Raw genomic sequence first — 111,452 nt, 5'->3', positions numbered from 1 at the left:
AAGCGGACGTTTTTTTTCATCATTGGCAGGAGACACAGCCACCGATAATGCTATGACCTGCTACTTGTGTAAGATTGACAAAACTAGCAAAAGTTTAACTTTTTCTTTCCTTCAACTCTATTTTCAAGTAAAATAGGATATGGATTGTTAGCACTTACATAACCAGACAGAAAGTACATCAATTGTATAACAGACGAAGGAGGAGAAATCATGAAACGAAATCCGCTTATTCCTTTTATATTTACTGCAGTGATTGGTATTATTCTCGTTATCGGCATGTCGTTTTGGGGAATACATAAGCAGGAAGAAGCGAAAAAAGACAAGCAGCAGGCGGCCCTGGATCCGGCAGCAATATTCAAGCAAAACTGTGCATCCTGCCATGGTCAAAACCTCGAGGGTGCGGTAGGACCGAATCTTCAAAAGGTAGGAGCCAAGTATAAGAAAGAGCAGATTACCAATATCATAAAAAATGGTAAATCAGGCGGAATGCCAGCGGGTGTTGTAAAAGGTGAAGAGCAACAAATAATCGCTGATTGGCTTTCAAAGAAAAAATAATAGAAAAGCTGACTCCGGACAACACGATGTGTTGTGAAGAGCCAGCTTTTTGTTTTTTAAACAGCAGTTGTTCATAATAAGAACTATGAAATCAAAAGCAGGTGGAATGAATGAAACGAGATAATCTATCCCTGAGGCTGAAAAGAGTTGCGGCCCACGTACACAGGGAGGCAGTAATGGCGGATATTGGCTCAGACCATGCCTATCTTCCATGTTATTTAATCCTTGAGCACCAGGTGGTCTATGCGATTGCCGGTGAAGTTAATGAAGGTCCTTATCAATCTGCACACAATGAAGTGCAGGCAGCCAATCTGCAAAACAAAATATCGGTGCGCAAGGGAGATGGATTGGAAATCCTCTCACCGAACGAGGCAGATGTGATTACGATTTGCGGAATGGGCGGGCAGTTAATATCGAGCATTCTTGAAAAGGGAAAAACGAAACTTCAAGGAGTAAAAAGGCTCGTGCTGCAGCCCAATGTTGGTGCAGATACACTAAGAAAATGGCTTAAAAAAGAAAACTGGATCCTTGTGCATGAAGAAATTATTAAAGAGGACGGCAAAATATATGAAATTCTTGTTGCCGACCGGGTTGAGAAAGAACAGCCCTATACAGAAAAAGAAGAGCTGGAACTGCTTCTGGGTCCTTTTCTCATGAAAGAGAAAAATGAAGTATTTTTCGATAAGTGGAAGGGTGAGCTGCATCAGTGGGAAAACATCCTGAAGCAAATGGAATTAAGTGAATCGCCTGATCTGGCAGAAAGAAAAGCAAGCCTGCAAAAGCGCATTGATTCGGTAAAGGAGGAGTTAATCCGATGAGTAAATATGCAAACGGACAAACGATTATTTCAGACTTGCATGTCCTCGCTCCCAAGCAATTGGCTGAAGAAGGGGATCCGATTGGTTTGCAGGTTGGTAACCTTAACCAACCGGTCAAAAAGGTAATGATTGCACTTGATGTACTGGAAGAAGTGGTGGATGAAGCAATTGCATCAGAAGTGCAGCTTATTATTGCCCACCACCCAATGATTTACCGACCATTAAAAAAAGTTGATCTTTCCACTTCACAGGGAAGGATTATTGAAAAACTGATTAAGCATGATATAGCCGTTTACGCTGCACATACCAACCTTGATGTTGCCAAGGGCGGGGTGAATGACTGGCTGGCAAGCGCGATGGGACTTCAAGGTACTAAAGTGCTTAAAACTACCGTGACGAAACGGCTGTACAAGCTGGCTGTTTATGTTCCGGAACAGCAAAGCACAAAAGTGAGAGATGCACTGGCTGCTGAAGGAGCGGGGCATATCGGGAAGTACAGCCACTGTACTTTTAACACTCCTGGAGAAGGCACGTTTATGCCTCTGGAAGGAACTGACCCTTTCATTGGAGCAAAAGGCAGGCTCGAGTCAGTCAGCGAGGTTAAAATCGAAACGGTTGTTCCGGAAGAAAGAATCAACCAGGTGGTTGCAGCCATGGTTCAGGCTCATCCTTATGAAGAAGTGGCTTATGATTTGTACGAACTGAAAAACGAAGGTGAGACTTTGGGAATCGGCAAAATCGGAATGCTGAAAGAACCAATGGAGTTTGAAGCGTTTATCAGCCATGTCAAAAAAACACTCGACGTTCCCTCGCTCCGTGCAGTGAAAGGGAACAATAAAAAAGTGCAGAAGGTAGCAGTTGTCGGCGGGGACGGAAATAAATTCATTTCCTCCGCGGTGATGAAAGGGGCGGATGTTCTTGTAACCGGTGATATGTATTATCACAATGCGCATGATGCCCAGGCAGCGGGGCTTTCCATTGTGGACCCGGGCCATAATGTGGAGAAGATCATGAAGAAAGGTCTTCGGGATTATCTGTTAGAAAGCCTTGCGAAAAAGGGATATTCAACAGAAGTTATCTCTTCAGAGGTTCATACGGATCCGTTTCTCTTTTTCTAAACAAAAAAGTCTGGTTCATAAAATTGAACCAGACTTTTTTTATTTTGCTTTTACTTTTGGCAAGATCTTCGCCAAACTTACTTTTCGTTCGTTTTCCCATGTTGAAGGATCCAACTCGTCATACTGCTCGAGGAAAGAAATGACTTCCTTAGTAATCGGGGTTGGGGTGGAAGCTCCTGAAGTAATGCCGAGCGTTTTCACACCTTTAAGCCAATCCAGCTTAATTTCAGTCACATCCGCGATTCGGTATGCTGTCGTTCCTGCGATTTCCTGCGAAACTTGTGCAAGTCTGTTGGAATTATTGCTTTTAGGATCACCAACAACAAGAACAAGGTCACATTCCTTTGCCTGCTCAGCAACGGCTTCCTGACGGACTTGAGTGGCCAGGCAAATCTCTTTGTGAACCTCTGCTTCGGGATATTTTACAAGAAGCTGTTTAATAATTTCGGCCACATCCCACTGGCTCATGGTTGTTTGGTTGGTGATCAGAATTTTCTTGTTGTCAATTTGCAAGTTTTGAATGTCCTGCACATTTTCAATCAGGTGAACTGCATGCGGAGCTATACCGATGGCACCTTCAGGTTCAGGGTGGCCTTTCTTACCGATATAGATCACTTCATATCCTTCTTGTTCTTTTTCACGGATCAAGTCATGGGTTTTTGTGACATCCGGGCAGGTTGCGTCAATTTCCATCAGCCCTTTTTCATGGGCGATGCGCCGAACTTCGGGTGACACACCATGAGCGGTATAAATCACAGTGCCCGATTCAATGTTGCGGATAATATCCAGACGGCTTTTACCGTCCAACGTAATAATTCCCTCTTCTTCAAAAGCGTCAGTTACATGTTTATTATGAACAATCATGCCCAGAATATAAATAGGACGGGGCAATGATGGGTCTTTGGCCGCCTGTCTTGCTAAAACCATGGCATCAACTACGCCATAGCAATAACCTCGAGGAGATATTCTAACTACCTTCATGTACATCTCTCCCTTATACAACGTAAAAGTAGGATATTCAGTGTCATTTAGATCATCCTGAACACCTTATACCATTATAAAGGAGAGCGTATCAGAAAACAATGAAGGGGCCTTGCACCGTTAGATAAACAGCTTTGGTGCAGGCTGAAGCTTTTTGACCGGTCCTTTTTTCAGCGCTTTTGGCGGAGCCTGGATGTTTTTTACTTTTGGAGCCGCAGCTGGACCGATGATGATTTTAGCGTCTTCCGGTGTTCCTTCAGGGATATCATACGGAAAGCTTGAGCTCTCTCCATTTACAGGCAGATCATAAGGAAAACTGCTTTCATCCAGCCATTCACTGTTTACCGGGATTTGGGCAGGTGTTTTGGACTGGGACTTTTGCTGAGGTTTCGTTGTCTTTTTGGTTTGTGCAGCAGGCTTTTCTTTCTTTTTGGTGCGTGGTTCTGGCTGGACTTGGACAGTGGCTTCCTTTTGAGCTTTGGCTTCTTCTCTTGCTTCCTTTTTTTCTTTAAAGGCTTTATTCGTCGTATCTCTGAATTCCTTCAGTGATTTCATCATATCGGGCAGATTTTTAACCATCGGCCCGTACTGTTTAACCATTGGGCCCATTGTTTCAGCCACTTGCAGCATTTTTTGAACATTTTCCACCATGGTCAGCATGTTCAATGGTGATCTGGCCGCGCCGCCAAGGCCCGGCATGGACCGCATGCCGCCAGGAGGAGCGAATCGTTGTCCGGGCGGCACATTTGCATGAGGCGTTCGTCCGCTCTGAGGACCTCTAGGGGGAAATGGATACATGGTTTTGACCCTCCCTTCAAAAAAATACCCTTCCCTTAAAGATATGAAATGGAGGGCCGGGAGGTGTGCGGATGTCATGCTATTAGGCGGATTTCCTATTCTTCATGGCTAAATCCGGAGACTTCCTCTATAATACTAAAAGTAGATACTACAAATGTATAAAGTCAGGTGATGAAAAATGAAAACAGCGTTTGACCGTTTAAATATAAAACCATTTTTATTAAACGCAATGACAGAACAAGGATTTAAAAAACCAACCGATATTCAGGAACGGGTTGTTCCCGGAATATTGAACGGCCAGGATATCATTGGCCAGTCACAGACCGGGTCAGGGAAAACCCTTGCTTTTTTGCTTCCGGTTCTGAGCAAGATTGATCCGGAAAGAAATGAAATTCAGGCTGTTATTACAGCGCCAACAAGGGAACTGGCACAGCAGATTTTTGATGAATACGAAAAGCTGGTTCCTTATTTTCCGGAAGATCAACAAGTTCGTGCAAAGACCGTTGTCGGCGGAACAGACCGAAAACGTATGGCAGACCGTCTGAAGAATGCACCCCATTTGATTATTGGAACACCGGGCCGCATTAAGGATCTTGTGAAAAACGAAGGAATCAGCATTTTTTCGGCCACTACTTTGATTGTGGATGAAGCTGATCAGATGCTTGACATGGGCTTTATTGAAGATGTTGATCAGGTTGCCTCACGTATGGCAAATGAAATTCAAATGCTCGTTTTTTCTGCGACCATACCTGAAAAGCTGCAGCCATTCCTTAAGAAGTACATGAATAACCCCCGTCATGTTCATGTAAGCCCGGAACACGTGACCGCTAAAGAAATCAAGCATGTGTTAATTCCGTTGAAGCACAGGGATAAAAAGAAAACATTGATTGAAGTGGCCAAGGCCTACAACCCTTATCTTTGCTTAATTTTTGTCAATACGAAAAGAACAGCGGACGAGGTAGCGGAGGCCATGCTTGCAGAGGGATTGAACGTTGAACGCATACATGGGGATGTGCCTCCACGCGAACGAAAAAGCATTATGAAACGCGTGCAAAAAGCCGAGTTCCAATATGTAGTTGCGACAGACCTTGCCGCACGAGGAATTGATATTAAAGGCATCAGCCATATCATTAATTTTGAGCTGCCAACTGATTTGGATTATTATATTCACCGTACAGGCAGAACCGGACGTGCGGGAATGTCCGGTATTGCGGCCACAATTTATGAACCATCCGACCAATTGGCCATCCAAAAACTGCAAAGCCGAAACATTCACTTTGTTCAGGAAGAACTTAAAAACGGGGAATGGGTTGAAGCTCAGGTTCGTGTAAAAAAAGCGGCTGTTCCAAAAGGAAAGTCCGGAGTCAGCCTTTCGAAACCGAAAAAAGTGAAACCTGGCTATAAGAAAAAGATAGCTGAAGAAAAACGAAAAATAGAAAAAAGGCAGAACCGCAATAAAAGGTAACATACCGGTTAGAGAAGGAGAAACAAGCTATGCTAAAACTAGGATCACATGTATCAATGAGCGGCAAAAAAATGCTGCTTGGCGCAAGTGAGGAAGCAGCTTCCTACGGAGCAAACACCTTTATGGTGTATACCGGAGCACCTCAAAACACGCGCAGAAAAAAGATCGAGGATCTTAACATTGAAGCGGGGATCAAGCACATGCAGGAAAACGGCATGACTGAGCTGGTGGTTCACGCACCATACATCATTAATATCGGAAATTCGATAAAGCCGGAAACGTTCCAGCTTGGAGTAGACTTCCTGCGTTCGGAAATTGAACGGACTGCGGCAATCGGCGGAAAGCAGATCGTTCTTCACCCGGGTGCTCATGTGGGTGCCGGGACCGAAGAGGGAATCAAGAAGATTATTGAAGGCCTAAATGAAGTACTGACAATAGAGCAAACGGTGCAGATTGCACTTGAAACGATGGCAGGAAAAGGCTCAGAGTGCGGGCGAACCTTTGAGGAGCTTGCAGCCATTATTGATGGAGTGCATAAAAATGACAAGCTGTCCATCTGCTTTGATACTTGCCATACACATGATTCAGGCTATGATATTATCAATGATTTTGATGGCGTGCTCAATTCTTTTGATAAAATTATCGGGATTGACCGGTTGAAGGTTCTTCATATCAATGACAGCAAAAACGAATGCGGGGCGGGCAAAGACCGTCACGAAAACATCGGTTTTGGGAAAATTGGATTTAAGGCCTTGAACTATATTGTTCATCATCCGCAGTTGGAAGCCATCCCTAAAATTTTGGAAACCCCTTATGTTGGGACCGATAAGAACAACAAAAAGCCTCCATATCAATTGGAGATCGAGATGCTGAAAAATAAAGAGTTTGTTCCTACTCTTCAGGAACAGCTATTAACGGTATAAGAACAAAAAAAGAGTCGGAGGTGAACTGCACGAAAAGTGCAGTCCATATCCGTCTCTTTTTTATCGGTTTAAATAATTGTTGATTAAGTATTGGATGGTTGCTGCTTTTTCGCGGTTGACTTCATGGGCTATGGCTTGAATAATTTCTTCGCGTTGTGCAGCATTCATTATGTTTATGTTATATCTTCTTAGTATGTTCACCACCTGAGTGGCTTCCTGCATTGAAACGGGAAACTGATGCTGCGCGGCCAGGCTGACGAGTTCTTGTGCAGTAAGCTGATTCAGCTTGTTGTTGATCATATGAACCATGATCGGATTCATGAAATCCCCTCCTGTCACCCTATCCTATGAAGGAGCGGAAAAAAAGTGAACAGAAAAAAGCCGTATAAACCGGCTTTTTGGGTGATTTTTTATATAAAAGAATGAAAGACAAAGTTAATTAAGAACAATAGTGCGATAATGTACATCGGGGCCGGTATTTGCTTTCTTTGTCCGACTGCCATTTTTAATATGGGGTAAGCGATGAAACCGAATGCCAGTCCATCCACAATACTGTAAGTAAGCGGAATGAGTGCAATGATCAAAAATGCAGGAAAACCTTCTGTGAAATCTGACAGAGGGATGTGCTGTATGTTTTGAACCATTAATCCTCCAATGATGATGAGCACAGGCGCAATTGCACCATCCGGAATCATACTTAAAAACGGTGTGACAGCAATGGAAGCAAAAAACAGGGTTCCGGTTACCACACTTGTCAGCCCGGTTCGTCCGCCTTCTGAAATCCCGGCAGCACTTTCCACCGTTGAAATGGTTGGGCTTGTTCCAAAAATTCCCGAGATAAGGGAAGTGACAGCATTTGCCTGAAAGGCTTTTGGAAACTTTTTTTGATCGGGAAGAAGCCCGTGTAAAAGCCCCATATTTTCAAACGTAACAATCATTGTTAGTGAAAATGTGGCGATCCAAAAGGGAAGGCTCAGCATCCCTTTAAAATCGGCTCCGAAAAAGAGCTGCATAAACGGAGCAAGTTCCATTTTGGCATGTGTATCTTCTGCTCCGTGCGCCCACCCTGTGGCATAGCCGATCAGACAGGTAACCGCAATACCGATCAGGAAGCTGCCTTTTATGTTTCTTGAAAAAAGAAAGAGAGTAATAATCAGCCCAACGATGGTCAGCAAGGTTGTGGGGTGGCTTAAATGTCCGAGCTTCACAAACGTGGTTGTGCTCGCTTCAATAATACCGCCTTTTTGAAGTCCGATAAAAGCCAGGAATAAACCTATTCCTACAGTTATGCTATGCTTTAAGGAAGCAGGAATGCTTTCTGACAAAATATCTTTAAGCTTTGTTGAAGCAATGATAAGAAACAAAATGCCCGAGATAATGACGGCAGCGAGTGCTTCTCTCCAGGACAGTCCCATACCCTGTATAATGGTATAGGTGAAAAAAGCATTGACGCCCATTCCGGGAGTCAATATGATTGGGGCATTTGCATAAAACCCCATAAAGAAACATCCGGCAACCGATGTCAGAATAGTAGCCAGCAGTACACCGTAATAGGGCATGCCGGCGTCAGCCAGTATCAGCGGGTTAACGATAATGATATAAGCGATCGTAAAAAAAGATGTCACCCCCGCCAATATTTCCCTTTTCACTGTACTGTGGTGCCGTTCTACTTCAAAAAATCTGGATAAATTCAAGTGTTTCCCTTCTTTATTTACTTATCCCTCGCCCACCCGGCATCCTGTAATGTCAGGCTGCCAATTTAAAATTATAACGCAATGGCAATCTTTTGACTACTTCTTCTTTTTATCAGGAGATTGGCGTTGGGAAAAAAAGGATGATACATATGAACGGCAAGGCCGTATGTTTTGATATGGATGGAGTACTGGTAAATACAATGGACGATCATGCCCTTGCATGGCATCACGCGTTTCGCGAACAGGGACATGTGATCGAAGCAGCCGAATTTTATGAGCTGGAAGGAATGCCAGGCATGCAGACCATTCTTCATGTGGACAGAATTCACGAGCTGCGGCTTCCTTTGGTACAGCAAGAAGCGATTTATCGCAACAAGCGGGCTCACTTTGTGGAGCATTCCAATTATGGATTTTATAAACACACCATAAAAGCGTTGAAAAGCTTATCCCAATCCGGGATTCCGGTTGGTTTGGCAACGGGAAGCAGGAAGGAATTTGTAAATGAGGTGCTCGAAAAGCTTGAAGAGATGGGAATAACTTTCGATGCGGTGATTACAGGTGATGATGTGGAAAAGGGAAAGCCATCACCTGAACCTTATGAAAAGGTCTTTGCACAGTTTCCATTCCGTCCAAACGAATGGATCGTGGTTGAGAATGCACCGCTAGGCATACAATCAGCAAAAGCCTCAGGTGCTTTTGTGCTTGCCTTACTGACAACACTCCCGGAAGAGAAGATGCTACTGGCCGATGGCATTTTAAAGCATCACGAGGAACTGGATGAGTACTTGATGGGCAGCGTTCGTGGTCAGGCGAGGAATTTTACAAAATAGAATGATTCTTGTATACTTTACAGGAATATAAATCGTAATCGTTACTATTGCTTGGAGGCGCTTATGTCAAAACACGATAATACAGCTGCCGTGAAAATTGAAAATTTATCTTTTCATTACGGAGACAGGTATGTTCTTGAACGCATAAATTTTGAAATACCTAACGGAGCATTTATGGGGCTTGTCGGTCCAAATGGCTCCGGAAAATCAACACTGATTAAATGTATTCTGGGTTTGCTGAAGCCTCAATCAGGAAAGGTATCCTTTTTTGGAATCCCTCTCAACCGATTTAAAAAATGGGAAGAAATCGGCTATGTTTCCCAAAAGGCAAACAGTTTTAACACGGCTTTTCCTGCAACCGTATATGAAGTGGTATCGATGGGACTGTTCGGCAAGGTCGGCCTGTTCCGTTTTTTAAACCATAAACACAAACAAAAAATACTGGAAGCCATTGAAACGGTGGGTATGACAAATTATGTTCACCGGAACATTGGCGAGCTTTCCGGCGGACAGCAGCAGAGGGTATTTATTGCAAGAGCTCTTGTAAGCGATCCTAAGCTTCTTATACTGGATGAACCGACAGTAGGGGTAGACGCAGCATCTGTTTCAAACTTCTACCAGATGCTCAAGAGCCTTAATGAGGAAAAAGGGCTTACATTATTGCTTGTTACGCATGATGTTGGTGTCATGTCCGACTATGTAACTCATGTTGCCTGTTTAAACAAGCAGCTGCATTTTCATGGCAATACAAAAGAGTTTAAAGAAGTATCAAAAGATGGTTTCTCACAAATGTATGGACACCATGTCCATGTGCTGGAACATCATCATTAACCGGAGGAAGTTTGGATGTCATTTCCGTTTTTTCATTATGAATTTTTGCAAAACGCGTTTTTAACAGGCATTATGATCGGTCTTTTAGCCCCTGTTCTAGGCGTGTTTATCGTTGTCAGAAGACAGTCCCTGATTGCTGATGCCCTCTCTCATATTACGCTGGCCGGAATTGCGGCTAATTTGATGCTGGGACGAAGCTCAAGCTTTTTCCAGGGATTGAACCCATTATACATGGGGATGGTCTTTTCAGTCGGGGGAGCGATTGGAATCGAGCAGCTCCGTAAGGTTTACAAACATTATGAGGAGCTGGCAATTCCCATTATCATGTCTGCGGGTATTGGACTGAGCGTTATTTTTATTTCATTGGCCAATGGATTTAATACGGATTTATTCAATTATCTTTTTGGAAGTGTGCTGGCCGTGAAAAAGTCCGATGTTTGGACTGTTTTCTTCATACTTTTGCTCGTTTTTGCATTTGTCCTGTTTTTGTACAAGGAACTCTTTGTGCTTTCGTTCGACGAAGAACAGGCAGCCGTGTCAGGAATTAAAGGAAAGTGGATACAGTTTTTGTTTATTATCATGGTAGCTCTCGTCATTGCATCGTCCATGAAGATTGTGGGAATTCTTCTCGTTTCTGCACTCATGACCCTGCCGGTAGCGGCAAGCCTTCGCATTGCCAATGGCTTTAAGCAGACCTTTGTTCTTTCAGTTATTTTTGGTGAGACAGCTGTGATTCTTGGCCTGATTTCTTCGTATTACCTTAACCTAGCTCCAGGGGGAACGATTGTCATGATATCTGTGCTGATATTGTTGCTATCCCTTGCCTGGAAAAAGTGGAGAGTCAGAAAACCCATATTAAATGAATAGCGAGGTGGCAGGATTGGACGTTTTAACCGCCATGGATTTATTGAAAAAGAATGGTTTTAAATACACAGATAAACGCAGGGATTTGCTGCAATTGTTCTCTGATGAAAAACGATATCTGAGTGCAAAAGAGGTTCAGGATTCCTTAAAGGAGAATTATCCCGGGCTCAGTTTTGATACCATTTACAGGAACCTTTCCACGTTTTCAGAACTGGATATTCTTGAAGAGACGGAACTCGAAGGAGAAAAGAAGTTCCGGTTTACATGTCCGACCAAGGAACACCATCATCATCTTATCTGCTTGAAATGCGGGAAGACAAAAGAAATCAATGCCTGTCCCATGGAAAATATAACAACGGATTTGTCCGACTTTCAAGTAACTGGACATAAGTTTGAAATTTACGGCGTTTGCCAAGTGTGTGTAAGTTGAATTGAAGGTATTATGATTCTCCAAATGGTGCATCCTAGCTGTAAAAGGAGGAGAGTCATTTGCCAACCGTTAAATGCAATGTAGCAAATTGTACCTACTGGGGAGAAGGCAACAATTGTGTTGCTGATGCCATCCTTGTTGAAATTGATAAGCATGCAAATAAGAACTACAAAATGGAAGCAAGCGGAGAGCTGATTGGAGATGCCAAGCATAAAGACAGCGCTGATCAATCGGCTGAAACATGCTGCCACACGTTTAAACCAAAGCATTAATAAAGAGGAGCGCCTGGCGCTCCTTTTTATTATGGACTTTTTAGGATTTCATAATTATTAACAACTATATTTCGCAGGGATCAAGACATACTAAAAACGCTCCAATTCAGAAAGAGAGGGATTCGTATGGCAGAAGATAAGGAATATCGATCCGAATACGAGCAGGAGCTTGTTAATCAGGATCCGGATTACAGAGAAGAAATGGCTGCAGATGTTGTGCCGATCACAAGTGGTACAGCTCTGCCGGAATATGAGCGTCCCCGGGATGTCTCTGAGGTTCATGAAAGGCGAAATGTACAGGAAGCCAGCAGAGATGAAGGCCAGACCGGAAGAGTTATTGGCATGTTTTCGGTTATTCTCTCAGTCCTGTCGTTGTTTATTCTTCCCGTGCTTTTTGGTGCTGCCGGCATTATCGGCGGATTTGTCGCTGTAAGGCGCGGAGCTGCCACTTCCGGTTACTGGGCGATCGGGATTGGTATTGCTTCTATCGTAATCAGTTTACTGTTTGCACCTTTCTTTTAGATACAATCTGTGGAGCACATAAAAAAACCCCTGCCAGCCGGCAGGGGTTTTCATTATACAAGTTCAGCTTGCTTTTTGGCATGATATTCTTCTGCCAGCTTGTCGATTTCTTTTTTTAATTCATCCAACAACTGATCTTCAGGAATCTTACGTACGATTTCCCCGTGGCGGAAGAGCAGCCCTTCGCCTCTGGCACCGGCGATTCCAATGTCAGCTTCCCGTGCTTCACCCGGCCCGTTTACGGCGCAGCCTAGAACAGCTACCTTAATTGGCGCGCGGACTTTGGAAATGTATTCTTCCACTTCGTTGGCAATGGAAATCAAGTCAATTTCAATCCTTCCGCATGTCGGGCAGGAGATCAGGGTAGCAGCGTCAGAAAGCAATCCAAATGATTTTAGAAGTTCTCTTGCTACTTTTACCTCTTCTACAGGGTCGGCGCTTAGGGAGACACGAAGTGTGTTCCCGATGCCTTTGTTTAAAATAACGGCAAGTCCGGCGGCACTTTTTACCGTTCCGGCAAATAATGTTCCGGATTCTGTAATACCGAGATGAAGAGGGTAGTCAAAGGCTTGCGCCGCCTTTTCATAAGCTTCAATGGCAAGGTTGATATCGGATGCTTTCATGGAAACGATAATGTCATGAAAGTCCAGATCCTCAAGAATTTTAATATGGTCAAGAGCACTTTCGACCATGCCTTCCGCAGTCGGATAACCGTATTTTTCAAGATACTTTTTTTCGAGAGAACCGGCGTTTACACCAATTCGAATCGGAATGCCTTTTGCTTTGGCTGCTTTAACGACAGCCTCCACTTTTTCCCGGCGTCCAATGTTTCCCGGATTAATCCTGATTTTATCTGCTCCGCCTTCAATGGCTTTCAGGGCCAGTTTGTAGTCGAAATGGATATCAACGACAAGAGGAATGGAGATTTGCTTCTTTATATCGGCAATAGCTTCTGCTGCACGCATGTCAGGACAAGCCACACGAACAATTTGGCAGCCTGCCTCTTCAAGGCGCTTGATTTCAGCAACAGTTGCTTCAACATCATGAGTTTTCGTTGTTGTCATACTTTGAACAATAACCTGATTGTTTCCGCCAATGGTTAAAGGGCCGACTTTTACAGGTCTGGTTTTTGAACGATGCGTAATTTCACTCATTGGTGAACCGCTCCTTTAATCTCTATTTATTCATAACAACAGATTTATTTCATCTGTACAATAGTCTATTTTAGCAAGGATGCCTTTAGTTTGGCAAGAAAACGAGTCCTTTAGTTCTTTTGATACACCGGAAAATTATAACTTTTCCCCACCTGGATGCTTTCTGGCCGGATCCCATGATTTAAACGCTGAAAGTCTTTGGTTAATTCCGGGATCGGCTTGGAAAGTGAGGCTGGATTCAGCTTTTCAATCACGGACAACACCGTATCTCCGGATGAAATTTTGACTTTCTGATATGGTGTGCTATTTTTGATACTAACCGCGGCAACTGGTACTGTTTTTGGGTTGTATGACTGGAGGGTGCCAACCTTGAGATCATAAGCAATGGTATAAACCACAACGAGCGTCAGGCAAATATATATAAATTTTTTCATAAGCTTGTCCCCCTTTATTTAGGACATGCTTATGTACAAAGTGGGAAATGTATTCCTGTTTTTTTTGCCGTTGACGCTTCAGGGATAAGTTTGCCGGGGAGAAGTTCTGTGGTGTAAAATGGGAAATGTATCTGAGAAAGAGAGAAAGATGCATGGGGTCAGATTGGAAAAACGTACAATGAGGTGGAGAATAAACATGAATCGGAAGGCAAAATGGTTAGTTCCTGTGCTGCTTGCATGTGTTTTAATGGTTCCTTTCAAAGCATTCGCAGATGCGGCACCCGGAGATGTCATCGTAACATTGGGGGAAGATTTAACTCCGGATCAAAAAACTAAAATTTTGGATGAAATGAGTGTACCTTCAAATGTGGACACTGTTACTGTAACGAATGAGGAGGAACATCAGTATCTCGGTAAATATGTTTCAAAAGCCCAGCTGGGCACCCGGGCGATTTCATCTTCAAAGGTTACTTTGGCAGAAACGGGGAAAGGGCTTCATGTGGAAGCCAAAAACATCAACTGGGTAACCGACAGCATGATTGTAAATGCTCTCGTTACAGCGGGTGTGAAAGACGCCGACATTTATGTGACTGCTCCTTTTGAGGTATCAGGGACAGCAGCCCTTACCGGCATTTTAAAAGCATACGAACAGAAAGCGGATGTAAATATTCCCGAAGAAAAAAAGCAGGTGGCCAATGAAGAGGTGGTTAAAACCGCTCAGCTTGGTGACCGTATCGGAACAAAGGAAGCGACTCAGCTCATTACTGAAATCAAACAGGAGCTCGCTGATCATCCCGTAAAAAACGAGGACGAACTCCGTGATTTAATTAAACGCGTAGCCGAACGGCTGGGAATTACATTGACGGATGACGAATTAAACAGTCTGGTTTCCCTCTTTAATAAAATGAAGGATTTGAACATTAACTGGGACAAAGTTCAAGACCAGCTGAAGAACGTCAGAGATAATCTTGACGGCTTTCTTAATAAAGAAGAAACACAATCGTTTCTTCAAAAGTTCATCGATTTTATTATCTCGATCATAGATGGTATAAAAGGTCTTTTCCAAAAGTAAAAGGCCATACGAAAAGGAGCCGGTACCGGCTCCTCTTTTTATACCTTTGTTTCTGGTGTTTCTCTAATGGCAAGATGAAGGAAGAGAGAGGCTACTGCCCAATAAATAAAGAATGAAAAGGGCACCATGGTATGTAAAAGCTTCATTACGGCAAAGAATACCGTTGGCAGTGTAACGGAATAAGCGGACATTACCCATAATCGTCTGTAATTGAGGCTGCGGCGGCTGATGTTTTGGAGCACCAGGCCGATGACGGCAAGTATGGATACTCCAATGAACTTCATGGCGACTGTAAAAAGGTAAATGAACAAAAAGATCAGCGGGAGCAAGATCGGAAGCAAATCTGAAAGTTTGCTGATCCAGGAACTCACATCCTGTTTGGTCAGGGTCACATCGCCAAGTGTAGCATACGGAAGATCCTGGGTTTCTCCGCCTGTTGTAATGATTGCCTTGTTCTTTAACATGGCAATGATGTCACTGTATTTATTAAGATCGCTTTCTTTTACGGTTCCCGTCGTATCAAAAATAAAGGTTTGATTGCCATCCGTTTGAATGACGGGCTTTTTAAGCTGTGAAGAAAGCTCCCCATCCTTTAATGTAAATTGAGGTATATCGGAAGCCATAGACTCCTCAAATTCCTCTATTCCTGATTTAAAGGCCATGGAAAATGTTATTCCAAAGGGAATGGAAGTAAGGAAAATAAGAAAAAATATGTATCCGATGGCTTTTCCCACCCCTTGAAAGCGCAGACGCGCCACAGTCTGCGGGGAATACAGACTTTTAAAAAAATGACTGAAAATTCTCATGTAACTCCTCATCTCCTGTATGGTCTTTACTAATTTTAGCGAATAAAGACAAAACAAACAATGCACAAGCCATTCAATTGTTAAGGTTTTCGGAAGCGCCTTTACATAACATTTATAAAACTAGATAATATCAGAAGGATGATTAGTTAAAAGGGGTTGTCAAATACATTGAGTGTTCAGGATATGCTGTTTCAGTTTTTGGGCGGACTCGGCCTTTTTCTTTTTGGAATCAAATATTTAGGCGAAGGGCTGCAGAATTCTGCCGGTGACCGGCTTCGAAATATTCTTGATAGTTTAACAACAAATACATTTACAGGAATTCTTGCCGGTCTGTTTGTTACGATGCTGATTCAGTCCAGCTCGGCAACTACTGTTTTGACAGTCGGACTTGTTAATGCACGGATGCTCACGTTGAGACAGGCAGTGGGGATCATCATGGGAGCCAACATCGGGACTACTTTTACCGCCTTTATTATCGGTTTTGATGCTGCAGGATTCGGGCTGCCTTTGCTTGCAGTCGGCGCGTTCTTTGTTTTCTTTATTCGAAGCTATAAATACGTTTTTATTGGAAGAATTCTTTTTGGCCTTGGCGGATTGTTCTTTGGACTGCAGCTGATGGGAGCGGGGATGGAGCCGCTGCAAACGTCCCTTAACTTTAAAAATATAACCGACCATCTCAATGACCAGCCGTTTTTGGGGATAGCAGCCGGAACTTTAGCTACCATGGTGCTGCAGTCATCGAGTGCCACCGTAGGCATTCTTCAACAAATGTTTTCGATGGATTTGATTCATCTGGGCGGAGCTCTTGCTGTTTTGTTTGGCGATAACATTGGAACGACGATTACGGCAGTGATTGCAGCAGTCGGAGCTTCACAAAATGCAAAACGTGCAGCGCTCGTTCATGTGCTGTTTAATGTCATCGGAACAGTTATCTTTGTTGTTTTCTTCATCCCGTACAAAAGCATTATTGTATGGCTCACAAAGACCATGCATCTAAGCCCCGCGATGGAAATTGCCTTTGCACACGGTTTTTTTAATGTAGGAAATGTTCTTATCATGTTTCCGTTCATTTCATTTTTGGTCTATGCGGTTACCCGTTTGATCCGGGATGACGAATGGACGGTTGATACCCAAACGGTGAAGCTGGATGAAAAAGTTATAAACAGTTCCCCTGAATTTGCTTTACATCAGGCGAGGCAGGAATTGCTGAAAATGGCGGCCTATTCCCGGGAGGGCCTAAAACAGGCGTTGCTTTTCTTTCAAACGAGAAAAAACCGGTATGCGGACACGGCCATGCAGTATGAAGAGGAAATCAACAGGTTTGACCGCCAGCTTACTAAGTTCCTGGTGAAACTGTCGATTCACTCTCTTTCAAAAAATGAATCAACCGAGCATACCATGCTCCTTAACCTGTGCAAGGATATAGAACGGGTAGGGGACCATATGAAAAATATGATTGATCTCGTCTGTTTCATGGCGAGAAATAATATTAAGCTGTCCGAAGTTACATCAAGGGATTTTGAGAATATGATGATTCTTACCCAATCATGCCTGGACAAGGCCATCATGGCGCTTGAGACTAATAACAAATCCATGGCTGAAGAGGTATTGTCCATTGAGGACGATATTGATGAAATGGAAAAAACGTTAAGAAAGAAGCATATTCAGGATATTAATAATAATTTGAGCACCGGTCAGGAAAGTGTTGTTTATGTTGACTTCATTAGTAATCTGGAACGAATCGGTGATCATTCTGTTAATATTGCTGAAGCAGTGCTTGAACGATAAAAAGCAAGTACAGGAGGCGGAACATTGGATTATCTATATTGGACTCTCATTATTTTGTCATTCCTGATTGCCTTTGCCGGCTTAATCTTCCCCATATTGCCGGGTGCACTTTTTCTAGTACTGGGATTTGTTTTGTATGGCCTGTTTTACTCCTTTCAGCCTTTTACCCTGTTCTTTATCGTGGTACAGGCTATATTGCTGGCGAGCTTGTTTGTGGTGGATTATTTCAGCAATTTATATGGCGTTAAAAGGCGGGGAGGATCGAAGGCGGCCATATGGGGGAGCACCATTGGCCTGCTTGTCGGGCCCTTTGTCATTCCGGTAGCCGGTATTATTGCCGGTCCTTTTATCGGGGCATTCCTTGCTGAACTCGTTATCGGGCGTAAATCCCCAATGGATGCTTTTCGTGTCGGTATAGGTTCCGTTCTTGGCTTTCTGGGAGGGACGGTAGTCAAGATTGTTATACAATTGGTTATGGTTGGATATTTTTTATACGTGGCTTTATAAAAAAGTGCTTGCTAAGCGAGCAGGAACATGCTATATTTATATCTGTCTTCTCGACAACGGCCAAGCAAAGCTGTTGAAAAAAGAGGTTGACTTACATAATGAAAAAGTGATATAGTAATTCTTGTCCCTTAGAGGACTTCAACAAACTGTTCCACAGTAGCTCAGTGGTAGAGCTATCGGCTGTTAACCGATCGGTCGTAGGTTCGAGTCCTACCTGTGGAGCCATAACTATGGCGGTGTAGCTCAGCTGGCTAGAGCGTACGGTTCATACCCGTGAGGTCGGGGGTTCGATCCCCTCCGCCGCTACCATATTTTTTTAGATGATGGCGATCGTGGCGAAGTGGTTAACGCACCGGATTGTGATTCCGGCATTCGTGGGTTCAATTCCCATCGGTCGCCCCATTTTACTTACATATATGTTATACTAAAGATTACCTGGACCCTTAGCTCAGTTGGTCAGAGCGGTCGGCTCATAACCGATTGGTCGTAGGTTCGAGTCCTACAGGGTCCACCACACATACATTCATACGGAGGTATACCCAAGTCTGGCTGAAGGGATCGGTCTTGAAAACCGACAGGGGCTTAGCGGCTCGCGGGGGTTCGAATCCCTCTACCTCCTCCATTTATTTTTACATGGTGGAATTACATCATTCGTAAGCATTCATATCATCGCGGGGTGGAGCAACGAGCGTTACAGCACGATTAAGCTGCGAGTAAACTCGACGCATACACTTCAGGGAACAGCTTGTAGAGGAAGAGTTCCTCAAAACATTCATATCATCGCGGGGTGGAGCAGTCTGGTAGCTCGTTGGGCTCATAACCCAAAGGTCGCAGGTTCAAATCCTGTCCCCGCAACCAAAGTGGCTCGATAGCTCAGTCGGTAGAGCAGAGGACTGAAAATCCTCGTGTCGGCGGTTCGATTCCGTCTCGAGCCACCATTTCTATACATATGCAACCTTTGCCTTTTCAAGGCAAAGGTTTTTTGTTTGTCTAACTATAAAATGAATGTGTCAACTACGGTTAATTAATGCGTACTAAACGGTTTGAGAGTATGGTCGGCTTTTGATTGAGGGCATGTTAAAAAAAGTGTAAATTCAGAATGTTTTCCCGATTTTTAACCGCTTTGAAATAAACAAGGGCATAGCGCCCTGGCAGCTGGTACATAATAAGCTTCGGTGAATAAGGGTTTATCGTTGAAAGATAAGGGTAAATCTGATAATGTATGTGGTGTGCTACTTATTAAACATTCTTGTTGACTAAGTTTTCAATTTGGGGTTTTCCCAAAATGAAATAAAAAAATGAACTACATATCAAGGAGGAGATGTATCATGGCAAAGTTTGAACTGCCTGCTTTACCTTACGCCGCAAACGCACTTGAACCACACATTGATGAGGATACGATGAATATCCACCATGACCGTCATCACAAGACATATGTTGACAACTTGAACGCAGCTCTTGAAGGCCAATCCGAGTTTGAAAGCAAAGACTTGGCTGACATTCTGACTAACCTTGATTCTCTGCCAGAAAATATTCGCACAGCTGTACGCAATAATGGCGGCGGACATGCGAATCACAGCTTGTTCTGGGAAATCCTTAAACCAGGCGGATCCAATGAGCCAACCGGTGAAGTGGCTGATGCCATCAATAACAAATTTGGAAGCCTTGATGCTTTCAAAGAACAGTTCGCGAACGCAGCCAAAGGCCGTTTCGGATCTGGCTGGGCTTGGCTTGTTGTAAATAACGGTGAGTTGGAAGTAACAAGCACTCCAAACCAGGACAACCCTGTAATGGAAGGCAAAACACCGGTTCTTGGTCTTGATGTTTGGGAGCACGCGTATTACCTCAAATATCAAAACAAGCGTCCTGACTACATCAATGCATTCTGGAATGTTGTAAACTGGGATGAAGTTGAAAAGCGCTACAACGAAGCAAAATAAGCAAATTGTTCAAAGCCGGCCTCCTTCAAGGGGGCCGGCTTTTTATTTGATCTTTTGCAATTACAATAAAAACCAATTTTTCGATTGGCGAATAGCCCCTTACAAGTGGTGAAAACTACATGTGAATTGCAAAGGGGCGAGAATCATGAAATTCAAATTGTTCGGAGATACAGACAGAACGAAGGAATTGCTTTTATTGCTGGTGATCGGTGGCCTGTTCGCGTTGAGCACGGCCTTGTCCAATACATTTGTTAACATTTATTTATGGAAACAGTCGGGTGAACTGAGAGACATTGCTCTATATAACTTATCGATTGTGTGCATTCAGCCTGTTGCTTTTTTTATTGCAGGGAAACTGACTAAAAAAATTGACAGAGTAATTGTACTGCGGATTGGTGTTACAGTGCTGTCATTGTTTTATTTATCAGTTCTTTTTCTCGGAGACCAGGCGAGCGAGCGTCTCCTTGTGCTTGGGGGTCTACTTGGTGCAGGCTCAGGATTTTATTGGCTTGCTTTTAACGTGCTGAACTTTGAAGTGACTGAGCCGGACACACGTGATTCATTTAACGGCTACCTTGGTGTACTGACGTCGTTATCGGGCATGATCGGCCCAATGACCTCTGGGTTTTTAATTTCCCAGCTGGATAAGTTTACTGGTTACCGCATTATCTTTACGGTGTCGTTGTTTTTGTTTTTTACAGCGGTGGTGACCAGCTTTTTTTTGAAGCGGCAGAAAGCGGAAGGGAAGTTTTATGTATGGAAAATCCTTAAATCCCGCACGGGCAATAAAAATTGGGCACGCATTTTGTATGCGCATTTTTTTCAAGGATTTCGGGAAGGTACATTTATCTTTTTGATCATCATCTGGGTCTATATTATTTCAGACAGCGAATTTGCGCTTGGCACATTTGGACTTGTTCAATCAGCGGTATCCTTCATCGGCTATTTTATTGTATCCCGGTACATGAACAAAGACAGAAGGAAAAAATCGATTTTTGTTGGGGGATTGATTCTGTTTCTTTCGCCGTTCCTGTTCTTATTGAATGTAACTTTTCCTCTTTTAATGTTTTATGGTGTAGTGATCTCGATCGCCTATCCGCTTCTTCTAGTGCCATATGTTTCTCTGACTTATGATGTAATTGGAAGATGTGACAATGCGGGGCCAATGAGAGTGGAGTACATTGTGGTGAGAGAACTTTTTTTAAACGCGGGGCGTATTATTTCGATTGTTATTCTGCTAATCACGATCCAGTTCTTTAATGGGGACTACAGCATCCCCCTATTGCTTCCGATTCTCGGAGCTGGACATTTTGTTATTTATTTTTGCGTTCGTTCCATTCGATTTTCCACCCTTCAAAAATCTGAGATTGTGTCCAACTATTCCCAGAACAATACAGACCGGGAAGACGGCAGCAGAGTATGACATTTTTCTTTCCGAAACAGTGATTTACTGTTAATATTATTGTAGTAAATCAATTTGTGAAAAATGGAAATGAGCAGAAGCTCCTTCCATACATAGGTAAGGGTGGAATGAATGACGAAAGAAAAGAAGAAAAAGAATCACGTCCCTATTCGACTGAACGCCTTGTTTCTAGCGGTGTTCTTTCTTTTCTCCATTTTAATTTTCCGTCTGGGGTATGTACAGATTGTCCAGGGAGAAGAATATCAGCGCTCGGCGGATAAAAAGGAAAATGTAACGGCAAGGCTTGATGCGCCGAGAGGGAAAATGATGGATACCGAAAGCCGCGTAGTGGTTGATAATAAACCTGTCTATTCCATTACATACACACGCACTCAAAAAACAAGTGCGGAAGACAGGGAAGCCATTGCTGAAAAGTTGGCCGGCTATATCAATAAGGACACAAAAAATGTAACAGAGCGGGATAAAAAAGATTATTTTATCTTTTTGCATCAAAAGGAAGTAGAAAGCCGTATCTCGCCAGATGAAAAGAAACAATTGAGTGATGATCAGTATTACAAACTTCTGCTTGAGCGGATCACCAAAGAGGATCTTGATTCTTTTACTTCTCAACAAATTGAAGTGCTGGCGATCAAGCGGGAAATGGACAGCGGTTATGCCCTGACACCACAGCGTATTAAAATCGGTGCATCACAGAAGGAAATTGCCACAATCAGTGAGCATCTTTCCGAGCTGCCTGGCATTGATATTAAGCCGGATGCGAAACGTGATTATCCATATGGAGATACGTTCAAAGCGTTATTTGGACAGGTAAAACAAATCCCATCCAGTAAAATGGATTTTTATTTATCGCGAGGAAACGAAAGAAATGATTTAGTAGGAACGAGTTTTCTTGAAGAGCAGTACGAATCGCTTTTAAGAGGAAAAAAATCAAGCGTTAAATATGTGACAGACAAAGGGGGAAATCCGGTCGGCGACCCTGTAGAAGTGGAAGGTTCACGAGGCAAGGACCTTACGCTTACTGTTAATATGGAGCTTCAGCAGAAAGTGGAAGACGTGATCGAAAAGGCCATGAGAAAAGCAAAGTCCGGTGGATCTGCTTATGCCAATCGTGATTTAACAGAAGCTTATGTTGTTATGATGAATCCCGAAAACGGAGAAATTCTTTCCATGGCGGGGAAAAAATATGATAAAAAAACCGGCCAATATAAAAATGCGCCATTCGGTACTGTGTATAATTCGTTTGCCATGGGTTCTGCCGTGAAGGGTGCTACGGTGCTGACCGGCTTGCAGCAGGGAGCCATAACACCAGCCACTCATTTCTATGATGCTCCACTGGTATTCGGTGACGGAAGAAAAATGAAATCTGCTCACTCTGGTCTTGGCAGCATCGGGCCAGTGGAGGCGCTTGAGGCTTCTTCCAACGTTTATATGTGGCATGTTGCCATGAAGCTTGCCGGCTACGATTATGCTCATAAACGGTTTATTGACCATCACGTGGACGAGGCGTTTAGAGTACTCAGGGACTCATACAGCCAATTCGGTCTCGGTGTGCCAACAGGAATTGATTTGCCTTCTGAAGCGACAGGCTATAACACCGGCATGAGCGATCAGCTCTCCCAGGCGATGTTCTTTGCCATCGGACAGTTTGATACGTATACACCTCTGCAAATGGCCCAGTATGTGTCGACCATTGCTAACAATGGCTACAGGATGCAGCCTCATCTGTTAAAAGAAGTGAGGGAACCTTCCACACAGCCAGGAAAGCTTGGTAAACTCGATTATAAATTTGAACCGCATGTTATGAACAGAATTGAGATGAAGCAGGAATACCTCGATGTGGTTCATCAAGGGTTCCGTCAGGTAATGGTGGGAAGCCATGGTACAGCGGCAGGGTATTTTAAGAACAAGAGTTACCAGCCGGCAGGTAAAACAGGAACTGCCCAGGTTGATGTCAAGTCGGGATTAAACAATAAAACGCTTATTGGTTATGCCCCATATAACAGCCCTGAAGTCTCTTTTGCAGTTGTTGTCCCCAAGGTTCGCGAAGGGTCTATCAACAATGAAATCGGTGCTGGCATACTTGATGCCTACTTTAAGCTGAAAAAAGACGGAAATAAGACGAAATAACTAGCTGATTGTAAAGAAAACGCGTCCTTTGGGCGCGTTTTTTTGTGTGCATAAATCATTTCTGTTAGAAAAGACTAGTACAGATGTCGTGCTTTCTTTACAATCTCTTAACATTAGGTTCAAACAGCGTTAATAATGGTCGCTTATTGTAGTAGATGTAAAGTGATTAACCGATTGTTGGGGGTGGGCGATAGAGACAACGACAGTATAGAAACAGCACATCTCTATCAACAAAAAAATCTTTTAAAACATTCTGGAGGGACCAAAGACAATGAAGAAAATGAAATCCGTTTATCTTTTGGCAGTAATGGCTTTAATCCTGGTTGTTGCAACAGCCTGTGGAAACAATAATAAAGACAACAGTGCGAATGGTGACGAAGGCAAAAAAGCCTCTGGTTCGATCGTCGTTTCTGGATCAAGCGCAATGCAGCCTCTTGTAGCAGCAGCAGCTGAACAGTACAAAGAAAAGAACCCTGATGCTGACATTCAAGTACAAGCAGGCGGAAGCGGTACAGGCTTAAGCCAGGTTTCAGAAGGCGCTGTTAAGATTGGTAACTCTGATGTTTTTGCTGAAGAAAAAGAAGGCATCCCGGCGGACAAGCTTAAAGATCACCAAATTGCAGTAGTAGGTATGTCTGCAGCTGTTAACCCTGATGTAGGCATTAAAGATATTTCAAAGAAAGACCTTATTAAAGTGTTCACTGGTGAAGTGAAAAACTGGAAAGAGCTTGGCGGAAAAGACCAAAAGATTGCATTGATCAACCGTCCGGATTCTTCCGGAACACGTGCTACTTTTGTAAAGTATGCTCTTGATGGCAAAGAACCGGTTGAAGGTGCTGCAACAGAAGACTCTTCAAACACTGTTCAAAAATTGATTAAAGAAACACCAGGAGCTATCGGTTACCTTGCATTCTCTTACTTCACAGACAACAGCGGTATTACTCCACTCAGCGTAGATGGTGTAAAACCGACAGACGAAAATGTTCAAAAAGGTAAATTCCCAATCTGGGCGTATGAGCACTCTTATACAAAAGGTGAGCCTAAAGGATTGGAAAAAGAGTTCCTTGATTATATGATGAGCGACGAAATCCAAAACAATCTTGTACCTGAGCAAGGATACATCCCTGCAAGCAAAATGGAAGTAAAACGTGATGCTGAAGGGAAAGTTACAAAAAAGTAACGGGTTGAGCCGTTAAGAAGCCTGTAATCAGGGTAAGTGTCCAAACAATAATGGATATTTACCCTGTTAGGGCGTTTTGGGGAGGTACGAAAATGGATAATAAGACAATGACCATGGCAGCCAGCCAAAGGCTGTTAAAAAAATCAAACAAATCCGCACTACAAAAAGAAAAGCGGGGAAAATACCTGGTTTTGGCCAGTGCTCTATTGATTATTACGGCAACCATCGCGATTACCATTTTTCTTGGTACAAAAGGGTTGCAGGCATTTATCAGCAACGGCGTAAGTCTATATGAATTTTTAACCAGCACGAAGTGGAATCCAACGGCAGAGAATCCATTGTATGGAGCGGTTCCGTTCATACTGGGATCATTTGCAGTAACCATTTTATCCGCATTAATTGCGGCTCCGCTCGGAATTGGCGGTGCCATCTTTATGACCGAAATTGCCCCATCATGGGGAAAAAAGATTCTTCAGCCGGTTATCGAGCTGCTTGTTGGTATTCCATCTGTTGTTTATGGATTCATCGGTCTTTCTGTTCTTGTTCCGTTTCTTAGGGATACAGTAGGCGGACAAGGATTTAGCTTGCTTGCTGGAATGATTGTTCTTTCCATTATGATTTTGCCAACTGTTACGAGTATTGCGACAGACGCGATGAGCTCCCTTCCCAAAGGATTGCGGGAATCATCATACGCAATCGGGGCAACCCGCTGGCAAACCATTTGGAGGGTTCTTGTTCCGGCGGCTATGCCTACGCTATTAACAGCCATTGTCCTGGGTATGGCCCGGGCTTTCGGAGAAGCGCTTGCTGTTCAGATGGTTATAGGTAATGTCCGTTCATTGCCTTCAGCCATTACTGATCCTTCGGCTACATTGACGACCATTATCACACTGAATATGGGACATACGACCTTTGGAAGTGTTGAAAACAATGTTCTGTGGTCACTTGCCCTTATTCTGTTAGTCATGTCCTTTATCTTTATACTGTTAATCCGATATCTTTCTTCAAGGAGGCAGTTCTAATGAACAGTAAAGTTGCTGACCGTATTGCAACCACGATTTTTTACTTGATTGCAGCGACCATCGTCACCGTTCTGGTGGGACTGCTTGGGTATATCCTTTTTCACGGGTTTTCCAAACTTAATATTGACTTTTTAACCTCACCGTCCAGCTCGTTCAGAGCAGGAGGGGGAATTGGCAACCAGTTGTTTAATTCCTTCTATATCCTGTTTTTAACGATGGTGTTCACTGTGCCTCTTGGTCTTGGCGGCGGTATTTACATGGCTGAATATGCGCGTCCCGGCAGGCTGACAAATGCCATCAGAACGTGTATCGAAGTGCTGGCTTCACTTCCATCTATTGTCATCGGTATGTTTGGTTTGCTTATGTTCGTTAACTTGACTGGCTGGGGCTATTCCATCCTAGGCGGTGCGCTTGCCCTTACCGTTTTCAATCTTCCTGTAATGGTCCGTGTTTGTGAAGACGCATTGCGTACAGTGGCCAGAGATCAAAAAGAAGCAAGTCTTGCCCTTGGCATCACTCACTGGCACACCATTAAAACAGTTCTTTTACCGGCGGCATTTCCCAGCATCCTTACAGGAGCGATTCTGGCTTCAGGGCGTGTATTCGGAGAAGCAGCTGCATTGCTGTTTACAGCAGGCTTAACAACACCTACTCTGGATTTCTCCAACTGGAATCCGTTTGATTCGACGTCACCATTGAATATTTTCAGACCGGCTGAAACCCTTGCTGTGCATATCTGGGCCGTCAACACACAAGGACTTATCCCGGATGTACGTGAAGTGGCAGATGGTTCTTCAGCTGTACTGATTATTTCTGTGCTGCTTTTCAATTTGCTTGCACGCTGGATTGGCAGTGTCGTACACAAAAAGATAACAGCTTCTAAATAAATTTTTAGAAATTAGGTGGGTAACATGAAAACTGTGATGGAACCAAAACGGACGAATACAACTACTGAACAACAGCCGCGATCAGAAAAAACAGAGACAAAGCCGGCTGCTTTGGATGTAAAACATTTAAATATTTATTACGGTGAAAACCATGCTGTAAAAGACGTTAGTTTTTCAATCGAAAAAAATGCGGTTACTGCTTTGATCGGACCCTCAGGATGCGGTAAATCCACATTTTTGCGTTCAATCAATCGCATGAATGATCTTATTCCCGGAGCAAAAAGCACTGGAGAGATCCAATATGATGATGTCAACCTGATTGGAGATGACATCAATGTCGTGGCATTGCGTAAAGAAATCGGAATGGTTTTTCAAAAACCAAATCCGTTTCCAAAGTCAATTTATAACAATATCGTTCATGCGTTGAAATTTAACGGAATCCGATCGAGGAAAAAGCTCGACGGAATTGTGGAAGAAAGTTTACGAAAAGCTGCATTGTGGGATGAGGTTAAAGACAGGCTTCATGAGTCTGCGCTTTCATTGTCTGGAGGACAACAGCAGCGTTTGTGCATCGCCAGGACGCTTGCCATGAAGCCGAATATCCTTTTGCTTGATGAGCCTGCATCTGCCCTGGATCCCATTTCCAATGCCAAAATTGAAGACTTGATTATGGAATTGAAAAAAGAGTATACGATTGTTATCGTAACGCATAACATGCATCAGGCTTCCCGTATTTCGGACAAGACTGCGTTTTTCTTAAATGGTGTCCTTGTGGAATATGACAAGACGGATAGAATTTTCACCAATCCATCTAAAAAAGATACCGAAGATTATATAACCGGCCGGTTCGGATAAGGGGGATGAAAATGGGACAAGCAATAGCAACACCACCAGCAGTGGAGAAAAGTGTTTTTGATATCAAAAATTTAAATTTATGGTACGGCAAGAACCTTGCCCTGAAAGATATTGACTTTACCATTTACAATAATGAAATCACAGCCATCATCGGTCCATCAGGATGCGGTAAATCAACGTTTATTAAAACATTGAATCTAATGATCCAAAACATTCCCGGTGTGAGAATGTCCGGTGAAATTAATTATGAACATACAAATCTGCTGAACGACCGGGTAGATTTAGTGGATTTGCGGAAAAAAGTGGGTATGGTTTTCCAAAAAGCCAATCCGTTTCCGAAATCCATTTATGAGAATGTGGCGTACGGGCCAAAAATCCACGGGGTTAAGAAAAAAGGGAAATTGGATGAAATTGTAGAACGTTCATTAAGAGATGTATTCCTTTGGGATGAAGTAAAGGATCGTCTGAATACATCTGCTTTGGGTCTGTCAGGAGGACAGCAGCAGCGTTTATGTATTGCAAGAGCGATCGCCACAAAGCCCGATGTTATCCTCATGGATGAGCCGACATCGGCACTTGATCCTATTTCCACCATTAAAATAGAGGAACTGGCTCTTGAATTGAAGAAGAATTATTCGATTGTTATGGTTACGCACAACATGCAGCAGGCAGCACGCGTTTCCGACCGAACCGCCTTTTTCCTGATGGGTGAACTAATCGAATACGATCAGACAAGCAAGATCTTTTCGGCTCCTTCTGACAAGCGGACAGAAGACTATGTTACAGGGCGATTTGGATAAAAACTAGAGGAGTGAGAAGCAGATGGTTGTACGGGAAAATTTTCAGCTGCAATTAAATGAATTAAAGGCGATGCTTGTGGAGATCGGAGAACTTACGGAGCACGCATTAAAGGAATCCATTGTGGCCCTAAAAGAACAGGATGTAGACAAAGCCCTCGAAGTGATTGAGAACGACCAGCGAATCAATCAGCTGGAGGATGAAATCAATGATGCTGCCATTCTGCTGATCGCCAAGCAGGCACCTGTAGCCTCTGATTTACGCAGAATCATTGCCGCCATCAAGATCTCTTCCGACGTGGAACGGATGGCTGATTTTGCTGTAAATATCGCGAAATCCACCATTCGTATCGGAGAAAAGCCACTAATTAAGCCTTTGGTGGATCTTCCGCGGATGGCGGAGATTGCTATTGGCATGCTTTCTGATTCCATCAGGGCGTATGTGGACGAAGATGTTGTATTGGCAAAGAATCTTGCGGATACGGATGATTCCGTTGATGAGCTTTATGGGAAAATCATAAGGGAGCTTCTCGAACTGATGACTAAGCATCCGGAATCCCTTGCCCAGATTACACAGCTTTCTTTTGTGTGCCGTTATATTGAACGAACTGCGGATCATGCCACCAATATTGCCGAGAGCATTATTTTCCTTGTAAAAGGCAAACGCTACGGTTTAAACGAATAGTGTCGCAAAGAAGGGAGCCTGCATCGCAGGCTCCCTTCTTTAAATGTTCCATTAATATTAAGTGATGGCGTCGGACAGTTTTTTAAAGTCCATGCTGCTGTCGACTTTAAATGTACCAAACCGTACTTGGCCTTCCAGTTTGTTTTTCCGCAAGTATTTGAGATATGACTTGCTGTCTTTAATGATATGTTCTTTTTCGAGAAACTCACAAACCTCTCCTGTGCTCATGCCTCTTGTAACATGGAGTGTCGTTTTATAAACCTTTGGCTTCTCAGCTTGTTTTTTCTCTGCATCAGGGGTGTCCTGCTCCTGCGGTGCAGCCGCAGCCACCCGGCTTTCTTTCAATTCCTGCAGCTCTTCAGTCGTAATGGCTGTCATACTCTTTGAATGTAAATATGTATTGACAGTGCTGTCATTTATTTCGGCTTTTACTTCCTTTTCCGGAGGCGTTTGTGAATAGTAGACGCCTGCAATCAATCCGGAGGATACAATCATTCCGGCCGCAAAACCTCGTAGTGTTGTATGTGTCATTCTCGAATCCCCAATATTTTAGTTTTTAGATTTATCCTGCGTTGTCATTCCATCTTCAATGACCTTCAGCTTCTGTTTTACCTGATACATTTCTTTCAAAATCTGTATTGAAAAGTTCTCCAGCTGTACTTCAAGATTGTTCCCTTTATCCTTGCGAAAAGAGATGGCAAGAAGAATCAGTCCTATAGCCAACAAGGAAAAAATAATAATATTCATAAAAACCTCCTTATGTTTAAACCTGCCCCTTATTTTTTATACCATAGTATGCCGTTAAAATGTATATTTTTCGCCAAATCGTTAAACTTTTTCGAGATATTTCGACGAGGATTTCGGCAGTATTTCCAGCATGAAGAAGTTATGATGGAGTTTTTTGTAGAATTTTGTGGATATATCCATTGATATCGTCGAATAAGGTGATTTTAAGCGGTTACAAAAAATTTACATATCTATTTTTCGCAGACAGGGCAAGCAACCAACAAATTTCTACAAATTCTGTATATTGTGAAAATATATGCATAATGATACGATATTTTCAAATAAATCGGTAGGCTTATAAAAGTATTTTGGTAACAGAGGCAGGGCATTGGAGACAAAAAACTGGGGTGAAGAAAATGATTAATGAAATTGTCAAAATGAAGGAAAAAGGGTTGACCCTTCAGCAAATTGCCGAAAGAATGAACCTCTCGATCGGCAAAGTACAATACCGGTGGAACAAATACCGCCAGGAGGCAGGAAAAGCAATGGAGCCAAAGAGCAAAAAGGAAGGCACCGTTTATGTAAAGCCGGCAGAACCGAGTGAAATTGTTGTAGAACCGCCCAAAATTAATTGGGTAATGCCGTATGAATTTGACGAAGATACTCTTTTTGCGATGGTGCAGTCGCCAACCAGTATTTTTGTATACTGGAGCATTTCAGCCATGAAACGGAAAATGGTTGAGCATCATTTCAGGACCAGCTGGAGCGATCTTCCCAAAAAGATGAAAATCTATGACGTTACGGATATCATCTTTCAAGGCCATAACTCTCACCGCAGCTTTGAAATTGATTTGCCAGAAATGACGAACAACTGGTTTTTGCAGCATTTGGAGCCTGACCGCACGTATGTAATTGATATCGGCACCAAAACGTTCGATGGAAGCTTCTTTACTGTATTGCGATCAAACCCTGTTGAAACTCCCCGCGACGCCGCGAACGATCATCGTTCACAAAACGTATTGAATTGGAAAAACGGCAACGCGTATGAACCGGAATGGATGGAGAATTTCAGCAGCTATTCATACTATCAAAAAATCAGATAGGAGCTTTTACCCATGAAAAGTGGATATTTCACATTTATACTGCATGCCCATCTTCCATATGTTAAACACAAGGAAGCCAACCGCCTGGAAGAGCGATGGGTATTTGAAGCAATGACAGAAACATACATCCCGTTGCTTTGGGCACTGGACCGCCAGCCTGAAGGTTTTACGTGGAGTATTTCCTTTTCTCCCCCAGTAATGGAAATGCTGTCAGACCCTGTGCTTCAGCGAAGATATTTGGAGTACCTGGACAGCACCGATCATTTAATTAAAAAAGAAAAGCTTCGATCCCTTAATCAAGAAGAGACCGAAGTGATCCGGTTTTACAGCGACCGCTATGAGAAAATTCGTGAGACGTTCTTTAAATGGAATCAGAATTTGCTCGATGGCTTTAAGCATCATCATAAGCGCGGAGCGGTTGAATGCTTTACAACAGCAGCAACCCATGCCTTTTTGCCTTATATTCAAACGCATGAAGCACTGGAAGCCCAGGTTGATATGGGAATCAAAACCTTTAATAAGTATTTTGGTGAAATGCCAAAAGGTTTCTGGCTGCCAGAATGTGCATATACCCCGGGCGTTGATAAGCTGCTCCATCAAAAGGGCATAAAATACACGTTTGTAGATGAACAAACGCTCTTGAACAGCAGTCCAAAGGCGGCAAGAGGTATTGGATCCCCTGTATTCTCACCGCATGGCGTTGCGCTCTTTCCAAGAAACCGAGAAATATCAGGCAAAGTCTGGAGTTCGGTCGACGGATACCCGGGAGACACCGACTATCGGGAGTTTTACCGTGACATTGCCTATAACAGGGATATTGATTACATCCTTCCCCATATTCATCCTGAAGGAATCAGGATCGACACTGGCCTGAAATATCACAGGATCACTGGTCCGGATGAAGAAAAGCAAGTCTATGTCCGGGAATGGGCGGAAGGAAAAGTACAACAGCATGCCGAGCATTTTGTTCAGACACTGGAACACACACTAAGCGAAAAAGAAGAAGAATCCTTTCCTCCGCATCTGATTACAGCTCCGTTTGATGCAGAGTTGTTCGGCCACTGGTGGTTTGAAGGAACTGACTGGATCCTCGCCGTACAGGAAGCCTGCAAGGGCAGGGTGGAATGGGTCACGCCAAATGAGTTTATCAACCGTCATTACCAGGATTTGCAAACGGTACATGCCTCGTTTTCGACATGGGGCAGAAATGAATATGGAGAAGTCTGGCTGAACGAAAAGAATGCATGGATGTACCGCCACTTGCATAAATGCGAAAGAGAAATGATTACGGCTGCTGCCACGCATTCGCCGATGACCCCGGTAACCAGACGTTACATCAAACAGATGATCCGCGAGTGGATGCTTGCCGTAAGTTCGGACTGGGCGTTTATCGTCGACAATGAGACGGCTGCACAATATGCGAATGAGCGTTTTAATACCCATATTGAACGCTTTCATATCATAAAAGAATTGTTAGATCAGTCACCACAAGACACCGCATCCATAGAAGCTTTTGAACAGGACTTTCCGTTTTTAAATGATATTGATACCAGCTATTTTGAAACTCCTCATGACCAATATATCCAACAACATCACAGCACACTTTCAGAACCAAACAAATTAAAAGTCCTCATGCTTTCCTGGGAGTTCCCTCCGATGGTTGTCGGCGGACTGGCAAGGCACGTATTCGACCTCGCTAAGACTCTTGTAAAACAGGGCCAGGAGGTTCACGTTGTAACCTGCCATGTGGAAGGGTATCCGTCCTACGAAGTGAATCAGGGAATTCATGTGTACCGGGTACAGTCCAATCAGCCGCAGACCGATCAATTCTTCCATTGGACAGGCAGCTTAAATCTTGCTATTGCGGATCAGGGAAGGGAACTGGCGAAGAAAATCAACTTTGACTGCATCCATGCCCATGACTGGCTCGTGTGTGTGGCGGCTACAGGATTGAAGCATGAACTGAACATTCCGTTGATTGCGACCATCCATGCCACCGAACATGGACGGAACAACGGTATTCATAATGCTCTTCAATACGAGATCAACCAGAAAGAATGGGAGCTCTGTTATGAAGCGAGTGAAGTAATTGTCTGCAGCCCGTATATGAAAGATGAGGTAGCCACCGTCTTCAAAGTTCCGGAGGACAAGATTACAATTCTGCCAAACGGGGTGGATCCTGAATTAATACAAACTGAAGAAGTGACTGACGGCTACCGGTTTAAAGAACCGCAAGAAGTGCTTGTCTTTTCCGTCGGCCGGGTTGTGAAAGAAAAAGGGTTTCAAACGATCATTGATGCAGCTCATCTGATCCGGCAGAAAAACCAAAATATTAAGTTTATCATTGCCGGCAAAGGGCCAATGCTCGATGAATATCGCAACCGGGTGCACCATGAAGGGCTTGGCGGTATTGTCACATTCAGCGGTTTCGTGTCGGATGAAGACCGCAACCGGCTATTGTCTGAATGCGATATTGCACTGTTCCCGAGTCTGTACGAACCTTTTGGGATTGTGGCACTTGAGGGGATGGCTGCAGGAAAAGCAACGGTCGTCTCTGAAACTGGCGGCTTGAAAGACATTGTCCGTCATGAAGAAACCGGATTAAAAATCTATCCGGATAATGCTGAAAGCCTTGCATGGGCAGTCCTCACGCTTGCTCAAAACGAACACCTGAGGCACACTCTCGCCAGCAACGGCAAAAGAGAAGCGGAAACTGTTTTTAACTGGAATAAAATTGCTCAACAAACTAGCGCATTGTATGAACAATGTTTACAAAAAAATCCGGTATAAGGGGCTGTGTTTAAATGAAAGGTGTAATAATGGCTGGGGGAAAAGGAACCCGTCTTCGTCCGTTAACTTGCAATCTGCCAAAACCTATGGTGCCGCTGCTTCATAAGCCTGTTATGGAGTACAGTATTGAACTGCTCAAAAAATACGGCATCACCGATATTGCTGTCACGCTTCACTATATGCCAGAAGCGATTAAAAATTATTTTGGCGACGGCAGTGACTTTGGAGTTAATCTTCATTATTTTGAAGAAACCACTCCTCTCGGAACGGCAGGAAGCATCAAAAATGCCGAGGAATTTTTGGACGAGCGCTTTATTGTAATCAGCGGTGACGCATTAACCGACTTTGATCTGTCCAAAGGCATCAATTATCATGTTGAAAAGGATTCGCTTGTAACTATTTTTATGAAACAGGTAGAATCTCCGCTGGAATATGGCGTCATTATGACCAATCAGGACGGAGAAATCATCCGTTTCCTTGAAAAACCAAGCTGGAGCGAAGTTTTCAGTGATACAGTCAACACCGGAATTTATGTTCTCGAACCGGAGATCTTCAACTATATGGAGAAGGATGTACAAACGGATTTCAGTAAAGACCTCTTCCCGCTTCTCATGAAAGAAGGACGTCCTCTGTACGGATTCCCTGCAGACGGATATTGGTCCGATATCGGCAGCTTGCAGCAATACCGCCAGTCTCACCGTGACATGCTCGACGGAGAGGTTAACCTGCCATTCTCAGGCCACGAAATCGATAAAGGGATTTGGGTTGGAAACAATGTGGTTATTGAGGACGGGGTTAAGATGGAAAGCCCGGTTCATATCGCAGACGGAGCAGTTATCCGTTCAGGTGCGGATGTAAAAAGCTACTCTGTTATTGGCCGTAACAACGTAATATCCTCCAAGGCATCCTTGAAAAAGAGTATCCTTTGGCATGATGTGTATGTGGGTTCTGATTGTGAGCTCAGAGGCGCCACACTGGCGAACGGAATCATGGTTGAACAGGGAGCCACTATTTATGAGCATGCGGTTGTCGGCAACCACTGCAAAATCGGAAAGCGCTCTACATTAAAACCGGAAGTGAAAATTTGGCCGGAAAAGGAAATTTATGATGAGGCACTCGTTCATACCTCTTTAATATGGGGACGCAAAGCCACCAAATCACTGTTTGGAGGACGGGGAGTTTCCGGAATTGCCAACGTGGAAATTACACCGGATTATATCGCAAGACTTGCATCAGCTTATGGCGCAGTCCTTCCCCATGGATGCCATATCGCCATTGCCAGCGATTCTCATTCTTTTTCTGAACTGATCAAAGGGGCATTTATTCAAGGACTTTTGTCATCGGGAATCAATACGTGCGACATCAGCCCGACTGTGGCACCAGTTGTACGTTTTGCGATTGAGGAAGAAAGCCTCCAGGGCGGCGTCTACATCCGATTCTCGAACAGAGGCGGGGAGAAGCAGGTGTTCATCGAGTTCTATGATCATAAAGGACTTCCGATCCACCCTGATCTCGAGCGAAAGATTGAAAACGCTTATTGGCAGGAAGATTACCGTCGTGCAGCCTTTGACATGATTGGCAAGGGTACTCACAACAATTTTAAAAATGAAGAATATATCGAAGCGCTCCTTCAAACTGTGAACACAAAGCGCATCAAGAATTCCAAATTCCGAATTGTAGTTAACTACAACCACCAGCCGTATTTAAGCTTTATTCCGATTCTTTTCAACAAGCTGGACTGCGAATTTCTTACCGTACCTTCCCAGACGGGAGCAGAGGAAATGGCATCGTTTGTAAGGGTGACCAATGCGAATCTCGGAATTCTGGTTGGAGAGGCTGGAGAAACACTCAGCCTGATTACGGAATCCGGAAAGCTGCTTGATGAAGAAACGATGCTTTCTCTTTATGTTCTGGTTACCTTCTATGAAGGAAAACAAAACGAAATGGCTATTCCGATTTACGGCTCATCCGATCTTGACAGCCTGGCCGGGCGTCTGAACGGAAGGCTGATCCGCACAAAAGCCAATCCACGCTCGATTATGGAAGTTGGCAGCGGAGTGATGAACTTCCAGTATGATGCACAGTATGCGCTTATTCACATTCTGGAAATGATGGCCACCCAGCAGATTTCACTGTCTGAACTGGTCGATTTACTGCCAAACGTGAACATGCTGAGAGAGTATGTCCCTTGTCCGTGGGATAAAAAAGGAAAAGTCATGAGACGATTAATGGAAGATATCCGGGATAACAATGTAGAACTGGTCGACGGTATTAAAGTCTTTCATCCTCAGGGAGGCTGGACGCTGATCCTTCCGGATGTAGAGCAGCCGATCTTTACTGTGTATTCTCAAGGGTCAGATATGGATCAAGCGAAGGAAGCTGCAGCGGAATTTATTAATAAAATCCGGCAGTATCAGCAGGTCTGATCCCCTATGCCAAGGGAGCTTGTGGCCGGAAACGGCAAGATTCTCGTTAATATCGATCGGCACCTTCAGATCAGAGATATCTACTACCCATTTGTCGGACAACAAAATCACGTACAAGGACATGCCAACAGAGTGGGGATTTGGTCAGACGGCCAATTCTCCTGGCTTTCCTCTGAATCATGGTCGATTCACAATGATTATCATAAAGATTCTCTTGTGACCTGCTGTACAGCAGAAAACAAGCAGATGGGCCTCCGCCTCGTTTTTGAGGACGGAGTTCATCAGCGTGAAAACATCTTTATCCGAAGAATTAAAGTAACGAATACCACCCCGCATGAAAAAAAGATCCGGCTGTTTTTTCACCAGGATCTTAATATTTATGAAACAGAAGTCGGGGACACGGCCTATTTTGCCCCTGATTCAAAATCGATTGTCCACTATAAAAAGAACCGGTATTTTTTGTTTAATGCGCTTTTTGTCAACAACAGCATTTCGCAGTATACAACAGGTATTAAACGGTTTCAAAGTGCAGAAGGCACATGGAAGGATGCGGAAGACGGATCACTGCATATCAATCCTATTGCACAGGGTTCTGTCGACAGTACCTTTGCAGTGGAGCATACAGTAGGCGGGGAGCAAACGGTTGAAGCCTTTTACTGGATGACCATCGGCCGCAACCGTGAAGAAGTGGATTCGCTGAATGACTATGTCCAGGAAATCGGTCCTTCTTTAACCATTGATAAAATTCTGATCTACTGGCGAAGATGGGCAAACAAATCCCATTTGCCCCAAACCGATTTAAGCGATGAAATTCTTTCTCTTTATAAACGAAGCCTGCTTGTAGTAAGGACACAGACGAATGAAAACGGCTATATCATGGCAGCGAATGACTCTGACATCCAGCAGTACAACCGGGACCATTACAGTTATATGTGGCCAAGGGACGGGGCGCTGGTTGCGGCAGCGATCGCCAAATCCGGATATCAGGGAATGGTGAAAAACTTTTACAGAAGATGCTCTGATGTTCTGACGAAGGAAGGCTATTTGCACCATAAATACAATCCAGACGGATCCATTGGTTCCAGCTGGCATCCGAATGTCGGAAAGAATGGCAAAGAGCAGCTTCCCATCCAGGAAGATGAAACTGCACTCGTGTTATGGGCATTCTGGGAGCATTACCAAGAGACCGGTGACATCGAATTTGCACAGTCTCTGTACCGGTCGCTTGTCAGGCCGGGAGCACGATTTTTGCTTGGGTTCATGGATGATGAGCTGGATTTGCCAAGCCCGTCCTATGATCTTTGGGAAGAAAGAAGAGGGATTTTTTCGTTTACATGTGCCGGTGTTTACGGTGGCCTGATGGCTGCCCACAATTTTGCCCTTTTGTTTGGAGAGGATGACCGGGCAGCCCGCTATAAAACCGGCGCTGAGCGGGTAAAGAAGGGCATTGAAACCCATCTGTACGATGAAGATGCGGGCCGGTTCCTGCGCGGAATCTATCTTGATGAAGAAACGCGGGAAGTTAAGAAGGATTTCACGATCGAAAGCAGCATTTACGGATTGTTTGCCTTTGGCGTATTTTCCCCGGACGACCCGCGCATTTGCTCGACCATGGAAGCGATTGAGCGTGAGCTGTATATCAAAACAGATGTTGGCGGTGTTGCCCGCTATTTTAACGATTATTATTTCCAGCAGACTCACGAGGTAGAGAGAGTTCCCGGAAATCCATGGATCATTTGCACACTTTGGCTGGCAAAGTGGAAAATCTATACCGCAAAGAGCTTATCCGAATTGCAGGAACATAAGCATTACCTTGATTGGGTGGCGAATCATGCGTTTACGAGCGGGGTCCTTCCTGAGCAACTGCATCCATTTACCGGTGATCCGCTCTCTGTAGCTCCGCTGACCTGGTCGCACGCTACATTTGCTGATGTGGTTGTGGACTACATTAAAGCTTATGAACGTCTTCAATAAATACCACTTGCTGAAAGTGAATGTGTCTGCTATTATATTAAAGTATGAATTAATTTGGAAACAAATCAATCAAAGCAGTACACCATTTTTTGTAATGGTTAAGGTTTGGAGGGAAAATACATGCGTGTAAACATCACTCTTGCTTGCACTGAAACTGGTGATCGCAACTACATCACTAAGAAAAACAAGCGTAATAACCCAGAGCGTCTGGAGCTTAAAAAATACAGCCCACGACTAAAAAAATACACATTGCACCGTGAAACGAAGTAATGTATGAAAAGCCGCCACTTTCCTGATGGAAGACTGGCGGCTTTTTTCATGGCGCGGTCCCTGCTAAAATAAGAGATAGTTAATCACACAAAAGAGGAGCTGCAGCATGAAAACAAAAAAAGGATTGCGTAAAATGATGAAGAATCAACTTCTTTCACTCGAACCTGACATACATAAAAGAAAAAGCAATGAAATTTCAAAACACCTGTTCAGTCTGCCGGTATGGAAGAACGCAAAGCATATCGGAATTACGGTCTCCAGAGGGTTTGAAGTGGATACGAAAGAGATCATACAAAAGGCATGGGATGATGAAAAAAAGGTGAGTGTGCCTAAATGCAGCACAGTCGGAGAACGACTGATGGATTTTCACCGGATTACATCGTTTCAGGAACTTGAAAATGTGTATATGGATCTTTATGAGCCGATCATCGGCATGACTGAACTCACACCGCCGGATCAAATGGATCTCATGATAGTTCCGGGATTAATTTTCAACCCGGAAGGATACCGAATTGGTTTTGGCGGAGGATTCTATGACAAGTATCTGGCTGGTTTTCATGGCACAACCGTTTCCCTTGCCTTTGATTTTCAGTATATCAACCATATCCCTGTAGAACCCTTTGACGTTCCAGTGGAGTACGTTATTACGGATAAGGGCATTAAGAAAGGGAGCAGATGATGGCTTTTGCCCTTTTTATGGCGGTTCTTGCCCTGTTTGTCTTCATGGCTTTCAGGCTTCGGATGCTCACACTGGACGGTGCGTTCTCAAGCTGGGGGCTAGGCGTGGTAATCACCGCTGCTTTTGGATACCGGGGATTGGGTTTGCTGCTGTTGTTCTTTATCAGCTCCTCCCTGTTAAGCAAGTGGGGAAAAGAAAAAAAGAAAAAACTGCGTACATTATCTGTTGAATCAACGGGAAGAAATGCAGGGCAGGTCTTTGCCAATGGCGGTGCTGCCTTTATTGCAGGGGGAGGATATCTTCTTTTTCCGCATCCCTTCTGGCTGGCCCTGTTTATTGGCAGTCTTGCTGAAGCGTCGGCTGATACATGGGCTTCAGAAATCGGTGTTCTTTCAAAAGGAGAGCCGTATCATCTTTTGCGCAGAACCCGGGTGGAGCGGGGGATATCCGGAGCTGTTTCACCGCTTGGGCTTGCAGCAGCAGCTTTGGGATCCCTTTTGATCAGTGCAACAGGCGCGCTGATGTTTTTTGACGGGAAATGGATATTTCCTGTTTTGCTGTTTATTTTTTTGGCGGGATTTCTCGGTAATGTTCTCGATACTATAATCGGGGGTACGGTTCAGCTTGGTTTTCGCTGTCGAATTTGCGGAGCGGAAGTTGAAGAACATACCCATTGCGGGGTTCTGACTGAAAAAATAAAGGGCTGGTCTTCGGTTAATAATAACACGGTTAATTTCATTTCGAGCACGCTCGCAGGTCTAGCGGCAGGGGTGGTGATCTTATGGATCCTATAAGGAAGAATGGCAGAACAGGCATTGTGCTGGCAGGGGGCGGATCGTCTCGTTTTCCATTTCATAAAGCGTTCGCAAGGTATAAAAATAGGTATTTTTATGAACATGCGGTTGGCTGTATGAAACAACTCACGGATGATGTTGTCCTTGTTTCACGGACAGACATTGCTGAGCGCATGAAGAACGCGGATGCAGAGGTAATATTCGACCTTCCCGAGTATCAGGGACAAGGGCCTCTGTCGGGAATACTTTCGGGAATGACAAATCGAAAGGAATCGGAGTGGTTTGCCATCGTAACCTGTGATATGCCGTTTGTTATGCCTCTTGTTTTTGAGCAACTGTTCTCCATTGCGGAGCAGAAACCGGGAACCCAGGCAGTTGTTCCTGTAGCTGCCGGCCGAAATCAGCCGCTTGCGGCCATCTATCATAGAAGCTGCAAGGACCATATTATCCGTCTGCTTTTGGAGGAAAAGCGAAGCATGTACGGTTTGCTGCAGTCCGTGAATACCACTTTTGCAGACGCGGAGGAATTTGATATTTCCCAAGAGGTGTTTGTCAACATCAACACCGATGAGGAGTACAAACACTATATTGAATCCGCGAGTTTCGAATAAATTGAGGTTTCAATGCAAAAAGTAAGGACAAGGAGGAATGTACTGTGACTAGATTTTTTATCAAGCTTGTCCTTTTTGTTGCGTTAGTTTTGATCGGATATCAATATAGATACCGTCTGTTGAATGTTATTCTCGGAGTGCCGCTGATCCGCCGTGTGGCGGTTGGCAAAATGATGTCGTTTCCTGGTGTCCGTGATAAATTTATGAAGGAAATGTTTTGAGGCGCTCCTTTGCGCCTCTTCTTTTATACCGATGAAAGTGGATGCTGTCTTTTTTGATTTGGATAATACGCTGTATGATTATGAACGGGTATTCCGGCTTGCTGCCATTCAAAGCTTTGCAGAACTGTGGAACAAAGGAGACATCACTGGAGAGGCAGCAAGCGCGGAACAATGGTTCCGGCGCTTTAAATCCTGCTGTGACCGCCACTGGGGTGAGTATGAAAGCGGGCGTCTGTCCAGGTCCGAATATCAGAAAAAGAGGTTATTGGAATCATTAAAGGAGAGCGGTTTGCAATTCGCTTCTCTTGATGCGCGCTCTTTTGAACACCTTCTTCGCCAATTTATTCCTTCCTTTTGTGTACTCTTTAACGGAATGGACGGACTGCTTGAAGTGCTGAAGGACCATCAGATCCTGACAGGAATTATTACCAACGGGGAAGAGGAGCTTCAGAAGAAAAAAATAACATCCTTATCTTTAGAGCAGTGGATTCCTTCCAACTGTATTTTTATTTCGGGCACAATGTCATTAAAAAAACCGAATCCGCAGATTTTTTCTTTGGTTCAAAGGGAGTCCGGCTGCAACTATCCTTTATACGTGGGCGACACTTGGGAGCTTGATATCCAGCCTGCCCAAAAAGCAGGCTGGGAGGCCATTTGGGTTACACCTAAAAGTAAAAATGGCCGAAACGGACAAATAGCCTCCTCCATTTTTCAGTTGCGTGAAATGCTTATCTCGTATATTGAATAAGCTGGATGAATTCCCCGTCCTTCAGTTTAAACAGCACCATCAGATGGGTTTTGTCTTTGCTGAACATAAGTAAAGGCATACTGCTGCCGATGGGGCTGGCCTTTTGGCCGTTGCTTTTCGTCACTCCCAGAAAGTAATTCTTGTAAAGCCCTTCCCACAGGTTTCCGATCACCTTATTGGTTTGGTCCTGCATATAGCCGGGAAGAGGCTTTTTTTGGTATTGAGGCAGCTCTGTCAGAGCAACGGAGTAGTAATTTGCACCGGTTACATTGTAAAATTGTTTTGCACCGGCCCACGCTTTTTGCAGATAAGAGAAGGTCTTTACATCCAGCTTTGTTTTTGCTGTCCGCTCAGCCTGTGTTTGCGGCTTTTGGAAACCCGCGAAGGAAGCTCCCTTTTGGTAGATGTACATACTTTGTCCGCTCATGTCCTGGGCACTTCGGTAAGTGTTTTCATTTTTATGGATTTCGGCATAATGAAAGCTGACGCTCTGGGACAAGCGTTCATTGCGCCCGGGGACCTTTTTGGATTCCTCAATGACTTTGGTATCCTGTTTCCATTTATTCATGGTACTTGCCAGAACTCCGTTTCCATATAAGAGGGAAATATCCTGTCGAAGGTAGACAGGCTGATTGGTTTCGGAAGCAGCATTCCACTGAAGGGTATAGTTTTCAGGGGTGGAACCGCTCAACCGAACGCTGGTGTCCGCCTTTGTAAAATAGACCTGATGATCGATCGGGAAAAAAATAATGCTTTCTTTTACAGGTTCCTTGCCAAAATGATACATAAAAAAGAGGATTGCAAAAAATGCAGGAAGAACAATACCTAGCCAATTTCTCATTTTCATCGAATACCACCCCGCTGGACAGACTGTTGTTCCATGTGTATGCAGCAGACGTTAAAGAAAGAAGAAGGAAATGAGCGGAAAGAAAAGAAATCGTTAAAGAAGAATCAGATAGGAGAGAGGCAATTTATGATTAATGAACAAGAAATTGTACAGAACATTAAGGATCTGGTCAGCATTCCCAGCCCTTCAGGCTATACCGGGGATGCGATTTCTTATGTGGGTGATTTTCTCAAAAAAGAAAATGTGCCGTTTTACCTGAACCGTAAAGGGGGACTGATTGCCACACTGAAAGGAAAAGATGACAGCAAGCATCGTCTGCTTACGGCTCACGTCGATACACTTGGAGCGATGGTGAAGGAAATCAAAGGGAGCGGCCGTCTGAAGCTGACAATGATCGGCGGTTTCCGCTGGAATGCAGTGGAAGGCGAGTACTGCAAAATTCATACCGCAGATGGAAAAACGTATACAGGAACCATCCTGATGCATCAGACATCTGTACATGTATATAAAGACGCCGGCGAAGCAAAGCGCGATGAAGATAATATAGAAGTACGGATTGATGAAGTCGTAAAAACAAAAGAAGAAACAGAGAAGCTCGGCATTTCTGTTGGTGATTTTGTTTCCTTCGAACCGCGCGTGGAACTCACGGAGAGCGGCTTTATTAAATCCAGGCACCTTGATGACAAAGCAAGTGTGGGGATTCTCATGCACCTGATCAAGCTGGTCAAGGACAATAATATCGAACTGCCTTACACCGTTAATTTTCTAATCTCCAATAATGAAGAGATAGGGTATGGAGGAAATTCCAACATCACGGATGAGACGGTGGAGTACATTGCGGTAGATATGGGCGCCATTGGAGACGGACAATCGACCGACGAGTACAGTGTTTCCATTTGTGCAAAAGATTCAAGCGGTCCTTACCATTATGAACTTCGCAAGCATTTGGTGAGACTTGCACAGGAGCACAGTGTCGACTACCGCGTGGACATCTATCCCTTTTACGGTTCCGATGCTTCCGCCGCGATTCGTGCGGGTTTTGATATCAAGCACGGACTTGTCGGGGCAGGAATTGCCGAATCTCATGCTTATGAGCGGACCCATGTGAGTTCGCTTCGCCATACTGCAAATCTGCTTCTTCATTATGTTCAATCCGAACTGGCATAAAAAGCGAAAGAAACCGCTGTCTTTTCAGCGGTTTTTTTCGTCAGTCTCTGCTATAATAAGCAGGGTGATAAAATGAAAACGCTATATGAGGTACAGCAGCTATTAAAAAGGTTTGGCATCTTCATCTATACAGGCCACCGTCTCGCAGACCTGGAAATGATGGAGGAAGAAATAAGATCACTGTATGAATCCGGGATGATTAATCCGCAGGACTTTAAAATGGCGCTACTTGTGATCAAGTCAAACATGCAAAAATACAGCTAGTTAAAATTCATATAAAGGGTGACAGCAATGGATGAGAAATGGTATGTAGGCGTAGATTTGGGCGGAACAACAATCAAGATGGCATTTATCAGTGATTACGGCGACTTGATTAAGAAATGGGAGATTCCAACCGATATTTCGGATAAAGGAAAGAACATCACAAAGGACATCGCCAAGAGCATTGATACGGTACTGGACGAGCTTGGCAAAAATAAATCAAAACTTCATGGCATTGGAATGGGAGCCCCTGGGTTTATTGATCTTTCCAGAGGATTCATTTACCACGCGGTGAATATTGGCTGGGTCAACTTCCCGTTAAAAGAACGTCTTGAAATGGAAACCGGTCTTCCTGTGGTGGTGGACAATGACGCCAACCTGGCGGCTGTAGGCGAAATGTGGAGAGGAGCCGGAGATGGTGCGAAGGATCTTCTCTGTGTTACGCTCGGAACGGGAGTCGGCGGCGGAATCGTTTCCAACGGAAAAATCGTTCACGGCACAAATGGCATGGGAGGGGAAATCGGCCACATTACAGCGATTCCTGAAGGTGGTGCTCCCTGCAATTGCGGAAAGACAGGATGTATTGAAACCGTTGCATCTGCAACAGGCATCTGCCGCTTGGCAAGAGAAGGGCTGAAGGATTATCCAGATTCGCTTCTGCACAAAGAAGAGGAAAAAGAAGGCGGCATCACTTCAAAGGATGTTTTTGATGCTGCAGATAAAAAAGATGAGCTTGCTCTTTCTGTGCTTGAGGTCGTTGGGTACCATCTGGGCTTCATGCTAGCCAACCTGGGTTGTACCATCAATCCCGGGAAAATTGTACTTGGCGGCGGAGTATCAAAAGCAGGGGATAAAATCCTCGAGCCAGTCAAACGAAACTTCGAAAAATTTGCCCTGCCCCGCGTAAAAGAAGGCGCGGAGTTTGCAATAGCTTCTCTGGGCAATGATGCCGGTGTGTATGGCGGGGCCTGGATGGCCAAGACGCTTCATGAAGAAACAATAATGTAATCTCATAACGTTAAAAAAAACGATGAAACCATGCTTATGCTTTAAGCATGGTTTCTTTATTTTCATATCCCTGTGGTCGAGAGAATAAAATGAAAGGTAGAGGCAAAATTCAGGAGGAGGAGCATATGAAGTTAACGGTAAGAAAAGGAGATACATTCTCCTATTACAGCGAATTATTCGATCTCCCCTTGCAGCTGCTGCTTGATTCCAATCCCAAACTTAACCCCCAGGCGCTGCAGCCCGGATCTTTTGTACGGCTGCCCGGATATTTTACAGAAAACGTGACTATCAAACGGGGAGATACAGTGTATACCATCGCGCAAACCTGCCGTATCCACCCTGATGCCATATACCTGTTGAATCCGCTCTTAGGCACACAGCCACTTACAGTAGGGTCAAGGCTCTTTGTGCCGAAGCGCGCAGCAGGAAGAGTGGTGTCTTTTGGAGTCCCTTATGACTATACAACGCTTCAAAAGGATCTTTGGAGGTTATGTGAACTGTATCCTTTTATACAGAGTGATATCATTGGGCACTCTGTGCTGAAAAAGGAACTTGTTCAGCTGAAGTGGGGAAGAGGAACGAAAAAGGTGCATGTTAATGCTTCCTTTCATGCGAATGAATGGATCACTACGGGGATATTAATGACATTTTTGAATGATTACCTGATCGCTTTGACCAACAATATCCCGATTCGCGGAATCAATATGCTTACCCTCTACGAACAGTCGACGCTGTCTGCGGTCCCCATGGTGGATCCGGACGGTGTGGACCTTGTCCTGCACGGTCCGCCAGTGCAGGAGCCTTATCACAGTTTCGTAAAGGCGCTAAATAAGCAGTCACCGGACTTTAAAGACTGGAAAGCCAACATCCGGGGAGTAGACCTGAACAATCAGCTGCCTGCCCGCTGGGAAAAGGAAAAAGTACGGAAGCCTCCGGAAGCCGCTCCACGGGATTATCCCGGAGACTATCCGCTTTCAGAACCTGAAGCCGAGGCGATGGCAGAGCTCGCCTTCACCGAAGACTTTGACCGTGTGATTGCCCTCCACACCCAGGGGAAGGAGTTTTACTGGGGGTTTGAAAAGGAAGAACCGCCTGAAGCGGAAGAAATAGCCCGGGAGTTTGAAAGAGTGAGCGGCTACAAAGCCGTACGGTATGTTGACAGCTATGCGGGGTACAAAGACTGGTTCATCCAGGAATTTCGCCGTCCTGGCTTTACAATTGAACTTGGGTACGGTGTAAATCCTCTGCCGCTTTCGCAATTTGATGAAATCTATGAAGATACACTAGGCATTTTTCTTGCGGGTCTTTATATGTAAAAAGCAGCAACCCGGAAAAAAGTCTCCGGGTTGCTGCCTTTTTGATTTGATATAATGCATGTTAAACTAATAGAGAATTCATATGATGGAGGTAGTATAATGGCGATTATTGATATAACGGTGATTCCGATTGGAACAGAGACTCCCAGTGTCAGCAAGTATGTGGCGGGAATTCAGCGGATACTCGAAAGCTATGGAGATCGAATCAACTATGAGCTTACGCCGATGAACACCATTGTTGAAGGAGAGCTCGATGTGCTGCTTCAAGTCATCAAAGATATGCATGAGGCACCTTTTGCCCAGGGGATTCAGCGTGTGGCAACCAACATTCGTATAGATGACCGCAGGGACAAGCCATCTACGATGCAGTCGAAACTTGAGAGTGTAAGAGCGCAAATGAAATAAAAACAAAAACCCATCGGCACAATGAGTGCGCGATGGGTTTTTGCTGGTTGGTTTAGTGACCTGAAGAGCCTCCGCCTGTAAACACATCAATAAAGGTCATAACGGTAAACCAGCCGAATACGGCTAATGTAAGGAATGCAAAACCGGAACCTAACATATTTTTGATTTTTAAAGAACGCAGTAAACCTAGAGCAGCTAAAATTGTAACAATAGCAAAAATGATGGCTAATCCCATATACTATGCCCCCTTACTCTGTAGTAATCTAAGTTCTTCCTAAATTTCCTATGTATAGCAGTTCAGACGGATACTACCTTGTACTATTTTACTTGTTTTGTAACCGTTTGTACAGTCTCCTTTTTTTACGAATTTACCGAAATGGAGACATTGTAAGCACTTGCATATTTTTCGATGAGTTCACGCTCCGCCCGGTCAGCATAATAAATTTTTTTCTGGCCTTTTGTTTCAGTGCCAATCAGATGCTCTTCCAGTTGAAACAAAAACTGGTCCGGTTCCCCGGGCTGCGGGTTAATAAGGTGAAAACTAAATATGAGATCTGTAAACAGGTAATAACGATGTGCCGCGGAAATGAGGCCGTAATCACGAAAAAGTGCTGTCGGCTGGAACGTTTCCGTGCGGATGAGCGGATGAATATCTTCGAATATGTTTTGTGATTCATAATACTCTTTTAATCGCAGCGCTTCTTCTTTTGTTTCCACGATGGATATCCCGGCGTCCCGGTCTGAAACAGCGACGAGGCTTGCCGTCTTTCGGACCACCTGGGCAAGAGCACCCGGCTTTTTGGTGCTGTCCGGTTTCATTTCAACTCCATAGCAAAGGGTCACATGTCTTTCCTCCACATCGTTTTTATTTTTAGTGTAAAATAGGGAGAAACAGATTGCAATGGAGGGATAACTATGAGTTGGGAACGATTGACGGTCGGCCCTGTGCAGGAGAATACATATGTACTTTGGAATGAAAAAAAAGAAGGAATTATTTTTGATCCGGGAAGTGAAGGCAAGAAAATTATTTCCCTGATTGAAAAAAGGGGAGTCAAGCCCCTTGCGATTCTGCTGACACATGCGCATTTTGACCATATTGGTGCAGTGGATGCAGTACGTGAGAAATGGGGAATCCCAGTTTACATACATAAGAAGGAAAAAGATTGGCTCGGAGACACGAGCAAAAACGGTTCGGCTCATTTCATGCAGCGTATTGTCGCAAAGGATGCCGACCACCTTATTAGAGAGGAAGGTGAGTTGAGCATCGGCAGCTTTACCTTTAAGGTACTGGAAACGCCGGGACATTCACCGGGAAGTGTATCGTATTATGCAGCAGAAGAGGAAGTTGTTTTCTCGGGAGACGCGCTTTTTTCAGGAAGCATAGGAAGGACAGACCTGTATGGCGGCAACCACGAGCTTTTACTGAAAAGTATCCACAACAAGCTCTTAAACCTTCCTGAAGAAACGCTCGTTCTTTCCGGCCACGGCCCGGAAACATCCATTGGTGCCGAAATGGACTCCAATCCTTTTTTAAGCGGCTTTTAATATGCTCTCCGTGATCAGGGAAAGCATAAAAAATGCTCCTGGCGGTTCCATTTCTTATGCGGCGTTCATGGAAATGGCCCTGTATCATCCGGAACACGGGTATTATCAAATGAATAAAGCAAAGATTGGCCGTAACGGGGATTTTTATACAAGCAGCACAACTTCTGCGGTGTATGGCGCCGTCTGGGCCGATGTCTTTTATTCCATGTTCAGTGAACTCGGAATTTCCTGTGTTCTTTGTGAAATCGGGGCAGGAGACGGTTCTTTCGCCAAAAGCGTCCTTGACGAATGGAAAAGAAAAGGCTATCCGCCGCTTCACTATGTGGTAGTCGAATCGAGTCCGTATCATGCGGAACAAATCGGTATGAAGCTTGAGGGTTTTTGCTGGTCGCGTTTTTCATCCCTGGAGGAGTTTCAGTCCGTATGTCCCTCTTTTAACGGGATAGTGTTTGGAAATGAGCTGCTTGATGCCCTGCCGGTTCATGTGGTCAGGCAAACACCAGCTGTTTTGAAAGAAGTGCGGGTGGCTCTGAACGAAACAGGGGAACTTATGGAAGTTGCTGTCCATGCGGATGATGAGCTTAGGAAATGGGTGGAGACATATCAGGGAGATCTGGAACCCGGACAAACCATGGAGGTTCCACTGGCGATGGCCAGCTGGCTCAGTAAACTATATGAATGGATTGAACGGGGATTTGTGGTTTTTGTGGATTACGGGTATATAAGAGAGGAATGGCGGCAGCCGGAGGTTCGTGAAGGAAGTCTGCGGGGCTATTACCGGCATCAGCTCATTTTAAATCCATTGTCCCGTCCGGGAGAGATGGATTTGACCTCCCATGTTCACTGGGACTGCGTCCGGAAAGCAGGAGAAAATTTTGGCTGTCCAACAACCTGCTTTCAATCCCAGCAGGAGTTTTTGCTTGAGAAGGGGATACTGAACCACCTGGTTGCAAACGTTAGCAGGGATCCTTTTTCTCCCGAACATAAAAAAAACCGTGCCATCCGCTCGTTGATCATGGACAACAGCATCAGCCGGTATTTTCAAATATTAATCCAAAAAAAAGACGGCTGCTGTTAAGCAACCGTTTTCTTTTTTTCATAGAAGTCATTACGCTTTTCTTTTTAGTGACCGCCACCGGGAGTCATCATGAATGTTGTCCAGTATGTAAAGCCGACAAAAAAGACAGTTAAATAAGCGCCGAAAATATAAATATACATACGCTCAGATAAATTCAGGTAGCTCAGTGAAACAAATAAAATGGTTTGGCCTAAAAACAAAAGAGACATGTCAGTCAGGTCTCCGAGATAGGCCATTACTGCAATAATCCCAGTCCAAAAGCCTAAAACCTTGTACATTCTTGCCATATGTATCCCTCCCTTTTCACCGAAGAACTCATTTGTATTATATATGAATTTTTACACAATTGTAAATGCCAATCTAGCTGGATTTGGAAAAACAAAAAAAGAACACAAAGTAGGTGTTCTTTCACAAAATTTGGCTGGGCTAGCTGGATTCGAACCAACGAATGACGGAGTCAAAGTCCGTTGCCTTACCACTTGGCTATAGCCCATCGGCACTACTTCTATTATGGCTCGTGTCGAACGAAATATACAAAAAAAGATAATATTTTAAAAGGATACGCGCAAATACTGTCGAATTAAGTCAGAAACCAAAGAAAGAAGGTGATAATTCATTGCCAATTGAATTAAAAAGCGAAGAACTGCTTCAGTTAGCCTCCAGAACTAATGCCTCCGATATCCATTTTGTACCGCTCCGCGATCATGGGCTGATCCAGCTTCGGATGGACGGTCAGCTGCATCCGATTGAAAAAGTACCATACGTGTTTTTTGAGCGCCTTATTTCCCATTTTAAATTCAAAGCCGGAATGGACATTGGTGAAAAACGCAGGCCACAGGATGGCTCGATGGACATTGAACTGAACGGAACGCTGCTACATCTCCGCCTGTCCACACTGCCAACAGCTTTTCATGAAAGTCTTGTCATCCGGCTGCTTCCTCAGGGTGGTCCTGTTAATTTCGAAACACTCGCACTTTTTCCTCACTCTTTGAGAGGCCTCTATCCTTTACTCAACCGCTCAAGCGGGCTTATCCTCTTTTCCGGGCCAACAGGTTCCGGTAAAACTACAATTATGTATTCTCTTCTTCAGTATATCCAAACCAAGCAGACCAGAAATATTTTAACGCTCGAAGATCCGGTAGAAAAGAAAACGGATTTGTTTTTACAGATGGAAGTTAACGAAAAGGCCGGGATTACTTACGGTGAAGGGTTTAAATCACTGCTTCGGCATGATCCGGATGTGATCATGATCGGTGAAATCCGTGACGAGGCTACAGCGAAGCTGGTCATCCGTGCGGGAATGACCGGGCATCTGGTGATTACAATAGGACTCTCCATCTTTAATAAAACTCAATATTGGTAAATTCGATTGAGGAAGGGATTCTTTCAGTTGTAACCTTGTCCACTTTGATCTCCTTCACAATCATCTGGATCACTTGCTTTTGTTCCTGGGGACTCATCACATCCCAGTTATCCCGCAGCTCTAAAAGGTATTCAGTAAGATCCACTTGAGGCCCAGCTTCTATTTGCTCCAAACCATTCAACTCTTCAAGGATTAATTTTTCTTTTGCATTGTCTTCATCCATCCGACTTTTGAAGTCAGAATCAGTCATCAATTCGTTTACCCATGCATATTGCCATTTCTTTTTTCTTGACTGAATGGCTTTCCATTCCTTCTTTAACTCCTCCATTTGATCCTGAGCTTTTGTATTTGCCGGTCCTGACAACGTTTCTTCCAAGTCAGGGGAAATATCCCACTCAGCCATTAAATCCCTAAATCGGGCATTTACGAAGTTCTGAGAGATGGTGGGCAAATCACACTTCCCGACTTTCTTAGAAGGGCAGTAATAAGCATAGGATTCAATGCCTCTCGAGATACTGTACTTCCCATTCAAATTTTTTCCACAACGATGGCATTTTAGTACTCCAGAATAGATAAACGGACTGGTGGCCCTTCTGGGGTGACTGGTTCTTCTGTTTCCCAGAATTAATTGAGCTTTTTCAAATACTTCCGGTTCAATGATCGGCGGGGCAACGTTCTCCACTTCAAAATAATTCTTCTTATTGACGCGGTGGTTATAACGCATGGTTCCAATATAGATCGGATTGGTCAATATATATTTCAAAGGCGCTTGAGAAAAGGTATTACCTGTTTTGGTCTTGATGCCTCTATCATTTAACATCCGGGCCAGCTTACTGATGCCTAGGTTGTTTGTCGTGTACTGATTGAATATTTCTTTGACAACCGCAGCCTCTCCAGTGTTAATGACAAGATGATCACCTTCCCTGTCATATCCCAGGGGTGACATGCTATTCACCCATTTCCCCTCTCGAGCCTTTTCTTCCATTCCAAACTTCACACGCTCTCCAAGATTCTCCCTTTCCCATTGAGCAAGAGCAGCAACCAGGGTGATGAACAGGCGGCCGGTGGCGGTGGTTGTATCATAAATCTCTGTTGCTGATTTAAACTTCACATCATGTTTTTCAAACAAATTAATCAGCTCATGCAAATCCATGACGGATCGGGTAAGCCTGTCCAATCGGTAAACAAGGACACAATCAAAAGCTTTTTCTTTCACACCGCGCAGCATCCGCATTAATTCCGGACGGTTCATATCTTTGGCACTGATGCCTTCATCCACATAAAAATGAACGATTTCCCAGCCCTGGGACACCGCATAAGCCTGTAATCTGGTCTTTTGCGCTTGGATGGAATATCCTTCTTCAACTTGCTCATGTGTCGAAACCCTGATGTAAACTACAACTTTCATCCTATAAATACTCTCCAATCTTCGACAATTCGACAAATAACAGGGTCGTTTTGTCGATAATATAGTCATAATTACCTAGACAAAAGAGGATTGTCAGTCTAGTTTTATAATTTAAAATATATTACAATAAAAAAATAAGAAAACATTTGTTCGCAAAAATGGAGGAAACACAACGGAGATGGTGAATTTGAAAAAACTGCTGATAAAATTAGTGAAGAGCTTATCGTCTAATCTTGATCTTCATGCCTTGGCAATAAAAAAGGGGAAATCATTTATTCACATAAACGGTTCCAGGAACTTGGAAACGAAGTTAGGAATTAAGCATGAACATATTCTCAACAAGTCATTGAAGGAAATACATAAATCTGAGTACCTGGAGCGACAGGGGTATTATCAGAAGGCTTGGAGCGGGGAAGAAGTTATCTATAAAGTAAAATGCTCTCTCAATTCGGATCAGTCTTATATCAATGTTTTATCACCGATTAAGGAAAACGGAAAAGTGATCATGCTCCTGGTGCATGTTGTCCCTTTTGAACTGATCCCTGAGAAATTACAGAAAGCCGCGTAAAAGGATGCCTATTCAGCATCCTTTTTTGTTTGCCGTAAACTACGAATGACATTCACTGCAAATTCTAATTCTCCTATAGTGACATCTTTTCCATCTATAGTCGGTCTATGTTTAATTAATTCAACCAGGGGCGCTCCATCATCCAGCTCTTTTAAAAACTCAAGCTCTTCTTCTGTAAATTCTTCATGTGGAACGGTGTACCCAGCTGCATTCATCAACTTGGTCACATCAACATCAAGATGAGGGGCTAGTTTCAATACTGATTCAGGACTTGGTCTGCCTCTTTCTCCATTTTCAATCTGAGAAATATAGGCATGAGAAATCTTTGAGCGTCTGGACAATTCTCTCATAGATAGGCCGCGTTTAATTCTTAGTTCCCTTAAATAATCCCCAAAGTAGGACATAAATTAAATTCCTCCATATTCGCCAACAAAGTCATTATAACAACATTTTAATAAGAAATGAAAAGAATTTTAAACTTTTGTGTAATTAATGGTTGCCAATTGTTAACAACGATGATAACATTGGTAACAACAAGCAAACAAGTAATAAACAACCATTAACAAGCATACGGTAATGGTTAAAGCTTCTGATAGAGCGGAGTACGCCAAGACACCTGAAGGATTCAGGGAGAGCGACAGGTTTTAAAATCCCAAGCGCCAAGACATTGGAGGTTTTAACCATTACCGTAAAAGGTGAGGTGATGCAAATGAAGATTAAACTAAAGAATGCCCATGATTTCAAAAAGCTTTTGATTAAAAGCGGTTATACCAACAGCAGCTTTGCACAAAAGATTGACGTATCTAGTGCTTATGTTAACCAGATTGTCAACGAAAAATCCTTTCCCAGCCCACAAGTAGCAAAGAAAATCACAGAAGAACTGGAAATTGATTTTGACACCATTTTTTTTATCGATGATGGTAACTGTTTGTTAACAAAAAGGAGTACATCATGAAGAACCAACCTTCTCCAGAAGCAATGAAGCAGCTCATGAAGTTCATGCTTAAAACGTCCGCACCTAGATTGGCCGAAATGAAAGCTAATGAAAATAAAAAAGGAGGACAAGCGGTATGAATATGGTTGCCATTGGATTGATGTTTGCAGTTGTCATGTTGGGTTTGGTGGGTTGCACCATCAAAGGCGCATTAAAGGAGGTGAAACAAAATGAAGCATGAGCTGAAGTTGATGCCGGTTGAGGCAATCAAAGTAAGGAATGCCATTGTAAGTGAAATCGAACAGACAGATTCTCCTTTCAGGAAAGAATGGTTGAACCTGATCTATAACAAAATTGATTTCTCAAAAGGCACTGCCCAACTGGATGGAGGCGAAATGGAGTTAATCGTTCAGTGTCTCAGAAAGATCGCCAGTCTTTATGTGAGAAACGGCAGGATGAAAAGTGCCATTCCTTATTTCAACATCGCGTATAAGGTGCATGATGAAAAATTGAAGTATCAAGCCAGGTATGGCCCTAAAGTATTGAGCTTTAAAGGAGGTGAAAACAATGAAAGTGATCAGCAGCGGAGGCAAGCGGGTGTTAGCGTTTGATAGCGCGGAGCGGATTGAATTGGAGTTTAAGGAAAACAGTTGTGTCATCGTGCCTGCTTCAAAAAAACAAAGAGCGCTTGACATCTTGGCAGAGCAAAACATGGGGCATGAAGCTTCAGAGATTGAGGCTGAGGAGTACTGGTTCATTCAAGCAAAAAAGTAAAGCAATCGCGCACCTGGCAGGGTGAACGATTGCAGGGGTAAACATTGGACTCTGTTTACTTACCCCTATTATATGCAGGCTTGGCCTAAATATTCAAAAATAGGAGGAAATCTTTTGAAAATTACTTTTGACCGGCTCACTATTTCAAACTTTAAAAACCATGACTCTTTGATCATTAACTTTTCCGATGTGACCAACATTGCAGGAAAGAACGGCGAAGGCAAAACGTCCATCGGGGAGGCCATAACATATCTGCTTTACGGAATCGACATGATGGGAACCAAACTGGATCCTACACCCATACATCAAGAAGAGCCTGAAGAAACTAAAGTTGAAATGCTGCTATCGGTTGACGGAAAACAAACCCTGCTGGCCCGCACGTTGAAGAAGGGCAAAGCAAAATACTATATCAATGAAGTCCCTGAGAAAGCTACTAAATACACACAATTCGTTGAGGAATTGTTTGATAAGAACCTTTTCCTTTCCCTGTTCAATCCAGTCTATTTCTCTTCACAACACTGGGAAGATCAGCGCAAGCAGCTGCTCCAGTTTGTCAGTGAGCCATTAAACAAGGAAATCCTTGCCAAGCTTGGAAAGACGGATGCTGGGGCTTTAGAGGAACCATTGAAAAAGATGTCGCTGGATGACCTGGAGAAAGTACATCGCGAAAAGTTCAATACCAATGACAAGAAATATGATCGGGCCAGTGAGCGGGTGTTGACCTTAAAAGAGCAGCTGAATAAGTTCCTAGATGCTGCTGATCCGGAAGCCAAAGTTGAGGATCTGCAAAAGCAGATTAATAGCTTGAAAGAAAAAAGAGATGGCCTGGATGATGAACGCCTCAAAAAGATGGAAGCAAACAACAAGCGGACGCGGCTGGAGTCTCAATGGGAGATGCTCAGGAGAGACATCCTGCAAGTCAAAAGCGATATTGAGGCCATTGATTCAGAGCCGATTGCTGATGCTTGCTCCACTTGCGGACAACCTTTGGATGAGGAGTCCATTCAGAAAGTACTAGAAAACAAGAAAGCTAGAATTGACAACGCTAAAGCCAAAGGCAGGAAGTATCAGGCAGACTTGAAGCCGCTTAAAGCACAACTTGAAGCTTTACCACCGCTTGAGGAGATCCCTCATGCTGAGAAATCCCCGGCTCATGAACTGGACACTCAGATTTATTCCCTGAGAGTGAAGGTGGAAGCGGTTGGCCGTATCGATCAGTTGAAAGGTGAAATTGCTGAAGCTGAGGCGAACAAAGAAACCATCCGAACAGACCGGAATGCCTCTCAAAAGGTTGTGGATGCCATCAAAGCCTTCAGAACAAAGCGGGCTGAACTGATGGTTCAAAAGATGGATGAACTGTTCACAACCATCTCAGTCCAGTTGTTCAAAGAGCAGAGGAATGGTGATCTTAAAGCCACTTTTGAGATTGAAATGGACGGAAAGCCCTTCAGCAAACTTAGCACAGCAGAAAAGATCAAAGCGGGCTTGGAATTAATTGAAGTCCTGAGCCAGCAATCCGGTCTGGTTGCACCATGCTTTGTTGATAACGCTGAGAGCATCATCCGGTTTGCAAAACCTTCAGGACAGCTGATTGTTGCCAGGGTTGTGGATCAGGACCTTACTATCACAAAACAGGAGGCGGTTCCAAGTGAGTGAGAACTTCAGTGGAGTTTTAGAAAAGAAGATTGCTCAAAAGAAGGCGGCAGAACTTTGCCAAAAGCTCAACAAGTTGTTTAAAGAATTTGCCAATGAGCTGAATCAATTGGATGAGGAGTTCAACTTTGTAAATCCAGAGAAACCGGAAGATGCTCTTCAATTCATCCAAAAAATTCTAAGATACAACAAATTTGACGGTTACTTCTATGGGCCATATGGAAACGACATTCAAGTTTCCCTTCCTACCAGTTGCCTGCTGGCTATGGTTGAAAAATCTATTGAGGATATTCTCAACAAGGAGGGAAACTGATGCGATCACTTAGGAATATTTTAGGGCTTTATTCGGTTCCACTCATGTCTCAATTAATCAAAAGCAAACCGGAAAAGGCCGCACAACTTTATGTGCCAAAGTCAAAGTCCAGTGAACTACCGCCAAAGGAAAAAGAGCGGCGCAAAAAGCGCAAAAAAATGGCGCAGCAATCGAAAAGGAGGAACCGCAAGTGAGCGTTCAAATCAGCAAGCATCATCTTGCTTTTGTGGAAGCAGCTCGGGAAGCTTTTGAACAAAATCCGGTTTTGGAAACTTTTCAGCATCCTGATTATTCATATATCGCTTTACGGATGGGGGAAGATCGGGACTGCATTGAAATCCTTGAAGTTCATGACTGCATCGCTAACTTTGTTCAGCAAATGGATCCAGCACCAGGTCCGCGTTATGAGGTCAGGGTGTTTGCTCAAATGATGGAAAACCAGCTTAGAGCCAATGACCACAAAACCGGCTGGAAAAAAGAAAAAGTTGAGTTTTTATGTCAGGAATTGAGCAGGAATTACACCGCTTTAGCAATTGCAATCAAAGAAGGTGACAGGACTGAAGTTGTTAACCGATGCGCGAACATCGCAAACTTCTCAATGATGATCGGTGACAACGAAGGAACAAAACTATAAAAAAACTGGAGGAAATACAAAATGACAAAACAACAAAACCAATTAACAACTGTCTCTGCAAGCCTGGTATACGGTGATCTAACGGAACAGGATGTTGTAACGGTAAGGGAAACCATCGGAAAAGATTGCAATGAATCACAGTTTAAATTGTTCATGTCCATCTGCAAAAGCTCAGGAGCCAACCCGATCCTCAATGAGATTTATCCAGCGGTAAGGGGCGGCCAGCTTACAGTTCAATTCGGAATTGATTTCTATGTAAGAAAGGCCAAGGAACATGAGAGCTATCTTGGATATGATGTCCAGCTGGTTCATGAAAATGATGAGTTTAAAATGCATCAGGAAAAAGGAGATGATGGCCGGTACTTTATGGTGATTGATGATCACTCCTTTGGATTCCCGCGGGGGAGAGTGGTTGGCGGTTATGCCATCGCTTACAGAGAAGGTCTAAAGCCTTTCACCGTCATCATGGAAACCGATGAAGTGGAGCATTACAAAAAATCCAACATCGGAATGCAGAAAACCATGTGGACAAATAACTTCAACGATATGTTCAAGAAGCATATGACCAGAAGAGCGCTCAAGGGTGCTTTTGACCTGAAATTTGAAGAGGACGGAGTTCAAGCGGAAACCGCTCCATCATATGAGCCAGGGCAAAGAAAGGACATCACACCAAACACCATCGCCGTTGAAGGTGGACAGGTCCTCACAGAAGAGGAGCAGCTTGCCGAACAATGGAGCATCATCAAAAAGCTCACTAAAGGCTGGGGTGAGGATGACCTAAAGTCTTTGATTGCCGAGAAGTACAACAAGAAACCAAAGGATCTCTCTCTTCAGGAAGTGGTTGGCCTAGCGAAATACATTGAACTAGCAAAGAAGGAATCTGAAAAAGCCGCTGTTAATGATGACGTTCTTGACATCGACTTTGAAGAAAATTAATGAAAAGTAATGTTCCTTACAAGGTAGGTCTTCCCAGGTGGATCTGGGAGGACCTACACACCCAGGAAGAACGCATTGCAGCCATTAAGAAATATATGAAAACGTCCTATCCTCATTACATCGTGAAGGGTGTAAAGGGAAGAGAAGCGATCTGCTATAGAAGGGATGAGATGTAAGTGAAGAACGGCAAAAAACCTACAGTTGCCCAGAAGAAAGTTATTAAAAAGATCGGCCTTGATCCTGAAAACTGGCTGATCTACAAGAATCTTCCGGAAGAACTTCATCTTGTCCATAGATATACCAACACCAAAAAAGTGATCCCAGCATTTTAAAAACCATTAAATGTTGAGCAAGGAGGCGGGGTGATCATGGCAAGGCCAAAGAAAGAGGGGCTGCAGTATTTCCCACTGGATGTAGACATGGATCAGGATGACAAAGTTGCTCTGATAGAGGCAAAGCATGGACTGACCGGCTTTAGTATCATCGTTAAGTTGTTCATGAAGATTTATAAAAACGGCTACTTTTACGAATGGACCGCAAAGGAACAGTTGCTCTTTTCCAGCAGAATCAACATGGAGTTATCAACCATTGAAGAAGTCATTGAAGATTGCATCAGCTGGGGAGTCTTCAACAGAGATTTATTGGAACGGTACGAAATCCTTACATCCAAAGGCATCCAAGAACGATATGCGGAGGCAACAGCAAGGCGCAAAGAGGTGGTCTATATTGATGAATACCTTCTTGTAAAGCCTGAGCAGCACATCGGAAACAGCAGGATACGGATCCGCTTGATGAACCTGGACAAAGAAATTGTGTCGGAAGACCTTAATCCTAAGAACGGCGATAAAACACCAATGCCTGAACAACCTAAGAAAGAAAAGCCTGCTCCAAACGTGTTCGATCTTCTTATTAATAACAGGATCATTAAACCGGAAAACATCAATGAAGTGATGAGGGATGACATTGATGATGTGATGGAAACATTCGGCTTTGAAGATCCGCTTGAAATGATTCAGGAGGCCATCAAGGACTCTGCTAGAGGAAACGGACGGACCTGGAAGTTTGTTTATAACAAGCTGAACGATTGGAGAAAGAAAGGATACAAGAATCCTAGAGAAATAGGTTCAACCGCAGGACAGGGCAGCAGCATTGACGCGATTGAACAGTTTGCGAAAAAGCATGGTCAACAGATAGGGGGCGGCGGTCATGGAGTTTAATGAAGCTCTGGACATTGTTCAAAGGATCGCTGCTGCTTATGCAAGGTTTGACCTGACTGGCAAGGCCGGGGAGAAGAGAATTGAACTTTGGACAGAGCATCTTCTTCCCATGCCTTACAAACCGGTATTACAGAATTTGAACCAGCACATCAACACAAGAGCCTTTCCACCTTCTATCTCAGAGATCGCAGCTGCAGACAAATCAGCCAATGACTTTCTGGAGAAAAAAAGAGAATGGGAAGCGCAAGCGGCTCATGAGAAGCAAAGCGGCAACAAGAAAACGGCAAAGGACTTCATGCCTCCTGACCTGATGAAACGGCTCGAGAAACGAAGAAAGGAGTTAAACGGTGGATTACGCTCAACTGGCAAACATTGAAGCAGAGCAGGCGGTTCTTGGCTCCATCTTACTGGAATCGGATTTAATTCAAGAATGCCTGCTTATTCCAGAACATTTTGCACAATCCAATCATCAACAGATTTTTAGAGCTATGCGGGAGATCGATGCAGCGGAAGACACTGTTGACATTATAACGGTAACAACCACCCTGGGAAGTGCATTGGATCAAGTAGGTGGGGTCAGTTATCTTTCAAGGCTTGCTGAATCTGTTCCATCCACTGCCAGCTTCACCATGTATCAGCAGTTGATCCAGGAGGCTTACCGGCTGAGAGAGGCCCGGAATGTAGCAGCAAGCCTGGTAAACAGTCCAACAGATGAAAAGATTTCTGAAGTATATAACCAGCTTTCATCCTTAATGGAGATCGGAACCAAAAAGGCGCGATCCAAAACGGACATCCTGCTTGAAATCTATGATGACGTAAACACAGAAAAAGGGGACATCACCGGCATTCCCACAGGCTTGAAGGATTTAAATGACATGACAGGCGGCTGGCAAGAAGGAGATTTAATCATTTTGGCAGCGCGGCCATCGATGGGGAAAACGGCCCTTGCTTTGAACTTTGGATTAAACAACAGCCATAAAAAAGGTGTGACAGACATCTTCTCTCTGGAAATGAGTGATAAGTCCCTGACTCACAGGATGCTTTCTTCCATTGGTCGGATCAATGGGGCCAAGTGGAAGAATCCCAACAGAGATTTCACCGAAATGGATCATCAGAACTTTTCCAGAGCGGCTGCTATTTATGAAAACTATCTCATCAACATCCATGATGAGCCAGGACAATCCGTCTTTGACATAAAGGCGAAGGTCCGGGCCACAAAAAAGGAACATCCGGAAAAGCCACACCTCGTAATCATTGATTACTTACAGCTGATTACATCTGTAGGAAAGTTTGACCGGAATGACTTGGCCATCGCTCATATGACCAGAGAGCTAAAGAATATGGCCCGATCTTTTAAAGTCCCGGTGATCTTGCTTTCACAGTTAAGCCGGGGAGTAGAACAGCGGCAGGATAAAAGACCGATGATGTCCGATCTGAGGGAATCTGGAGCAATTGAGCAGGACGCGGATGTAATTGCCTTCCTTTACCGGGATGAGTACTACAACAAGAATACGGAAGCTAAAGGCATCACAGAGATCATCCTTGCTAAACAAAGAAACGGCCCGATAGGAACCGTTGAAAGCTTGTTTGTAAAAGAGTTTGGTCAATTCTTGGACCTGGACCGTCAGGCTGAATTGAACATATAGGAGGTAAAATGATGCTTTATCTTGTTGGATTATCCGTTGCTTTCAGTTTTGGATTCTTTGCTGCTGCATTGATGGCAGCGGGCAAGGATGAAGAGCAGCCAAGTCCCTTTGTAATGGATCCTAACAACAAACCTTTTCTAAGGAGGATCAAATAGATGGAGTTAAGGCGGCAAGTGCTTATTCAAAAGCTGCAGCAGTTGAACGTGTGGCAAGCCAGAGATGGCCGACTTCTCAGGGAAATAACCTTGTCAGATTTAGAACTTGAATATTCCAGAGCGCTGGATAGAAAGGGTGTAAGAGTATGAATCTTATAAACGAATTTTGCAAAGAAGCTTTTGAAACTGCTAAATCGAAAGGTTGGCATGACAAGCCGATTGAAACCGGCACTTGCTTGGCGCTGATCCACAGTGAAGTGAGCGAGGCACTGGAAGCAGACAGGAAAGGCGATGCTGAAAACTTTGCTGAAGAGCTTGCAGATGTATGTATCAGAATTTTTGATCTTTGCGGAGCGCGGGGGATTGACCTGGAAAAAGCCATTATCAATAAAATGGCCTATAACAAGAACCGCTCTCACAAACATGGAGGCAAAAAATACTGATGGGGTACAGCCGAGAAGAACAAGAGACAACAATGGTTTTTGATAACAGCACTGGCAAGTGGAGCGTTTATTCCACTGTTCCGAAACACATTAGAAAACTCTCTAATCTTACAGAGATTTCAGTCTTAGAAACGGAAGAGGGAAGGCCACTAGCTATTAAATGCACTCTGTCCGAAAAGCAAGTGAGCATGAAACAGGTCCGGGTGATGTCTGAAGAGCAAAAGCAAGCTGCTGCTGATCGGATGAAAAAGGCCAGGGAGGAAAAAGCGGAATGAGAGATATAGGGATTGATCCCTCAACCAAAACCGGCTTTGTGGCTCAAGGGCTTAAAGGTGAAGTTCTCAGACAAAAAGAGCTTACCGGTGTAGGTTCAGTGGATCCCAAACGAATGATCACTCTGATTGATGAAATTATTGCTCACATCCAGCCAAACGATTACATCTGCATTGAAGGGTTTGGCTTTGCTTCACAACAAGCGATTCAACTTGGCGGGATTGGCTGGGGCATCCGGATGGCTTTGGCAAGGCGGGGCCACAAATGGATTGAAGTTGCTCCAAGCCAGTTAAAGAAATTCGCAAGCGGTAAAGGCAACACCAATAAAGATGAACTTGCTGTCCATATTTATAAAAAGTTTGGGTTTGAACATAGCAGCGATAATGTCCGGGATGCTTTTGTTCTTGCAGAAATAGCAAGGCATTTAAGGACTGGTGAAGTTGCTAAATACGAATATCAAAGAGAAGTGCTACACGCGATTTTAAACCCTGTCCCAAAAACTAAAAAAAAGCGTAAAGCTAAAGGAGCGAAATAGCATGACAGTTGAAATGAACGTTTTCTTTAAGATGATGCAGAAGGATGACAAGAAAGAGGTCCTAAAGCTAGAAATCAAAGGTACTGAAAACGAAAAATCCGAAAATGAACTGTTTCTCCTTTCTGGCAGCATTGTCATCTTCAACATCAAAGGGTGTGAGGCTGGAGATGTGACCGCGGAGTTTAAGAACATCCAGCGCGATTCCAAAAAGACCATCCTGAACTTCCTGATCAAAGGGGACTCAGAGAAAAAGTCCCAGGCACTTTATAAGTATGCTGGCCGAAATGTTGGCATCATGATCCAGCCTTCCCAGCTCTCCATTGATGAGTTTTATGACGAAGAGGGGCAACTTGAGCAAGATGCAGAAGACGAAGAAAACCCGGATCAATTGAGCCTTGAAGACGTTGAGAACGTGGATGACGGTGAAGCAGCAATTGAGGTTATGGATCCGGAACCTGAAGAAGAAGTTGATGATGAGGACTTTGAAATTGATGATGAGGAAGCCTTCAAAGAATAAAGCATCTTATGACTTCTGCTCCTCCTGATCTGGGGGAGCGGAAGTTCTATAAAAACTAAAAAGGCGGGGAGAAAATGGCAAGCGAAGTAAAAACTTATTTTCTGTCACCGGAGGAGCTGGAGAAATACCGCGCAACGCCAAAGCAGAAAGGTCCGAACATTGTTGATCCTGGGTTTACCAATAACGTGAACATGGCCCTTAATTCTTGGAAGAGAAGACAGAACACTGTTAAAAGTGATCATCACCGGCCGCGGGAATGGCGCTGGCCTCAAAATCGATAAAAGGGGATAGAAGTCATGAAAATGTGTATGGAATGCAATGAAAAGCAAGTATACGCGCATGGCTTATGTGAGGAGCATTATGGTGATCTTTTCAAGAAGGAGAGTGAGCCGCTTGAAGTTGACAGTGGGGAAGAAGTATAGAGCTTCCAACAAAGGCTGCTTTGTGGATTTCCGGATAGTGCAAAATGAAGATCCTGCTGATTGGGTGCAAGTGTTAGGCGGCAATATAAACGCCACTGGGAACCGGCTGGATGTGAAAGAGTGGATTCGTCAAGGCTGGACTTTTGAAGAATTGCATAAAAACAATTATGCCGCTCTTTCCAAGCAGCCTCATCCTAAAGAGAAGGTTCACCCATTCATTTATGACAATGCTGATCCTGATTTCAAATACACAAAGACCTGGCCTGGTGCGATGTATGGAAGCCTCAAAAGCTCTATACCCACCAATTACGAAGAAGTGGCAGATGAACTTTTGTTCTATCTGACTAGGAAAAGGGCGCTGGAGCAAGACAATGGTGAATGGTTTGATCAATTAGGAGAAGAGAGGAAGAAAGGTGTATGAGCGGGCTTTACAAAAGGAAAAACAGCCGCACTATTGTCCCGCGGGATGATAAAGAAAACCAGCCTTTTGATAACTCAGTCAAGACCTACAAACTTTCTGATGAAGAACTTGAAAAATATAGAAATGGAGAAAAAGGAGGAAGCGTGATGAACAAAAAAAACGTCACACAAAAGCAATATGAGGAGGTGCGGTTGAAAGTTGCCAATGATTCAGAGGCAGCCAAAGAACTGGATATTTCTCCAGCGACTCTCTATAACAAAAAAAGAGAATGGGGCCTTGTTGGTGGTAACAATGTCTCTGTAAAAGAAGCAGTTGATCAAGTTGCAAAGCCGGTTAGTAAAGAGGCATTGAAAGCCATGACGGAAAATCTAACAAAAACCCTTAACAATAAAGCTCCAATCTCTGATGCTCCTCTTGATCTGTCTGAAATTGAAATTGAAGACATTCCCACTGAGAAAGAAGCGACTGAATATGAAAATCTTATTGAAAAGCTAAAAGGTGAACTTGCTGAAGCCCGCCTTGCTGAAAGCAAAGTCATCCTGGACCTTCAAACTGATTATGACAAGCTCAATGAGCAGTTCTTGAAAACTGATGCTGAAAAGCAAGAGCTTGAAAAGAAACTAAATAAGTCAACTGCAGCAGCGGAATATAACCAAAATTTACATCAACAGAACATGGAGCTGACAAGGCGAAATAATCAATTACTTTTTAACTTGGCAGCCATAAACGGCGATTATCGGACGTTGGAAGAACGGTATAAAGCCATATCATCTGCCTTGAAGGTGCATATCTAATGGCTGCTGAAAAGGATCCACTCTTAAAGCAATTACAACATCCTTTCTACAGAGAAACGGATGACTACAGGGATGAAATCAAGATGAGGACGCTTGAAAAGGCTGCTGTTAAATATCCAGAGCCTTTCAATCCGGAAAGCTGGACCAGTGACCAGCTGGCTGATCATGCTATGGCTGAGAACTATGACCAATCAAATTACATCACCGGCATGAGAAATCGCATGAGGAAGCTTGAGCAACTGGTTGAGGAAAAGGATAAGCGGATCGCGGACCTGGAAGCTGCCATCAGAGAATATGAAGGTGATTGTCCGTTCTGATGGGCCGCAAAAAAGGTGTGAAGACCGGTAGAAAAAGAAACTGGTGCTTTAATGGCCAGCTGCTTACCGATGAGCAAATGGAGCGGGTTGCAGAGCTTGACCTTTCCTACAGATGCATTACTAACCGGATTGATAGAGGAATGGAGATCAGCGCTGCAATCTCGACTCCAAAAACCAAAGGATTAAAAAAATGCCCAGCTTGCGGGGAAACGGCCACAAAAAAACTGAGATACAACCATCAAGGAATTGAGCTTCATATACCAGTTTGCAAGCGTCATAGTGATGTCCTGGATCTGAATGAAACCGTTGCTGTCCTACTTGAAGTCCTATACACACAAGCGGAAAGAAAAGGGTGAGGGAATGGAGCAGCTGGAGAGGATGAAACAAATGTCTTTTGAACTTCCTGAACTGGATAGGGCGGCAACCCAGGCGGCAGTTGAATCCGCTCTTGAAAGGTACAGGCTTTATAAATACGTACTGTTTGAAGAAAGGGAAGCTTCTATCACAGCCAGCAGCGAAGTCCGCAATCATGGCCCAACCAATGAAACCAGCGATCAGACCGGGGATATTGCCATTTATAATGTGAATGAGCAGCAGGAGCGAAAAAGGTTTATTGATCGGATGGAAAGGGCCGTAAACCGGCTGCCTAAGATGGAACAGTTTCTTATCAAAGAAAGATACATGTGTCCAGAAGCGGAATACTTAACTGATTTTAATGTGTACTGTCACAAGTTCCAGCCGCCTATCAGCCATCCTACTTATGCAAAGATCCGCTGGAAAGCTTTTTATAGGCTGGCTTTGAATTTAAATATTGCTACTACAAAGGGGATATAAAAGAAATGAAACCATACTTCCAGGGCGCTGGACATTACAAAACCTTTGTTGATCAAGTGAAGAAAAGCAAAAAGAATATCGTCCTTTCTCCTCAGCAGATCCTTGAGATTGTGGATCATGCCAGGGAGGAAGGGAAGAACATGAAAGAAGATGTGAAACAGGGTTAAACCATAGGGGAATGAGGTCAATATCCATCCAGTAAGCTTTTACCCAGCATGAATATCGTACTTGTTTACGGCGCGATAATTAACTCACAACTGATTAAACGTCCAACAAACAAGGAGAAAGCACCTATCAAGGTGCTTTTTTATTTCATTTCTGTTTAAACATCTTTTCGAATTGTTTTATTTATTTTTTCAATAAGCTTTAATTTATTTGGTCGAAACCCTGTTAAATTTATATTATCAACAATTGATTCAAACAGAACTTGGATCAGCCGTTGATTGTGTAAACCTACAACGTAGTTAAGTTGCTTTATCTTTGAGAGTCCTCATTTGCTGGCGCTGGTGAGGCTCTATTTTTTTATGTCTAGGATCGGGGTTGATTACCATGAAGCTCTATGACCGGCTGTCTGCTGAACAGAAAAGAAAGTTGAATAACATCAAACGTCCGGATAAAAAGAAGCGTAAAAAGAAAAACAAGGGGTTCAGTGAGCGGGATTTAAAGGACTTGATGGGAGTTAACCGCGACACTTATAAAAGAGTGAACGGAGCTATCCGGAAGAAGTAAAAAGGAATTTGTTTCCTTCTGGCGAATTATGTTGTCGGAGGGGAGATTTTTTTTATGAAAAGTAACGATAGATTTATATTTTCTTTTGCATGGTGGTTTATTATTTTAGGACTATTTACCTTTTTCAAGCTAGTACAATTGGATCCTAATTATATTGCCGCAGTGTCTTTAATGGGTTTTTGTTTTACGATGGCTGAGATAACGAACATTGATGATGCGACTCACCGTCTTATAAATTCAGTTTTTATAGTGGAACAAAAGTTTCAAAGGTTTAACAAATTTATGGATATTTATCTTAAAAATATTTCCGCATTATTTTATTTTGCAGGTTTTGGCTTTTTTATTTTCATTCCTGTCATACCACTTAATGAAAAAGAACTCATGATAGTTGAAAATTTTAATAATTCTGCTGCTATTTATTCTATTGGAGGCGTTTTAATAGCTTTGTTAATTAAATCAAGAGGAGAATCAAAAACAAATCAAAATGTAAAAATCATTTTAAAAAACTTAGCTTTTTATAAAGAGGAATATGAAAAGACTCAAAAAAAATATGATGATTTACTAAATGTCATTAAACCGCAATTGGATCTTGAAAAAGAGATCATAAAACAAAAAGAAAAAGATGACAGGTGTAATCATGTCACCAAACCATCTGTTACGTTAGTTAACGGGGATGGCTTGGAGTAATATGAAAGATATTAAGGATTGGACGCAATTACTCTTTTTAATTATTGTTAATTTGGTTTTTCTGCTCTTTCTCTTTAATAAGATATTTCATTTTGATCAGGATGTTTGGATTGGAGTTATCACTTCATTATCAAGTTTGCTTGCTGGAGCGTTTACTTTATTGGGGGTTAAATGGACTTTAGACAACCAAGCTAAAAAAGATCGGTATGACAGGTTGCCGAAAGATATAGTTAACGCTTGGAAAGTTTATAAAGTGCTTTGTTTTGGTGGAGGATTATCAATGTCAAAAGGTTCCGATGATGATTTAGTAATAAAAGTACAAAATTTTTATGATGAATATGAAGATAGAACAACTGAATTATCCACTTCTGTAAGTCCAGAGGCTTATCGAATTGTTAATAAGTATTTCACACTTATAGATGATTACTTCTCTTATCAAGCAAAAGGTAAAATGGATGAATGGTTTGAAAAGACTAATCGGCTACAGGACGAAATGGCTAAAATTGTAGATTCATTAGAAAAAGAATATGAGAAATTAAAGAAGATTTAAGCATCCTTTGAGGGTGCTTTTTTTATTGAAAGAGTTAATGTTGCATTAATGTCCTTTGAAGCATAGTTAATGTCACACTAATGACCGTTCAAGCGTACTTTTGTCCCGTTCAGCGGGGGTTTATGTCAACATTAATGAAATAACCACTCATTTTCCCGCTCTTTTTCGTCTTTGAAGAAGAGCTTCTTTTATATCATTTTAGAGTTAATGTTGCATTAATGACCGTTCAAGCGTAGTTAATGTTGCATTAACTCCCTTTGAGTGGGGGTTAATGTTGACATTAATCCCTAAAGGTAAAGGTAAAGGTAAAGGTAAAGGTAAAGGTATTTAAAAAGAAAAGAGGAGGAAAGAACATGAAACTTTCATGTGATGAAACCCTTTTAACATTGGAAGATAAGGTCAAGGAATTAAAGCTTTTACCAATCACAAAAGAAATGATTGATGAAGATGCAGCTCTTCAGGATCATCCACAGTTTGTTTACTACACAACAAATGGAACGGATCCACATTACTTCTCAAAAGAGTTCTTGAATAAAACATCACTGAATGAATTGAAGCGATGGATCAGAAGACCTACAGAAATGTTTATTTCAGGAATTAATCATGAGGCCGATTAATAAGCGCTGTCCTAAATGCAATCAGGAGTATAACTACAATGCAAAGGAATGTCCGAGGTGTAAGTGATGCCTGAGTACAGAAGCAAGGAACAGAAGAGAACCTTTTACAAGTCTTCAGCATGGGAGAAGCTAAGGCTCATGGCATTAGAGCGGGACCACTATGAATGTCAACAGTGCAAGCGTGAAGGTAAAGTCCATGTGGATTCCATCAAGGTTGAAGGACAGAAGAAGAGTGTGGAGCTGAACGTTCACCATATCAGAGAGATTGAGAACCATCCTGAACTTGCTCTCGAGATAGAGAACCTTGAAACCTTATGCTTAGGCTGTCACAACAAGCAGCATCCAGAGAAGGGATTCGGGAAGGACAAACAACCTATCATCTGGGATGACGAACGATGGTGACAAACAGAATCAATTCTGAGTTTATTTTTCCTTTATAAAAAAGGAGAAAAAACAATCAACAATGCATCTGAATACAAAAGTATTCGGAAGGAAAATAAATTGAGAATACCCCCCCTCCCAGGATTCGACAATAATATTTTTGCTGGGGACCGGGGCAGGGGTCGTTTTTCCAAAGTCAGAGCCTTAAAAAACTCATATAAGGGGGGTGGAGAGCGTGGCGGTTAATATAACTCAATTGAAACAGCAGCTCATGGATCGGATCGATACCACTGATTTTGTCCAGGTCGAAAAGGTTGAGCGGTACATTGAACTAGTCAAAGCCTTTCGGAAAATAAATAAGGTCATCAATAAAGAAGGCAGCTATGTTGAAACAATAAACGGATCGCAAAAATTCACGAAGGCCAACCCTCTTATCGGTGAGCGCAACAAGATCAGTGCTTCCCTGCTGAATTTAGAAAAGTCCTTTGGCTGGAATAAAAACAAGGATGAAGAAAAACCGAAAACAAAGAAACGTGATGTGAGTGATCTTATATGAAATCAGTTCATTACGTTGATGAATATATTCAGTTATATAAATCGAAAAAGATCAAGTTCAATAAAGAGCGGAAGCTTCTAATCCGTTATTTAGAGAAACATATTCTGACGCGGGATGATCTTTATTTTGATGAGGAACTAATTGAGAACTTCATCAGGTTTGCTGAAAAATGGTACTTCCCCCTTCAGCCTTTCCAGAAGTTCATCATCTGTTTTGTCTTCTTGTTCTACAAAGAAGATGATTCCGTTTTTTATGAACAGTTCTTTTTTACGATGGGGCGCGGAGCCGGTAAGAATGGATTGATTTCTGCCCTGGCTCACTTCTTCATCAGCCCGCTGCATGGCATCCAGAGATACAACGTGTCCATTGTGGCCAACACAGAAAAGCAGGCAAAAATGTCCTTCACTGAAATCTATGACACCATTGAAGGCAAAGAAACCCTGGAAGACTCTTTCCACAAAACAAAGGTTGAGATTCAGGGCATCGATACAAGATCCATTATTCAATACCACACTTCAAACGCGGATTCAAAAGATGGTTTGCGGGATGGTTGTGTCATTTACGATGAAATCCACAGATATGAAACATCCAATATAGTCAATGTATTCTCTAGCGGACTTGGAAAAGTGCCGAATGCTAGGGAATTTTTTATTGGAACAAACGGCTATGTCCGGGAAGGATTCTTTGACAAGCTGGTTGAGCGCTCCATGAACATTCTGGAAGGAAAAGACCTGAATGATCCGCTCTTCCCTTTCATCTGCAAATTGGATGATGCCAAGGAAGTGGATGATCAAAGCAACTGGGAAAAAGCCAACCCGATGTTTAGCAAGCCTATGAGCCTGTACGCAAAACAGTCTTTGTATAAAAAAGTCCTTGCTCAATATCGGCAGCTGGAGAACAACCCAACCAACCGCGAGGAGTTCATGACCAAACGGATGAACTTGCCTGAAGTGGATCTTGGAAAGAGTGTGGCCAGCTGGAAGGACATTCTTGCAACCAACCGGCCATTCCCGGATTTAAAACATAGGGTGTGCGTGGGCGGCCTGGACTTTGCCAGCATCAAGGACTTTGCTGCAGTGGGCCTTTTGTTCAAAGTCGGTGATGAATATGTCTGGAAGACTCATTCTTTTGTAAGGCAAGGCTTTTTGGATTCCGTCAAATTGAAGATCACACCGAAATTGAAAGAATGGGAGCATCAAGGACTTCTTACCATCGTTGATGAGCCGGTCATTGATGTGAAAAATATTGTTAACTGGTTTGTAGAGATGCGGGAACAATACGGCCTGACAAAGATTGTTGCTGATACCTTCAGGCTGGACCTGGTAAGAACCGCGCTGGAAGCGGAAGGCTTTGAGCTGGAGTTTGTCAGGAATCCCCGGGCCATCCATTCCCTGCTTGCGCCAAAGGTAGAAACCATGTTTGCCAAGCACAAAGTGATCTTTGATGATAACCCGCTTATGAGATGGTACGTCAATAATGTTTTGGTGAAGACCAAAAAAGACGGAAACAAAGAGTACCTGAAAAAAGATGAGTTCAGAAGAAAGACAGACGGATTCCAAGCCTTTATTCATTCCCTGTTCAAAGCGGATGAGATTCTTGTTGATGATGCTGACTTCTTCCTGGATAGCATCGCATTTTAGCAGCGGAAAGGGGGTGAGATATTGGGACTGATCAGCTATATCTTAGGCAAAAACAAAGAGATTGATTTTATGTTTGATTTTGAATTGATCCAGGACACCAGCAAGCGGATCCACTTAAAGCAACTGGCTCTTCAAGTCTGTACTGGGATGATTGCAAGGACCATCAGTCAATCGCATTTTTATGTGAAAGATGACAAGAAAAAAATCCTCAAGGATGATCTGTATTACTCTTTGAACTTGCGGCCAAACGTTAACACAACAGCAAGCTATTTCTGGCAAACGGTCACTCATAAGTTAATCAATAACAATGAATGCTTGATCATCGTAACGGATGACAAACAAATGTTAATTGCTGATTCCTTTGTTCGGGTCGGGTTTGCGATGGTGGATGATGTCTTCAAAGAGGTAGAGGTGAAGGGCTTTAAATTTACACGCTCCTTCCAAAACTCTGAAGTCATTTACTTACAGTATGCGAATGAGAACCTGACAAAACTGATAGACAGTCTTTTCACTGATTACGGTGAACTGTTCGGAAGAATCTTGGAGTTCCAAAAACGGAAGAATCAAATCAGGGGCGTGGTGGACATTGAAGCCATCACAGAACTGAACGAAGAGAAGCAGCAAAAAATCCAAACTTACATTGATAAGCTTTACCAGGCTTTTTCTGATAAGCCGGTGGCCATTATTCCTCAGCAAAAGGGTTATAAGTATAACGAAATGACAAACACAACCCAGCTGCAGAGTGTGGATGAGGTCAATAAGGTCACAGGAGGATTCATGGACCATGTGGCCCGGGCTTTGGGCATCCCGCTGGCTATGATTCGCGGAGATACAACGGACATAGACAAGGTAACTACCAGTTATATGAACTTCTGCATCAAACCGATCCTGAACCACCTGACGGATGAACTGAATGCGAAGGTGATTGAAAGAGATGACTTCCTTGCCGGCCGCAAACTTCAAATAAGACCGGCATCCTATGTCAATATTTTTGAGATCGCGGTTGCATTCGATAAGTTGATTTCTTCTGGAGGGTTCAGCAGCAATGACTTGCGCGAAGAGGCAGGCTTTGAAAGGGTGGATGATCCATTGCTGGACAAGTACTTCATTACCAAAAACTATCAAGAAAGCTCTGAAGCGCTTAAAGGAGGTGAAAACGAATGAGGCATAAGGTGAACATAAAAGGAGCCATTATTCCAAGTGATGTCCAATGGATATATGATCTGTTTGGCATGGAAGCAACCAGCCCTTTGAGTGTATCAAAGGAAATTGAAACTGCTGACGGTTCTGATCTTGAAGTGATCATCAACAGTGGCGGCGGGTCGGTACATGCTGGCTCTGAGATTTATACCATGCTTATGGATTACGCGGGAGATGTGGAATCCAAAATTGTGGGAATGGCCGCTTCAGCAGCTTCCGTCATCGCGATGGCCGGCCGCGTGAAGATGTCCCCAACCGCTCAAATGATGGTTCACAATTCCAGCACCATCAACCAGGGTGATTATCGCAGCATGGACAAAGCTTCTCAAATGCTCCAGGTGGTCAATAAAACGATTGCCAATGCTTACCGCATAAAAAGCGGGATGTCTGATGAGGACATTAAGTCCATGATGGATGAGGAAACCTGGCTGACTCCACAGGATGCACTTGAGAAAGGCTTGATTGATGAAATTATGTTTGAAGATCAGGTCAAATTTGCTGCCAGCAGCGGTCCAACCAATCTAATCCCTGAAGAAGTCATTAATGGGATCCGGAATGGGATGCTCAAGCAGCAAGATCCAGCTGCAGCCATTCCACAGGCAAACGCTCTGACTGAAGAAACAGTCAAAAAGATGTTTGCCGAATTTAAAGAAGAGATGCTAAACAGTATCAAACCTGAAGAACAACCAAAACCAGAAGATGAAGAACCTACTCAAAATGATTCCAATGCTGCTCAGGCGGCAAAGAATCACCTGAGAGGGTTCTTTTTAAATTTATAGGGGGTTATTTATATGACAATCAAATTTAACAGAACTGAGGCTTTTAAGGAGGCTAAATCAGTTCTTGCGAAAACGATGGTTGAAGGAGCAAGCGCGGAGGAGCAGGAAAAAGCGTTTGACAACTATCTCAACGTTTTAAAAGATGAAGTGGTCAGTGCGGCTGTTGTAAAAGCACAAGCGGATATGATGGACCGCTCAATCCTTCAGAATCGCGGACAAAACGTCCTGACTTCTGAGGAAACCGCATTTTTCCAGAATGCCATTGACAAGAAAGGCTTTGATGAAGAGTCCATCCTTCCGGAAACTACTCAAGTGAGGGTATTTGAAGACCTTACTTCTGAGCATCCTCTTCTTACTGCCATCGGCTTGCAGGATCTTGGACCACTGACCAGGATTATTACTTCTGATCCGGAAGGTGCGGCAGTATGGGGGAAATTGTTTGGTGACATCAAAGGGCAAGTTGGCGCTTCTTTCAGTGAAGAAACCATCACTCAATTGAAGCTCACTGCTTTTGCTGTTGTGCCTAATGACATGTTTGACCTTGGACCAGAATGGATTGAGCGCTATGTCCGCACAATCATTGTGGAAGTCATCTCTGTTGGTCTGGAAAAAGCCTTTGTGATCGGTACTGGTAAGGACGAGCCTATCGGCTTGATCAAGGACCTGGATGCAGCTGTTACAGGTGGAGTTTATCAGGACAAGGCATCTGCTGGGACTCTTACTTTTGAGCCAGGACGCAAAACCATTTTGGAATTGAAGAACGTTGTCAAGAAACTTTCAACTGATGCAAAAGGCAAAGCCCGAAAAGTAGCGGGTAAGATTGTCATGGTTGTGAATCCGTTTGACAGCTTTGACATCCAGGCATCTGCCACAGTGCAAAATTCCAATGGGGTTTATGTGACCAACCTTCCATTCAATCCGCAGATTGTTGAAAGTGAGTTTGTTCCTGAAGGAAAAATCATTTTCTTTATTCAAGGGCAATACCTTGCTGTTATCGCAGGCGGTTACAAGCTCAAGAAATTTGATCAGACTTTAGCGATGGAAGATGCAACGCTTTACACTATCAAGCAGTTTGCAAACGGTAAGGCGCGGGATAACAATGCCACAGCGGTTTATAATCTCAATATTGCTGATCTTGAGCCAGCCGGGGCATAAAGTTAGGCGGTGATGTAGATTGATAAGCAACAATCTACTGGAGGAGTTCAAAGAGCGGATGCATATTACCCATGATGAGGATGACAACTTAAAAAGGTTGTTATCCTTTTCTATTGCTGCCATTCGCAGGATGTGCGGTCCGTTTGACATTGAAAAAAATGAATCGGCTAAAGAACTTGTTTTTGAGCGGACGCGGTATCTTTATGGAGATGCCCTGGAGTATTTCAACGAAAACTTTTTATCTGATATAAACAGTTTGGCTTTGTCGATTGCAACCCAGGAGGATGATCCGGATGCAGCCGTTTAAATACAAGCCGCCCAGAGTGAGTACCGGGGAACTGAGAACGCCGATAATTTTTTATAAATATCAGCCTAACGATGGTCCGGAACCGGGGGAAGCCGAGAAGGAAGAGCTTTACCGCTGCTGGGCCAAGGTTGATCAAGTATGGCTCAGGGATTTAGAACTTGCTAAGTCAAATGGTACTTTGTCGGATGTGACGTTGACCATCCGAGATCCAATGGGAGATTTTAAACCTTCAAACAAGCACTATCTATCTATTGATGATGCCTTTTACAAAGATAAGCGCTATAACATTAAAGCTGTTCAACCAGACTTACAAAGCCGGGGATATATTAACATTATCGCGGGGTTGACAGAATGAGCGTAACAGTAAAAGGGGAAAAGGAACTGATGGCAGCGCTGGACAAGAAGTTTGGTAAAGCAAAGATGACTTTGCTTACTGATCAAGCCCTTCACAGTGGCGCAGAGGTTTTTGTCAAGGAGCTGAAAAGGGAGTTTGAAAAGTTTAAAGATACCGGTGAATCTATAAGGGAAATCACTATTTCAAAACCGGTATGGGTCGGCAATGTCCGGGCCATCTCAGTCCATTGGAAAGGGCCAAAGGATCGGTATAGGATCATCCATTTGAATGAGTTTGGCACAGTGAAGAATCCAAACCCAAAAGGTAAAGGAGCCATTGCCAGGGCGATGAGAAATGCCGAGGCTGCTTATCGCGAAGCCATCAAGAAAAAGCTAAAGGCGGGGATCTAATGGACATTTTAACTATTATTTACAATGCACTGATAGCAGATGACCACATCAAGGAAAAAGTTGCTGGCCGAATTAAGTACTATCAATTCCCGGCCACTGATGATGTGGAAGATGCTCATATTGTTATTGATCCATTAGATGTCCCGATTCCGAAAGACTTTGCTGATGAAACCTGGTTAACGGAAGATTATTTAGTGCAAATAGAAGTTTGGACAAAAAACCGGTTGGCTACAGCAGAGCTTTCTTCTAAAGTTCAACAAGCTATGTGGAAGATCGGTTTTTCTCAAGGAAGCGGCATGAACGAATATGACCGCGAAACCGGAATATATCGGGATGCCCGCCAATACAGGGGTAAAGTATACAGGGAAGATGTAACCATTTGAAGGAGTGACGGAAATGGCAGAAAACAAGAATTATAGAGCAACGGTGGGTGTAAGTGAATTTTATTATGCCACTTTGGACGAAACTGAAGTTAATGCAGACAGTGAAATTGAGCGTGTAAAATTTCTTCAGAACATCACTGTTGAAATGCCTCAAGAAATTGTTAGGGCATACGGTGACAATGTGACTGCTGAAATGGGAGTATCCAGTGGTAACACGAATGTATCTGGAGCCTTTCACAAGTTGCCTAGTGAGGATAAAAGGGTCCTTTTTGGGCTGGAATCCACTGCAGACGGTTTAGATGCATACGGCGGGGAGGATGATCCCCCATATGTGGCTTGTGTATTTGCCAAAACCCGAAACGATGGCTCAAAAGAATGGGTTGGGCTGCCTAAAGGGAAGTTCATGCGGTCCAATATCGCCGGTCAGACAAAAGAGGACGGCCTTGAGTTCCAAAATGATGAAATCTCAGCTGAATTTATGGATAGGGAAGTGACCGGCTTTGCCAATCCGAAATCTGTTGTTACAGGTTCAGATAATAAAGGTGAAACCGTCAAGCGTGATGCTTTATTTCAGGCGATCTTTGGCAAGCCTTACCCGGGCGCTCCAGAGGGGGTATAACTGATGGCTGCTTCTGAAAAACAGAAACCAAAGTATGAAGTCATTGAAGACTTTAAGGATCTGAAGGACCAGGACAAGATATATCACAAAGGTGACACTTATCCGATCCCGGCCAACAAAAAGATCCCTCAAAAGCGGATTGATGAGCTTCTGTCCTCAGAAAACAAACGTGGTATACCAGTTATTAAAATTGTGGAAGAGTAGGCGCAAAAAGCGTCTGCTCTTTTTTTATGAAAAGGAGAATGTGGAAAATGGCAAACTTGAAGAGAAACATGATTGAACTTGTAACAGACGTTAAAGAGGGCGAAGTCATTACAGAAAAGTTTTTAACTCCTGTTTTCATTCCTTTTTCTGTTGTCTATGAGGCGCTGGACCTGGAGCAAGAATTGTCCGAAAACGCTAATGAGAAAGAATTGCTTGAGAAGTACATGTATTTTGTGGCCAACAAAATTTATAAGGGTCAGTTCACTAAAGAGCAGCTATACAGCGGACTTCATGCTCCAAGCGCTTACCAGGTCCTTCAAGATCAGATTCTTTTTGTTTCTCAGGGGTATCAAACCGAAGAAACAAAAAAGTTTTTGGAGAAGAAGAATTAACGGATGAGGATTTTTCTCCTCAGAAACAAAAAGAGTATATGGACAAACTCATCCTCAGCATGATGAACGAAGGCAAGGACATCAATGAAATTTTAAGTATGCCTTACCACTTCTTAATTGAAATTTTACGTGAAAAAAACCAACCAAAAGAAACTGACTCCTTAATCGCTGCATTCGGTGGTTAAGGATTTTTCGTGTTTGGAGAAGAAGGGAGGGAGAACATGGAAGATAGAATCCCTGGATTATCCATAGACCTGGACCTGGACTCAACCGCCCTCAACCGCGGATTAAAGGGCCTGAAAGACAAGCTAAAAACTGTTAACAGTGAAATGAAAGCCAACCTTTCTGCTTTTGACCGCGGGGATCAATCCGTTGAGAAATATCAATCCACATTAAGTGGGTTGAACAAAAAGTTGGAAGTACAGAAACGCATTACACAGGAATCCCGCGCTGCCTATGAAAAAATGGTAAAGGAACATGGTGCTGGCTCCAAAGAAGCGGAGAAGGCTGCCAAAAGCTACAACCATGAAGTTTCTGCTTTGAATGATCTCAAACGGAGTGTGGGCCGTACAGAAGACCAGCTGCAGAAGTTCAAGAAACAGCAGCAAGATTCCAATAATAAATGGAAAATCGCAAGCCGCAGCATCGGAGATTTCCAGCAAAAGATGGGTGATACCGGGAATCATTTCAAAGACCTTGGAAGGAATATGACTCAATCCATCACCTTGCCTATTGTCGGATTTGGAGTAGGGGCGCTCAGGTCTGCAAGTGATTTCCAAAAATCACAGGGGACCATTCAGGCACAACTAGGGGTTACGGGTAAGGAAGCAAAGGGCCTGAATGACATCGTTAAAAAGGTTTGGCAAGAGGGCTTTGGTCAAAGTACTGAAGAAGTCCGAGATACACTGACCACCATCAAACGGAACATCAAAGGGATCAATGACACTGATCTGAAGAAGATCACAAAGGATGCTTTGGGCCTGAATGAAGCCTTTCAGGTGGATGTGAATGAGTCCACCCGAACAGCCAAAACCCTGATGGATAACTTTCAAATCAGCAGTACCAAAGCCTTTGACATCATGACGGTAGGATTTCAAAAAGGTGGGGACTATTCCGGGGAATTATTAGACACCCTCAATGAGTACGCTCCACAATTCGCTTCTTTGGGGATGTCTGCTGATGATATGCTCAACCTTCTTATCCAGGGAGCGCAAAACGGTGCTTTCAACCTGGATAAAGTCGGGGATGCTGTCAAGGAACTGAGCATCCGGGTAATTGATGGTTCCAAAACAACAAAAGATGGTTTTAAGGCTATTGGTTTAGATGCTGACAAAATGGGTGAACAATTCGCTCAGGGAGGTGACTATGCCAAGAAAGCCTTTGCTGCCACTATCGCCGGTCTAGCATCGATGAAAGATCCATACAAGCAGAACCAGGCTGGTGTGGCTTTGTTTGGTACTCAATGGGAAGATGTGAAGAGTAAAGTTATTCTTTCAATGGACACTTCCAAAGATGCCATTGGCGAAGTGAATGGAGCCACTGAAAAACTGAATAAATCCCTGAAAAACAATGATGCTGCAAGGCTTGAGCAGGATTGGAGAAAGTTCCAAAAAGCTCTGGTCCCGATTGGATCTGAATTGCTGAAGATCGGTTCTGATTTCCTTCCTATGATTTCTGATGCAGTCGGGAAGTTTAACAACTTTCTGGATAACTTGAATCCGAAACAAAGGGAATGGGTCATTGGTTTAGGTGCAGCAGCGGCGGCCATCGGTCCCCTTGTGTTTGGTGTCGGGAGCTTGTTTCGTGTCGTGTCGGGGCTGGCAGGCGGCTTGAAATTCATCGTAGGCGGTTTAGGACGTTTCTCAGGAAGTGCGCAGGCAGCTGGTAAGGTTGCTGGCGGTTTAGGTGGAGCTGTCGGAAGTACAGGCGGGAAGTTGGCTGGTTTAGGTGGGAAAGTGCTTGGAGCGGTTGGCACGTTCGGTAAATTTGGCAGGGTTCTAAGCATAGCCCGGATAGGGGTGGGAGCTTTAGGCGGCCCGATTGGTCTACTTGCTTCTGTAGGTATACCTTTACTGGTTGAAGGTGGTATCAAGCTCCATAAACATATGAGTGAAAAGTTGATCCCTTCTATCGATACGTTCGGAAGCAAGGTGTCCAAGTCCACTGATAAAGCGGTATTGAGCTATAAAAAGCTTAATGATGATGCTACTACAGAACTGAATGAACTTTACTGGTCCGGGACAACCATCTCCCAGAAGAATGCGGATGACATGACTGCTATCTTCTCGAAAATGGGCGGCAAGATCACCGGCACTCTTAAAACAAACTATGATAAGAGTTATGGATTTTTGAGTGATTATTTTGCGAACAGTAAGGCACTTTCAAAAACTGAAGAGCAGCAGATTTTAGACAATACCACTAAACGTTATGAAAACCAGAAAAAGACTGTTCAACTTCAGGAAGCAGAAATCAAAAAGATCATGAATCGTGCAAAGAATGAAAAGCGGGCTTTGACGGATGAGGAACGCATTCAAATCAATACGATTCAGGAAAACATGCAGCGGAATGCCGTTTCCGCTATGTCTAAAAGCGCTCAGGAACAAAAGATCATCATGGGCCGCCTGAAAAATGATTCCGGAAGGATTACTGCTCTCCAAGCGGCGAAAACTGTTGAAAACAGTTTGAAAGCTAAGAAGGGCGCAGTAAGAGAAGCAAATGATAAGTATGAAAAAGTAAAGCGCGAAATTGAGCGGGAGAGAGATGTCACCGGAACTATTTCTGCAGCTCAAGCAGATAAGTTGATCAAAGAGGCCAAGCGCCAACGCGATTCAGCAGTTTCAAAAGCCAAAGACATGCATAAAAAAGTAGTGTCTGAGGCCAAAGCTCAAGCCAAAGGTCATGCTGATCAAATCAACTGGGAAACCGGCAAAGTGAAAAACGGTTTTGATAAGATGTGGGACAGCATTAATAAGTTCTTCAACTGGGTCTATGACAAGTTGGGGATGAAAGTGAAGAAGCCAGCCAAGAAAAAAACATCCAGTGTGCATGTGCGGCAGGGTGGAGATCAGATTGCTGGCTATGCCAAAGGTACTCCTGCTGGCGGGCATCCTATAAACGGACCAGCCATCACTTCCGAAAAAGGCAGAGAGCTTATTCATGAGCCGGGAATCGGAACTTATCTATCAGGCAACAGCGGTCCGGAAGTCAGATGGCTGAAAAAAGGTTCCAGTGTCCTTCCAAACCGACAGACTGAAAAACTCCTGAAAAGTTATGGTTTACCAGGCTATGAAAGCGGCATTGGTAAATTCTTTGACTGGGCAATGAAAGGGCCAAAAACCCTATTAGATAAAGGGATGAGCATGTTTAATGTCTCTGATTCCGTCCTTCCTAAATGGATCACAAAGATTAAAAGTCCTTTGTCCATCGTGAAAGACTTGGCCCTAAAATGGCTGAAGCAGAAAATGGACAACATGGGCGGGTTTTTCGGGTTTGGTGGCGGTGCTGCTCCTAACATCAAAGGCGGGGCATCTGCTTGGCGCGGTATGATCCTTAAAGCGGCTGCTGCTATGGGTGAAGCAATCACTCCAGCACAAGTACAGGGGATTATTGCTCAGATTCAAAGGGAGTCAGGCGGGAATCAAAGAATCATTCAAAGCTCTGCAGTACGTGACATCAACACATTAAATGGAAACCCAGCCCGCGGATTGCTCCAGTACATCCCGCAAACATTCAGCGCCTATTCCGTTAAGGGCCACAAAAATATTTATTCCGGATATGACCAGCTTCTTGCGTTTTTCAACAATACAACCTGGAGAAGAGACTTGCCGTATGGAAGACGCGGTTGGGGTCCGCGCGGTGGCCGCAAGTACGAAACAGGAGGACTCATCAGGAAAAACGGCCTGTACAACCTTGCTGAAGGTGGGTTCCCTGAATATATCATCCCGACTGATCCGAAAAGGCGCACAGATGCCATGAAGCTGCTGGCTTTGGCTGGCAGAGACATTCAAGGGAATAAACGGCCTCAACAGCTGCCTAATCCTGGCGGTCAAGATGATTCCGTTTTACAGCAATTATTATCAGCCACTTTGCAGCAGAATCAAATCTTGATGCAACTTTTGAAAAAGGACAGCAATCTTTATGTTAACGGTGATCAACTGGCTGATTACGTGAACGGTTCAAACGCTTTGACAGCAACGGTCAAAAAATACTTTTAAGGAGGTTTTACATTGTTCCTGGTCTATGACAAAAACATGAACTTATTGACCTTTCCAGACGGTGTAAAGCCTCTGGATATTTTTATTTCATCGATCCAAAAAGAGCGGGTGTCTGAAAAAGTGGAAGGTGTGCATGGGTCAATTAATAAAGGGTTCACTTATGGCTCCAGAGATGTGGAATTAAAACTTTTGTTAAAAGCTAGAGACGCAAAGGATTACAGGTTGCTGAGAGATGAAGTCTTTGCCATGTTCAGGCGTGGAGAACTTTACATCTCTGAAGAGTACCAAAAAGGAAAGCGGTACTTGATTTCACCTGATGAACCTTTCATCCCTGAACGGTTTGATAATAACCGCCGATTGGCAACAGCAAATATTAATTGCAATATGCCTTCCCTTCCTTTTGCAGAATCCATCGGGAAAACCCAGGATATTCAAAGAGCTGGGATTGTCAATGAGGAGCTTTGGGGTCATGGTATGGGGTTATTAGATGACAGCCTTGTTTATACGGTAACGGCAACTAGTTTCAATATCTTCAATGCTGGGACGGAACCGATTCACCCTTTTCAACAAGATTTAAAAATAACTATCAGCCAGGTAGCAGGGTCTACTTCCTTTCTCCAGTTGAAAAACAACACGAATGGAACCATATTCAAAGCAAATAAAGCTGTTTCTAATTCAGAAAAGCTTGTGATAGATGGGCCGCGGGTGACATCCAACAGCCTGGAGTATTTACGCGATACCAACAAGACCTTTATCCAATTGGATCCGGGATGGAATAGTTTTTCTCTCACAGGTGCAACCAGCGCCAAAATTGAATTTGATTTCCGTTTTTACTACTCATAGGGGGTGAGCATATGCATGTGAGAGATTTATCCGGAAATGAATATATGCTCCAGGCCACTTCCACAATGGAATATGAGCTTAACGGAAATCAAGTCCTTTCCTTTACCGCGCAGCCGAATAAGGTCAATCTGCAATTCCTTCAAAACCTTACTAACATGTGGCAAGTTGTAGACGATGAAGGAACCACCTACAGAATTGTTTACGCAAGAAAAAAGGGTGAAGGTGATTTATTAACTGCTGAAGTGAAAGCGATCCCTATGTTCTTTGATGTCTTTGATTCAGACCGGATTTATGAAGAGTACAATCGCAGCATGACAGCAGCCTTTTATTTTGACCTTCTTTTCAAAGATACTGGGTTCACGTTTGTCTTGGTTGATGCGTTTGGCTCCCAAGACTGGGAAGGATGGGGAAAAGGCGAAACTAAACTAGGGCTATTCAAAGATGGTCTGGATCGCTATGGCGCAGAGTTCAAGTTGACCGGTACTGTAGTTTATTTACAGGCCAGGGTTGGCCGAGATACATCTTTTATGTACCGTCACAGGTTGAACGCTTCAAATATTGTTCATGAAGCGGATGCCTCAGCATACTGGACGTATGCGAAGGGCTTTGGAAACTATGATGAAGGGGATGAGGCGAATGCGAAGTTAAAAAGGACTTACACATCCCCTCTGGCCTCTATCATCGGGATCAGACATGCTCCTCCCATCTATGACGGACGGATCACTGTTGCAGCAACGATGGACGCTTCACTCAAAGAGCTTGTTGATGAATCGCTAAAAATAAGCGTGTCCGCTGATTTACAAGAACTGAGAAGACAGAACTATCCCCTGGCCCAACCGGAAACCGGTGACAGGGTTTTTCTAATTGATGAACGGATTGGACTGAATGAAGAGGTAAGGGTTGTCAATCTCGTCATCGTAAAGGATTGGCTGGGCAATGTCTTGGATCTCAATGTCACTTTCGGCTCTGAAGGTCTGACAAAAAGGTATCAATCAAACATTTCATCCGCTATTAAAGACATGAATGACGTTCTTGCAGGGAAAAAGCCGTTGCCGTATAGCGCTCTTGATGAAGCAGTAAGACAAGCCACTGAAGACCTGAAAAGAGCGCAAACGGAACTTGTCTTTGACAATGGCATTATTGCCAGAGAACAGAACAACCCTAACAATATCGTGTTATTCAATTCAGCAGGGATCGGGATTAGTTCTGACGGTGGAAACACGTTCAGAACTGCAATAACCGGCAAGGGAATGGTGGCCGATGTCATTACAGCCGGGACCTTGCGCGGGGTTTTGATTTCCGGGGTTGATATTGTCGGTAGCACCTTTCAATCAACTGATAAAAAGACTGAGTTCTTTGTTGAGTCTGGAAACATGAAGCTCAACCATATCAATACCGGGCGGAATGTATCGATCAGTCCTGATGGAATATACGGCTACAATACAGCGGATGGATCTCAACGGTTCAGAATGGATAAATTGCTGGTGACAAGTGCTGCTTTAGGGACCAGTAATGCAAATGTATATATCGCGCCTGATTCCAATAATGAAGTCCGTATCGTTAATGTAAACAGCATCCCTTCTGATGGTGTGGCAGAAAATTACACTTATCGGCCAATCAGGGCTTTAGGCTTGAGATTCGGACCTGGAGCCAATGGATACATCGGAACAGATGGTGAATTGAGGATTACTTCAACTGGTTTTGTCCGAGATGACGGTTCAATCATTTACCGGAATATTCGTGGCGGGGAGTTTTATGGAACTGCTTTTATAACCAGAACAGAAAGCGCCTGGATTGGTACTGATAGTTTCTTGAATGTAGTTGCCAAAGGGACCGCTCAGGGAACTTTAGATCCGATTTATCGAAATTTAAGAGCCGGGGACATATGGGGAACGGCATTCATCACTTCAACAGAGAATTTTTATATCGGTTGTGATGGCGTGTTGAAAGTGGTTAATAAAGGGATGTCTGATATTTACCGTCCTGTTTGGGCCTATTCCTTTGAAAATAAGTCATTGCGCGAATTGAAGACAGACATTGAAGTTTTTGATCAGGATGTCCTTCCTATCATTGAAAACATGAATGTTTATCAATATCGAATGACCACAGATGATCCGGACAGCAAACTGCAGCTGGGGGTTTTAGTTGATGAAGCTCCAGAAGAAATAAAGGGCAGTGATGACACAACCATCAGCCAATATCCTTACAGCAGTTATATTTTGCGCGGATTGCAGCAAGTGATAGGAAAAGTGAATGATCTTCAAAAAGAAATCAATGACTTAAAGGGGATGGCCTCATAATGAATGAGTTAGAAGTCGTTAAAGTAGCACTAGGAAAAACTTCAAAAAGAGCTGAACTGTTGGCTCTTGATCTTGATTTAGCTCATGCCCAGCTGGAAATTGCCATGAAACAATCTGAGGAGCAGTTAAAAGAAAAGGATGCTGAGATTGAGGAACTGAAAAAACAATTGGCAGAAAAGGACAGCGAAGGAAGCCAGGAAGAGTAGGGAGGTGATGGGATGGCAAAAGAAGTGGGCTCTAATTTTAATCGGGATTTTAGAAATACCATCAATGAAAACGTTGCTGAACAAAATCAACTGAAGCAAAGCACTGAGAAAAATACCCTGGATCAGCAAGAACTTGAGGGGAAACAAGTTGAAATGGAGAGCTTGTTGCTGGAATATCTCTCAACACAGAAGAACATTCAAACTCAAGTGAACAACCTGGTTCTTTCCGGGGACTCATCTATTGAAGCAGCACAAGCAAGATCCAGAACAGAGCGAAACAGGACAGTAACAAATCATGACACATTAAAGGCTCGATTAGACGCAACTGATCAAGACATCTTTAATCTTCTTGAGCGCTTGGAACGCTTGGAAAGATTATCAGGAGGGGGTTGAATAAATGGCAAATGAAATTTTTAAAGTCGGTACAATAAAAGCCAATGTTTCCACCAGAAAAACCCCCATTAATAACACAAACATCCAGTTCACTACTCAAGACAGCGGGACCGCCAAACTTGTTTTTGAAATCATGAAAGATGGCGCTCCATTGCCTTTGAGTTCCGCTGCAACTGTCAAGATTTTTTTGCAGATGGGTGATGGGGCGGTTTTTGAAAAAGAAGCTTATATTGTTGATCCGATTAATGGAATTGCTGATTATATTCTGCAAGAAGAAATTGAGCATTCAGGATCCGCAAAAGGCGAAATAAATGTTTATTATTCAAATGGCCAGTCAATGGGCGTTTCAAAGTTCTCCTTTTATGTTGATAGGGCTTTGAAGGATCTTGCTTTTGCGCCTGTTGTTCCGGGACCAGGGACAGGGGGGATGAATGAGATGCCTCTTTTTGTAGTGGAGGAAGAATGGGAAGGCTCAACAAATATCACAAAACAGTTTGCTAAAGGAATGTATGGCTTTGCCGTTATCAATAAAGGGGAAGCGGCTCTTACTGTTCGGATAGGGACATTTGATATTAAAGTGGATGCCGGTGAAGCATTTGAACAATTATTCAAACCGTTCAGAGAAATAGTTATTGAAGCTTCTGGATCTTACAAAGCACTGGTAACAGCGCCTTATGATAACAAATCAACAAGTCCCAACCCGGCTCCTGCTCCAGCTGATCCGGGGCCAGTTGATACCACACCGCCAAACAATGTGACAAATCTCCAAGCGGGAGCGATTAAAGAAACTTCTTTAACTCTTTCATGGACAGCAAGTTCATCCTCTGATGTTGCAGCTTATGAAGTTTACCGCGGTTCCACTTTATTGGCCACAGTAACAAGCGCTTTATATAACGTGACAGGGCTGACGAAATTGACTCAGTACACTTTCACAGTAAAAGCAAAGGATAATGCAGGGAACGTAGCAAGCGGAACTTCCTTAACTGTTACAACAGCAGTGCCAGCGGATCCAGTTGATACCACACCACCGGCCGTTACAATCAACCCAGCTGCAGGAACTTACACCGGACAGCAATCTGTTTCTTTCTCTGTTAACGAAACAGCAGATATTTATTACACCACTGATGGAACAACACCAACAACATCCAGCAAAAAATACACCGGTCCATTTATTGTCTCAGCAACAACCACAGTGAAATATTTTGCTAAAGACACCGCCGGGAATAGTTCAGCTGTTCAAACTGCTGTTTATACTATTAACGTTCAACCAGGTGACACTACATTTCCTGAAGTATCAATTGTTCCAGCGGCAGGAACCTACTCAGCAGCGCAGACCATCACATTATCAGCGAATGAGGCAGCGGATATTTATTACACGACAAACGGTTCTACACCTACCACAAGTAGCACAAAATACACCGCGCCGTTTACTCTTTCTGCTTCGGCAACAGTAAAGTTTTTCGCAAAAGATACAGCAGGAAACAGTTCCGCAGTTCAAAGTGTAGCTTACACCATAAACATTGATACAGGCACACCTACAGTGCCAGCCGATGGTTCTTTATTTGATAACTTCAACCGCGCAAACTCTGGTTCTGATGTGGGAAGCATGTTGACTGGTCAAGCATGGGGAAAGCCTGCTGACAGTGTTTATGGCATCAGCAACGGTCAATTATACCTGGTGAGCAAATCAGGAGCAGCGCCGCATTACAGAAAAGCGGTAACAGTACAAGCGCCCGCTGCTGATTACGTGATTCAGGTAACAATGAGTAAAATGGACATTGCTTCAACTACCGATGCTGTCATGATCCGTTATGTAGATACAAACAATTTAATCGCATTACTAAAATTGAGCGGAATATGGACAATCGCAAAAGTGGTTGATGGAACTTACAGTCAATTGAAACAAGCTGGAGCTTACCCGCCTGCTGAAAATGACAGGGTGAAGATTGAAAATAAATCCGATGGAACTATCAATGTATACCTTAATGACGTTCTTGCTATGTCTGCAACAGATACCGCGTTAATAAGCAGTAAGATTGTCGGTCTTGGAACAGATTCCATGAATACTAGGTTCGATGATTTTAAAGTATCAGCTTTAGCAAATGATAATGTTTCACCTTTACTCACTATTACTCCTTTAGGTGGATCCTTTGCAAGCAGTCAAACGGTCACTATAACCGCTGATAAATCAGCAAAGATTTACTATACGACAGATGGAAGTACACCAACCGAGCAAAGCAACGTGTACTCCGGGCCGCTTAATTTAACACAAGATACCCAAGTAAGGGCAGTTGCGAAAGATAGCAAAGGAAATCAATCCTTATTTAAAGCGGTATTTTTTACAAAATCTAACCCGGCCACACTGGTATCTGATGATTTTAACCGCGCAGATGCTTCCGTTCTTGGGTCAGCGACAACCGGCCAAGCTTGGAACGTGACAGCGGGAACCTGGGGTATTTCAGGAAATCAAATGACCACACCAGGAGCAAACGCGGCGGCCTGGGTTGATGCGGGTACATCAAATGTGAAAGTATCTGCAATCCTACAGGCAGCAGCAGACAGCGGCTTATTGTTGAGATTCAAAAACGACAACAACTATTTCCGTATTGTTCGGGTAGCTTCAAGCGTGTACTTCCAAAAGAAAGTAGACGGAACCATGAATACTGTTCAGATTATCTCTAGTTCTCTTGCAGTCGGTGACAAACTTTCTGTTGTTGCAAACGGACCAGCAATTGAAGTTTTCAAAAATGATGTAAGCATCTTCACAACAACTGATGCCAGCTTCCTGGATTCTACTAAACATGGAATAACAGCGCTCAACGCCAGCAAATTCGATGACTTTAAAATCGAACATTTATAGAAAGGGGGTGTTTGAATGAGCTGGAGTAGCACGAAAAGTCTTGGCGGCGGCAATGGTACACAAGGACCGCAGGGGCCACAGGGACCTAAAGGAGATACAGGGCCGGCGGGACCACAGGGGCCACAAGGGCCACAGGGTCCACCGGGGACAGGGAGCGGGGGATCCCTTTCTTATATCCAGGATGGAAATATCAACTTGATCAACCCTGATTTCCCCATCAAAGATAAATATTACAGGGGGACTGACGGTGTTTTAACCATTCTTAACGGTTATGGGTCAACGGATCTTATACCGGCTGTTCCAGGTATGCAGTATAAGAAAAACTTTAGTAGTTCCATAACTTACTGGGATGCAAGTGGCAACTTCATAAGCGGTAAAGATGGGGAAGGGTTAAGCTTTATTGTCCCTAAAGATAACAGAATCAAGTTTATGAGAAGTTCAGCCCTTCTTTCTTTTGGACAATGGGTACTGATGAAAGGAAACAACATTGTTGATGGGTATATCAAACGGCGCAATGATTTCAAAGTGTTGCCGAATACAAACTATGAGGTACAGGATTACAACCCTAATGCCGAAATACCGCTATTCATCGAAACGAATAATGACGGAAAAAACCAGCCCATCCATCCAAAAGTGATTGCTTTCGATACTGCTTGGAATGGGTTCAGATTTTGGATGGCTTATACCCCATATCCAAACGCTCAACCCGGGGCAGAAAATCCTTGTATTGCTGCATCAAATGACATGATAAAGTGGGTGACTCCTTCTGGAGCTTCAAACCCGCTTGTGCCTACACCGAACAACGGTTTGAACTCAATGAAATATTACAACAGTGATACCCATTTACTTTACAACGCGAATACCGGGAAACTTGAAATGTATTACCGGGAAGTTTGGGATACCTATGAAAATATTTATAGAATTACAAGTTCAAACGGTTCAATCTGGGGAGCGCCTGAGTTAGTAAAAACGACAAACGGACTAAACCCGCCGCATGTTCGTATATTAATTTGTCCTGTAGTGATTTTAAAAGGAACCACTTATCAATTATTTGTTATGGAAGATGGTAAGATCAGGCTTTATGAAAGCGGCGATAACTTCTCTACTTGGACCGATAAAGGGACATTAAAACGGGATGGCGGGGCTGATCTTCTGACCTGGCATATGGACATCATGGTTAATCCGCTCAACGGTTATTATGAAATGCTTAACAATCATAATGACCAAACCACAACGCCCAAAGATGGCATCCTTACGCATTACATTTCAACGGATGGCCTTAACTGGACACAATCAGATTTTTATATGTTGCCCTCTTATGGTTCTAAAAGATGGGACAACCAGGGTCTATACCGGTCTACCCTGGTATTTGCTGATTACCGCTATTACCTAATCTATACAGGCATTTCAACATTTAACGAATGGCGGTTAGGCTTATCCATGAGTGATGATGACAACATCATGACAATGCGCGGTACAGATTACACTTATAAGGCTCTTATGGCCTTCCCTTCAAAAAAAAATCCTGTAGGGGTTCCTGGTGACTTCTTGTATGATTCGACTTTAAACAAAATGATTTATTGTGTTGAAAAGGCAGGTGTAAAGGTCTGGGTGGATGCAAGTGGAGTAAATGTCTAGTATTCAGGCGGTATTGAAAGGGGGAATTGTATGGACCATTTCTCTTTTTAGGACAAAGAGGAAGGGGGGCAAGTAAGTGGATGCAAGTAAAATCGTATCAAGTGACAATCCCTGGCTTTACTTGTTTGTGATCTTATTCTTGGCATGTCTAGCCGCTGTTAAAGAAGAACGTAAAAGGCAGGAAGCGCAGAGGGTCAAACAAGAAGAAGCTGAAAACCAACGCCGCATAGAACAGGAAAAGCAGCATCAAGCCCGCCAAGATAAACTGGATCAAATGCATCAAGAGTATAGGGAAGAGGCCAAGGAAAGGGAAAAGGCGCTCCTGATTGTTATTGAGCGGTCAAATGATAACTTGGAGAAGCAAGGCGCTTCTCTGGAGAAAATCACAGTGACTCAGGAGATGATGCAAGGTGGTTTGGAAAAGCTTGAGAATCGGGTGGATAAACTGTCTGATCAATTCAATACATGGGACAGATACCGGGAACGCGATTTCAGGACGTTAAAAGAAGAAGATTTTAAAAGAGAAAGCAGCCAGCAATAGGCTGTTTTTTTTGTTTACCAAAAAACTATTTTAAGGGAGAGATTGGAAATGGCAAATATGAATTTGCATCCATACGTAAAAAAGCAGGCTGAAAAGCTCATGGAAAATGCTAATAAGCGTTTAACTGGTGATTGGAAGATGATGATCACCCAGGGGCTACGTACCATGGAAGAACAGGCTGCTATCTATGGACAAGGCCGATCAAGTTATATCTACAACGGGAAGCAGTACGGAAAACCAAAAATGAATATTGTTTCAGGCGCTAAACCTGGTCAGTCTATGCATAACTGGGGGCTAGCTATTGATTTTGCATTGAAAAATACGAAAACTGGCGCAGTCTCCTGGAGCATGACCATGGATTCTGACAAGGATAGAAAAGCGGACTGGAAGGAAGTTGTGGAAGAAGCGAAAAAACTAGGCTTTGAATGGGGCGGTGATTGGAAAAACTTCTTTGATGGTCCTCATTTTGAGATTAATTTTGGACTGGATTGGCGTGACCTGCAAGCTGGGAAGAAGCCGCCTACCCTTGCCGAGATCGAAGGAGGAAAAGCCAAGCCCGCTCCCTCTTCCTCTTCTACTGTTCTTGAAAAGGGCAGCCGCGGGGAAGATGTAAAAGAGCTTCAGACCTACCTGAATTATTTAGGGTTTGATTGTGGAAAAGTTGACGGTATTTTTGGAGCAGATACAGAAAAAGCCGTAAAAGAATTTCAAAAGGCGCAAAAGCTTACAGTGGATGGGTACGCAGGGAAGAACACTCTTTCCTCACTAAGTAGAGCATATGCCGCCAAGAAGCTTAAAAACCTTTATTCCCGCCCTTTGAAGTTGGACAAACAATATATGAAGGGTGAAGATGTAAAGGTTGTTCAACAAAAGCTAGGCATTACTGCTGATGGGATTTACGGTCCTAAATCCGAAAAAGCGGTGAAGGACTTCCAGGGCGCGAATAAACTTGGCATTGATGGAGTGGTTGGACCAAAAACTTGGGCTAAATTATTTTAAGGGGGCTTTACAATGATTCCGGATTTTACATCTGATTTTGTGCCATATGTGGCACTGGCTGTCATTCTGTTTGCTATTCGTGAAACCAACAAGGTGAGCAATAAATGGATACCATTGCTTGCGGTTTTTTTGGGTGTGCTTTATGCCTTCTGGGAAACCGGGGTTAAGCCTGAAGCTTTTGTCCAAGGCTGCAAGTACGCTTTGCTGGGCATTGGTACTGTTGCCGGCATCAAATACTTCTTGGCATCGCGTGAAGATAATAAATAAAAAAACAATCGCCCTCACCTAATTGGTGGGGGCTTTCAATCTAAAAGAGGAGTTGTTTGAACATGGCTGAAATTAAAAATTTTGCTGCTTATGTTGAGAAGGTCCAGAATAGATTGAGCGAATTGCATGGAATTAGATTAGACGCAAATGTAATTGATTTAGTTGTAAAGGAAACAACTGATTTAATTATCAAAGAGTACCTTACTGCTCCTGAACAACCACAGCAACCACCGCAGCCGCCGCCACAACCAGAGCAACCCCGATCAAAAGACATAACTCCAAACCTTTCCATCTTATCTACTCCATTCGCTGACAAACCACCTTATGCAAGAAATGTTTGGGACATGCAGACCTTTGACAACAAAGTTTATTTTGGATATGGAAATGCCAGTAATTACGGTCCATCTGGTTCTGTCAACGGTGCATGCGGAAGATGCATTGGGCTGCCTTTACCGGCTGGTTGAATTTGGACTTTCAATACAGGAGATTGAGCAGACATTGCTTGGCATCGTTTCACAACGTCTGCTTTCACTGTTGTGCCCGTATTGCGGAGATCAATGTGAGTCTTACTGTTTTATGCAAAGACATAATAAACGCATAGGTTTATATGAATTGTTGTCAGAATCCGGGCTGGAAAAAGGGATGGAATGGATCCGTGGCAACTCGGATCGACCGGAGGGTTTACGAACATTGAATTATTATATGAAACAGGGAATGGCGCTGGGCTATCTGCCTATGAACACTCTTTACCGATGGGGGGTGGGCCGGTGAGAAAAAAAGAAAAGAGCTGGACCAAAAAGCAGCAGGGGGACTTCCTGCTTCGATTGGGTGTATTGCTTGAACAGGGATACACTCTTCCCAAGGCGATCTCCATTCTTAAGCTTCATCAGCAACAGTGGATGAAGAAGGGGATGTACAGAGTATATGATTCTCTTGTGAAAGGTTATTCTCTTCATGAAGCACTCGCGTCAGAAAAATTTTCGAGCGAAGTTTTAGGATTTTTGGAGCTGTCCGAAAAGCATGGTGATTTGTCCTTCAGTGTAACCGAAGGCGGCAAGATGCTAAGAAAAAAAGAAGAGATAAAGGAACGGTTTTTAAAAGCCATACGTTATCCCGTGTTTTTGTTTTTTATTGTTCTTTCCGTTTGTTTTATTATGTTCCGCTTGCTTATTCCTCATTTTCTCTCGCTGTACTCCTCATTGAATATTGATTTTCCCTGGTTCACCACCTTTATGATTGATTTTTTGAAAAAAATTCCCTACCTTCTGGGAGTGATGTTGGCAGCAGCGGCAGCCATAGGCGCTGCTTATTTCCTGCTGACAAAAAATATGCACCCGTCCCGAAAAATAGGCATTCTGCTTCGGGTTCCACTGTTGAACAAACTTCTTGCTGTTTGGATTACCCACCAGTTTTCCATGCAGATCGGCAGTCTTCTGAAAGGAGGGCTGGCGATTAATGACGCGCTCGTCATCCTTGAAGGCAATCAGTATCTGCGTTTTTTCCGGTATGAGGCCGCCAAGATGAAGCAGGATCTGCTGAACGGGTTGAAGTTTGAGGATATCATCGCACAGCGCCGTTATTTTGTGCCGGAGCTCTCTGTAATCATTGCGCATGGACATTCTTCCGGACTGCTCGGCAAAGAGTTGATTAACTACAGTGAAATGCTGATTGGCTATGCAGAAGAAAAATTGTACAGGTACATTGTTATTGTTCAGCCCGTATTGTTTCTTTTTATAGGAAGCACCGTCCTGGTTATGTTTGTATCGATGCTGCTTCCTATGTTTAACATGATGAATTCCATTAAATAAAAGAGGTGGCTTTAATGAAAAAATTAAACGAAGATGGCTTCACCCTGATCGAGATGATGATTGTGCTCCTTATTATTTCCGTTCTCCTTATGATAGCTTTGCCGAGCATGGCAAAGAATCTCGGTGTGGCAAAAGACATTGGCTGCAAGGCGACGATTGATCTTGTTCAGGGGCAAGTTGGCGCGTATGAAGCGGAAAAAGGGGAAACGCTGAATAATTTAGATGATCTTGTAGATGATTATGTAGATACTGTAAAGTGCCCAAATGGCAAAGCGTTAGAGCTTAGAAACGGGAAAGTGGTTGAAGCGGGAAGTTGATGTAAACGGATACTCCTTGATTGAACTGCTGATCGTGCTCTCGATCAGCAGCATCTTGCTAGGAGTAACGGCAGTTTCATTGCAAAGCTTCTATAAAAGCAGGGAGGTGCATTTCTTTCTGGATCAGTTGAAAAAAGATTTGTATTATACCCAGCGTCAGGCGGTAATGCAGCAAAAAGTGGTTTTTCTGCACATTGACCCGGGTCAGCATAAATATATGATTGGCAGCGGATTAAGCATATACAAAGAAATTAAGTATGCGGATCAGGTTCTTGTGGAATCTTTCACTATGACGATGAAAATTAACTATACAAAAAATGGAACCATCAGCTCGTCAGGCACATTGCTAATCAAAACGGAGGCTGGGAAATACCGGCTGGTGTTTTTACTGGGAAAAGGGCGTTTTTATGTGGAAAAAATGTAATGGGTTTTCTCTTTTGGAAACTCTTCTTGCATTAAGTGTGCTATCTATCGTGATTGGTGCGGCTGTTCCCGTCCTTTACCGTATTTATCATGAGCGCTTCACGCTTCAGCAGCAACGCGAAGCGCTGGAGCTTCTGGCCAATAAGCTCAGTGATGAAAATTCTTTTGAAGATGGGACTGTAACAGGAGAGACAGGGGAGTTCCGATGGGAATCCCGGGAAGGAGCGCCTTGTATTGCGTTTACCGGTAAGAATAAAAGGATTTACAGTGAATGTGGTGTAACCAAAAGATGGATTCAAAGCCAAACGGCTTTACCCTGATCGAAACTGTCGTGGCTCTTTCAATTTTCCTGCTGCTTGCCTCGTTTTCCCCCCTTTTAATAAAGGTTCTTTCCCCTCCGGCAGAGAACAGGGTTCCTGCAGAAGAGCTGGAATCTTTCTATCTGTCCATTGGTCCTTTGATCCGGGAAGCCAGCCAGGTCACAGCGACTGGCGACCGGTTGAATCTTACGTCCGATTCGGGCCAGCAAGTCACCTTTTCTTTCTATGAAAACAAAATCCGCAAACAAGTCAATGGCCAGGGACATGAAATCTGGCTGTTTTCTGTCAAGCAATTCCGCCCCATCATTACCGATTCTTCCGTTACACTAGTGATTACCGATATCGCTTCCCATGTGTATAAACGGGTTTTTGTGCGCAAGACAGGGATTTCTCCATGAATGAAAAAGGATATATTTTCCCTGTGGTACTGGTGTTCTGCCTGATTATTTCCATGCTGACTGCTCATCAGCTCTTTATGTATTTGGGAGAAAGGCAGTTTTTAGCCGACCAGAAACACCGCTTTCAGCTTGATCAGATGATTGAGAAAACAAGCAGGGAGACCTTCCATGCTTTAAAACAGAACAATGAGCCGCCCGGCAGATTTGATTTCAATGAAGGAGCAGTAGACTGCCAATTAATCAAATCAAACCTTCCCGTTATTCAAATAACTTTATCGGCCAGTTTGAAAAACCTTCAGACAAAAAGCGTAATTATATATTATAATAGCGAGACAAAAAAGATTACGAAGTGGGTGGAGGGTACAAGTTGAAGCCGATATATTTAACAGGATTCATGGGGTCAGGCAAGACGACGGTGGGCTCCCTGCTCGGTGAAGAGCTGGACTTGCCGGTCATTGATACCGACCATGTGATAGAAGAAACGTACGGAAAAAGGGTTGCTGAAATCTTCGCCGAAGATGGAGAAGCGGTTTTCCGGCGCTATGAAGCTGCCATTCTCGCTGAGCTGCCAACAAAAAATGCCGTCATTACAACAGGCGGAGGGCTGGCGGTTTCCGCGGACAACCGGAAATTTATGTTGGACCATGGATTTGTCATTTTTTTAAGCTGTTCCCTGGAAACGATTTTTGAACGGCTGAAAGAAGACACAAGCCGGCCCCTGTTTAATCAGGAAAAAAAGAAGGACATGCAAAAGCTGTACGAATCGCGGCTTCCGTTTTACAGGGATTGTCACTGGGTGTTTGAGACCGGTGAGTGCCATCCGGAGGAAGCGGCCAAACGAATTGCAGCAAGGTTAAAGCGTTCAGAATTGGGATACACTGGGGACAAACGATAAAAAGGTGTTGTTTTCCTTGAACGCGTATTTTAAATTTCTGATCGAATCTTTTGTGAAACGGCTGAGCCGCACACAGGAGGAAAAAGTGTATATGAAACAGCAAAAAGCGGAGCGGAAACAGCCAGTTCTCGTTGCGCTTTTTGGCATGCTGCCGTTCTCTCTTGGAATGGTGTTTAAGAAGAACAAAAAGTAGCGATGCCGCGAGAGGCTCTAACATTGTTCATTTTGTAAATTATATGATAGGGTTGAAATAACTCATAAATGAAGAAGTGTGGTAATGATGGGAAATGAAAAAGCATTGCTGGACCGGCTGAAACGGCCCCTGAAAGATTTGCGGATTTCCGTGACAGACCAATGCAATTTTCGGTGCACGTATTGTATGCCCAAAGAAATTTTTGACAAGGATTATCCTTTTTTGGAAAAGACAGAGCTCCTAAGCTTTGACGAAATTATAAAGGTTGCTGAACGTTTTGTTGCCTCAGGTGTAACCAAGCTGAGAATTACGGGCGGTGAACCGTTGATGAGAAAGAACCTTCCGGAACTTATTGGAGAATTGAACCAGCTCAAAGGTCTGGAAGATATTGCTCTCACAACAAATGGTGTTCTTTTGCCGCGTGTTGCTCATGACTTAAAGAAAGCCGGGATGGACCGGGTTACGGTCAGCCTCGATTCTCTTGATTCTGAACTTTTTGGCCGGATTAACGGCAGGGGAATCGGAGTGGAGCCGGTGCTTGAAGGCATGAGAGCTGCCCATGAAGCAGGACTGAAGGTAAAAGTTAATATGATGGTCCGTAAAGGAGTAAACGAGCAGGAAATTCTCCCGATGGCCAGCTATTTTAAGAAGACACCTTATATTCTCCGCTTTATTGAATTTATGGATGTGGGCACAACGAACGGATGGAACATGAAAGAAGTTGTAACGAAGGAAGAAATCCTGAAGATTCTTCAAAGTGAATTGCCTCTCCATTCCGTTCCGGAAAATTATTATGGGGAGGTCGCTTCCCGCTATCAGTTTGCCGACGGGGAAAATGAGATTGGCATCATTTCGTCAATCAGTGATTCCTTTTGTTCCACCTGCACGAGAGCAAGGTTGTCTGCAGACGGAAAGGTATACACCTGTCTGTTTGCTGCAAATGGAACCGATATTAAAACGCCCCTTCGGGAAGGGGCGTCAGATCAAGAGCTGGATGCACTTATTTCCCGGATTTGGGAAAACCGGACCGACCGTTACTCCGACGAACGCAGGGACGGCGCGGCAAAACGAAAAAAAATCGAGATGTCTTACATTGGGGGCTGAGTTCAGCCCTTTTTTTGTTGCCTTAATTAGGACATGGCTGTTTCTGACAGGTAAAACAAACCACCATTGATAATATCCACATTAATTTTTGGCTCATATTGGGTTCGGAGCGCTTCTTTTTCCACGTGGTAGTATTCCGGTTTATCTTCTTCATCTTCGTAAAAGCGGTCCAAAAGCTCCTCGTCCTCACGCCATCTTGCCCTGGCATCTTCTGCCCAGCTGTGGTCATCCTGCTGTATTTCCTGTTCCACAAGCGCTTCCATCCGTTTTAAACCGCTGAGCGGCCGGATAAAAGGGGAAAGGGTGTAACAGAAATCAGGAATCTTCCGGGTCAGCGGAAGCTCAGTGAGTTTGTCATGAAAGGACTCTACCATGCGGCCGGTAATTAGATGGATGCCGTATGAGGAAATCCGGTCTTTTTTGCGGTCACACTGGTAAGAGGTTTTCATATTTACACAAAGCCATGGGTGAAGAGCGATATTTTGACCAGTATGCTGAGCGATGGATTCATACATACGAATGAAAGATCCCAGTTTCTTGGTGGAAGCAAAAATTTGATGTAGCCGGGGTGATCCAAAATGGATAAACTCTCCGCCGCCGTCCTGCGGCGTTTGCTGGCCCGTTACAAGTGTGAGAGCCATGGGGTTCGGAACACCACCTGTCTTCTCAAGATAGTGCCAGTAGAACGGACGATTCATTAATAGTTTATCGAGTTCCACAGTCAGCTGAATCTTCATGTAGCTTGGATGCCGTGCTTCGACACTGCATTCGTTGGCTTCGAAATAACGTTCAAGAAAATGATGAATCTCGTGCTGCTGCATGTTCTTCCCATCCTTTCTTTTTTATGCCGCCTTCAAGATTGATCAACGATGCGAGATTGTCCATTTTCACCTTCATTTCTCCCTCGCTTTCCGAATTTAGCATAATGTCAGAAATGTAAGTTTCAATGTTTTTCAGTTCGAATTTAGCAAGAATCTCATCCAGCTCGCCGATTACACTTTCGAACAGATTAATCTTGTTATAGAGAAGGTTCAATATGCGTTCTTCGATGGTATTTTCTGTTGCGAAATTATAAATATGGACATCGCCTTTTTGCCCGATCCGGTGGATACGGCCAATCCGCTGTTCAATCCGCATTGGATTCCACGGCAGGTCATAGTTGATGATATGCTGGCAGAATTGGAGGTTAATTCCTTCACCGCCGGCTTCTGTGGCAATAAGCACCTGTGCATGGTTTTTAAACAGATGGGTCATATAATCCTTCTTGCTCCGTTTAAATCCGCCGCGGAACGGGACCGAAGAAATGCCATGCTGCTGCAGATACCATTGCAGATAAAGCTGGGTGGCACGGTATTCGGTAAAGATGATCACTTTGTCATTGATCGATTGGACGAGCTCGAGTGTTTTCATCGCCTTGGAGTTTTGGGTGACCTCTTCCACCTTTTTCATGACAGGAACGATGGTATGCTCGGAATAAGGATCCTTTTGAAGCATGTTTTTTAGTGTAAGGAAGCAGGCTTCTCTTGAGCTGCAGACTTCACGCTGCAGGGTAAGAACAGAAAATTTGCTCCGGCTGAACTGAGGCAGCTCTTTTAGATCCGAAATGCTGTTGTACAGATTTCTCTCGGTTTCGGAAAGGGTGATGGGGATGGTTTTAACAAACCGTTTGGGCCATTTTAAACCGGTTTCTTCCCTTCGGTTCCGCACCATCACTTTGTTCACAAGCTGTTTCAGCTTTTCCTCGTTCTTCAGGGAGTGCTTGTCATTTCTGAAGTCTTTATCAAAGTTTTCCTGATTGCCCAGATGCCCGGGTTTTAATAAGGAAACCAGATTAAAGATTTCCTCTACCCGGTTCTGAACAGGAGTAGCAGTAAGAAGAAGACAGAATTTCTTTTTTAAATGCTGCACAAATTCATAGTTTTTCGTGTTTTTGTTTTTAAGCTTGTGAGCTTCATCGATCACGATAATGTCATAATCCTGGTTCAGCACAATATCCCGGTGAGGCTGGCGTTTTGCGGTATCGATGGAGGACACGACGACTTCGCACTGTTCCCAGACATAAGATTTTTTCTGCGCAACCGCGGGAATGAAGAACTTGGAGTTTAATTCTCCGGTCCACTGCAGGACAAGGGAGGCGGGAACAAGGATAAGGACCTTTTTCGCAAGTCCCCGGATCATGTATTCCTTGAGGATCAGTCCGGCTTCAATTGTTTTTCCAAGCCCGACCTCGTCAGCCAGGATGGCTTTTCCGTTCATTTTTTCGATTACAGTTTTCGCAACCTCCAGCTGATGGGGAAGGAAGGTAAGCTGCGGAAGATGTCCCGGCGCCTGCAGGCCGAGAAAATCGGGAATGGAAAGATTCTTTTCCGCTTCAAGCGCAAGGTTATATAACTCCCATTTTGTCCAGGGTCCATCATCGTCCATCCGTTTAATAAATTCATCATGCCATTCCCGGTTAAAGTTAATATTAAGATTCATGGCCTGGCTTCCTTTCTATGTATCATAATCTGTTTGTACACAACGGTTTTCAATTCTCAAAATTGCGTTGCTTTTTAAACTAAAATAATGATAGGATAATAATGTGTTTCCAAGGCAAAACCTATTTACTAGTATGGACGATGGACAAAAATAACATACTTGCGAATGAAAGCAAGAGGAGAGACTATTTCGGTAGCGCCGAAGGAGCAAGCAGGAGCGAAACTCTCAGGCAAAAAGACTCTTGTTTGACGCGTCTCTGGAGAGCGTCCACTATGGACCACCAACGAAGAAACGATGGGGCAAGCCCCTTTCCAAACTTACTGGTTGAAGGACAGAGGGATACCTGACTAATGGTATTTCTCTGTCCTTTTTTGTGTTTTCCATATTCTGCAGGCGGATGGTTTATTTACTTGGAATTTTTTGAATATTACCAATGATGAATGAAAGGGAGGAAATGTAATGGGGGACTTAAAGCGCACACCACTTTTTGATATTTACAAAGGCCATGGCGGAAAAGTGATTGACTTTGGAGGCTGGGAGCTTCCTGTCCAGTTTTCCCGTATTGGCGAGGAACATGAAGCGGTTCGTACGAAAGCCGGACTGTTCGATGTATCGCACATGGGTGAATTTGAGGTAAAAGGAGAGGGCGCAAGCGCTTTTTTACAGCGTATGCTTACCAATGACATTTCAAAATTAAAAGAAGGCGGGGCTCAGTACACGGTGATGTGCTATGAAAATGGCGGCACGGTTGACGACCTGCTGGTATATAAGTACAGCGACCAGCACTACCTGCTTGTGGTTAATGCTTCCAACATCGAAAAGGACTTTGACTGGCTTGAGTCTCATCTGGATGAAGGGGTTGAGCTAACCAATATTTCTGCAGAAACGGCCCAGCTTGCACTGCAGGGACCGCTCGCAGAAAGTATTCTTCAAAAGCTGACAGATACCGATCTGTCCTCCATTGGATTTTTTAAATTTCAACGTGATGTCAGCCTTAAGGGGATTCAAGCGCTCGTGTCGCGCACAGGCTATACGGGCGAAGACGGATTTGAAATTTACAGCTCTCCTGAGGCGGCGGTCAAGCTTTGGGATATGATTCTTGAAGCGGGCAAGGAAGAAGGCGTGGTTCCTTGCGGGCTCGGAGCACGAGATACCCTCCGGTTTGAAGCGAAACTGGCACTTTATGGACAGGAGCTTACAAAAGACATTACCCCGATCGAAGCGGGGATCGGCTTTGCGGTAAAAACGGATAAAGAAGCTGATTTTATCGGCAAAGACGTATTGAAGAAGCAGAAGGAAGAAGGGGCGCCAAGAAAACTGGTCGGTCTTGAGATGATTGATAAAGGTATTCCGCGTTCTCACTATGAAGTGTTCAAGGATGGCGAACAGATTGGTGAGGTCACAACCGGAACTCAATCACCAACCCTGAAAAAGAACCTGGGGCTCGCGCTCATCAATTCAGAATTTGCCCAGCTAGGAACCGAAGTAGACGTGCAAATCAGGCAGAAACGCTTGAAGGCGGTTGTTGTAAAATCGCCATTTTATAAACGCAGCTAATCAAAGCCCCAAGGGAGGACACTGTTATGACATTTCGTTATTTGCCAATGACCGAGCAAGATAAAAAGGAAATGATGGAAGCGGCCGGTATTTCATCCACAGAGGAACTCTTTAAGGATATTCCGGAAAACGTACGCTTTAAGGGCGATTTGCAGATCGAACCTGCACTGCCGGAGCCGGAGCTTGTAAAGTATATGTCTGCGCTGTCGCAGAAAAATATCAACACTAAGGATTATGCAAGCTTTTTGGGAGCCGGGGTGTACGATCACTACACGCCTTCCATTGTGAACCATGTAACATTGCGTTCAGAATTTTATACGGCCTACACTCCCTATCAGCCGGAAATCTCCCAGGGGGAACTGCAGGCGATCTTTGAATTTCAAACGATGATCTGTGAGCTTACAGGAATGGATGTGGCGAACTCGTCTATGTATGATGGCGGAACAGCCTTCGCAGAAGCTGCTCTCCTGTCAGCTGGACAGACCAAACGCAAAAAAATCATTGTATCCAAAAGTGTTCACCCCGAATCTCTTGCGGTGCTTCAAACCTATGCCAACGGACAGCGGCTTGAGGTGGTGGAAGTGGGAACAAAGGATGGATTGACGGACCTTGAAGAATTGAAAAACGCGGTGGACAGTGAAACCGCCTGTGTCCTTGTTCAATATCCAAACTTTTTTGGCCAGGTGGAACCGCTTAAGGACATTGAAGAAATCGTCCACAGCGAAAAAGCGATGTTTGTTGTATCGAGCAATCCATTGTCTCTCGGTGTATTGAAGCCGCCAGGAAGCTTTGGAGCGGATATTGTAGTAGGTGACGCTCAGGTATTCGGGATTCCTCAGGGTTTCGGCGGCCCGCACTGCGGTTATTTTGCCGTAACTAAAAAGCTGATGAGAAAGGTCCCTGGACGGCTTGTCGGCCAAACGGTGGACGAAAACGGGAAACGCGGTTTTGTTTTAACTCTGCAGGCGCGTGAGCAGCATATCCGACGCGATAAGGCGACGTCCAACATCTGTTCCAACCAGGCGCTGAATGCACTGGCTGCATCTGTTGCCATGACAGCTCTCGGCAAGCAGGGTATCAAAGAGGTTGCGGTGCAAAACATCCAAAAAGCACATTATGCCAAAAACCTTCTGTTGGAAAAAGGGTTCAGCATTCCGTATGAAGCGCCATTTTTCAATGAATTTGTCGTGAAGCTGAATGGGCCGGTCAAAGAAATCAATAAAAAGCTGATTGAACACGGAATGATCGGCGGCTATGACCTAGGAAGGGATTTTCCTGAACTTGAAAATCATATGCTGATAGCCGTCACCGAACTGCGCACGAAGAGCGAGATTGATAAACTGGCAACTGTATTGGAGGGGCTATAATGAACACTCAAGATCAGTCACTTATTTTTGAACTGTCGAAAGAAGGCAGAGTAGGTTACAGTCTCCCGGCTCTTGATGTACCGGAAACAGACCTTGGTTCACTGCTGCCGGATGATTACGTGCGCACTGAGTCTGCTGAGCTCCCGCAAGTGTCCGAGCTGCAAATCATGCGTCACTATACCGCGCTTTCCAAACGCAATCACGGGGTCGACTCCGGATTTTATCCGCTCGGCTCGTGTACGATGAAATATAATCCGAAAATCAATGAAGATGTGGCCCGCTATGCCGGTTTTGCACAAATTCATCCTCTTCAGGAAGAAGAAACGGTTCAGGGTGCCATGGAAATGATGTATAACCTGCAAACATCGCTGGCCGAAATTACCGGCATGGACGAAGTAACGCTTCAGCCTGCTGCAGGTGCCCACGGCGAATGGACCGGTTTGATGATGATCCGTGCCTACCATGAGGCCAACGGAGACGATAAGCGCACAAAAGTGATCGTACCCGATTCTGCACACGGAACCAATCCTGCATCTGCCACAGTCGCCGGCTTTGATTCCATCACTGTAAAATCGGATGACAGGGGACTCGTGGACCTTGATGATTTAAGACGTGTGGTCGGAGAAGATACCGCGGCACTCATGCTGACCAATCCGAATACGCTCGGCTTGTTTGAAGAGCATATTCTTGAGATGGCGGAGATCGTTCATGAAGCAGGCGGAAAGCTGTACTATGACGGTGCCAACATGAACGCCATCATGGGCTATACTAGACCGGGAGATATGGGCTTTGATGTTGTCCATCTTAATCTTCATAAAACCTTTACAGGACCGCACGGCGGGGGAGGACCAGGATCAGGGCCGGTTGGCGTGAAAAAGGATCTGATTCCGTACTTGCCGAAACCGGTGCTGATGAAAAAAGGAGAAGGCTATACGTTTGAATACGACCGTCCGCAGTCCATAGGCCGCGTTAAACCGTATTATGGAAACTTTGGCATCAATGTTCGTGCGTATACGTATATTCGCACAATGGGACCGGTCGGCCTGAAGCAGGTGTCCGAGTACGCTGTGCTGAATGCCAACTATTTAATGAGAAGGCTCGAGCCGTATTTTGATCTGCCGTTTACCCAGCATTGCAAGCATGAGTTTGTACTGTCGGGAAGAAGACAGAAGAAACTGGGTGTTCGAACCCTTGATATGGCGAAACGCCTGCTTGATTTCGGCTACCACCCGCCGACCATCTATTTCCCGCTTTCTGTCGAAGAAGCGATCATGATTGAGCCGACGGAAACGGAATCCAAGGAAACACTCGATGAATTTATCGATGCCATGATCCAAATTTCAAAAGAAGCAGAGGAATCACCTGAGGTCGTGCAGGACGCCCCTCACTCGACGGTCGTGAAGCGGCTGGATGAAGCACTGGCAGCCCGTAAACCGGTATTACGTTATGTAAAGTAGAGGGAAGACAAACAAAAGGTTCGGGAAATTTTCCCGAACCTTTTGTTTACAATTATGAAGATTTAACCTTGCCAGACCATTTTTTAAATCCGCCTCTTAATTGAGAGAGATCCGTATATTTGTTTTTGCGTAAGAATTGTGCCGCTCTGGCGCTGCGCATGCCGCTTTCGCAATATAGATAAACCGGCTTGTCCGGGCGAATTTCCATTTTACGCTGCTTCATCTGGGTAAGGGGAATGTTTCTGGCACCAAGGATGTGTCCTTTTTTAAATTCGTCGGGTTCACGCACATCGATCAGCTGTGCTTTTCGGTAGCCTGCCCTGAATTCCTCTTCACTCAACGTCTTCAAGTATCTCTTTTGATTCATGGCAGTTACTACGAGATAAGCCAGTACGGCTGCCAAAATAACAAGAACGATAATCCATTCCATATGCCTGCACTCCTTTTTTATATCTCCTCTAATTATATCTTCACTGAGCGCCAGAATCAAAAGAATAATATTAAAAATTGGCAGTACTTTGTGTTTTGACAGAAGTAATAGTTTTGATAAACTAGTAAGGTATTAAAAAGGAGATAGGTATATGGAGAAAGAAAAGTGGTTATTCATTGATTCAGGAAACTGCGATCCTGCCTACAATATGGCATTGGATGAAGCGTTGCTGACATGGCACAGCGAAGGGAAAATCCCCCCGGTTATCCGGTTTTACGGATGGAATCCTGCAACCTTGTCCATTGGTTATTTTCAAAAAGCCGAGAAGGAGATCAATCTCGAGGCAGTAAAGGAATACGGACTCGGGTTTGTGCGCCGGCCAACCGGCGGACGCGGCGTTCTCCATGACAAGGAGCTTACATACAGTGTAATCGTCAGTGAAGAACATCCCAACATGCCCAAAACGGTAACCGAAGCGTACCGGGTCATTTCTGAAGGCATTCTGCAGGGATTCCGCAACCTTGGCCTCGAAGCTTATTTTGCGGTCCCTCGTACGGAAGAAGAAAAAGCAGGTTTGAAAAATCCCCGTTCTGCTGTCTGTTTTGACGCTCCTTCCTGGTATGAGCTCGTGGTGGAAGGAAGAAAAGTGGCTGGCAGTGCACAAACCCGCCAAAAAGGCGTGATCCTTCAGCACGGTTCCATCCTCCTCGACCTTGACGAAGACAAGCTGTTTGACCTGTTTGTCTACCCAAGCGACCGGGTGAGGGAGAGAATGCAGCGGGCATTTAAAAGCAAAGCGGTGGCAATGAATGAGCTCCGTGAAAAACCGGTAACCCCGGAAGAGGCAAAACTCGCTTTTTACAATGGGTTTGAATCCGGTTTGAATCTAGATTTGCAAACGTACGAGTTAAACGACGGGCAAAAACAAGAAGTTGAGCAGATCGCTCAAACCAGATATAGAAGTAAAGAGTGGACGTTCAGAAGATAAGACGAAATCGGGACAAGATTTTATTGTCTCGGTTTTTATTTTTGGAAGTCAAGGCGGAAAAAATTTTTTGAGTAATTTTTTTATCAAACTTCAAAAGCCTGTTGTTTCAACGTTCTTCCGAAGCGGGTATTTTTCAATCTTTAAATCTATGGGATTTAAGGCGATTTGCCAGAGGAAAAACAATTCGTTCACTGATTTTCTTACAAAAGCTTGGTTTTCCTAGTTTGACAACATAAATATTTTGACAATAGGTTTACCTATATATAGTATAGTGGTAACTTAACTACATACAACATATAGATTGAATCTTCTATATTAAATACGAGGAGGAGAATGATGGGAGTAGCAGTACATGACCCTTCAGGAATCAACATTGAAATGCTGAACAAGGATATTGAACAATTTCCTCAAGTACATCCGGTAACCAGCGATATGAAAACCGCACATAAGGGTGTATCACGGCTTGTTATGCTGGACAGATACAGCTTTAAAGATACGGAAAGGAAAACATTCAAGGAAGGAGATTTTGTCGTTCTGACGGTAAAAGAAGATCCGAAATTCCCGGCAAGAGGGCTCGGATACATTGTCAGCATCGACTGGGAAGCGAAAACCGCACGTGTACGGGTAGATGAAGAATTTAAAGCAGTGCTCGACAATCCGGAAGAAGCGGAATCAGGCATTATCAACCGTTCATTGGATGTGATGGACAAGCCGCTTGAGGTCTTCTATGAGCAGATTGCCAAACGGAATGCGACCGGGCTTGCAAGCGTGGAAACGACCGAGGAAAAGCGCCAGGAATCGTTCGAGAAATTCTACAAGGAACTTTCCGAGATGAACTTCATTCCTGCCGGCCGTGTTCTGTACGGTGCCGGAGCAGAAACGGATGTTACGTACTTCAACTGTTATGTAATGCCGTATGTAAGGGATTCGCGTGAAGGAATCTCAGATCACCGTAAACAGGTGATGGAGATCATGAGCCGCGGAGGCGGTGTCGGAACGAACGGTTCCACTCTTCGTCCGAAGAACGCGCTTGCCCGCGGAGTAAATGGAAAATCGTCCGGATCGGTTTCATGGCTGGATGATATTGCGAAGCTGACGCATTTGGTTGAGCAGGGGGGCAGTCGTTAATACCATGGCGACTTAATCTCGTGAATTGCTGGAACACCCTAAAGCTTTAGGAGCTACAACGTGGCTGGTAACAGCGGGCGTGAACGCTTTAAAATTCTAAAGATGGAACAATGGGCAATCAGCAGCGAAGCGTCTTTGGAAACGGAGATGAACGTTCAACGACTATTGAAAGGTCCTAAAGTTATCTTGCTTAATATTGAGGAGGATAACCATGGAACGAGTAAACCATAAACTTCGGCAACGAGGTTACGGGGCACGAGACAAAGAGGAACTAAAAAGAAAAATTATCTTGCTACATGATGAAGGATACAGCCAAGTAGAAATTGCCCTAAGGTGGAATAAAGAACATCCATTTTTCATAACGAGGATGCCAGGCGAAGCTGGTAAACTCAAAAGTAAAAAATACACCTATATTGAAAATTATTTTGAAGCTATTGATACACCTAATAAAGCTTATATTTTAGGCTTTATCTTAGGTGATGGAACGATTATTGATAGGATAAAGTCTAAAAGATTAATTATATCGGTAGCTATACAAGATCAAAGCCTAATAAAAGCTATCGCTAAAGAATTAAATGCTACGGACCTTATCAAAATTCGCTCTGCAAGAGCTGTAAATGAGCAGGAAAAAGTTGCGCTAACTATAAATTCTACAAAGATGTGCAACGATTTAATTCAATTAGGTGTACTTCCAAACAAAACAGGAAAAGAAAAATGGATCAATTTAGAAAACATTGATCTGCAATGGGCATTTCTAAGAGGTTTCTTTGATGCAGATGGTCACATAAGAGTTTACTTCAGAAACGAGTACTTGAAGGTAAGAGTTGGTTTTACTGTATCCTATTTAATGCTAACAGCAATTTTAGGATTTTTGAAATCCCAACAAATCGGTTTAAACGTAAATTCCATAGCCTCTAAACAGGGATGCTATGACATTTATCTCTCAAGTATTTCTGATATCCTGCAAATAAAGAAATTCCTTTATCAAAATGGTGAACTTAGACTAGCAAGAAAATATGATAAATTTTCCTCTTTGATGATATAGTCTGATCTTGCATGAAAGTGTAAGAGGATGGCAGAAATGTCCATCCCCTCCGATCGAGGAGAGTAACAATAAGCGTGGAGCACAAATGATAATGCTGGCGGATTAATTAAGACAAAGGTTTGCCTTAGTCCGCATCGTTCAGACAATGAACGATTAGAAAATCGGGTGAATTGCTGGAAAACCCTTAGAGCCAATCAACTACAACGTGACTGGAAACGGTGAGCGTGAAAGTTAAAAATGATTGGATTGGGTAATCATGCAGCCAAGCTTCTAAGTCGAATTTATCGATAAGAAGAAGGTTCAACGACTATCGAAATCTTGAACGGTCAAGAGAGTAGAGTAGGAATACAACTGTGTTCCGAAGCGCCCGACTCCTAACAGGTAATGCTGAGGATGATGATATAGTCTAGTCCCGACTGGTTGTTAGACCAGGAGAAATATCTCGAAAGAGAGGGTATGAAACGTGGCATCCAGATATTATCGATTTCATCATTTCAAAAATGCAAAACCCAAGAATTCTTCGCTACCTTATTGAAAACACAGAGGATGAGAAGATTAAGCAGGTTGCTCAGGACAAGCTGAAGTTTACGCCGCTAACCCCAACAGAAAAGGCAATGTACGAGGGAATTCTACGGTACAAGGAGATCCCGGGGACTGGCGGATTCGATGGTGATGTTCACCGCGAAGCGGAGCGCATGCTTCGTGACGGCGGAACCTACAGCGTTCATAATCCCGATTTCCTTACGGGAGCAAACATCTCTGTAACCATTACAAAAGACTTTATGGAAGCTGTAGAGAAGGATGCAGAATATGCCTTGCGCTTCCCGAATGTTGAAAACTATACACCGGAAGAAATGCGAGCCTACAATGAAGAATGGCATGAAACCGGAGATGTTCGTGTCTGGGAAGAAAAAGGCTACAGCATCCGTGTGTATAAGCGAATAAAAGCAAGAGAGCTTTGGAACCTGATCAACATTTGTGCTACTTACTCTGCTGAGCCCGGTATTTTCTTTATCGATAATGCCAACGACATGACCAATGCTGTCGCATACGGACAGAAGGTAGTGGCAACAAATCCATGTGGGGAGCAACCTCTCGCACCATACTCTGTCTGCAACCTTGCTGCAGTTAACCTTGGCAACATGGCGGACAAAGTTAATAAAACAATAGATTTTGAGAAGCTGGAGCGAACAGTAGAAGTCGGCGTACGCATGCAGGATAACGTAATTGATGCGACTCCATACTTCCTTGAACCGAACCGTATTCAGGCTCTTGGGGAGCGCCGTGTCGGCCTTGGCGTTATGGGTCTTCACGATCTTCTCATCTACTGTGAAACGATGTACGGATCTGAGGAAGGAAATGAAATGGTTGACAAGATTTTTGAAACCATTGCAACCACTGCCTACCGCACATCCATTGAGCTTGCCAAAGAAAAAGGAAGTTTCCCGTTCTTGGTAGGCAAAACAGAAGCAGAAACAAAACAGCTTCGTGAGAACTTCATCAAGACCGGTTATATGAAAAAACTGCCGGAAGATATCCATCAAGGAATCTTGACATATGGCATCAGGAACTCCCACCTTTTAACAGTGGCGCCTACGGGTAAACATCTTGCCCCCAGTGTTTGCAAAAACGCTGCGTAAACTTGGCTATATGCGGGAAACTCTGAGTATCCTTTTGTACCAGTACCTTGCCAGTACCTATTATGGTAAAAATCAAAAGGTGCAGACAATCCGCAGGGAAGTCGTGGCTGACCCCTCAACGACTACATGCCGAGCACCAGAAACTTCATGTGTAAACACCTTTGTTAAATTGATTTAAAGGTGATGAAATATGGAGAAAAATTGTTTGAATTGTGACCAAAGAATAATTGTTAAACCGAGTCATTTTGAAAGAAAGAAATATTGTTCACGAAAATGCAAAAGTGAGTACCAGAAGAAAAATCCAATAAATCAACATTTGTCCCAAAAAAAATATGTTGATTGTAACTTTTGCAAAAAAAAATTGCTTCGTAAACCGTCAAATATCTTTAAAACTAATTTTTGTAGTCACTCTTGTAAGGCTAAATATCAAGAAATTAATAAAAGCCATTTTAGTCATTTGAAAAAAAGAGTGAAACTTCGATGTGAAGAGTGCAAAAATGAGTTTTACCTTACACCTTACAGAGCTAAAACAGCAAAATATTGCAGTAATAACTGCTCGTATAAAGCAATATCACGGAATGCAAAGGTTAAGTTTAGCAAAAAGCGTAAAGTAAATTGTGCACTTTGTAATCAGGAATTTTACAAAAAACAGAGTGTAATTAAAAAACTTAATTTTTGTAGTGAAAATTGTATGGGTATCTATTACTCGGAATCTGGTATTTTTGCTGGTTCGAAAAGTGGAACTTGGCAAGGTGGAGATATTAACTATTATGGACCCAATTGGCGAAGACAAAGACGGGAAGCAAGAAAACGTGATAATTTTACTTGTCAAGACTGCGGTATTAATGAGGTTACTCTTGGTCAAGAGCTTTCTGTACATCACATAATTCCCTTCAGGCAATTTAATGGGGATTGGAAAAGGGCAAATAGGTTATCAAATCTGGTCAGCCTATGTGAATACCCATGTCACAGAAAAAGACATTCAAACAAAAAACTGGTTGATGATATAGTCTGATCCTTATGGCGACATAGGGAGTGGGTACTAATAATCCCGCCCTCTGAAGAATGAATTCAGAGAGTAACAAAAATGAGCACAGGAACCATGGTTGGAGTCTCAACAGGATTAGAGCCTTACTTCTCCTTCTCGTATTTCAGAAGCGGACGTTTGGGCAAATTTATCGAAGTCAAAGCGGACATTGTAAAAGAATACCTGTCCAGCAACCCCGATGCAGATGAAAACAACCTGCCGGAATTCTTCGTATCAGCAATGGAACTTAAGCCGGAAGCCCATGCAGATACGCAATGTGTCATCCAGAAATGGGTAGACAGCTCCATCAGTAAAACAGTGAACGCGCCAAAAGGCTACTCTGTGGACCAGGTGAAAAAGGTGTATGAGCGCCTTTATAAGGGCGGAGCAAAAGGCGGAACGGTATATGTGGACGGAAGCCGTGATGCACAGGTGCTTACCCTGAAAGCGGAGGAATCCTTTGAGCAAACCGAGATGAACCTTGGTGAAGAGGAAAAGAGCAAGGTAGTGCTGGTTGATACCATCACGGATCTTCGTTCCACTGATGTGACGGTCGGGAACGAAGTAGGCAATACGTGCCCGGTCTGCCGAAAAGGAAAAGTGAAAGAAATCGGCGGCTGCAACACCTGCACAAACTGCAATACACAGCTTAAATGCGGACTGTAAAAGATATTTTTGTTGAAGAGGCAAGCCCTTTGGGTCTGCCTCTTTTTTAGGCAACGGGCTCATAAAAACCAAACTCCCTTGTCACACTATCTTTTGTATAGTAAAATTTTAGACAGAGCAGTGAAAGAATGAATCGGAGGGAACAGCATGCCCCCAACACCGAGCATGGAAGATTATATAGAACGAATTTATGCGTTAATTGAAGAAAAGGGATACGCAAGGGTTTCAGATCTCGCTGAAAGTCTGGAAGTCCACCCCTCCTCCGTTACGAAAATGATCCAAAAGCTGGATAAAGGAAAATATCTCGTTTATGAGAAGTATCGCGGATTTGTATTAACGCCAAATGGAAAAAAGCTAGGAAAGCGCCTCGTCTACCGGCATGATTTGCTGGAAGGGTTTCTTAAGGCCATCGGCGTCGACGAAGAAAATATTTTTGAAGATGTGGAAGGTATTGAACACCATCTAAGCTGGAATGCCATTGACAGGATCGGAGACCTTTTGCAGTACTTTGAGGAAGATCCAAAACGGATTGAAGCTTTAAAAGAAGTTCAGCAAAAAAATCAGGAACAATCATAACTCTGTTGTGGTTGTTTTTATTTTGCCGTTTATCGAATATTGTACTTCCCTTCATGCTTAGGATAATGATGGGGGGAGTGCATAATGATAGTTGATGGCGTATTCTCGGGCGGTGGAATCAAAGGCATCGCATTGATCGGAGCCATTCAGGCAGCGGAAGAACGTGGGATCTCATTCAACCGGGTCGCAGGAACAAGTGCCGGGGCACTGGTCGCTTCTCTCTTGAATGCAGGCTACAGTTCGAGCGAAATGAAAACATTGATCCATACAGCCGACCTCAAGCAATTTATGGACGAAAAAAAATCGCTGGTGCCGGTTCCATTTATGAACTGGCTGAAGGTGTACTGGAAGTTGGGGCTGTATAAAGGGGATGCGCTTGAGAAGTGGGTAAAAGAGCTGTTGAAGGCAAGGGGCATTGAAACCTTTGCCGATATTCCTGAAGGTTCGCTGAAAATAGTGGCTTCCGACATTACACGGGGACGGCTTGTGGTGCTGCCGGATGATCTGCAGGAATATGGTTTGCTCAAAGAAAAGTTTCCGATTGCCCGGGCGGTCCGGATGAGCTGCAGCATTCCTTACTTTTTCTATCCAATCAAGCTGTACAACAGAGTTGGCCAAAAAAGCTATATTGTCGACGGCGGAGTATTGAGCAATTTCCCCATGTGGCTGTTTCAGCGTAAAGACCGGACATCTGAGCGGCCTGTGCTTGGATTTCAGCTCAGCAGCTCTTGTGGAAAGGTTAATGCCCATCAAGTGAACAACGCGTTTAACCTGTTTAAGGCGTTGTTTCAGACCATGATGGAAGCGCATGACAACCGTCATATTTCGAACTATGATGCCAGGGATATTATTTTCATACCTGTAAAAGAAATTTCTGTGGTAGATTTTGACCTGTCGGAGGAAACAAAAAATGCGCTCATGGATTTCGGTCATCTGCAAGGAACCGCCTTTTTGAACCGATGGATTGCGGGCAAAAAAATATGGACGCCACAAAAAAATCGAGCTTAGAAAGAAGCTCGATTTTTTTTCTTATTTTTCTTTCCTTCAATAACGGTAAGATTATGCTCTTTTCTTCGTTTTTTGAAGGCGGCCGGTTTGTTGGATGATGCCGGTTTTTTAACCGGAGCAGTATTTTGTCTGTATTTCCGTTTTGACTGTTTGACTGCTTTTTTGTATTTTCCATTTTCCCCCGGACGGAACCGCTGGAAAATAAAATAGATCACAGCTATGACCAATCCGATCATAAGCAGCTGTGTTAATAAGCTTTGAGGTGAAGTAAACAATTTTGAAACAAGTCCAACTACTGCCAACACGATAACAACCCAAATCACTGGATGAAATGATCTTCGGTGCAACAGGTTCACCTCCTTGCAAAATTAAACGATTTTAGTAGTGTTTTCGATTTTTCTTTTTTCATGCTCCTCATCCCGCCGCATCATTTCGGTAAAGGAAAGAATCGCTACTTCCGTTTGCTTGCGGTCAGGTTCTTTTGTGGTGAGAAGCTGAAGCCACAGTCCGGGATATCCG

At 43.7% G+C, this 111,452-nt stretch carries 138 protein-coding genes, 8 tRNA genes, 3 pseudogenes and 1 riboswitch (1 of these 150 only partly in view); of the genes and pseudogenes, 128 read left to right on the top strand and 21 right to left on the bottom strand.

What is annotated here, in order from left to right:
- Window positions 1-210: 210 nt before the first annotated feature.
- The 3 genes from cccA (at window position 211) to QYB97_RS13110 (ending at window position 2,491) form a co-directional block, all read left to right on the top strand.
- Window positions 211-555, top strand: a complete 345-nt coding sequence (gene cccA / locus QYB97_RS13120; RefSeq protein WP_301166453.1) for a cytochrome c550 — start codon at window positions 211-213, stop codon at window positions 553-555.
- Window positions 556-665: 110 nt separating this feature from the next.
- Entirely contained in the window at window positions 666-1,373 is a 708-nt protein-coding gene (locus QYB97_RS13115) for a tRNA (adenine(22)-N(1))-methyltransferase (RefSeq protein WP_301166452.1), read from the top strand.
- The gene (locus QYB97_RS13110; protein ID WP_301166451.1) at window positions 1,370-2,491 is read left to right on the top strand and encodes a Nif3-like dinuclear metal center hexameric protein; all 1,122 of its coding nucleotides are present in this window, start codon (window positions 1,370-1,372) and stop codon (window positions 2,489-2,491) included. The genes QYB97_RS13115 and QYB97_RS13110 overlap by 4 nt, the downstream gene beginning before the upstream one ends.
- 39 nt (window positions 2,492-2,530) lie before the next feature.
- Here the strand turns inward: QYB97_RS13110 and QYB97_RS13105 are convergent, their stop codons facing one another.
- Both QYB97_RS13105 and vrrA read right to left on the bottom strand, forming a co-directional pair.
- A complete protein-coding gene (locus QYB97_RS13105) occupies window positions 2,531-3,472 on the bottom strand; it encodes a 4-hydroxy-3-methylbut-2-enyl diphosphate reductase (protein ID WP_301166450.1) in 942 nt (313 codons plus the stop codon).
- A 120-nt stretch (window positions 3,473-3,592) separates the two neighbouring features.
- A complete protein-coding gene (vrrA, locus tag QYB97_RS13100) occupies window positions 3,593-4,270 on the bottom strand; it encodes a VrrA/YqfQ family protein (protein WP_301166449.1) in 678 nt (225 codons plus the stop codon).
- A gap of 178 nt (window positions 4,271-4,448) precedes the next feature.
- On the opposite strand from vrrA, the gene QYB97_RS13095 reads away from it, so the two are divergent.
- Window positions 4,449-5,735, top strand: coding sequence for a DEAD/DEAH box helicase (locus QYB97_RS13095; protein ID WP_301166448.1), 1,287 nt, complete (start codon window positions 4,449-4,451; stop codon window positions 5,733-5,735).
- Between the two features lie 29 nt (window positions 5,736-5,764).
- Window positions 5,765-6,658, top strand: a complete 894-nt coding sequence (locus QYB97_RS13090) for a deoxyribonuclease IV (protein WP_301166447.1) — start codon at window positions 5,765-5,767, stop codon at window positions 6,656-6,658.
- Between the two features lie 60 nt (window positions 6,659-6,718).
- On the opposite strand, the gene QYB97_RS13085 is transcribed toward QYB97_RS13090, so the two are convergent.
- Window positions 6,719-6,979, bottom strand: a complete 261-nt coding sequence (locus tag QYB97_RS13085; protein ID WP_301166446.1) for a DUF2624 family protein — start codon at window positions 6,977-6,979, stop codon at window positions 6,719-6,721.
- Window positions 6,980-7,068: 89 nt separating this feature from the next.
- Window positions 7,069-8,352, bottom strand: coding sequence for an NCS2 family permease (locus tag QYB97_RS13080; RefSeq protein WP_301166445.1), 1,284 nt, complete (start codon window positions 8,350-8,352; stop codon window positions 7,069-7,071).
- Between the two features lie 149 nt (window positions 8,353-8,501).
- On the opposite strand from QYB97_RS13080, the gene QYB97_RS13075 reads away from it, so the two are divergent.
- The 6 genes from QYB97_RS13075 to QYB97_RS13050 all read left to right on the top strand — a co-directional run bounded on the left by QYB97_RS13075 (window position 8,502) and on the right by QYB97_RS13050 (window position 12,101).
- Entirely contained in the window at window positions 8,502-9,182 is a 681-nt protein-coding gene (locus QYB97_RS13075; RefSeq protein WP_301166444.1) for an HAD family hydrolase, read from the top strand.
- A gap of 63 nt (window positions 9,183-9,245) precedes the next feature.
- Window positions 9,246-10,013 carry a metal ABC transporter ATP-binding protein gene (locus tag QYB97_RS13070; protein ID WP_301166443.1) on the top strand — a complete coding sequence of 256 codons (768 nt, stop codon included), beginning with the start codon at window positions 9,246-9,248 and terminating at the stop codon, window positions 10,011-10,013.
- Between the two features lie 15 nt (window positions 10,014-10,028).
- On the top strand, window positions 10,029-10,880 hold the full coding sequence (locus QYB97_RS13065; RefSeq protein WP_301166442.1) for a metal ABC transporter permease: 852 nt from the start codon (window positions 10,029-10,031) through the stop codon (window positions 10,878-10,880).
- Between the two features lie 13 nt (window positions 10,881-10,893).
- Window positions 10,894-11,307: a Fur family transcriptional regulator gene (locus QYB97_RS13060; RefSeq protein WP_301166441.1), complete on the top strand. Its 414-nt coding sequence runs from the start codon at window positions 10,894-10,896 to the stop codon at window positions 11,305-11,307.
- A gap of 59 nt (window positions 11,308-11,366) precedes the next feature.
- Window positions 11,367-11,579, top strand: coding sequence for a DUF1540 domain-containing protein (locus QYB97_RS13055; RefSeq protein WP_301166440.1), 213 nt, complete (start codon window positions 11,367-11,369; stop codon window positions 11,577-11,579).
- A 126-nt stretch (window positions 11,580-11,705) separates the two neighbouring features.
- Window positions 11,706-12,101 carry a DUF4190 domain-containing protein gene (locus tag QYB97_RS13050; protein ID WP_301166439.1) on the top strand — a complete coding sequence of 132 codons (396 nt, stop codon included), beginning with the start codon at window positions 11,706-11,708 and terminating at the stop codon, window positions 12,099-12,101.
- 53 nt (window positions 12,102-12,154) lie between these two features.
- Here QYB97_RS13050 and ispG read toward each other — a convergent pair whose 3' ends face one another.
- Both ispG and QYB97_RS13040 read right to left on the bottom strand, forming a co-directional pair.
- Window positions 12,155-13,255 carry a flavodoxin-dependent (E)-4-hydroxy-3-methylbut-2-enyl-diphosphate synthase gene (ispG, locus tag QYB97_RS13045; protein WP_301166438.1) on the bottom strand — a complete coding sequence of 367 codons (1,101 nt, stop codon included), beginning with the start codon at window positions 13,253-13,255 and terminating at the stop codon, window positions 12,155-12,157.
- A 110-nt stretch (window positions 13,256-13,365) separates the two neighbouring features.
- A complete protein-coding gene (locus QYB97_RS13040) occupies window positions 13,366-13,689 on the bottom strand; it encodes a hypothetical protein (protein WP_301166437.1) in 324 nt (107 codons plus the stop codon).
- 196 nt (window positions 13,690-13,885) lie between these two features.
- Between QYB97_RS13040 and QYB97_RS13035 the strand changes: the two genes are divergently transcribed.
- The gene (locus tag QYB97_RS13035) at window positions 13,886-14,761 is read left to right on the top strand and encodes a DUF1002 domain-containing protein (RefSeq protein WP_301166436.1); all 876 of its coding nucleotides are present in this window, start codon (window positions 13,886-13,888) and stop codon (window positions 14,759-14,761) included.
- A 38-nt stretch (window positions 14,762-14,799) separates the two neighbouring features.
- Here the strand turns inward: QYB97_RS13035 and QYB97_RS13030 are convergent, their stop codons facing one another.
- Window positions 14,800-15,567 (bottom strand): DUF1189 domain-containing protein, encoded by a 768-nt coding sequence (locus QYB97_RS13030; RefSeq protein ID WP_301166435.1) that lies wholly within the window; start codon window positions 15,565-15,567, stop codon window positions 14,800-14,802.
- Between the two features lie 183 nt (window positions 15,568-15,750).
- Between QYB97_RS13030 and QYB97_RS13025 the strand changes: the two genes are divergently transcribed.
- The 18 genes from QYB97_RS13025 to phoU all read left to right on the top strand — a co-directional run bounded on the left by QYB97_RS13025 (window position 15,751) and on the right by phoU (window position 28,778).
- The gene (locus QYB97_RS13025) at window positions 15,751-17,355 is read left to right on the top strand and encodes a Na/Pi cotransporter family protein (RefSeq protein ID WP_301166548.1); all 1,605 of its coding nucleotides are present in this window, start codon (window positions 15,751-15,753) and stop codon (window positions 17,353-17,355) included.
- A gap of 24 nt (window positions 17,356-17,379) precedes the next feature.
- A complete protein-coding gene (locus QYB97_RS13020; protein WP_301166434.1) occupies window positions 17,380-17,862 on the top strand; it encodes a DUF456 domain-containing protein in 483 nt (160 codons plus the stop codon).
- Between the two features lie 150 nt (window positions 17,863-18,012).
- Window positions 18,013-18,087, top strand: a tRNA-Asn gene (locus QYB97_RS13015).
- A 7-nt stretch (window positions 18,088-18,094) separates the two neighbouring features.
- A tRNA-Met gene (locus tag QYB97_RS13010) sits at window positions 18,095-18,171 on the top strand.
- A 17-nt stretch (window positions 18,172-18,188) separates the two neighbouring features.
- A tRNA-His gene (locus QYB97_RS13005) sits at window positions 18,189-18,264 on the top strand.
- 35 nt (window positions 18,265-18,299) lie between these two features.
- Window positions 18,300-18,376, top strand: a tRNA-Ile gene (locus tag QYB97_RS13000).
- A 15-nt stretch (window positions 18,377-18,391) separates the two neighbouring features.
- Window positions 18,392-18,484 (top strand) — tRNA-Ser (locus tag QYB97_RS12995).
- A 159-nt stretch (window positions 18,485-18,643) separates the two neighbouring features.
- A tRNA-Met gene (locus QYB97_RS12990) sits at window positions 18,644-18,720 on the top strand.
- Between the two features lie 4 nt (window positions 18,721-18,724).
- Window positions 18,725-18,800 (top strand) — tRNA-Phe (locus tag QYB97_RS12985).
- 390 nt (window positions 18,801-19,190) lie between these two features.
- Entirely contained in the window at window positions 19,191-19,802 is a 612-nt protein-coding gene (locus QYB97_RS12980) for a superoxide dismutase (protein ID WP_301166433.1), read from the top strand.
- 145 nt (window positions 19,803-19,947) lie between these two features.
- Entirely contained in the window at window positions 19,948-21,225 is a 1,278-nt protein-coding gene (locus tag QYB97_RS12975; protein WP_301166432.1) for an MFS transporter, read from the top strand.
- Between the two features lie 111 nt (window positions 21,226-21,336).
- The gene (locus QYB97_RS12970; protein ID WP_301166431.1) at window positions 21,337-23,352 is read left to right on the top strand and encodes a peptidoglycan D,D-transpeptidase FtsI family protein; all 2,016 of its coding nucleotides are present in this window, start codon (window positions 21,337-21,339) and stop codon (window positions 23,350-23,352) included.
- A gap of 271 nt (window positions 23,353-23,623) precedes the next feature.
- Entirely contained in the window at window positions 23,624-24,532 is a 909-nt protein-coding gene (locus tag QYB97_RS12965; RefSeq protein ID WP_301166430.1) for a phosphate ABC transporter substrate-binding protein, read from the top strand.
- Window positions 24,533-24,639: 107 nt separating this feature from the next.
- Window positions 24,640-25,554, top strand: coding sequence for a phosphate ABC transporter permease subunit PstC (gene pstC / locus QYB97_RS12960; protein WP_301166547.1), 915 nt, complete (start codon window positions 24,640-24,642; stop codon window positions 25,552-25,554).
- A complete protein-coding gene (gene pstA, locus QYB97_RS12955; protein ID WP_301166429.1) occupies window positions 25,554-26,441 on the top strand; it encodes a phosphate ABC transporter permease PstA in 888 nt (295 codons plus the stop codon). Before pstC ends, pstA begins: the two co-directional genes overlap by 1 nt.
- A 24-nt stretch (window positions 26,442-26,465) precedes the next feature.
- The gene (gene pstB / locus QYB97_RS12950) at window positions 26,466-27,296 is read left to right on the top strand and encodes a phosphate ABC transporter ATP-binding protein PstB (RefSeq protein WP_301166428.1); all 831 of its coding nucleotides are present in this window, start codon (window positions 26,466-26,468) and stop codon (window positions 27,294-27,296) included.
- Window positions 27,297-27,307: 11 nt separating this feature from the next.
- Complete coding sequence (gene pstB, locus QYB97_RS12945; RefSeq protein ID WP_425589799.1) at window positions 27,308-28,096, top strand: phosphate ABC transporter ATP-binding protein PstB; 789 nt, start codon at window positions 27,308-27,310, stop codon at window positions 28,094-28,096.
- A 22-nt stretch (window positions 28,097-28,118) separates the two neighbouring features.
- Window positions 28,119-28,778: a phosphate signaling complex protein PhoU gene (phoU, locus tag QYB97_RS12940; RefSeq protein WP_301166426.1), complete on the top strand. Its 660-nt coding sequence runs from the start codon at window positions 28,119-28,121 to the stop codon at window positions 28,776-28,778.
- Window positions 28,779-28,835: 57 nt separating this feature from the next.
- Here the strand turns inward: phoU and QYB97_RS12935 are convergent, their stop codons facing one another.
- Entirely contained in the window at window positions 28,836-29,309 is a 474-nt protein-coding gene (locus QYB97_RS12935; RefSeq protein ID WP_301166425.1) for a hypothetical protein, read from the bottom strand.
- A gap of 18 nt (window positions 29,310-29,327) precedes the next feature.
- Window positions 29,328-29,525, bottom strand: coding sequence for a hypothetical protein (locus QYB97_RS12930; RefSeq protein WP_301166424.1), 198 nt, complete (start codon window positions 29,523-29,525; stop codon window positions 29,328-29,330).
- 395 nt (window positions 29,526-29,920) lie between these two features.
- On the opposite strand from QYB97_RS12930, the gene QYB97_RS12925 reads away from it, so the two are divergent.
- From QYB97_RS12925 to QYB97_RS12880, 10 genes are all read left to right on the top strand, one after another.
- Window positions 29,921-30,607 (top strand): DUF4912 domain-containing protein, encoded by a 687-nt coding sequence (locus QYB97_RS12925; protein ID WP_301166423.1) that lies wholly within the window; start codon window positions 29,921-29,923, stop codon window positions 30,605-30,607.
- Window positions 30,608-30,619: 12 nt separating this feature from the next.
- Entirely contained in the window at window positions 30,620-33,397 is a 2,778-nt protein-coding gene (locus QYB97_RS12920) for a 1,4-alpha-glucan branching protein domain-containing protein (protein WP_301166422.1), read from the top strand.
- A 14-nt stretch (window positions 33,398-33,411) separates the two neighbouring features.
- Window positions 33,412-35,823, top strand: a complete 2,412-nt coding sequence (locus tag QYB97_RS12915; RefSeq protein ID WP_301166421.1) for a sugar phosphate nucleotidyltransferase — start codon at window positions 33,412-33,414, stop codon at window positions 35,821-35,823.
- Between the two features lie 6 nt (window positions 35,824-35,829).
- On the top strand, window positions 35,830-37,797 hold the full coding sequence (locus QYB97_RS12910) for a glycoside hydrolase family 15 protein (protein ID WP_301166420.1): 1,968 nt from the start codon (window positions 35,830-35,832) through the stop codon (window positions 37,795-37,797).
- Window positions 37,798-37,917: 120 nt separating this feature from the next.
- Complete coding sequence (gene rpmG / locus QYB97_RS12905; RefSeq protein ID WP_007202187.1) at window positions 37,918-38,067, top strand: 50S ribosomal protein L33; 150 nt, start codon at window positions 37,918-37,920, stop codon at window positions 38,065-38,067.
- Window positions 38,068-38,173: 106 nt separating this feature from the next.
- A complete protein-coding gene (locus QYB97_RS12900; protein ID WP_301166419.1) occupies window positions 38,174-38,746 on the top strand; it encodes a 5-formyltetrahydrofolate cyclo-ligase in 573 nt (190 codons plus the stop codon).
- Complete coding sequence (locus QYB97_RS12895; RefSeq protein ID WP_301166418.1) at window positions 38,746-39,540, top strand: DUF92 domain-containing protein; 795 nt, start codon at window positions 38,746-38,748, stop codon at window positions 39,538-39,540. Before QYB97_RS12900 ends, QYB97_RS12895 begins: the two co-directional genes overlap by 1 nt.
- On the top strand, window positions 39,528-40,151 hold the full coding sequence (locus QYB97_RS12890) for a molybdenum cofactor guanylyltransferase (RefSeq protein ID WP_301166417.1): 624 nt from the start codon (window positions 39,528-39,530) through the stop codon (window positions 40,149-40,151). The genes QYB97_RS12895 and QYB97_RS12890 overlap by 13 nt, the downstream gene beginning before the upstream one ends.
- A gap of 44 nt (window positions 40,152-40,195) precedes the next feature.
- A complete protein-coding gene (locus QYB97_RS12885; RefSeq protein ID WP_164988836.1) occupies window positions 40,196-40,372 on the top strand; it encodes a hypothetical protein in 177 nt (58 codons plus the stop codon).
- 31 nt (window positions 40,373-40,403) lie between these two features.
- Window positions 40,404-41,120 (top strand): HAD family hydrolase, encoded by a 717-nt coding sequence (locus QYB97_RS12880; RefSeq protein ID WP_301166416.1) that lies wholly within the window; start codon window positions 40,404-40,406, stop codon window positions 41,118-41,120.
- Here QYB97_RS12880 and QYB97_RS12875 read toward each other — a convergent pair.
- The gene (locus tag QYB97_RS12875; protein ID WP_301166415.1) at window positions 41,101-41,967 is read right to left on the bottom strand and encodes a hypothetical protein; all 867 of its coding nucleotides are present in this window, start codon (window positions 41,965-41,967) and stop codon (window positions 41,101-41,103) included. The genes QYB97_RS12880 and QYB97_RS12875 overlap by 20 nt on opposite strands.
- 126 nt (window positions 41,968-42,093) lie before the next feature.
- Here QYB97_RS12875 and QYB97_RS12870 point away from each other — a divergent pair, with 126 nt between their 5' ends.
- The 5 genes from QYB97_RS12870 to QYB97_RS12850 all read left to right on the top strand — a co-directional run bounded on the left by QYB97_RS12870 (window position 42,094) and on the right by QYB97_RS12850 (window position 46,124).
- A complete protein-coding gene (locus QYB97_RS12870; protein ID WP_301166414.1) occupies window positions 42,094-43,134 on the top strand; it encodes a M42 family metallopeptidase in 1,041 nt (346 codons plus the stop codon).
- 72 nt (window positions 43,135-43,206) lie between these two features.
- Window positions 43,207-43,398, top strand: a complete 192-nt coding sequence (locus tag QYB97_RS12865) for a YqgQ family protein (RefSeq protein WP_301166413.1) — start codon at window positions 43,207-43,209, stop codon at window positions 43,396-43,398.
- Window positions 43,399-43,425: 27 nt separating this feature from the next.
- Window positions 43,426-44,403, top strand: coding sequence for an ROK family glucokinase (locus tag QYB97_RS12860; RefSeq protein WP_301166412.1), 978 nt, complete (start codon window positions 43,426-43,428; stop codon window positions 44,401-44,403).
- Between the two features lie 125 nt (window positions 44,404-44,528).
- A complete protein-coding gene (locus tag QYB97_RS12855; RefSeq protein ID WP_301166411.1) occupies window positions 44,529-45,719 on the top strand; it encodes a M14 family metallopeptidase in 1,191 nt (396 codons plus the stop codon).
- Between the two features lie 99 nt (window positions 45,720-45,818).
- Window positions 45,819-46,124: an MTH1187 family thiamine-binding protein gene (locus QYB97_RS12850; RefSeq protein ID WP_301166410.1), complete on the top strand. Its 306-nt coding sequence runs from the start codon at window positions 45,819-45,821 to the stop codon at window positions 46,122-46,124.
- Window positions 46,125-46,176: 52 nt separating this feature from the next.
- On the opposite strand, the gene QYB97_RS12845 is transcribed toward QYB97_RS12850, so the two are convergent.
- Complete coding sequence (locus QYB97_RS12845; RefSeq protein WP_061971038.1) at window positions 46,177-46,359, bottom strand: DUF2759 domain-containing protein; 183 nt, start codon at window positions 46,357-46,359, stop codon at window positions 46,177-46,179.
- A 125-nt stretch (window positions 46,360-46,484) separates the two neighbouring features.
- The gene (locus QYB97_RS12840) at window positions 46,485-46,967 is read right to left on the bottom strand and encodes a hypothetical protein (RefSeq protein ID WP_301166409.1); all 483 of its coding nucleotides are present in this window, start codon (window positions 46,965-46,967) and stop codon (window positions 46,485-46,487) included.
- A gap of 72 nt (window positions 46,968-47,039) precedes the next feature.
- On the opposite strand from QYB97_RS12840, the gene QYB97_RS12835 reads away from it, so the two are divergent.
- Both QYB97_RS12835 and QYB97_RS12830 read left to right on the top strand, forming a co-directional pair.
- Window positions 47,040-47,669, top strand: coding sequence for an MBL fold metallo-hydrolase (locus QYB97_RS12835; protein WP_301166408.1), 630 nt, complete (start codon window positions 47,040-47,042; stop codon window positions 47,667-47,669).
- Between the two features lies 1 nt (window position 47,670).
- A complete protein-coding gene (locus QYB97_RS12830; protein WP_301166407.1) occupies window positions 47,671-48,747 on the top strand; it encodes a class I SAM-dependent methyltransferase in 1,077 nt (358 codons plus the stop codon).
- Window positions 48,748-48,791: 44 nt separating this feature from the next.
- Here the strand turns inward: QYB97_RS12830 and QYB97_RS12825 are convergent, their stop codons facing one another.
- Together QYB97_RS12825 and QYB97_RS12820 are read right to left on the bottom strand one after the other, a co-directional pair.
- Complete coding sequence (locus QYB97_RS12825; RefSeq protein ID WP_061971029.1) at window positions 48,792-49,034, bottom strand: DUF2626 domain-containing protein; 243 nt, start codon at window positions 49,032-49,034, stop codon at window positions 48,792-48,794.
- A gap of 131 nt (window positions 49,035-49,165) precedes the next feature.
- Window positions 49,166-49,240: transfer RNA gene (locus tag QYB97_RS12820), tRNA-Gln, on the bottom strand.
- 123 nt (window positions 49,241-49,363) lie between these two features.
- On the opposite strand from QYB97_RS12820, the gene QYB97_RS12815 reads away from it, so the two are divergent.
- Window positions 49,364-50,110, top strand: a complete 747-nt coding sequence (locus tag QYB97_RS12815) for an ATPase, T2SS/T4P/T4SS family (protein ID WP_301166406.1) — start codon at window positions 49,364-49,366, stop codon at window positions 50,108-50,110.
- Here the strand turns inward: QYB97_RS12815 and QYB97_RS12810 are convergent.
- Entirely contained in the window at window positions 50,088-51,518 is a 1,431-nt protein-coding gene (locus QYB97_RS12810) for a recombinase family protein (protein WP_301166405.1), read from the bottom strand. The two genes, QYB97_RS12815 and QYB97_RS12810, sit on opposite strands and share 23 nt — an antisense overlap.
- A gap of 298 nt (window positions 51,519-51,816) precedes the next feature.
- Between QYB97_RS12810 and QYB97_RS12805 the strand changes: the two genes are divergently transcribed.
- Window positions 51,817-52,086, top strand: coding sequence for a hypothetical protein (locus QYB97_RS12805; RefSeq protein WP_301166404.1), 270 nt, complete (start codon window positions 51,817-51,819; stop codon window positions 52,084-52,086).
- Between the two features lie 8 nt (window positions 52,087-52,094).
- Here QYB97_RS12805 and QYB97_RS12800 read toward each other — a convergent pair whose 3' ends face one another.
- A complete protein-coding gene (locus tag QYB97_RS12800) occupies window positions 52,095-52,490 on the bottom strand; it encodes a helix-turn-helix domain-containing protein (protein WP_301166403.1) in 396 nt (131 codons plus the stop codon).
- Between the two features lie 305 nt (window positions 52,491-52,795).
- Between QYB97_RS12800 and QYB97_RS12795 the strand changes: the two genes are divergently transcribed.
- The 67 genes from QYB97_RS12795 (at window position 52,796) to moaA (ending at window position 95,566) form a co-directional block, all read left to right on the top strand.
- Window positions 52,796-53,041, top strand: a complete 246-nt coding sequence (locus QYB97_RS12795; protein WP_301166402.1) for a helix-turn-helix domain-containing protein — start codon at window positions 52,796-52,798, stop codon at window positions 53,039-53,041.
- Window positions 53,038-53,160 carry a hypothetical protein gene (locus QYB97_RS12790; protein WP_301166401.1) on the top strand — a complete coding sequence of 41 codons (123 nt, stop codon included), beginning with the start codon at window positions 53,038-53,040 and terminating at the stop codon, window positions 53,158-53,160. The genes QYB97_RS12795 and QYB97_RS12790 overlap by 4 nt, the downstream gene beginning before the upstream one ends.
- A gap of 90 nt (window positions 53,161-53,250) precedes the next feature.
- Complete coding sequence (locus tag QYB97_RS12785; RefSeq protein WP_301166400.1) at window positions 53,251-53,631, top strand: hypothetical protein; 381 nt, start codon at window positions 53,251-53,253, stop codon at window positions 53,629-53,631.
- The gene (locus tag QYB97_RS12780; RefSeq protein ID WP_301166399.1) at window positions 53,588-53,794 is read left to right on the top strand and encodes a hypothetical protein; all 207 of its coding nucleotides are present in this window, start codon (window positions 53,588-53,590) and stop codon (window positions 53,792-53,794) included. The genes QYB97_RS12785 and QYB97_RS12780 overlap by 44 nt, the downstream gene beginning before the upstream one ends.
- A 114-nt stretch (window positions 53,795-53,908) precedes the next feature.
- Window positions 53,909-55,450: an AAA family ATPase gene (locus QYB97_RS12775; protein WP_301166398.1), complete on the top strand. Its 1,542-nt coding sequence runs from the start codon at window positions 53,909-53,911 to the stop codon at window positions 55,448-55,450.
- Window positions 55,443-55,760 (top strand): hypothetical protein, encoded by a 318-nt coding sequence (locus QYB97_RS12770; RefSeq protein ID WP_301166397.1) that lies wholly within the window; start codon window positions 55,443-55,445, stop codon window positions 55,758-55,760. The genes QYB97_RS12775 and QYB97_RS12770 overlap by 8 nt, the downstream gene beginning before the upstream one ends.
- Window positions 55,760-55,954, top strand: a complete 195-nt coding sequence (locus tag QYB97_RS12765; protein WP_301166396.1) for a hypothetical protein — start codon at window positions 55,760-55,762, stop codon at window positions 55,952-55,954. Before QYB97_RS12770 ends, QYB97_RS12765 begins: the two co-directional genes overlap by 1 nt.
- A complete protein-coding gene (locus QYB97_RS12760; protein ID WP_301166395.1) occupies window positions 55,951-56,394 on the top strand; it encodes a hypothetical protein in 444 nt (147 codons plus the stop codon). Before QYB97_RS12765 ends, QYB97_RS12760 begins: the two co-directional genes overlap by 4 nt.
- A 21-nt stretch (window positions 56,395-56,415) precedes the next feature.
- Complete coding sequence (locus tag QYB97_RS12755; RefSeq protein ID WP_301166394.1) at window positions 56,416-57,330, top strand: RecT family recombinase; 915 nt, start codon at window positions 56,416-56,418, stop codon at window positions 57,328-57,330.
- Window positions 57,330-57,506 (top strand): hypothetical protein, encoded by a 177-nt coding sequence (locus QYB97_RS12750; protein ID WP_301166393.1) that lies wholly within the window; start codon window positions 57,330-57,332, stop codon window positions 57,504-57,506. Before QYB97_RS12755 ends, QYB97_RS12750 begins: the two co-directional genes overlap by 1 nt.
- Window positions 57,507-57,662, top strand: coding sequence for a DUF6906 family protein (locus QYB97_RS12745; protein ID WP_301166392.1), 156 nt, complete (start codon window positions 57,507-57,509; stop codon window positions 57,660-57,662).
- A gap of 36 nt (window positions 57,663-57,698) precedes the next feature.
- Window positions 57,699-58,547 (top strand): DUF4373 domain-containing protein, encoded by an 849-nt coding sequence (locus QYB97_RS12740; RefSeq protein WP_301166391.1) that lies wholly within the window; start codon window positions 57,699-57,701, stop codon window positions 58,545-58,547.
- Window positions 58,537-58,923, top strand: a complete 387-nt coding sequence (locus QYB97_RS12735) for a replicative helicase loader/inhibitor (RefSeq protein ID WP_301166390.1) — start codon at window positions 58,537-58,539, stop codon at window positions 58,921-58,923. Before QYB97_RS12740 ends, QYB97_RS12735 begins: the two co-directional genes overlap by 11 nt.
- The gene (dnaB, locus tag QYB97_RS12730; RefSeq protein WP_301166389.1) at window positions 58,895-60,193 is read left to right on the top strand and encodes a replicative DNA helicase; all 1,299 of its coding nucleotides are present in this window, start codon (window positions 58,895-58,897) and stop codon (window positions 60,191-60,193) included. The genes QYB97_RS12735 and dnaB overlap by 29 nt, the downstream gene beginning before the upstream one ends.
- An 8-nt stretch (window positions 60,194-60,201) precedes the next feature.
- Window positions 60,202-60,348, top strand: a complete 147-nt coding sequence (locus tag QYB97_RS12725; RefSeq protein ID WP_301166388.1) for a hypothetical protein — start codon at window positions 60,202-60,204, stop codon at window positions 60,346-60,348.
- Window positions 60,349-60,498 (top strand): Fur-regulated basic protein FbpA, encoded by a 150-nt coding sequence (gene fbpA / locus QYB97_RS12720; protein ID WP_301166387.1) that lies wholly within the window; start codon window positions 60,349-60,351, stop codon window positions 60,496-60,498.
- Window positions 60,495-60,791: a pyrophosphohydrolase domain-containing protein gene (locus tag QYB97_RS12715; RefSeq protein WP_301166386.1), complete on the top strand. Its 297-nt coding sequence runs from the start codon at window positions 60,495-60,497 to the stop codon at window positions 60,789-60,791. The genes fbpA and QYB97_RS12715 overlap by 4 nt, the downstream gene beginning before the upstream one ends.
- On the top strand, window positions 60,791-61,066 hold the full coding sequence (locus QYB97_RS12710; protein ID WP_301166385.1) for a hypothetical protein: 276 nt from the start codon (window positions 60,791-60,793) through the stop codon (window positions 61,064-61,066). Before QYB97_RS12715 ends, QYB97_RS12710 begins: the two co-directional genes overlap by 1 nt.
- The gene (locus QYB97_RS12705; RefSeq protein ID WP_301166384.1) at window positions 61,063-61,599 is read left to right on the top strand and encodes a RuvC family protein; all 537 of its coding nucleotides are present in this window, start codon (window positions 61,063-61,065) and stop codon (window positions 61,597-61,599) included. The genes QYB97_RS12710 and QYB97_RS12705 overlap by 4 nt, the downstream gene beginning before the upstream one ends.
- Window position 61,600: 1 nt before the next feature.
- A complete protein-coding gene (locus QYB97_RS12700) occupies window positions 61,601-62,116 on the top strand; it encodes a hypothetical protein (RefSeq protein WP_301166383.1) in 516 nt (171 codons plus the stop codon).
- Between the two features lie 74 nt (window positions 62,117-62,190).
- Window positions 62,191-62,397 (top strand): hypothetical protein, encoded by a 207-nt coding sequence (locus QYB97_RS12695; RefSeq protein WP_301166382.1) that lies wholly within the window; start codon window positions 62,191-62,193, stop codon window positions 62,395-62,397.
- A gap of 15 nt (window positions 62,398-62,412) precedes the next feature.
- A complete protein-coding gene (locus QYB97_RS12690; protein WP_301166381.1) occupies window positions 62,413-62,538 on the top strand; it encodes a hypothetical protein in 126 nt (41 codons plus the stop codon).
- Window positions 62,510-62,959 (top strand): hypothetical protein, encoded by a 450-nt coding sequence (locus tag QYB97_RS12685; RefSeq protein WP_301166380.1) that lies wholly within the window; start codon window positions 62,510-62,512, stop codon window positions 62,957-62,959. The genes QYB97_RS12690 and QYB97_RS12685 overlap by 29 nt, the downstream gene beginning before the upstream one ends.
- Window positions 62,960-63,102: 143 nt before the next feature.
- Window positions 63,103-63,753 carry a hypothetical protein gene (locus QYB97_RS12680; protein ID WP_301166379.1) on the top strand — a complete coding sequence of 217 codons (651 nt, stop codon included), beginning with the start codon at window positions 63,103-63,105 and terminating at the stop codon, window positions 63,751-63,753.
- A complete protein-coding gene (locus QYB97_RS12675; protein WP_301166378.1) occupies window positions 63,753-64,070 on the top strand; it encodes a hypothetical protein in 318 nt (105 codons plus the stop codon). Before QYB97_RS12680 ends, QYB97_RS12675 begins: the two co-directional genes overlap by 1 nt.
- Window positions 64,070-64,426 carry a hypothetical protein gene (locus QYB97_RS12670; RefSeq protein WP_301166377.1) on the top strand — a complete coding sequence of 119 codons (357 nt, stop codon included), beginning with the start codon at window positions 64,070-64,072 and terminating at the stop codon, window positions 64,424-64,426. The genes QYB97_RS12675 and QYB97_RS12670 overlap by 1 nt, the downstream gene beginning before the upstream one ends.
- Before the next feature lie 31 nt (window positions 64,427-64,457).
- Complete coding sequence (locus QYB97_RS12665) at window positions 64,458-64,904, top strand: ArpU family phage packaging/lysis transcriptional regulator (RefSeq protein ID WP_301166376.1); 447 nt, start codon at window positions 64,458-64,460, stop codon at window positions 64,902-64,904.
- A 5-nt stretch (window positions 64,905-64,909) separates the two neighbouring features.
- Complete coding sequence (locus tag QYB97_RS12660) at window positions 64,910-65,071, top strand: hypothetical protein (RefSeq protein ID WP_301166375.1); 162 nt, start codon at window positions 64,910-64,912, stop codon at window positions 65,069-65,071.
- A 382-nt stretch (window positions 65,072-65,453) separates the two neighbouring features.
- Entirely contained in the window at window positions 65,454-65,633 is a 180-nt protein-coding gene (locus QYB97_RS12655; protein WP_301166374.1) for a hypothetical protein, read from the top strand.
- A gap of 54 nt (window positions 65,634-65,687) precedes the next feature.
- On the top strand, window positions 65,688-66,320 hold the full coding sequence (locus tag QYB97_RS12650) for a hypothetical protein (protein ID WP_301166373.1): 633 nt from the start codon (window positions 65,688-65,690) through the stop codon (window positions 66,318-66,320).
- A 1-nt stretch (window position 66,321) separates the two neighbouring features.
- Window positions 66,322-66,870: a hypothetical protein gene (locus tag QYB97_RS12645; RefSeq protein WP_301166372.1), complete on the top strand. Its 549-nt coding sequence runs from the start codon at window positions 66,322-66,324 to the stop codon at window positions 66,868-66,870.
- 353 nt (window positions 66,871-67,223) lie between these two features.
- The gene (locus tag QYB97_RS12640; protein WP_301166371.1) at window positions 67,224-67,487 is read left to right on the top strand and encodes a hypothetical protein; all 264 of its coding nucleotides are present in this window, start codon (window positions 67,224-67,226) and stop codon (window positions 67,485-67,487) included.
- A gap of 66 nt (window positions 67,488-67,553) precedes the next feature.
- On the top strand, window positions 67,554-67,889 hold the full coding sequence (locus QYB97_RS12635) for an HNH endonuclease (RefSeq protein ID WP_301166370.1): 336 nt from the start codon (window positions 67,554-67,556) through the stop codon (window positions 67,887-67,889).
- Window positions 67,890-68,103: 214 nt separating this feature from the next.
- Window positions 68,104-68,424: a P27 family phage terminase small subunit gene (locus tag QYB97_RS12630; RefSeq protein WP_356948180.1), complete on the top strand. Its 321-nt coding sequence runs from the start codon at window positions 68,104-68,106 to the stop codon at window positions 68,422-68,424.
- Window positions 68,421-70,064 (top strand): terminase TerL endonuclease subunit, encoded by a 1,644-nt coding sequence (locus QYB97_RS12625; RefSeq protein WP_301166369.1) that lies wholly within the window; start codon window positions 68,421-68,423, stop codon window positions 70,062-70,064. The genes QYB97_RS12630 and QYB97_RS12625 overlap by 4 nt, the downstream gene beginning before the upstream one ends.
- Before the next feature lie 21 nt (window positions 70,065-70,085).
- On the top strand, window positions 70,086-71,228 hold the full coding sequence (locus tag QYB97_RS12620; RefSeq protein WP_301166368.1) for a phage portal protein: 1,143 nt from the start codon (window positions 70,086-70,088) through the stop codon (window positions 71,226-71,228).
- Window positions 71,225-72,043, top strand: coding sequence for a head maturation protease, ClpP-related (locus QYB97_RS12615; protein ID WP_301166367.1), 819 nt, complete (start codon window positions 71,225-71,227; stop codon window positions 72,041-72,043). Before QYB97_RS12620 ends, QYB97_RS12615 begins: the two co-directional genes overlap by 4 nt.
- A 12-nt stretch (window positions 72,044-72,055) precedes the next feature.
- Complete coding sequence (locus QYB97_RS12610) at window positions 72,056-73,198, top strand: phage major capsid protein (RefSeq protein WP_301166366.1); 1,143 nt, start codon at window positions 72,056-72,058, stop codon at window positions 73,196-73,198.
- Between the two features lie 58 nt (window positions 73,199-73,256).
- The gene (locus QYB97_RS12605) at window positions 73,257-73,505 is read left to right on the top strand and encodes a hypothetical protein (protein ID WP_301166546.1); all 249 of its coding nucleotides are present in this window, start codon (window positions 73,257-73,259) and stop codon (window positions 73,503-73,505) included.
- The gene (locus QYB97_RS12600; RefSeq protein WP_301166365.1) at window positions 73,492-73,860 is read left to right on the top strand and encodes a phage head completion protein; all 369 of its coding nucleotides are present in this window, start codon (window positions 73,492-73,494) and stop codon (window positions 73,858-73,860) included. The genes QYB97_RS12605 and QYB97_RS12600 overlap by 14 nt, the downstream gene beginning before the upstream one ends.
- On the top strand, window positions 73,857-74,249 hold the full coding sequence (locus QYB97_RS12595; protein WP_301166364.1) for a hypothetical protein: 393 nt from the start codon (window positions 73,857-73,859) through the stop codon (window positions 74,247-74,249). The genes QYB97_RS12600 and QYB97_RS12595 overlap by 4 nt, the downstream gene beginning before the upstream one ends.
- Window positions 74,249-74,632 carry a DUF3168 domain-containing protein gene (locus QYB97_RS12590; protein WP_301166363.1) on the top strand — a complete coding sequence of 128 codons (384 nt, stop codon included), beginning with the start codon at window positions 74,249-74,251 and terminating at the stop codon, window positions 74,630-74,632. Before QYB97_RS12595 ends, QYB97_RS12590 begins: the two co-directional genes overlap by 1 nt.
- 13 nt (window positions 74,633-74,645) lie before the next feature.
- Window positions 74,646-75,251: a major tail protein gene (locus tag QYB97_RS12585; RefSeq protein WP_301166362.1), complete on the top strand. Its 606-nt coding sequence runs from the start codon at window positions 74,646-74,648 to the stop codon at window positions 75,249-75,251.
- 3 nt (window positions 75,252-75,254) lie between these two features.
- Complete coding sequence (locus QYB97_RS12580) at window positions 75,255-75,455, top strand: hypothetical protein (RefSeq protein ID WP_301166361.1); 201 nt, start codon at window positions 75,255-75,257, stop codon at window positions 75,453-75,455.
- Window positions 75,456-75,502: 47 nt separating this feature from the next.
- Window positions 75,503-75,847: a phage tail assembly chaperone G gene (gene gpG / locus QYB97_RS12575; protein WP_301166360.1), complete on the top strand. Its 345-nt coding sequence runs from the start codon at window positions 75,503-75,505 to the stop codon at window positions 75,845-75,847.
- A 38-nt stretch (window positions 75,848-75,885) separates the two neighbouring features.
- The gene (gene gpGT, locus QYB97_RS12570; RefSeq protein ID WP_301166359.1) at window positions 75,886-76,032 is read left to right on the top strand and encodes a phage tail assembly chaperone GT; all 147 of its coding nucleotides are present in this window, start codon (window positions 75,886-75,888) and stop codon (window positions 76,030-76,032) included.
- A gap of 36 nt (window positions 76,033-76,068) precedes the next feature.
- Window positions 76,069-80,061, top strand: a complete 3,993-nt coding sequence (locus QYB97_RS12565) for a phage tail tape measure protein (protein ID WP_301166358.1) — start codon at window positions 76,069-76,071, stop codon at window positions 80,059-80,061.
- Window positions 80,062-80,073: 12 nt separating this feature from the next.
- A complete protein-coding gene (locus tag QYB97_RS12560) occupies window positions 80,074-80,904 on the top strand; it encodes a phage tail domain-containing protein (RefSeq protein WP_301166357.1) in 831 nt (276 codons plus the stop codon).
- Window positions 80,905-80,915: 11 nt separating this feature from the next.
- The gene (locus QYB97_RS12555) at window positions 80,916-83,204 is read left to right on the top strand and encodes a phage tail protein (RefSeq protein ID WP_301166356.1); all 2,289 of its coding nucleotides are present in this window, start codon (window positions 80,916-80,918) and stop codon (window positions 83,202-83,204) included.
- On the top strand, window positions 83,204-83,410 hold the full coding sequence (locus QYB97_RS12550) for a hypothetical protein (RefSeq protein WP_301166355.1): 207 nt from the start codon (window positions 83,204-83,206) through the stop codon (window positions 83,408-83,410). The genes QYB97_RS12555 and QYB97_RS12550 overlap by 1 nt, the downstream gene beginning before the upstream one ends.
- 12 nt (window positions 83,411-83,422) lie before the next feature.
- The gene (locus QYB97_RS12545; RefSeq protein ID WP_301166354.1) at window positions 83,423-83,803 is read left to right on the top strand and encodes a hypothetical protein; all 381 of its coding nucleotides are present in this window, start codon (window positions 83,423-83,425) and stop codon (window positions 83,801-83,803) included.
- Between the two features lie 4 nt (window positions 83,804-83,807).
- Window positions 83,808-86,663, top strand: coding sequence for a chitobiase/beta-hexosaminidase C-terminal domain-containing protein (locus QYB97_RS12540; protein ID WP_301166353.1), 2,856 nt, complete (start codon window positions 83,808-83,810; stop codon window positions 86,661-86,663).
- Window positions 86,664-86,858: 195 nt separating this feature from the next.
- A complete protein-coding gene (locus QYB97_RS12535; RefSeq protein WP_301166352.1) occupies window positions 86,859-88,301 on the top strand; it encodes a hypothetical protein in 1,443 nt (480 codons plus the stop codon).
- 76 nt (window positions 88,302-88,377) lie between these two features.
- A complete protein-coding gene (locus QYB97_RS12530) occupies window positions 88,378-88,842 on the top strand; it encodes a hypothetical protein (RefSeq protein ID WP_301166351.1) in 465 nt (154 codons plus the stop codon).
- 48 nt (window positions 88,843-88,890) lie between these two features.
- Window positions 88,891-89,841, top strand: a complete 951-nt coding sequence (locus QYB97_RS12525; protein ID WP_301166350.1) for a peptidoglycan-binding protein — start codon at window positions 88,891-88,893, stop codon at window positions 89,839-89,841.
- A gap of 12 nt (window positions 89,842-89,853) precedes the next feature.
- On the top strand, window positions 89,854-90,108 hold the full coding sequence (locus QYB97_RS12520) for a phage holin family protein (protein WP_301166349.1): 255 nt from the start codon (window positions 89,854-89,856) through the stop codon (window positions 90,106-90,108).
- 62 nt (window positions 90,109-90,170) lie between these two features.
- Window positions 90,171-90,572, top strand: a complete 402-nt coding sequence (locus QYB97_RS12515; RefSeq protein WP_301166348.1) for a hypothetical protein — start codon at window positions 90,171-90,173, stop codon at window positions 90,570-90,572.
- On the top strand, window positions 90,463-90,879 hold the full coding sequence (locus tag QYB97_RS12510) for an ATPase, T2SS/T4P/T4SS family (protein WP_301166347.1): 417 nt from the start codon (window positions 90,463-90,465) through the stop codon (window positions 90,877-90,879). Before QYB97_RS12515 ends, QYB97_RS12510 begins: the two co-directional genes overlap by 110 nt.
- Entirely contained in the window at window positions 90,876-91,916 is a 1,041-nt protein-coding gene (gene comGB, locus QYB97_RS12505) for a competence type IV pilus assembly protein ComGB (protein WP_301166346.1), read from the top strand. Before QYB97_RS12510 ends, comGB begins: the two co-directional genes overlap by 4 nt.
- Before the next feature lie 14 nt (window positions 91,917-91,930).
- Window positions 91,931-92,233, top strand: coding sequence for a competence type IV pilus major pilin ComGC (comGC, locus tag QYB97_RS12500; RefSeq protein ID WP_301166345.1), 303 nt, complete (start codon window positions 91,931-91,933; stop codon window positions 92,231-92,233).
- Window positions 92,217-92,657 carry a competence type IV pilus minor pilin ComGD gene (gene comGD / locus QYB97_RS12495; protein WP_301166344.1) on the top strand — a complete coding sequence of 147 codons (441 nt, stop codon included), beginning with the start codon at window positions 92,217-92,219 and terminating at the stop codon, window positions 92,655-92,657. The genes comGC and comGD overlap by 17 nt, the downstream gene beginning before the upstream one ends.
- Window positions 92,641-92,976 (top strand): type II secretion system protein, encoded by a 336-nt coding sequence (locus QYB97_RS12490; RefSeq protein WP_301166343.1) that lies wholly within the window; start codon window positions 92,641-92,643, stop codon window positions 92,974-92,976. Before comGD ends, QYB97_RS12490 begins: the two co-directional genes overlap by 17 nt.
- Window positions 92,946-93,374: a competence type IV pilus minor pilin ComGF gene (locus QYB97_RS12485; protein ID WP_301166342.1), complete on the top strand. Its 429-nt coding sequence runs from the start codon at window positions 92,946-92,948 to the stop codon at window positions 93,372-93,374. The genes QYB97_RS12490 and QYB97_RS12485 overlap by 31 nt, the downstream gene beginning before the upstream one ends.
- Window positions 93,371-93,745, top strand: a complete 375-nt coding sequence (comGG, locus tag QYB97_RS12480) for a competence type IV pilus minor pilin ComGG (protein ID WP_301166341.1) — start codon at window positions 93,371-93,373, stop codon at window positions 93,743-93,745. The genes QYB97_RS12485 and comGG overlap by 4 nt, the downstream gene beginning before the upstream one ends.
- Window positions 93,742-94,269: a shikimate kinase gene (locus QYB97_RS12475; protein WP_301166340.1), complete on the top strand. Its 528-nt coding sequence runs from the start codon at window positions 93,742-93,744 to the stop codon at window positions 94,267-94,269. The genes comGG and QYB97_RS12475 overlap by 4 nt, the downstream gene beginning before the upstream one ends.
- A 16-nt stretch (window positions 94,270-94,285) precedes the next feature.
- Window positions 94,286-94,462 (top strand): YqzE family protein, encoded by a 177-nt coding sequence (locus QYB97_RS12470; protein WP_301166339.1) that lies wholly within the window; start codon window positions 94,286-94,288, stop codon window positions 94,460-94,462.
- Window positions 94,463-94,546: 84 nt separating this feature from the next.
- Window positions 94,547-95,566, top strand: a complete 1,020-nt coding sequence (moaA, locus tag QYB97_RS12465; RefSeq protein ID WP_301166338.1) for a GTP 3',8-cyclase MoaA — start codon at window positions 94,547-94,549, stop codon at window positions 95,564-95,566.
- A gap of 26 nt (window positions 95,567-95,592) precedes the next feature.
- Here the strand turns inward: moaA and QYB97_RS12460 are convergent, their stop codons facing one another.
- Together QYB97_RS12460 and QYB97_RS12455 are read right to left on the bottom strand one after the other, a co-directional pair.
- Window positions 95,593-96,387 carry a YqhG family protein gene (locus QYB97_RS12460; protein ID WP_301166337.1) on the bottom strand — a complete coding sequence of 265 codons (795 nt, stop codon included), beginning with the start codon at window positions 96,385-96,387 and terminating at the stop codon, window positions 95,593-95,595.
- On the bottom strand, window positions 96,356-98,044 hold the full coding sequence (locus QYB97_RS12455; RefSeq protein WP_301166336.1) for a DEAD/DEAH box helicase: 1,689 nt from the start codon (window positions 98,042-98,044) through the stop codon (window positions 96,356-96,358). The genes QYB97_RS12460 and QYB97_RS12455 overlap by 32 nt, the downstream gene beginning before the upstream one ends.
- Before the next feature lie 165 nt (window positions 98,045-98,209).
- Window positions 98,210-98,295: riboswitch (glycine riboswitch) on the top strand.
- Between the two features lie 208 nt (window positions 98,296-98,503).
- Here QYB97_RS12455 and gcvT point away from each other — a divergent pair.
- Genes gcvT through gcvPB form a run of 3 tightly spaced genes read left to right on the top strand, consistent with a single transcriptional unit; the run spans window position 98,504 to window position 102,425 of the window.
- Entirely contained in the window at window positions 98,504-99,601 is a 1,098-nt protein-coding gene (gene gcvT, locus QYB97_RS12450; RefSeq protein ID WP_301166335.1) for a glycine cleavage system aminomethyltransferase GcvT, read from the top strand.
- 26 nt (window positions 99,602-99,627) lie between these two features.
- Window positions 99,628-100,968, top strand: coding sequence for an aminomethyl-transferring glycine dehydrogenase subunit GcvPA (gene gcvPA / locus QYB97_RS12445; RefSeq protein WP_301166334.1), 1,341 nt, complete (start codon window positions 99,628-99,630; stop codon window positions 100,966-100,968).
- Window positions 100,968-102,425, top strand: a complete 1,458-nt coding sequence (gene gcvPB / locus QYB97_RS12440) for an aminomethyl-transferring glycine dehydrogenase subunit GcvPB (protein WP_301166333.1) — start codon at window positions 100,968-100,970, stop codon at window positions 102,423-102,425. Before gcvPA ends, gcvPB begins: the two co-directional genes overlap by 1 nt.
- A 52-nt stretch (window positions 102,426-102,477) precedes the next feature.
- Here gcvPB and QYB97_RS12435 read toward each other — a convergent pair whose 3' ends face one another.
- Window positions 102,478-102,855 carry a rhodanese-like domain-containing protein gene (locus QYB97_RS12435; RefSeq protein WP_301166332.1) on the bottom strand — a complete coding sequence of 126 codons (378 nt, stop codon included), beginning with the start codon at window positions 102,853-102,855 and terminating at the stop codon, window positions 102,478-102,480.
- A 151-nt stretch (window positions 102,856-103,006) separates the two neighbouring features.
- Between QYB97_RS12435 and QYB97_RS12430 the strand changes: the two genes are divergently transcribed.
- The 9 genes and pseudogenes from QYB97_RS12430 (at window position 103,007) to QYB97_RS12390 (ending at window position 110,933) form a co-directional block, all read left to right on the top strand.
- Window positions 103,007-103,843: a lipoate--protein ligase family protein gene (locus QYB97_RS12430; protein ID WP_301166331.1), complete on the top strand. Its 837-nt coding sequence runs from the start codon at window positions 103,007-103,009 to the stop codon at window positions 103,841-103,843.
- Between the two features lie 336 nt (window positions 103,844-104,179).
- Window positions 104,180-104,968 (top strand): annotated as a pseudogene (locus QYB97_RS12425) (ribonucleotide reductase N-terminal alpha domain-containing protein); the annotation flags it as partial.
- Window positions 104,969-105,031: 63 nt separating this feature from the next.
- The gene (locus tag QYB97_RS12420; RefSeq protein WP_301166330.1) at window positions 105,032-105,202 is read left to right on the top strand and encodes a hypothetical protein; all 171 of its coding nucleotides are present in this window, start codon (window positions 105,032-105,034) and stop codon (window positions 105,200-105,202) included.
- Window positions 105,183-106,016: an LAGLIDADG family homing endonuclease gene (locus tag QYB97_RS12415; protein ID WP_301166329.1), complete on the top strand. Its 834-nt coding sequence runs from the start codon at window positions 105,183-105,185 to the stop codon at window positions 106,014-106,016. The genes QYB97_RS12420 and QYB97_RS12415 overlap by 20 nt, the downstream gene beginning before the upstream one ends.
- Window positions 106,017-106,480: 464 nt before the next feature.
- Window positions 106,481-107,617, top strand: a pseudogene (locus QYB97_RS12410) (vitamin B12-dependent ribonucleotide reductase); the annotation flags it as partial.
- Window positions 107,618-107,846: 229 nt separating this feature from the next.
- Window positions 107,847-108,671 carry an HNH endonuclease gene (locus QYB97_RS12405; RefSeq protein ID WP_301166328.1) on the top strand — a complete coding sequence of 275 codons (825 nt, stop codon included), beginning with the start codon at window positions 107,847-107,849 and terminating at the stop codon, window positions 108,669-108,671.
- 75 nt (window positions 108,672-108,746) lie between these two features.
- Window positions 108,747-109,349, top strand: a pseudogene (locus tag QYB97_RS12400) (vitamin B12-dependent ribonucleotide reductase); the annotation flags it as partial.
- Between the two features lie 147 nt (window positions 109,350-109,496).
- A complete protein-coding gene (mntR, locus tag QYB97_RS12395; protein WP_301166327.1) occupies window positions 109,497-109,925 on the top strand; it encodes a transcriptional regulator MntR in 429 nt (142 codons plus the stop codon).
- Window positions 109,926-110,009: 84 nt separating this feature from the next.
- A complete protein-coding gene (locus QYB97_RS12390; protein WP_301166326.1) occupies window positions 110,010-110,933 on the top strand; it encodes a patatin-like phospholipase family protein in 924 nt (307 codons plus the stop codon).
- On the opposite strand, the gene QYB97_RS12385 is transcribed toward QYB97_RS12390, so the two are convergent.
- Window positions 110,930-111,289 (bottom strand): SA1362 family protein, encoded by a 360-nt coding sequence (locus tag QYB97_RS12385; RefSeq protein ID WP_301166325.1) that lies wholly within the window; start codon window positions 111,287-111,289, stop codon window positions 110,930-110,932. The two genes, QYB97_RS12390 and QYB97_RS12385, sit on opposite strands and share 4 nt — an antisense overlap.
- Before the next feature lie 12 nt (window positions 111,290-111,301).
- On the bottom strand, window positions 111,302-111,452 hold the final stretch of the coding sequence (locus QYB97_RS12380) for a DUF1385 domain-containing protein (protein WP_301166324.1). It continues 800 nt past the right edge of the window; 151 of the gene's 951 nt are visible here — the last part of the coding sequence; its start codon lies off the right edge, out of view; the stop codon is at window positions 111,302-111,304.

The organism is Fictibacillus fluitans (assembly GCF_030418125.1).
Taxonomy (GTDB): Bacteria; Bacillota; Bacilli; order Bacillales; family Fictibacillaceae; genus Fictibacillus_C; species Fictibacillus_C fluitans.
This window is presented reverse-complemented; position numbering and strand designations above follow the sequence as displayed.

Coding starts and splice junctions, on each gene's coding strand:
- cccA (WP_301166453.1), top strand. CDS start 211: ATGAAACGAAATCCGCTTATTCCTTTTATATTTACTGCAGTGATTGGT.
- QYB97_RS13115 (WP_301166452.1), top strand. CDS start 666: ATGAAACGAGATAATCTATCCCTGAGGCTGAAAAGAGTTGCGGCCCAC.
- QYB97_RS13110 (WP_301166451.1), top strand. CDS start 1,370: ATGAGTAAATATGCAAACGGACAAACGATTATTTCAGACTTGCATGTC.
- QYB97_RS13105 (WP_301166450.1), bottom strand. CDS start 3,472: ATGAAGGTAGTTAGAATATCTCCTCGAGGTTATTGCTATGGCGTAGTT.
- vrrA (WP_301166449.1), bottom strand. CDS start 4,270: ATGTATCCATTTCCCCCTAGAGGTCCTCAGAGCGGACGAACGCCTCAT.
- QYB97_RS13095 (WP_301166448.1), top strand. CDS start 4,449: ATGAAAACAGCGTTTGACCGTTTAAATATAAAACCATTTTTATTAAAC.
- QYB97_RS13090 (WP_301166447.1), top strand. CDS start 5,765: ATGCTAAAACTAGGATCACATGTATCAATGAGCGGCAAAAAAATGCTG.
- QYB97_RS13085 (WP_301166446.1), bottom strand. CDS start 6,979: ATGAATCCGATCATGGTTCATATGATCAACAACAAGCTGAATCAGCTT.
- QYB97_RS13075 (WP_301166444.1), top strand. CDS start 8,502: ATGAACGGCAAGGCCGTATGTTTTGATATGGATGGAGTACTGGTAAAT.
- QYB97_RS13070 (WP_301166443.1), top strand. CDS start 9,246: ATGTCAAAACACGATAATACAGCTGCCGTGAAAATTGAAAATTTATCT.
- QYB97_RS13065 (WP_301166442.1), top strand. CDS start 10,029: ATGTCATTTCCGTTTTTTCATTATGAATTTTTGCAAAACGCGTTTTTA.
- QYB97_RS13050 (WP_301166439.1), top strand. CDS start 11,706: ATGGCAGAAGATAAGGAATATCGATCCGAATACGAGCAGGAGCTTGTT.
- ispG (WP_301166438.1), bottom strand. CDS start 13,255: ATGAGTGAAATTACGCATCGTTCAAAAACCAGACCTGTAAAAGTCGGC.
- QYB97_RS13040 (WP_301166437.1), bottom strand. CDS start 13,689: ATGAAAAAATTTATATATATTTGCCTGACGCTCGTTGTGGTTTATACC.
- QYB97_RS13035 (WP_301166436.1), top strand. CDS start 13,886: ATGAATCGGAAGGCAAAATGGTTAGTTCCTGTGCTGCTTGCATGTGTT.
- QYB97_RS13030 (WP_301166435.1), bottom strand. CDS start 15,567: ATGAGAATTTTCAGTCATTTTTTTAAAAGTCTGTATTCCCCGCAGACT.
- QYB97_RS13025 (WP_301166548.1), top strand. CDS start 15,751: ATGCTGTTTCAGTTTTTGGGCGGACTCGGCCTTTTTCTTTTTGGAATC.
- QYB97_RS12980 (WP_301166433.1), top strand. CDS start 19,191: ATGGCAAAGTTTGAACTGCCTGCTTTACCTTACGCCGCAAACGCACTT.
- QYB97_RS12975 (WP_301166432.1), top strand. CDS start 19,948: ATGAAATTCAAATTGTTCGGAGATACAGACAGAACGAAGGAATTGCTT.
- QYB97_RS12970 (WP_301166431.1), top strand. CDS start 21,337: ATGACGAAAGAAAAGAAGAAAAAGAATCACGTCCCTATTCGACTGAAC.
- QYB97_RS12965 (WP_301166430.1), top strand. CDS start 23,624: ATGAAGAAAATGAAATCCGTTTATCTTTTGGCAGTAATGGCTTTAATC.
- pstC (WP_301166547.1), top strand. CDS start 24,640: ATGACCATGGCAGCCAGCCAAAGGCTGTTAAAAAAATCAAACAAATCC.
- pstA (WP_301166429.1), top strand. CDS start 25,554: ATGAACAGTAAAGTTGCTGACCGTATTGCAACCACGATTTTTTACTTG.
- pstB (WP_301166428.1), top strand. CDS start 26,466: ATGAAAACTGTGATGGAACCAAAACGGACGAATACAACTACTGAACAA.
- pstB (WP_425589799.1), top strand. CDS start 27,308: ATGGGACAAGCAATAGCAACACCACCAGCAGTGGAGAAAAGTGTTTTT.
- phoU (WP_301166426.1), top strand. CDS start 28,119: ATGGTTGTACGGGAAAATTTTCAGCTGCAATTAAATGAATTAAAGGCG.
- QYB97_RS12935 (WP_301166425.1), bottom strand. CDS start 29,309: ATGACACATACAACACTACGAGGTTTTGCGGCCGGAATGATTGTATCC.
- QYB97_RS12930 (WP_301166424.1), bottom strand. CDS start 29,525: ATGAATATTATTATTTTTTCCTTGTTGGCTATAGGACTGATTCTTCTT.
- QYB97_RS12925 (WP_301166423.1), top strand. CDS start 29,921: ATGATTAATGAAATTGTCAAAATGAAGGAAAAAGGGTTGACCCTTCAG.
- QYB97_RS12920 (WP_301166422.1), top strand. CDS start 30,620: ATGAAAAGTGGATATTTCACATTTATACTGCATGCCCATCTTCCATAT.
- QYB97_RS12915 (WP_301166421.1), top strand. CDS start 33,412: ATGAAAGGTGTAATAATGGCTGGGGGAAAAGGAACCCGTCTTCGTCCG.
- QYB97_RS12910 (WP_301166420.1), top strand. CDS start 35,830: ATGCCAAGGGAGCTTGTGGCCGGAAACGGCAAGATTCTCGTTAATATC.
- rpmG (WP_007202187.1), top strand. CDS start 37,918: ATGCGTGTAAACATCACTCTTGCTTGCACTGAAACTGGTGATCGCAAC.
- QYB97_RS12900 (WP_301166419.1), top strand. CDS start 38,174: ATGAAAACAAAAAAAGGATTGCGTAAAATGATGAAGAATCAACTTCTT.
- QYB97_RS12895 (WP_301166418.1), top strand. CDS start 38,746: ATGGCTTTTGCCCTTTTTATGGCGGTTCTTGCCCTGTTTGTCTTCATG.
- QYB97_RS12890 (WP_301166417.1), top strand. CDS start 39,528: ATGGATCCTATAAGGAAGAATGGCAGAACAGGCATTGTGCTGGCAGGG.
- QYB97_RS12880 (WP_301166416.1), top strand. CDS start 40,404: ATGAAAGTGGATGCTGTCTTTTTTGATTTGGATAATACGCTGTATGAT.
- QYB97_RS12875 (WP_301166415.1), bottom strand. CDS start 41,967: ATGAAAATGAGAAATTGGCTAGGTATTGTTCTTCCTGCATTTTTTGCA.
- QYB97_RS12870 (WP_301166414.1), top strand. CDS start 42,094: ATGATTAATGAACAAGAAATTGTACAGAACATTAAGGATCTGGTCAGC.
- QYB97_RS12865 (WP_301166413.1), top strand. CDS start 43,207: ATGAAAACGCTATATGAGGTACAGCAGCTATTAAAAAGGTTTGGCATC.
- QYB97_RS12860 (WP_301166412.1), top strand. CDS start 43,426: ATGGATGAGAAATGGTATGTAGGCGTAGATTTGGGCGGAACAACAATC.
- QYB97_RS12855 (WP_301166411.1), top strand. CDS start 44,529: ATGAAGTTAACGGTAAGAAAAGGAGATACATTCTCCTATTACAGCGAA.
- QYB97_RS12850 (WP_301166410.1), top strand. CDS start 45,819: ATGGCGATTATTGATATAACGGTGATTCCGATTGGAACAGAGACTCCC.
- QYB97_RS12845 (WP_061971038.1), bottom strand. CDS start 46,359: ATGGGATTAGCCATCATTTTTGCTATTGTTACAATTTTAGCTGCTCTA.
- QYB97_RS12835 (WP_301166408.1), top strand. CDS start 47,040: ATGAGTTGGGAACGATTGACGGTCGGCCCTGTGCAGGAGAATACATAT.
- QYB97_RS12830 (WP_301166407.1), top strand. CDS start 47,671: ATGCTCTCCGTGATCAGGGAAAGCATAAAAAATGCTCCTGGCGGTTCC.
- QYB97_RS12825 (WP_061971029.1), bottom strand. CDS start 49,034: ATGGCAAGAATGTACAAGGTTTTAGGCTTTTGGACTGGGATTATTGCA.
- QYB97_RS12810 (WP_301166405.1), bottom strand. CDS start 51,518: ATGAAAGTTGTAGTTTACATCAGGGTTTCGACACATGAGCAAGTTGAA.
- QYB97_RS12800 (WP_301166403.1), bottom strand. CDS start 52,490: ATGTCCTACTTTGGGGATTATTTAAGGGAACTAAGAATTAAACGCGGC.
- QYB97_RS12795 (WP_301166402.1), top strand. CDS start 52,796: ATGAAGATTAAACTAAAGAATGCCCATGATTTCAAAAAGCTTTTGATT.
- QYB97_RS12790 (WP_301166401.1), top strand. CDS start 53,038: ATGAAGAACCAACCTTCTCCAGAAGCAATGAAGCAGCTCATGAAGTTC.
- QYB97_RS12785 (WP_301166400.1), top strand. CDS start 53,251: ATGAAGCATGAGCTGAAGTTGATGCCGGTTGAGGCAATCAAAGTAAGG.
- QYB97_RS12780 (WP_301166399.1), top strand. CDS start 53,588: ATGAAAGTGATCAGCAGCGGAGGCAAGCGGGTGTTAGCGTTTGATAGC.
- QYB97_RS12765 (WP_301166396.1), top strand. CDS start 55,760: ATGCGATCACTTAGGAATATTTTAGGGCTTTATTCGGTTCCACTCATG.
- QYB97_RS12755 (WP_301166394.1), top strand. CDS start 56,416: ATGACAAAACAACAAAACCAATTAACAACTGTCTCTGCAAGCCTGGTA.
- QYB97_RS12750 (WP_301166393.1), top strand. CDS start 57,330: ATGAAAAGTAATGTTCCTTACAAGGTAGGTCTTCCCAGGTGGATCTGG.
- QYB97_RS12740 (WP_301166391.1), top strand. CDS start 57,699: ATGGCAAGGCCAAAGAAAGAGGGGCTGCAGTATTTCCCACTGGATGTA.
- QYB97_RS12735 (WP_301166390.1), top strand. CDS start 58,537: ATGGAGTTTAATGAAGCTCTGGACATTGTTCAAAGGATCGCTGCTGCT.
- QYB97_RS12725 (WP_301166388.1), top strand. CDS start 60,202: ATGATGCTTTATCTTGTTGGATTATCCGTTGCTTTCAGTTTTGGATTC.
- fbpA (WP_301166387.1), top strand. CDS start 60,349: ATGGAGTTAAGGCGGCAAGTGCTTATTCAAAAGCTGCAGCAGTTGAAC.
- QYB97_RS12715 (WP_301166386.1), top strand. CDS start 60,495: ATGAATCTTATAAACGAATTTTGCAAAGAAGCTTTTGAAACTGCTAAA.
- QYB97_RS12710 (WP_301166385.1), top strand. CDS start 60,791: ATGGGGTACAGCCGAGAAGAACAAGAGACAACAATGGTTTTTGATAAC.
- QYB97_RS12705 (WP_301166384.1), top strand. CDS start 61,063: ATGAGAGATATAGGGATTGATCCCTCAACCAAAACCGGCTTTGTGGCT.
- QYB97_RS12700 (WP_301166383.1), top strand. CDS start 61,601: ATGACAGTTGAAATGAACGTTTTCTTTAAGATGATGCAGAAGGATGAC.
- QYB97_RS12695 (WP_301166382.1), top strand. CDS start 62,191: ATGGCAAGCGAAGTAAAAACTTATTTTCTGTCACCGGAGGAGCTGGAG.
- QYB97_RS12690 (WP_301166381.1), top strand. CDS start 62,413: ATGAAAATGTGTATGGAATGCAATGAAAAGCAAGTATACGCGCATGGC.
- QYB97_RS12675 (WP_301166378.1), top strand. CDS start 63,753: ATGGCTGCTGAAAAGGATCCACTCTTAAAGCAATTACAACATCCTTTC.
- QYB97_RS12670 (WP_301166377.1), top strand. CDS start 64,070: ATGGGCCGCAAAAAAGGTGTGAAGACCGGTAGAAAAAGAAACTGGTGC.
- QYB97_RS12665 (WP_301166376.1), top strand. CDS start 64,458: ATGTCTTTTGAACTTCCTGAACTGGATAGGGCGGCAACCCAGGCGGCA.
- QYB97_RS12660 (WP_301166375.1), top strand. CDS start 64,910: ATGAAACCATACTTCCAGGGCGCTGGACATTACAAAACCTTTGTTGAT.
- QYB97_RS12655 (WP_301166374.1), top strand. CDS start 65,454: ATGAAGCTCTATGACCGGCTGTCTGCTGAACAGAAAAGAAAGTTGAAT.
- QYB97_RS12650 (WP_301166373.1), top strand. CDS start 65,688: ATGAAAAGTAACGATAGATTTATATTTTCTTTTGCATGGTGGTTTATT.
- QYB97_RS12645 (WP_301166372.1), top strand. CDS start 66,322: ATGAAAGATATTAAGGATTGGACGCAATTACTCTTTTTAATTATTGTT.
- QYB97_RS12640 (WP_301166371.1), top strand. CDS start 67,224: ATGAAACTTTCATGTGATGAAACCCTTTTAACATTGGAAGATAAGGTC.
- QYB97_RS12635 (WP_301166370.1), top strand. CDS start 67,554: ATGCCTGAGTACAGAAGCAAGGAACAGAAGAGAACCTTTTACAAGTCT.
- QYB97_RS12625 (WP_301166369.1), top strand. CDS start 68,421: ATGAAATCAGTTCATTACGTTGATGAATATATTCAGTTATATAAATCG.
- QYB97_RS12615 (WP_301166367.1), top strand. CDS start 71,225: ATGAGGCATAAGGTGAACATAAAAGGAGCCATTATTCCAAGTGATGTC.
- QYB97_RS12610 (WP_301166366.1), top strand. CDS start 72,056: ATGACAATCAAATTTAACAGAACTGAGGCTTTTAAGGAGGCTAAATCA.
- QYB97_RS12605 (WP_301166546.1), top strand. CDS start 73,257: ATGCATATTACCCATGATGAGGATGACAACTTAAAAAGGTTGTTATCC.
- QYB97_RS12600 (WP_301166365.1), top strand. CDS start 73,492: ATGCAGCCGTTTAAATACAAGCCGCCCAGAGTGAGTACCGGGGAACTG.
- QYB97_RS12595 (WP_301166364.1), top strand. CDS start 73,857: ATGAGCGTAACAGTAAAAGGGGAAAAGGAACTGATGGCAGCGCTGGAC.
- QYB97_RS12590 (WP_301166363.1), top strand. CDS start 74,249: ATGGACATTTTAACTATTATTTACAATGCACTGATAGCAGATGACCAC.
- QYB97_RS12585 (WP_301166362.1), top strand. CDS start 74,646: ATGGCAGAAAACAAGAATTATAGAGCAACGGTGGGTGTAAGTGAATTT.
- QYB97_RS12580 (WP_301166361.1), top strand. CDS start 75,255: ATGGCTGCTTCTGAAAAACAGAAACCAAAGTATGAAGTCATTGAAGAC.
- gpG (WP_301166360.1), top strand. CDS start 75,503: ATGGCAAACTTGAAGAGAAACATGATTGAACTTGTAACAGACGTTAAA.
- gpGT (WP_301166359.1), top strand. CDS start 75,886: ATGGACAAACTCATCCTCAGCATGATGAACGAAGGCAAGGACATCAAT.
- QYB97_RS12565 (WP_301166358.1), top strand. CDS start 76,069: ATGGAAGATAGAATCCCTGGATTATCCATAGACCTGGACCTGGACTCA.
- QYB97_RS12555 (WP_301166356.1), top strand. CDS start 80,916: ATGCATGTGAGAGATTTATCCGGAAATGAATATATGCTCCAGGCCACT.
- QYB97_RS12550 (WP_301166355.1), top strand. CDS start 83,204: ATGAATGAGTTAGAAGTCGTTAAAGTAGCACTAGGAAAAACTTCAAAA.
- QYB97_RS12545 (WP_301166354.1), top strand. CDS start 83,423: ATGGCAAAAGAAGTGGGCTCTAATTTTAATCGGGATTTTAGAAATACC.
- QYB97_RS12540 (WP_301166353.1), top strand. CDS start 83,808: ATGGCAAATGAAATTTTTAAAGTCGGTACAATAAAAGCCAATGTTTCC.
- QYB97_RS12525 (WP_301166350.1), top strand. CDS start 88,891: ATGGCAAATATGAATTTGCATCCATACGTAAAAAAGCAGGCTGAAAAG.
- QYB97_RS12520 (WP_301166349.1), top strand. CDS start 89,854: ATGATTCCGGATTTTACATCTGATTTTGTGCCATATGTGGCACTGGCT.
- QYB97_RS12515 (WP_301166348.1), top strand. CDS start 90,171: ATGGCTGAAATTAAAAATTTTGCTGCTTATGTTGAGAAGGTCCAGAAT.
- comGC (WP_301166345.1), top strand. CDS start 91,931: ATGAAAAAATTAAACGAAGATGGCTTCACCCTGATCGAGATGATGATT.
- QYB97_RS12490 (WP_301166343.1), top strand. CDS start 92,641: ATGTGGAAAAAATGTAATGGGTTTTCTCTTTTGGAAACTCTTCTTGCA.
- QYB97_RS12485 (WP_301166342.1), top strand. CDS start 92,946: ATGGATTCAAAGCCAAACGGCTTTACCCTGATCGAAACTGTCGTGGCT.
- comGG (WP_301166341.1), top strand. CDS start 93,371: ATGAATGAAAAAGGATATATTTTCCCTGTGGTACTGGTGTTCTGCCTG.
- moaA (WP_301166338.1), top strand. CDS start 94,547: ATGATGGGAAATGAAAAAGCATTGCTGGACCGGCTGAAACGGCCCCTG.
- QYB97_RS12460 (WP_301166337.1), bottom strand. CDS start 96,387: ATGCAGCAGCACGAGATTCATCATTTTCTTGAACGTTATTTCGAAGCC.
- QYB97_RS12455 (WP_301166336.1), bottom strand. CDS start 98,044: ATGAATCTTAATATTAACTTTAACCGGGAATGGCATGATGAATTTATT.
- gcvT (WP_301166335.1), top strand. CDS start 98,504: ATGGGGGACTTAAAGCGCACACCACTTTTTGATATTTACAAAGGCCAT.
- gcvPA (WP_301166334.1), top strand. CDS start 99,628: ATGACATTTCGTTATTTGCCAATGACCGAGCAAGATAAAAAGGAAATG.
- gcvPB (WP_301166333.1), top strand. CDS start 100,968: ATGAACACTCAAGATCAGTCACTTATTTTTGAACTGTCGAAAGAAGGC.
- QYB97_RS12435 (WP_301166332.1), bottom strand. CDS start 102,855: ATGGAATGGATTATCGTTCTTGTTATTTTGGCAGCCGTACTGGCTTAT.
- QYB97_RS12430 (WP_301166331.1), top strand. CDS start 103,007: ATGGAGAAAGAAAAGTGGTTATTCATTGATTCAGGAAACTGCGATCCT.
- QYB97_RS12415 (WP_301166329.1), top strand. CDS start 105,183: ATGGAACGAGTAAACCATAAACTTCGGCAACGAGGTTACGGGGCACGA.
- QYB97_RS12405 (WP_301166328.1), top strand. CDS start 107,847: ATGGAGAAAAATTGTTTGAATTGTGACCAAAGAATAATTGTTAAACCG.
- mntR (WP_301166327.1), top strand. CDS start 109,497: ATGCCCCCAACACCGAGCATGGAAGATTATATAGAACGAATTTATGCG.
- QYB97_RS12390 (WP_301166326.1), top strand. CDS start 110,010: ATGATAGTTGATGGCGTATTCTCGGGCGGTGGAATCAAAGGCATCGCA.